Origin of the sequence: Bacillus sp. es.036, from assembly GCF_002563635.1 — a bacterium.
In the GTDB taxonomy this organism is placed as follows: domain Bacteria; phylum Bacillota; class Bacilli; order Bacillales; family Guptibacillaceae; genus Guptibacillus.
Window position 1 is genome coordinate 3,397,570 of sequence record NZ_PDIZ01000001.1, and the last position, 113,546, is coordinate 3,511,115.

General features: G+C 42.8%; 131 protein-coding genes and 1 riboswitch (2 of these 132 only partly in view). Of the genes, 32 read left to right on the plus strand and 99 right to left on the minus strand.

Annotation, left to right across the window (positions count from 1 at the left end; translation table 11 throughout):
- Window positions 1–128, plus strand: partial view of an NCS2 family permease gene (locus tag ATG70_RS17000; protein ID WP_098445434.1) — the 3' portion only. The gene continues 1,189 nt to the left of window position 1, outside the view; 128 of the gene's 1,317 nt are visible here — the last part of the coding sequence; the start codon falls outside the window, past its left edge; the stop codon is at window positions 126–128.
- Between the two features lie 78 nt (window positions 129–206).
- On the opposite strand, the gene ATG70_RS17005 is transcribed toward ATG70_RS17000, so the two are convergent.
- On the minus strand, window positions 207–1,238 hold the full coding sequence (locus ATG70_RS17005) for an oxidoreductase (RefSeq protein WP_098445435.1): 1,032 nt from the start codon (window positions 1,236–1,238) through the stop codon (window positions 207–209).
- Window positions 1,239–1,411: 173 nt separating this feature from the next.
- On the opposite strand from ATG70_RS17005, the gene ATG70_RS17010 reads away from it, so the two are divergent.
- Complete coding sequence (locus ATG70_RS17010) at window positions 1,412–1,840, plus strand: hypothetical protein (RefSeq protein WP_098445436.1); 429 nt, start codon at window positions 1,412–1,414, stop codon at window positions 1,838–1,840.
- Window positions 1,841–1,909: 69 nt separating this feature from the next.
- Here the strand turns inward: ATG70_RS17010 and ATG70_RS17015 are convergent, their stop codons facing one another.
- From ATG70_RS17015 to ATG70_RS17025, 3 genes are all read right to left on the minus strand, one after another.
- Window positions 1,910–2,404: a YwgA family protein gene (locus ATG70_RS17015; protein ID WP_098445437.1), complete on the minus strand. Its 495-nt coding sequence runs from the start codon at window positions 2,402–2,404 to the stop codon at window positions 1,910–1,912.
- A gap of 170 nt (window positions 2,405–2,574) precedes the next feature.
- Window positions 2,575–3,858, minus strand: a complete 1,284-nt coding sequence (locus ATG70_RS17020) for an HD domain-containing protein (protein ID WP_098445438.1) — start codon at window positions 3,856–3,858, stop codon at window positions 2,575–2,577.
- 194 nt (window positions 3,859–4,052) lie between these two features.
- Window positions 4,053–5,285 carry a dicarboxylate/amino acid:cation symporter gene (locus tag ATG70_RS17025; protein ID WP_098445439.1) on the minus strand — a complete coding sequence of 411 codons (1,233 nt, stop codon included), beginning with the start codon at window positions 5,283–5,285 and terminating at the stop codon, window positions 4,053–4,055.
- A gap of 411 nt (window positions 5,286–5,696) precedes the next feature.
- On the opposite strand from ATG70_RS17025, the gene ATG70_RS17030 reads away from it, so the two are divergent.
- Window positions 5,697–6,533: a lipoate--protein ligase family protein gene (locus tag ATG70_RS17030; RefSeq protein WP_098445440.1), complete on the plus strand. Its 837-nt coding sequence runs from the start codon at window positions 5,697–5,699 to the stop codon at window positions 6,531–6,533.
- 42 nt (window positions 6,534–6,575) lie between these two features.
- Here ATG70_RS17030 and pta read toward each other — a convergent pair whose 3' ends face one another.
- Complete coding sequence (gene pta, locus ATG70_RS17035) at window positions 6,576–7,550, minus strand: phosphate acetyltransferase (protein ID WP_098445441.1); 975 nt, start codon at window positions 7,548–7,550, stop codon at window positions 6,576–6,578.
- Between the two features lie 431 nt (window positions 7,551–7,981).
- Between pta and hemQ the strand changes: the two genes are divergently transcribed.
- Both hemQ and gerQ read left to right on the plus strand, forming a co-directional pair.
- Window positions 7,982–8,728: a hydrogen peroxide-dependent heme synthase gene (gene hemQ / locus ATG70_RS17040; RefSeq protein ID WP_098445442.1), complete on the plus strand. Its 747-nt coding sequence runs from the start codon at window positions 7,982–7,984 to the stop codon at window positions 8,726–8,728.
- A gap of 321 nt (window positions 8,729–9,049) precedes the next feature.
- Window positions 9,050–9,490 (plus strand): spore coat protein GerQ, encoded by a 441-nt coding sequence (gene gerQ / locus ATG70_RS17045; RefSeq protein WP_098445443.1) that lies wholly within the window; start codon window positions 9,050–9,052, stop codon window positions 9,488–9,490.
- A 219-nt stretch (window positions 9,491–9,709) separates the two neighbouring features.
- Here the strand turns inward: gerQ and ATG70_RS17050 are convergent, their stop codons facing one another.
- From ATG70_RS17050 to flgB, 33 genes are all read right to left on the minus strand, one after another.
- On the minus strand, window positions 9,710–10,078 hold the full coding sequence (locus tag ATG70_RS17050) for a DUF423 domain-containing protein (protein ID WP_098445444.1): 369 nt from the start codon (window positions 10,076–10,078) through the stop codon (window positions 9,710–9,712).
- A gap of 82 nt (window positions 10,079–10,160) precedes the next feature.
- Window positions 10,161–11,417 carry an ABC transporter permease gene (locus tag ATG70_RS17055; protein ID WP_098445445.1) on the minus strand — a complete coding sequence of 419 codons (1,257 nt, stop codon included), beginning with the start codon at window positions 11,415–11,417 and terminating at the stop codon, window positions 10,161–10,163.
- Window positions 11,414–12,118, minus strand: coding sequence for an ABC transporter ATP-binding protein (locus ATG70_RS17060; RefSeq protein WP_098445446.1), 705 nt, complete (start codon window positions 12,116–12,118; stop codon window positions 11,414–11,416). Before ATG70_RS17060 ends, ATG70_RS17055 begins: the two co-directional genes overlap by 4 nt.
- A gap of 48 nt (window positions 12,119–12,166) precedes the next feature.
- Window positions 12,167–12,409 carry a helix-turn-helix domain-containing protein gene (locus tag ATG70_RS17065; protein ID WP_179886314.1) on the minus strand — a complete coding sequence of 81 codons (243 nt, stop codon included), beginning with the start codon at window positions 12,407–12,409 and terminating at the stop codon, window positions 12,167–12,169.
- A 2-nt stretch (window positions 12,410–12,411) separates the two neighbouring features.
- A complete protein-coding gene (locus tag ATG70_RS17070; RefSeq protein WP_098445448.1) occupies window positions 12,412–12,558 on the minus strand; it encodes a YvrJ family protein in 147 nt (48 codons plus the stop codon).
- Window positions 12,555–13,112 (minus strand): sigma-70 family RNA polymerase sigma factor, encoded by a 558-nt coding sequence (locus ATG70_RS17075; protein ID WP_098445449.1) that lies wholly within the window; start codon window positions 13,110–13,112, stop codon window positions 12,555–12,557. The genes ATG70_RS17070 and ATG70_RS17075 overlap by 4 nt, the downstream gene beginning before the upstream one ends.
- Window positions 13,113–13,268: 156 nt before the next feature.
- Window positions 13,269–13,706, minus strand: a complete 438-nt coding sequence (locus ATG70_RS17080) for a YaaR family protein (protein WP_098445450.1) — start codon at window positions 13,704–13,706, stop codon at window positions 13,269–13,271.
- Window positions 13,703–14,131 (minus strand): DUF6115 domain-containing protein, encoded by a 429-nt coding sequence (locus tag ATG70_RS17085; protein ID WP_098445451.1) that lies wholly within the window; start codon window positions 14,129–14,131, stop codon window positions 13,703–13,705. Before ATG70_RS17085 ends, ATG70_RS17080 begins: the two co-directional genes overlap by 4 nt.
- A gap of 14 nt (window positions 14,132–14,145) precedes the next feature.
- Entirely contained in the window at window positions 14,146–14,931 is a 786-nt protein-coding gene (locus ATG70_RS17090; protein WP_098445452.1) for a FliA/WhiG family RNA polymerase sigma factor, read from the minus strand.
- A gap of 30 nt (window positions 14,932–14,961) precedes the next feature.
- Window positions 14,962–15,825 (minus strand): MinD/ParA family protein, encoded by an 864-nt coding sequence (locus ATG70_RS17095; protein ID WP_098445453.1) that lies wholly within the window; start codon window positions 15,823–15,825, stop codon window positions 14,962–14,964.
- A 1-nt stretch (window position 15,826) separates the two neighbouring features.
- Window positions 15,827–16,960 (minus strand): flagellar biosynthesis protein FlhF, encoded by a 1,134-nt coding sequence (flhF, locus tag ATG70_RS17100; protein ID WP_098445454.1) that lies wholly within the window; start codon window positions 16,958–16,960, stop codon window positions 15,827–15,829.
- Window positions 16,957–18,990 (minus strand): flagellar biosynthesis protein FlhA, encoded by a 2,034-nt coding sequence (gene flhA, locus ATG70_RS17105; protein ID WP_098445455.1) that lies wholly within the window; start codon window positions 18,988–18,990, stop codon window positions 16,957–16,959. Before flhA ends, flhF begins: the two co-directional genes overlap by 4 nt.
- Window positions 18,991–18,992: 2 nt before the next feature.
- Entirely contained in the window at window positions 18,993–20,093 is a 1,101-nt protein-coding gene (flhB, locus tag ATG70_RS17110; RefSeq protein WP_098445456.1) for a flagellar biosynthesis protein FlhB, read from the minus strand.
- A 4-nt stretch (window positions 20,094–20,097) separates the two neighbouring features.
- Window positions 20,098–20,874 (minus strand): flagellar biosynthetic protein FliR, encoded by a 777-nt coding sequence (fliR, locus tag ATG70_RS17115; RefSeq protein WP_098445457.1) that lies wholly within the window; start codon window positions 20,872–20,874, stop codon window positions 20,098–20,100.
- Between the two features lie 2 nt (window positions 20,875–20,876).
- Window positions 20,877–21,146, minus strand: coding sequence for a flagellar biosynthesis protein FliQ (gene fliQ / locus ATG70_RS17120; RefSeq protein WP_098445458.1), 270 nt, complete (start codon window positions 21,144–21,146; stop codon window positions 20,877–20,879).
- 11 nt (window positions 21,147–21,157) lie between these two features.
- Window positions 21,158–21,841: a flagellar type III secretion system pore protein FliP gene (fliP, locus tag ATG70_RS17125; protein WP_098445459.1), complete on the minus strand. Its 684-nt coding sequence runs from the start codon at window positions 21,839–21,841 to the stop codon at window positions 21,158–21,160.
- Window positions 21,841–22,425, minus strand: a complete 585-nt coding sequence (locus ATG70_RS17130) for a flagellar biosynthetic protein FliO (protein WP_098445460.1) — start codon at window positions 22,423–22,425, stop codon at window positions 21,841–21,843. Before ATG70_RS17130 ends, fliP begins: the two co-directional genes overlap by 1 nt.
- Window positions 22,426–22,440: 15 nt before the next feature.
- Complete coding sequence (gene fliY, locus ATG70_RS17135; protein ID WP_098445461.1) at window positions 22,441–23,550, minus strand: flagellar motor switch phosphatase FliY; 1,110 nt, start codon at window positions 23,548–23,550, stop codon at window positions 22,441–22,443.
- Complete coding sequence (fliM, locus tag ATG70_RS17140) at window positions 23,540–24,523, minus strand: flagellar motor switch protein FliM (RefSeq protein WP_098445873.1); 984 nt, start codon at window positions 24,521–24,523, stop codon at window positions 23,540–23,542. The genes fliY and fliM overlap by 11 nt, the downstream gene beginning before the upstream one ends.
- 19 nt (window positions 24,524–24,542) lie before the next feature.
- Entirely contained in the window at window positions 24,543–24,737 is a 195-nt protein-coding gene (locus ATG70_RS17145) for a flagellar FlbD family protein (protein WP_098445462.1), read from the minus strand.
- Window positions 24,738–24,784: 47 nt separating this feature from the next.
- Entirely contained in the window at window positions 24,785–25,549 is a 765-nt protein-coding gene (locus ATG70_RS17150) for a flagellar hook-basal body complex protein (RefSeq protein ID WP_098445463.1), read from the minus strand.
- 73 nt (window positions 25,550–25,622) lie between these two features.
- Entirely contained in the window at window positions 25,623–25,985 is a 363-nt protein-coding gene (locus ATG70_RS17155) for a TIGR02530 family flagellar biosynthesis protein (RefSeq protein WP_098445464.1), read from the minus strand.
- Between the two features lies 1 nt (window position 25,986).
- On the minus strand, window positions 25,987–26,403 hold the full coding sequence (gene flgD / locus ATG70_RS17160; protein ID WP_098445465.1) for a flagellar hook assembly protein FlgD: 417 nt from the start codon (window positions 26,401–26,403) through the stop codon (window positions 25,987–25,989).
- Window positions 26,404–26,413: 10 nt separating this feature from the next.
- Window positions 26,414–27,754 (minus strand): flagellar hook-length control protein FliK, encoded by a 1,341-nt coding sequence (locus tag ATG70_RS17165; RefSeq protein WP_098445466.1) that lies wholly within the window; start codon window positions 27,752–27,754, stop codon window positions 26,414–26,416.
- Window positions 27,751–28,608 (minus strand): hypothetical protein, encoded by an 858-nt coding sequence (locus ATG70_RS17170; RefSeq protein ID WP_098445467.1) that lies wholly within the window; start codon window positions 28,606–28,608, stop codon window positions 27,751–27,753. Before ATG70_RS17170 ends, ATG70_RS17165 begins: the two co-directional genes overlap by 4 nt.
- A 14-nt stretch (window positions 28,609–28,622) precedes the next feature.
- Window positions 28,623–29,036: a flagellar export protein FliJ gene (locus tag ATG70_RS17175; RefSeq protein ID WP_098445468.1), complete on the minus strand. Its 414-nt coding sequence runs from the start codon at window positions 29,034–29,036 to the stop codon at window positions 28,623–28,625.
- A gap of 41 nt (window positions 29,037–29,077) precedes the next feature.
- The gene (gene fliI / locus ATG70_RS17180) at window positions 29,078–30,397 is read right to left on the minus strand and encodes a flagellar protein export ATPase FliI (RefSeq protein WP_098445469.1); all 1,320 of its coding nucleotides are present in this window, start codon (window positions 30,395–30,397) and stop codon (window positions 29,078–29,080) included.
- Window positions 30,381–31,184, minus strand: a complete 804-nt coding sequence (locus ATG70_RS17185; protein WP_098445470.1) for a FliH/SctL family protein — start codon at window positions 31,182–31,184, stop codon at window positions 30,381–30,383. The genes fliI and ATG70_RS17185 overlap by 17 nt, the downstream gene beginning before the upstream one ends.
- Entirely contained in the window at window positions 31,177–32,190 is a 1,014-nt protein-coding gene (gene fliG, locus ATG70_RS17190) for a flagellar motor switch protein FliG (RefSeq protein ID WP_098445471.1), read from the minus strand. Before fliG ends, ATG70_RS17185 begins: the two co-directional genes overlap by 8 nt.
- A gap of 10 nt (window positions 32,191–32,200) precedes the next feature.
- Complete coding sequence (fliF, locus tag ATG70_RS17195; RefSeq protein ID WP_098445472.1) at window positions 32,201–33,835, minus strand: flagellar basal-body MS-ring/collar protein FliF; 1,635 nt, start codon at window positions 33,833–33,835, stop codon at window positions 32,201–32,203.
- A 21-nt stretch (window positions 33,836–33,856) separates the two neighbouring features.
- Window positions 33,857–34,147, minus strand: coding sequence for a flagellar hook-basal body complex protein FliE (fliE, locus tag ATG70_RS17200; protein ID WP_098445473.1), 291 nt, complete (start codon window positions 34,145–34,147; stop codon window positions 33,857–33,859).
- A 24-nt stretch (window positions 34,148–34,171) separates the two neighbouring features.
- Window positions 34,172–34,615 (minus strand): flagellar basal body rod protein FlgC, encoded by a 444-nt coding sequence (flgC, locus tag ATG70_RS17205; RefSeq protein ID WP_098445474.1) that lies wholly within the window; start codon window positions 34,613–34,615, stop codon window positions 34,172–34,174.
- Window positions 34,616–34,620: 5 nt separating this feature from the next.
- Window positions 34,621–35,010 (minus strand): flagellar basal body rod protein FlgB, encoded by a 390-nt coding sequence (flgB, locus tag ATG70_RS17210; RefSeq protein ID WP_098445874.1) that lies wholly within the window; start codon window positions 35,008–35,010, stop codon window positions 34,621–34,623.
- Between the two features lie 243 nt (window positions 35,011–35,253).
- Between flgB and ATG70_RS17215 the strand changes: the two genes are divergently transcribed.
- A complete protein-coding gene (locus tag ATG70_RS17215; protein WP_098445475.1) occupies window positions 35,254–36,072 on the plus strand; it encodes a flagellar hook-basal body protein in 819 nt (272 codons plus the stop codon).
- 11 nt (window positions 36,073–36,083) lie between these two features.
- Window positions 36,084–36,884 carry a flagellar hook-basal body protein gene (locus tag ATG70_RS17220; RefSeq protein WP_098445476.1) on the plus strand — a complete coding sequence of 267 codons (801 nt, stop codon included), beginning with the start codon at window positions 36,084–36,086 and terminating at the stop codon, window positions 36,882–36,884.
- A 40-nt stretch (window positions 36,885–36,924) separates the two neighbouring features.
- Here ATG70_RS17220 and flgL read toward each other — a convergent pair whose 3' ends face one another.
- From flgL to fliW, 14 genes are all read right to left on the minus strand, one after another.
- The gene (gene flgL / locus ATG70_RS17225) at window positions 36,925–37,800 is read right to left on the minus strand and encodes a flagellar hook-associated protein FlgL (RefSeq protein WP_098445477.1); all 876 of its coding nucleotides are present in this window, start codon (window positions 37,798–37,800) and stop codon (window positions 36,925–36,927) included.
- Window positions 37,801–37,818: 18 nt separating this feature from the next.
- On the minus strand, window positions 37,819–39,099 hold the full coding sequence (gene flgK / locus ATG70_RS17230; protein WP_098445478.1) for a flagellar hook-associated protein FlgK: 1,281 nt from the start codon (window positions 39,097–39,099) through the stop codon (window positions 37,819–37,821).
- Window positions 39,100–39,129: 30 nt separating this feature from the next.
- Window positions 39,130–39,600, minus strand: a complete 471-nt coding sequence (locus ATG70_RS17235; protein ID WP_098445479.1) for a flagellar protein FlgN — start codon at window positions 39,598–39,600, stop codon at window positions 39,130–39,132.
- A gap of 14 nt (window positions 39,601–39,614) precedes the next feature.
- Complete coding sequence (gene flgM / locus ATG70_RS17240) at window positions 39,615–39,875, minus strand: flagellar biosynthesis anti-sigma factor FlgM (protein ID WP_098445480.1); 261 nt, start codon at window positions 39,873–39,875, stop codon at window positions 39,615–39,617.
- Window positions 39,876–39,987: 112 nt separating this feature from the next.
- On the minus strand, window positions 39,988–40,419 hold the full coding sequence (locus ATG70_RS17245; RefSeq protein WP_098445481.1) for a flagellar basal body-associated FliL family protein: 432 nt from the start codon (window positions 40,417–40,419) through the stop codon (window positions 39,988–39,990).
- A gap of 16 nt (window positions 40,420–40,435) precedes the next feature.
- The gene (gene motB / locus ATG70_RS17250) at window positions 40,436–41,215 is read right to left on the minus strand and encodes a flagellar motor protein MotB (protein ID WP_098445482.1); all 780 of its coding nucleotides are present in this window, start codon (window positions 41,213–41,215) and stop codon (window positions 40,436–40,438) included.
- A complete protein-coding gene (motA, locus tag ATG70_RS17255) occupies window positions 41,205–42,020 on the minus strand; it encodes a flagellar motor stator protein MotA (RefSeq protein ID WP_098445483.1) in 816 nt (271 codons plus the stop codon). The genes motB and motA overlap by 11 nt, the downstream gene beginning before the upstream one ends.
- Before the next feature lie 23 nt (window positions 42,021–42,043).
- Window positions 42,044–42,418, minus strand: coding sequence for a flagellar export chaperone FliS (gene fliS / locus ATG70_RS17260; protein WP_098445484.1), 375 nt, complete (start codon window positions 42,416–42,418; stop codon window positions 42,044–42,046).
- Between the two features lie 11 nt (window positions 42,419–42,429).
- Window positions 42,430–42,813, minus strand: coding sequence for a hypothetical protein (locus ATG70_RS17265; protein ID WP_098445485.1), 384 nt, complete (start codon window positions 42,811–42,813; stop codon window positions 42,430–42,432).
- Between the two features lies 1 nt (window position 42,814).
- The gene (gene fliD, locus ATG70_RS17270) at window positions 42,815–44,287 is read right to left on the minus strand and encodes a flagellar filament capping protein FliD (RefSeq protein WP_098445486.1); all 1,473 of its coding nucleotides are present in this window, start codon (window positions 44,285–44,287) and stop codon (window positions 42,815–42,817) included.
- 107 nt (window positions 44,288–44,394) lie between these two features.
- Window positions 44,395–44,733 carry a flagellar protein FlaG gene (gene flaG, locus ATG70_RS17275; RefSeq protein WP_098445487.1) on the minus strand — a complete coding sequence of 113 codons (339 nt, stop codon included), beginning with the start codon at window positions 44,731–44,733 and terminating at the stop codon, window positions 44,395–44,397.
- A 442-nt stretch (window positions 44,734–45,175) separates the two neighbouring features.
- Window positions 45,176–46,018 carry a flagellin N-terminal helical domain-containing protein gene (locus ATG70_RS17280; RefSeq protein ID WP_098445875.1) on the minus strand — a complete coding sequence of 281 codons (843 nt, stop codon included), beginning with the start codon at window positions 46,016–46,018 and terminating at the stop codon, window positions 45,176–45,178.
- A gap of 225 nt (window positions 46,019–46,243) precedes the next feature.
- Window positions 46,244–46,492 carry a carbon storage regulator CsrA gene (gene csrA, locus ATG70_RS17285; protein WP_098445488.1) on the minus strand — a complete coding sequence of 83 codons (249 nt, stop codon included), beginning with the start codon at window positions 46,490–46,492 and terminating at the stop codon, window positions 46,244–46,246.
- Entirely contained in the window at window positions 46,493–46,942 is a 450-nt protein-coding gene (gene fliW / locus ATG70_RS17290; RefSeq protein ID WP_098445489.1) for a flagellar assembly protein FliW, read from the minus strand.
- Window positions 46,943–47,129: 187 nt separating this feature from the next.
- Between fliW and pxpB the strand changes: the two genes are divergently transcribed.
- From pxpB to ATG70_RS17305, 3 genes are read left to right on the plus strand one after another with little or no spacing between them, the layout of a single operon-like run.
- The gene (pxpB, locus tag ATG70_RS17295; protein WP_179886315.1) at window positions 47,130–47,852 is read left to right on the plus strand and encodes a 5-oxoprolinase subunit PxpB; all 723 of its coding nucleotides are present in this window, start codon (window positions 47,130–47,132) and stop codon (window positions 47,850–47,852) included.
- On the plus strand, window positions 47,849–48,616 hold the full coding sequence (locus tag ATG70_RS17300; RefSeq protein ID WP_098445491.1) for a LamB/YcsF family protein: 768 nt from the start codon (window positions 47,849–47,851) through the stop codon (window positions 48,614–48,616). The genes pxpB and ATG70_RS17300 overlap by 4 nt, the downstream gene beginning before the upstream one ends.
- The gene (locus tag ATG70_RS17305) at window positions 48,613–49,536 is read left to right on the plus strand and encodes a biotin-dependent carboxyltransferase family protein (protein WP_098445492.1); all 924 of its coding nucleotides are present in this window, start codon (window positions 48,613–48,615) and stop codon (window positions 49,534–49,536) included. Before ATG70_RS17300 ends, ATG70_RS17305 begins: the two co-directional genes overlap by 4 nt.
- Here the strand turns inward: ATG70_RS17305 and ATG70_RS17310 are convergent.
- Window positions 49,533–49,802 carry a hypothetical protein gene (locus tag ATG70_RS17310; protein WP_098445493.1) on the minus strand — a complete coding sequence of 90 codons (270 nt, stop codon included), beginning with the start codon at window positions 49,800–49,802 and terminating at the stop codon, window positions 49,533–49,535. The genes ATG70_RS17305 and ATG70_RS17310 overlap by 4 nt on opposite strands.
- Before the next feature lie 146 nt (window positions 49,803–49,948).
- On the opposite strand from ATG70_RS17310, the gene ATG70_RS17315 reads away from it, so the two are divergent.
- Both ATG70_RS17315 and ATG70_RS17320 read left to right on the plus strand, forming a co-directional pair.
- A complete protein-coding gene (locus ATG70_RS17315) occupies window positions 49,949–51,406 on the plus strand; it encodes an aldehyde dehydrogenase family protein (RefSeq protein ID WP_098445494.1) in 1,458 nt (485 codons plus the stop codon).
- A gap of 154 nt (window positions 51,407–51,560) precedes the next feature.
- A complete protein-coding gene (locus ATG70_RS17320; RefSeq protein ID WP_098445495.1) occupies window positions 51,561–52,073 on the plus strand; it encodes a GNAT family N-acetyltransferase in 513 nt (170 codons plus the stop codon).
- A 37-nt stretch (window positions 52,074–52,110) separates the two neighbouring features.
- On the opposite strand, the gene ATG70_RS17325 is transcribed toward ATG70_RS17320, so the two are convergent.
- A complete protein-coding gene (locus ATG70_RS17325; RefSeq protein WP_098445496.1) occupies window positions 52,111–52,401 on the minus strand; it encodes a DUF5327 family protein in 291 nt (96 codons plus the stop codon).
- 93 nt (window positions 52,402–52,494) lie between these two features.
- Between ATG70_RS17325 and ATG70_RS17330 the strand changes: the two genes are divergently transcribed.
- Window positions 52,495–53,043, plus strand: a complete 549-nt coding sequence (locus ATG70_RS17330) for a beta-class carbonic anhydrase (protein ID WP_098445497.1) — start codon at window positions 52,495–52,497, stop codon at window positions 53,041–53,043.
- Window positions 53,044–53,087: 44 nt separating this feature from the next.
- Here ATG70_RS17330 and ATG70_RS17335 read toward each other — a convergent pair whose 3' ends face one another.
- Window positions 53,088–53,609 (minus strand): type 1 glutamine amidotransferase domain-containing protein, encoded by a 522-nt coding sequence (locus ATG70_RS17335; RefSeq protein ID WP_098445876.1) that lies wholly within the window; start codon window positions 53,607–53,609, stop codon window positions 53,088–53,090.
- 175 nt (window positions 53,610–53,784) lie between these two features.
- Between ATG70_RS17335 and ATG70_RS17340 the strand changes: the two genes are divergently transcribed.
- Window positions 53,785–54,606 (plus strand): TerC family protein, encoded by an 822-nt coding sequence (locus ATG70_RS17340; RefSeq protein WP_098445498.1) that lies wholly within the window; start codon window positions 53,785–53,787, stop codon window positions 54,604–54,606.
- A gap of 39 nt (window positions 54,607–54,645) precedes the next feature.
- Here ATG70_RS17340 and ATG70_RS17345 read toward each other — a convergent pair whose 3' ends face one another.
- Window positions 54,646–55,026 (minus strand): DUF1499 domain-containing protein, encoded by a 381-nt coding sequence (locus ATG70_RS17345; protein WP_098445499.1) that lies wholly within the window; start codon window positions 55,024–55,026, stop codon window positions 54,646–54,648.
- Window positions 55,027–55,221: 195 nt separating this feature from the next.
- On the opposite strand from ATG70_RS17345, the gene ATG70_RS17350 reads away from it, so the two are divergent.
- Entirely contained in the window at window positions 55,222–55,569 is a 348-nt protein-coding gene (locus tag ATG70_RS17350; protein ID WP_098445500.1) for a general stress protein, read from the plus strand.
- Window positions 55,570–55,735: 166 nt separating this feature from the next.
- On the opposite strand, the gene ATG70_RS17355 is transcribed toward ATG70_RS17350, so the two are convergent.
- Window positions 55,736–56,731 carry a sigma-70 family RNA polymerase sigma factor gene (locus ATG70_RS17355; protein ID WP_098445501.1) on the minus strand — a complete coding sequence of 332 codons (996 nt, stop codon included), beginning with the start codon at window positions 56,729–56,731 and terminating at the stop codon, window positions 55,736–55,738.
- A gap of 232 nt (window positions 56,732–56,963) precedes the next feature.
- On the opposite strand from ATG70_RS17355, the gene ATG70_RS17360 reads away from it, so the two are divergent.
- Complete coding sequence (locus ATG70_RS17360) at window positions 56,964–57,155, plus strand: hypothetical protein (protein WP_098445502.1); 192 nt, start codon at window positions 56,964–56,966, stop codon at window positions 57,153–57,155.
- A gap of 58 nt (window positions 57,156–57,213) precedes the next feature.
- Here the strand turns inward: ATG70_RS17360 and fumC are convergent, their stop codons facing one another.
- From fumC to ATG70_RS17390, 6 genes are all read right to left on the minus strand, one after another.
- On the minus strand, window positions 57,214–58,602 hold the full coding sequence (gene fumC, locus ATG70_RS17365; RefSeq protein WP_098445503.1) for a class II fumarate hydratase: 1,389 nt from the start codon (window positions 58,600–58,602) through the stop codon (window positions 57,214–57,216).
- 184 nt (window positions 58,603–58,786) lie between these two features.
- Window positions 58,787–60,733 carry a TRAP transporter permease gene (locus ATG70_RS17370; protein WP_098445877.1) on the minus strand — a complete coding sequence of 649 codons (1,947 nt, stop codon included), beginning with the start codon at window positions 60,731–60,733 and terminating at the stop codon, window positions 58,787–58,789.
- 40 nt (window positions 60,734–60,773) lie between these two features.
- Complete coding sequence (locus ATG70_RS17375) at window positions 60,774–61,328, minus strand: DUF1850 domain-containing protein (RefSeq protein ID WP_098445504.1); 555 nt, start codon at window positions 61,326–61,328, stop codon at window positions 60,774–60,776.
- 36 nt (window positions 61,329–61,364) lie between these two features.
- Complete coding sequence (locus tag ATG70_RS17380) at window positions 61,365–62,339, minus strand: TAXI family TRAP transporter solute-binding subunit (protein ID WP_098445505.1); 975 nt, start codon at window positions 62,337–62,339, stop codon at window positions 61,365–61,367.
- 234 nt (window positions 62,340–62,573) lie between these two features.
- Window positions 62,574–62,936 carry an SLAP domain-containing protein gene (locus tag ATG70_RS17385; protein ID WP_179886316.1) on the minus strand — a complete coding sequence of 121 codons (363 nt, stop codon included), beginning with the start codon at window positions 62,934–62,936 and terminating at the stop codon, window positions 62,574–62,576.
- On the minus strand, window positions 62,920–63,981 hold the full coding sequence (locus ATG70_RS17390; RefSeq protein ID WP_098445507.1) for an FUSC family protein: 1,062 nt from the start codon (window positions 63,979–63,981) through the stop codon (window positions 62,920–62,922). The genes ATG70_RS17385 and ATG70_RS17390 overlap by 17 nt, the downstream gene beginning before the upstream one ends.
- A 104-nt stretch (window positions 63,982–64,085) precedes the next feature.
- On the opposite strand from ATG70_RS17390, the gene ATG70_RS17395 reads away from it, so the two are divergent.
- Window positions 64,086–64,709, plus strand: a complete 624-nt coding sequence (locus tag ATG70_RS17395; RefSeq protein ID WP_098445508.1) for a DUF429 domain-containing protein — start codon at window positions 64,086–64,088, stop codon at window positions 64,707–64,709.
- A 38-nt stretch (window positions 64,710–64,747) separates the two neighbouring features.
- Here ATG70_RS17395 and ATG70_RS17400 read toward each other — a convergent pair whose 3' ends face one another.
- The 3 genes from ATG70_RS17400 to ATG70_RS17410 form a co-directional block, all read right to left on the minus strand.
- The gene (locus ATG70_RS17400; protein WP_098445509.1) at window positions 64,748–64,942 is read right to left on the minus strand and encodes a hypothetical protein; all 195 of its coding nucleotides are present in this window, start codon (window positions 64,940–64,942) and stop codon (window positions 64,748–64,750) included.
- A gap of 55 nt (window positions 64,943–64,997) precedes the next feature.
- Window positions 64,998–65,471, minus strand: coding sequence for a glutathione peroxidase (locus ATG70_RS17405; protein WP_098445510.1), 474 nt, complete (start codon window positions 65,469–65,471; stop codon window positions 64,998–65,000).
- A gap of 63 nt (window positions 65,472–65,534) precedes the next feature.
- Complete coding sequence (locus tag ATG70_RS17410; RefSeq protein ID WP_257147744.1) at window positions 65,535–66,581, minus strand: class I SAM-dependent methyltransferase; 1,047 nt, start codon at window positions 66,579–66,581, stop codon at window positions 65,535–65,537.
- A 147-nt stretch (window positions 66,582–66,728) separates the two neighbouring features.
- Between ATG70_RS17410 and ATG70_RS17415 the strand changes: the two genes are divergently transcribed.
- The 3 genes from ATG70_RS17415 to ATG70_RS17425 all read left to right on the plus strand — a co-directional run bounded on the left by ATG70_RS17415 (window position 66,729) and on the right by ATG70_RS17425 (window position 70,982).
- The gene (locus ATG70_RS17415; RefSeq protein ID WP_098445511.1) at window positions 66,729–68,474 is read left to right on the plus strand and encodes a B12-binding domain-containing radical SAM protein; all 1,746 of its coding nucleotides are present in this window, start codon (window positions 66,729–66,731) and stop codon (window positions 68,472–68,474) included.
- A gap of 138 nt (window positions 68,475–68,612) precedes the next feature.
- Window positions 68,613–70,064: an amidase gene (locus ATG70_RS17420; RefSeq protein ID WP_257147745.1), complete on the plus strand. Its 1,452-nt coding sequence runs from the start codon at window positions 68,613–68,615 to the stop codon at window positions 70,062–70,064.
- A gap of 24 nt (window positions 70,065–70,088) precedes the next feature.
- Window positions 70,089–70,982, plus strand: a complete 894-nt coding sequence (locus ATG70_RS17425; protein ID WP_257147746.1) for a DMT family transporter — start codon at window positions 70,089–70,091, stop codon at window positions 70,980–70,982.
- Between the two features lie 66 nt (window positions 70,983–71,048).
- On the opposite strand, the gene fhuF is transcribed toward ATG70_RS17425, so the two are convergent.
- From fhuF to ATG70_RS17445, 4 genes are read right to left on the minus strand one after another with little or no spacing between them, the layout of a single operon-like run.
- Complete coding sequence (gene fhuF, locus ATG70_RS17430; protein ID WP_179886317.1) at window positions 71,049–71,783, minus strand: siderophore-iron reductase FhuF; 735 nt, start codon at window positions 71,781–71,783, stop codon at window positions 71,049–71,051.
- The gene (locus ATG70_RS17435; RefSeq protein WP_098445513.1) at window positions 71,761–72,576 is read right to left on the minus strand and encodes an ABC transporter ATP-binding protein; all 816 of its coding nucleotides are present in this window, start codon (window positions 72,574–72,576) and stop codon (window positions 71,761–71,763) included. Before ATG70_RS17435 ends, fhuF begins: the two co-directional genes overlap by 23 nt.
- A gap of 12 nt (window positions 72,577–72,588) precedes the next feature.
- Window positions 72,589–73,638 carry a FecCD family ABC transporter permease gene (locus tag ATG70_RS17440; RefSeq protein ID WP_098445514.1) on the minus strand — a complete coding sequence of 350 codons (1,050 nt, stop codon included), beginning with the start codon at window positions 73,636–73,638 and terminating at the stop codon, window positions 72,589–72,591.
- Window positions 73,635–74,645, minus strand: coding sequence for a FecCD family ABC transporter permease (locus tag ATG70_RS17445; RefSeq protein ID WP_098445515.1), 1,011 nt, complete (start codon window positions 74,643–74,645; stop codon window positions 73,635–73,637). The genes ATG70_RS17440 and ATG70_RS17445 overlap by 4 nt, the downstream gene beginning before the upstream one ends.
- Window positions 74,646–74,811: 166 nt before the next feature.
- On the opposite strand from ATG70_RS17445, the gene ATG70_RS17450 reads away from it, so the two are divergent.
- Window positions 74,812–75,768 carry an ABC transporter substrate-binding protein gene (locus ATG70_RS17450; RefSeq protein WP_098445516.1) on the plus strand — a complete coding sequence of 319 codons (957 nt, stop codon included), beginning with the start codon at window positions 74,812–74,814 and terminating at the stop codon, window positions 75,766–75,768.
- Between the two features lie 162 nt (window positions 75,769–75,930).
- A complete protein-coding gene (locus ATG70_RS17455; protein WP_098445517.1) occupies window positions 75,931–76,848 on the plus strand; it encodes a zinc dependent phospholipase C family protein in 918 nt (305 codons plus the stop codon).
- 201 nt (window positions 76,849–77,049) lie between these two features.
- Here the strand turns inward: ATG70_RS17455 and ATG70_RS17460 are convergent, their stop codons facing one another.
- Window positions 77,050–78,336, minus strand: coding sequence for an MFS transporter (locus ATG70_RS17460; RefSeq protein WP_098445881.1), 1,287 nt, complete (start codon window positions 78,334–78,336; stop codon window positions 77,050–77,052).
- Window positions 78,337–78,498: 162 nt separating this feature from the next.
- Between ATG70_RS17460 and ATG70_RS17465 the strand changes: the two genes are divergently transcribed.
- On the plus strand, window positions 78,499–78,807 hold the full coding sequence (locus tag ATG70_RS17465; RefSeq protein ID WP_098445518.1) for a hypothetical protein: 309 nt from the start codon (window positions 78,499–78,501) through the stop codon (window positions 78,805–78,807).
- Between the two features lie 87 nt (window positions 78,808–78,894).
- Here the strand turns inward: ATG70_RS17465 and ATG70_RS17470 are convergent, their stop codons facing one another.
- A complete protein-coding gene (locus ATG70_RS17470) occupies window positions 78,895–79,773 on the minus strand; it encodes an NAD(P)-dependent oxidoreductase (protein WP_098445519.1) in 879 nt (292 codons plus the stop codon).
- A gap of 78 nt (window positions 79,774–79,851) precedes the next feature.
- Here ATG70_RS17470 and ATG70_RS17475 point away from each other — a divergent pair, with 78 nt between their 5' ends.
- The gene (locus ATG70_RS17475; protein ID WP_098445520.1) at window positions 79,852–80,808 is read left to right on the plus strand and encodes a YndJ family protein; all 957 of its coding nucleotides are present in this window, start codon (window positions 79,852–79,854) and stop codon (window positions 80,806–80,808) included.
- Window positions 80,809–80,831: 23 nt separating this feature from the next.
- Here the strand turns inward: ATG70_RS17475 and wrbA are convergent, their stop codons facing one another.
- The 3 genes from wrbA to ATG70_RS17490 form a co-directional block, all read right to left on the minus strand.
- Entirely contained in the window at window positions 80,832–81,461 is a 630-nt protein-coding gene (gene wrbA, locus ATG70_RS17480; RefSeq protein WP_098445521.1) for an NAD(P)H:quinone oxidoreductase, read from the minus strand.
- A 135-nt stretch (window positions 81,462–81,596) separates the two neighbouring features.
- Window positions 81,597–82,046, minus strand: coding sequence for a MarR family winged helix-turn-helix transcriptional regulator (locus ATG70_RS17485; RefSeq protein WP_273831680.1), 450 nt, complete (start codon window positions 82,044–82,046; stop codon window positions 81,597–81,599).
- Window positions 82,047–82,127: 81 nt separating this feature from the next.
- Entirely contained in the window at window positions 82,128–82,580 is a 453-nt protein-coding gene (locus ATG70_RS17490) for a MarR family winged helix-turn-helix transcriptional regulator (protein ID WP_373560791.1), read from the minus strand.
- A 187-nt stretch (window positions 82,581–82,767) separates the two neighbouring features.
- On the opposite strand from ATG70_RS17490, the gene ATG70_RS17495 reads away from it, so the two are divergent.
- Both ATG70_RS17495 and ATG70_RS17500 read left to right on the plus strand, forming a co-directional pair.
- On the plus strand, window positions 82,768–83,190 hold the full coding sequence (locus tag ATG70_RS17495) for an organic hydroperoxide resistance protein (protein ID WP_098445524.1): 423 nt from the start codon (window positions 82,768–82,770) through the stop codon (window positions 83,188–83,190).
- 143 nt (window positions 83,191–83,333) lie between these two features.
- Window positions 83,334–84,149 carry an MBL fold metallo-hydrolase gene (locus tag ATG70_RS17500; RefSeq protein WP_098445525.1) on the plus strand — a complete coding sequence of 272 codons (816 nt, stop codon included), beginning with the start codon at window positions 83,334–83,336 and terminating at the stop codon, window positions 84,147–84,149.
- A gap of 22 nt (window positions 84,150–84,171) precedes the next feature.
- Here the strand turns inward: ATG70_RS17500 and ATG70_RS17505 are convergent, their stop codons facing one another.
- The 3 genes from ATG70_RS17505 to msrB form a co-directional block, all read right to left on the minus strand.
- Complete coding sequence (locus tag ATG70_RS17505) at window positions 84,172–85,248, minus strand: GGDEF domain-containing protein (RefSeq protein ID WP_098445526.1); 1,077 nt, start codon at window positions 85,246–85,248, stop codon at window positions 84,172–84,174.
- A 115-nt stretch (window positions 85,249–85,363) separates the two neighbouring features.
- Complete coding sequence (locus ATG70_RS17510) at window positions 85,364–86,359, minus strand: NAD(P)/FAD-dependent oxidoreductase (protein WP_098445527.1); 996 nt, start codon at window positions 86,357–86,359, stop codon at window positions 85,364–85,366.
- Window positions 86,356–87,312, minus strand: coding sequence for a peptide-methionine (R)-S-oxide reductase MsrB (gene msrB, locus ATG70_RS17515; RefSeq protein WP_098445528.1), 957 nt, complete (start codon window positions 87,310–87,312; stop codon window positions 86,356–86,358). The genes ATG70_RS17510 and msrB overlap by 4 nt, the downstream gene beginning before the upstream one ends.
- 249 nt (window positions 87,313–87,561) lie before the next feature.
- Here msrB and ATG70_RS17520 point away from each other — a divergent pair, with 249 nt between their 5' ends.
- A complete protein-coding gene (locus tag ATG70_RS17520; RefSeq protein WP_098445529.1) occupies window positions 87,562–88,794 on the plus strand; it encodes an aminopeptidase in 1,233 nt (410 codons plus the stop codon).
- 135 nt (window positions 88,795–88,929) lie between these two features.
- A complete protein-coding gene (locus tag ATG70_RS17525) occupies window positions 88,930–89,874 on the plus strand; it encodes an ATP-grasp domain-containing protein (RefSeq protein ID WP_098445530.1) in 945 nt (314 codons plus the stop codon).
- 31 nt (window positions 89,875–89,905) lie between these two features.
- Here the strand turns inward: ATG70_RS17525 and ATG70_RS17530 are convergent, their stop codons facing one another.
- The gene (locus ATG70_RS17530) at window positions 89,906–91,024 is read right to left on the minus strand and encodes an HD domain-containing phosphohydrolase (RefSeq protein WP_098445531.1); all 1,119 of its coding nucleotides are present in this window, start codon (window positions 91,022–91,024) and stop codon (window positions 89,906–89,908) included.
- Window positions 91,025–91,313: 289 nt separating this feature from the next.
- Between ATG70_RS17530 and ATG70_RS17535 the strand changes: the two genes are divergently transcribed.
- Entirely contained in the window at window positions 91,314–92,411 is a 1,098-nt protein-coding gene (locus ATG70_RS17535; RefSeq protein WP_098445532.1) for a DUF2515 family protein, read from the plus strand.
- A 45-nt stretch (window positions 92,412–92,456) separates the two neighbouring features.
- Here the strand turns inward: ATG70_RS17535 and ATG70_RS17540 are convergent, their stop codons facing one another.
- The 3 genes from ATG70_RS17540 to ATG70_RS17550 form a co-directional block, all read right to left on the minus strand.
- Window positions 92,457–92,912: a hypothetical protein gene (locus ATG70_RS17540; protein ID WP_098445533.1), complete on the minus strand. Its 456-nt coding sequence runs from the start codon at window positions 92,910–92,912 to the stop codon at window positions 92,457–92,459.
- Between the two features lies 1 nt (window position 92,913).
- On the minus strand, window positions 92,914–93,723 hold the full coding sequence (locus ATG70_RS17545; RefSeq protein WP_373560771.1) for a DUF3100 domain-containing protein: 810 nt from the start codon (window positions 93,721–93,723) through the stop codon (window positions 92,914–92,916).
- Between the two features lie 226 nt (window positions 93,724–93,949).
- Window positions 93,950–95,161 (minus strand): dicarboxylate/amino acid:cation symporter, encoded by a 1,212-nt coding sequence (locus ATG70_RS17550; protein WP_098445535.1) that lies wholly within the window; start codon window positions 95,159–95,161, stop codon window positions 93,950–93,952.
- Window positions 95,162–95,369: 208 nt separating this feature from the next.
- Between ATG70_RS17550 and ATG70_RS17555 the strand changes: the two genes are divergently transcribed.
- A complete protein-coding gene (locus ATG70_RS17555; RefSeq protein ID WP_098445536.1) occupies window positions 95,370–95,657 on the plus strand; it encodes a hypothetical protein in 288 nt (95 codons plus the stop codon).
- Between the two features lie 46 nt (window positions 95,658–95,703).
- Here ATG70_RS17555 and ATG70_RS17560 read toward each other — a convergent pair whose 3' ends face one another.
- The 6 genes from ATG70_RS17560 to ATG70_RS17580 form a co-directional block, all read right to left on the minus strand.
- Window positions 95,704–96,333 (minus strand): class D sortase, encoded by a 630-nt coding sequence (locus ATG70_RS17560; RefSeq protein ID WP_257147748.1) that lies wholly within the window; start codon window positions 96,331–96,333, stop codon window positions 95,704–95,706.
- Window positions 96,334–96,384: 51 nt separating this feature from the next.
- Complete coding sequence (locus tag ATG70_RS17565; protein ID WP_098445538.1) at window positions 96,385–97,308, minus strand: DUF6612 family protein; 924 nt, start codon at window positions 97,306–97,308, stop codon at window positions 96,385–96,387.
- 221 nt (window positions 97,309–97,529) lie between these two features.
- Window positions 97,530–98,114, minus strand: coding sequence for a GNAT family N-acetyltransferase (locus tag ATG70_RS17570; RefSeq protein WP_098445539.1), 585 nt, complete (start codon window positions 98,112–98,114; stop codon window positions 97,530–97,532).
- Window positions 98,111–98,791, minus strand: a complete 681-nt coding sequence (locus ATG70_RS17575; protein ID WP_257147749.1) for an alpha/beta fold hydrolase — start codon at window positions 98,789–98,791, stop codon at window positions 98,111–98,113. Before ATG70_RS17575 ends, ATG70_RS17570 begins: the two co-directional genes overlap by 4 nt.
- 165 nt (window positions 98,792–98,956) lie before the next feature.
- A complete protein-coding gene (locus ATG70_RS22615; protein WP_179886318.1) occupies window positions 98,957–99,124 on the minus strand; it encodes a hypothetical protein in 168 nt (55 codons plus the stop codon).
- A 201-nt stretch (window positions 99,125–99,325) separates the two neighbouring features.
- Window positions 99,326–100,750, minus strand: a complete 1,425-nt coding sequence (locus tag ATG70_RS17580; RefSeq protein ID WP_098445540.1) for an aldehyde dehydrogenase family protein — start codon at window positions 100,748–100,750, stop codon at window positions 99,326–99,328.
- A 202-nt stretch (window positions 100,751–100,952) separates the two neighbouring features.
- Here ATG70_RS17580 and ATG70_RS17585 point away from each other — a divergent pair, with 202 nt between their 5' ends.
- On the plus strand, window positions 100,953–101,675 hold the full coding sequence (locus tag ATG70_RS17585) for a 3-ketoacyl-ACP reductase (RefSeq protein ID WP_098445541.1): 723 nt from the start codon (window positions 100,953–100,955) through the stop codon (window positions 101,673–101,675).
- Between the two features lie 61 nt (window positions 101,676–101,736).
- On the opposite strand, the gene mmuM is transcribed toward ATG70_RS17585, so the two are convergent.
- From mmuM to ATG70_RS17610, 6 genes are all read right to left on the minus strand, one after another.
- Window positions 101,737–102,681 (minus strand): homocysteine S-methyltransferase, encoded by a 945-nt coding sequence (gene mmuM, locus ATG70_RS17590; RefSeq protein ID WP_098445542.1) that lies wholly within the window; start codon window positions 102,679–102,681, stop codon window positions 101,737–101,739.
- Window positions 102,656–104,059 carry an S-methylmethionine permease gene (mmuP, locus tag ATG70_RS17595; RefSeq protein WP_098445543.1) on the minus strand — a complete coding sequence of 468 codons (1,404 nt, stop codon included), beginning with the start codon at window positions 104,057–104,059 and terminating at the stop codon, window positions 102,656–102,658. The genes mmuM and mmuP overlap by 26 nt, the downstream gene beginning before the upstream one ends.
- An 83-nt stretch (window positions 104,060–104,142) precedes the next feature.
- Window positions 104,143–104,245, minus strand: a riboswitch (SAM riboswitch).
- Between the two features lie 69 nt (window positions 104,246–104,314).
- Window positions 104,315–104,461 (minus strand): hypothetical protein, encoded by a 147-nt coding sequence (locus ATG70_RS22620; protein ID WP_179886319.1) that lies wholly within the window; start codon window positions 104,459–104,461, stop codon window positions 104,315–104,317.
- A gap of 122 nt (window positions 104,462–104,583) precedes the next feature.
- On the minus strand, window positions 104,584–105,822 hold the full coding sequence (locus tag ATG70_RS17600; RefSeq protein WP_098445544.1) for an SGNH/GDSL hydrolase family protein: 1,239 nt from the start codon (window positions 105,820–105,822) through the stop codon (window positions 104,584–104,586).
- Between the two features lie 290 nt (window positions 105,823–106,112).
- Complete coding sequence (locus ATG70_RS17605; protein ID WP_098445545.1) at window positions 106,113–107,288, minus strand: GNAT family N-acetyltransferase; 1,176 nt, start codon at window positions 107,286–107,288, stop codon at window positions 106,113–106,115.
- A complete protein-coding gene (locus ATG70_RS17610; RefSeq protein WP_142329597.1) occupies window positions 107,281–107,904 on the minus strand; it encodes a hypothetical protein in 624 nt (207 codons plus the stop codon). Before ATG70_RS17610 ends, ATG70_RS17605 begins: the two co-directional genes overlap by 8 nt.
- 157 nt (window positions 107,905–108,061) lie before the next feature.
- Between ATG70_RS17610 and ATG70_RS17615 the strand changes: the two genes are divergently transcribed.
- Window positions 108,062–108,346, plus strand: a complete 285-nt coding sequence (locus tag ATG70_RS17615) for a spore morphogenesis/germination protein YwcE (RefSeq protein WP_098445547.1) — start codon at window positions 108,062–108,064, stop codon at window positions 108,344–108,346.
- Between the two features lie 60 nt (window positions 108,347–108,406).
- Here ATG70_RS17615 and qoxD read toward each other — a convergent pair whose 3' ends face one another.
- The 5 genes from qoxD to ATG70_RS17640 all read right to left on the minus strand — a co-directional run.
- Complete coding sequence (qoxD, locus tag ATG70_RS17620; RefSeq protein WP_098445548.1) at window positions 108,407–108,730, minus strand: cytochrome aa3 quinol oxidase subunit IV; 324 nt, start codon at window positions 108,728–108,730, stop codon at window positions 108,407–108,409.
- Window position 108,731: 1 nt separating this feature from the next.
- Window positions 108,732–109,340 carry a cytochrome aa3 quinol oxidase subunit III gene (qoxC, locus tag ATG70_RS17625; protein ID WP_098445549.1) on the minus strand — a complete coding sequence of 203 codons (609 nt, stop codon included), beginning with the start codon at window positions 109,338–109,340 and terminating at the stop codon, window positions 108,732–108,734.
- 14 nt (window positions 109,341–109,354) lie between these two features.
- Window positions 109,355–111,298, minus strand: a complete 1,944-nt coding sequence (gene qoxB, locus ATG70_RS17630) for a cytochrome aa3 quinol oxidase subunit I (RefSeq protein ID WP_098445550.1) — start codon at window positions 111,296–111,298, stop codon at window positions 109,355–109,357.
- A 17-nt stretch (window positions 111,299–111,315) separates the two neighbouring features.
- The gene (gene qoxA, locus ATG70_RS17635; RefSeq protein WP_098445883.1) at window positions 111,316–112,251 is read right to left on the minus strand and encodes a cytochrome aa3 quinol oxidase subunit II; all 936 of its coding nucleotides are present in this window, start codon (window positions 112,249–112,251) and stop codon (window positions 111,316–111,318) included.
- 371 nt (window positions 112,252–112,622) lie between these two features.
- Window positions 112,623–113,546: the 3' portion of a sucrose-6-phosphate hydrolase gene (locus ATG70_RS17640; RefSeq protein ID WP_098445551.1), read on the minus strand. 516 nt of this gene lie beyond the right edge of the window; the window shows 924 of its 1,440 coding nt (coding positions 517–1,440); the start codon falls outside the window, past its right edge — the gene reads right to left on this strand; its stop codon occupies window positions 112,623–112,625.

The window sequence follows — 113,546 nt, forward strand, 5'->3', positions numbered from 1 at the left end:
TCGCTCTTGGCTTTATTACGTACCCTATTTTAAAAGTTGTGAAAGGGAAATGGCGCGACGTTCATCCGCTTCTGTACCTTTTCGCCGTGCTATTCTTCTATCAACTTGCTTTTCTGCCTCATGCATAATCAAAAGCTCTGCCCATTTGGCAGAGCTTTTTTTCTTCTGACAATCCACTAATACAGGTAACGCTCTTCCGATCCGACCTATACCCAATTCATTACTTTTTTCTCTTCACTACTCTTTAATGCAAGCTCAATCACTTTAATAACATTCAGCGCTTCTTCAGCAGTGACCGGTGGCGCACTATTTTCTTTCAACGCCTCATAAACTCCCTTGTAGTACGTTTGATAAGATCCAGGTAAGGTCTTCACCACGTGATCACCTTCCTCATTCGTCAGCACACCGAACTGCTCTCGTGCCTCTTCTCCCCAACCTGCGTCCCCTGGAACTCTTCCCGCTATCAACGCTTCCTCTTGAGGATCAATGCCCCATTTTAAAAATGAGCCCTTCATTCCATGAATTTGATAACGCGGCCCATGTTGTTTTACGAGAGAGCCACCATGAAGAATCACTCTCTTCTTTCCATAATGCAAAATCAGATGAAAGTAGTCATCTGTTTTGCCTTCTTCGCGCTGGGCCATGATATCCGCATAAACGCCGTCTGGTTTCCCAAAGAGAGTGAGCGCCTGGTCAATTAAATGGGAACCGAGGTCAAATAGAATGCCAGACCCTTTCTTGTCTTGCTCTCGCCAACGATCACGTACCTCCGCACGATAGCGATCATAATGAGCCTCGTAAGTGATAACCGATCCAAGCTGCTCTTCCTTTACGAGCTGTTGAATCGTGAGAAAGTCACTATCGTAGCGTCTGTTATGGTACACGGTTAGCAAGCGGTCACTTTCTTCTGCAACCGCAATGAGACGCTCCCCTTCTTCTACACTAACAGTGAAGGGCTTTTCAAGAACAACATTCTTACCAGCTTCAAGAGCCTGTTTGGCCATTGGAAAATGTAACTCATTCGGTGTCGTGATAATGACCAGCTCGATTTCCTCATCGGTTAACAACTCCTCCATAGACGACACAACATTCACCTCTGGAAATGAACGATGGACCTTGTCTGCATTCGAAGAAACGACTGTTGAAATCGTTAATCCCTCTACCGCTTCAATGACAGGGGCATGAAACGTCGCCCCTGAAAATCCAAAGCCAACTAAACCTACTTTTACTTCTCTCATTCTTTCTCACTCCCGCGTTCTAAGCCTTTTGAACCCTTTTTTCAATTCGACAAGAATGCACAAATTACTCGACTTCTTTTTCCAAATTTTGATACAAATAAACGATTATACTAATGTTCAGACGGGTATTTATGTAATGAATCCGAAACATTTGTAAAGAAGGTGGCTTTATTATGAAAAAAACCCTTTATTCCCCTATTACGATCAGTTTTATTCTTGGATTACTCGCTTCTCTCATTTATACGATCATTCTAGCAGCAGGCGGCTATCATCATACTGGATTAGCTGGCTTCTTTTCAATTCTCACCATCCTGGTAGCTTATCTTCTACTTTCGACGTACTGGCTTCCTACCCTTCGTGAAATAAAAACAACGATTGCGCTCGGAGCGGGAATTACGTTCCATGTTATTAGTTCTTTCACGCTCGTCGTTATGATGGCAGGTACGTTACCCGAGATTTCAGAACTGCTTCTCCCTTACTTAAGTACACTCCTAATTTCTTTTCTAATCATGATCATCATTCTTTTCGCTGGATTCATTCTTGGAAAAGTTGATTTCACGAAGTTTACTACTAGAGATAAGAAAATGACGATGAAAGGTTAATTTCAACAACAAAAGGTGCCCCATCGGGGCACCTTTTGTTGTCTATTCATCTATTGTGCCAAAATGGCATTAACAGCCAAGCTTTTCCATAAAAGCATAGGCTTGCTCAATTTCATCTTCAGAATAATTTTGCTTCCGTTTAATCGTATGAACCTTCTCAACAACTTCTTCTTTTGTCAGGCGATCGAAAAAAAGAATCGTTGAAACGAGTTCAAGAAAACGGGAGCTCTGGCTATTAATTTCACTGATACACTGGCGAAGTTCAGGCAATTCAAAATCGTAATGACCTAGAAATTCATCGCCTTCTTCCGTTACTGCATATTTATATTGGTAATAGTTCCCTTTACTTTCTTTCACTTCTGTGACAAGACCAAGGTTACAAAGTTCCTCTACTCTTAGTGTTAACTCTTCTGAGTAAGGACCATAGAAATGAAATTGATATTTCTCGTTAAATGGAAACTGCAACTTTTTGCAAATGTAAATGATCTTTTGTAGTTTCTTACGTCCAATGACTTCTCCGGCTTCTTTCAACACAGCTATCACTTTCGCGTGATCTTCTAGCAACCTGCACCCCTCCCATGTACTTTTTACAGGTTGTCCAAAAAGCAATCTTCCTTTATCAGATGAGGTTCAAAAGCATTGCAGGCGATCCACGCCACTTCTTTTGAACACACACCAGCATCACCTGTAGCGGAAGCGAACTTCATGCCAGGACTGCCTTTCTTTTTGAACAGCTAATCGATTTGAAGCAATGACTTAATACGACGAGTAGCATCTGTATTTCCTTCAAGAATAAAGTCCGCAGGGAAATACAGTTTATGATCAGTTCTTTTTTTACCTGAAATAGCTTCCACTACATCAGATTCACGCGAAAGCTCACGTAAATCGCCACCAGGTTTTAATAGATGTATCGGTAACCGTTCTTCTTCTTCACCGGGCCGATAGAAATCATACGGCAAATCGGAAGATGAATCAACCACTAAATAATAATCAGGATCAATCCCCGCTTCGTGAAAGGAATCATGTAGCTCTCGCCACGCATTCATTTGCTGCATCGGGTTAAATTCGATGTATTTAAATAGCCTACGATTCATAAACCGTTCGCATAGATCGCTCAGGATATGGTCATTCTCCTCCTGCCAGATCTGGAAGTAAAACATCACAACAGAATCATCCAACTTCAAAAAATCTTCAAGACTAATATCTTCTTTAAAAAGAGAATAGAAGTGAATCGGATCATGTTGAAAGTGATAGCCCTGCTCAAATAACGCCTTTGCGCGATGAAGAATTTTACTTAAAATCACCTCTGCACTTCGCGTCACAGGATGAAAATAAATTTGCCAGTACATTTGATAGCGACTCATTATATAGTCTTCTACTGCATGCATACCACTTTGCTTAATGACGATTTGATCGTCACCCGGGCGCATCACGCGTAGAATACGCTCAATATCAAATTGACCATAGCTGACCCCTGTAAAATAAGCATCGCGAAGAAGATAGTCCATCCGATCTGCATCGATTTGGCTTGAAATTAAGCTAACCACAAGTTTATTATCATGCGTTTTGGCAATTACATCCGCAACTTGAAGCGGGAAATCATCGCTCACCCCTCGTAGTACCTTGTTGATCTCAGTGTCACCTAGAATGACCATCCGCGTGAAATCTTCATGATCAAGGTTAAATACTTTTTCAAAGGAGTGTGAAAACGGCCCGTGCCCAACGTCATGCAATAGCGCTGCGCACATGCTTAACAGCCTATTCTTTTCATCCCATCCCTCATACTGAGAGAAAATCTCGTTAATACGCCTCACAATCTCATAAACACCGAGTGAGTGACTGAAGCGACTATGTTCTGCCCCGTGAAAAGTAAGATACGTTGTTCCGAGCTGGCGAACTCTCCGCAAACGCTGGAATTCTTTCGTGCCAATCAGATCCCAGATTAAACGGTATCGAACATGGATATAGCGATGGACAGGGTCTTTAAATACTTTTTCTTCGTTTAATCGTTCGAGCATTCCGTGGCAGGCTCCTTCCGTCAAATTCATCCCTTCATTATATACCACCCCATAACAAATGAAAACCTTCTCCCGGGTCGTGATGGGAGAAGGCTCATGTTGTTTGGGTAGATAAAAAGAATGGAAACGAATAAAGCTGATCGTCAAATCATTCTGCATATAGAGAGAGGGGCGCGTGCCCCTCTTAATCTATGTTATAGAACAGTTTCAACTTTTTTGCCTTCACGTTTTTCTTCTGATTTTGCGATATACATCGCACAAGCCGCGTCACCTGTAATGTTAACAGCTGTACGCGTCATATCAAGAAGACGGTCAACGGCAAGAATTAAGCCGATCGGTTCGACAGGTAAACCTACTTGCTTTAGAACCATTGCGAGCATAATGAGTCCTACTCCTGGTACACCTGCAGTACCGATACTAGCGAGTGTCGCCGTAACTACAACAATAATAAGCTGTGTAAAGGTTAAATCAACACCGGTAATTTGAGCAATAAAAACCGTTGCAACACCTTGCATAATCGCCGTTCCGTCCATGTTGATTGTCGCTCCAAGCGGTTGGACAAAACTACTGATTTGCTTTGGTACTTTCAAGTTTTCCTGAGCGGTTTTCATTGAAACTGGAAGCGTACCGCTACTAGAAGATGTACTGAAAGCAACTGCCATCGCTGGCGCAAAAGCTTTATAGAATTTAATTGGATTCTCTTTACATAGGAAGTAAATCGCACTACCATATGTGAAGAGAAAATGAATGAGCAAAGCTCCTAGTACAACGAGGAAATACATTCCCATCGATTGTAGCGCTTCTTTCCCCTGCCCACCAACGGCAGAAGCGATTAGCGCAAAAGCACCGTATGGCGCTGTTTCCATAATGATTTTAACAAGATACATCATAACGTCGTTACCTTGTTCAAACAGGTCACGTAGTGCTTTCGTGCGTTCTCCAAGAATCGCAAGGGCAAAACCTACGAAAATAGCAAATGCGATAATTTGAAGCATGTTTCCTTCAACCATTGCTTGAATGGGATTGGTTGGAATGATATTAATAATTGTATCCAACACAGGAGGTGCTTCTTCAGCTTTAAAGTCTGAGTTTCCTGAGAACGATCCTTCAACACCTGGTTTAATTAAGTAAGCAAGTGCCATTGCAATCGAAATAGCAACCGTTGTTGTAACAAGGAAAAACGCAACTGTTTTCCCACCCATTCGGCCAAGCTTCTTCGGATCGCTTATTCCGGCTGTTCCTACTACGATGGAGAAGAATACGATTGGTACAACGAGCATCTTAATTAAGTTCAGAAAGATTTGCCCAACAGGACCAAATAAATATTGATCGACAGGTCCAAAGGCATCTGGTGCAAATAGATTAAAGATTACACCAACAAGAATACCTAGAACAAGACCTGCAATAATTTTAACTGTTAGCTTCATAAACATGTCCCCTTTCGTCTCATCGACTTCGATACCATCATCGTGTGCATAATACGGACCGCACAATGCTGGCTAATTTCTGCTTTATGTAGATTTTTCTTATGATCTTAGTCATACATGAAATCTCTTACATAGATTACCATTTCATTTCTATCTATACCCGCTCGCTCGCTAACTTGAAACTACCGTAATTATCATTATATCATTTTAGACAATTCTCGCAATTTCCTTTTTTTCGCAAGCGCTCATTTTTCTTTAGAAATCGAAGTTTTATAGGAAAATAAGGTGTGAAATTGGGTAAAAAGGATCAGCGATTTTGTCATCTCCCGGGAAATACTGTCGGATGATGTCTTAAAACTCCTTTCGTCTGCTATAATAGGAACGATTAGTACGTGAAAAAGGGGTAAGAAAATGGGAAACAACGATTCAATTCTTTATCAGCCAAAATGGCGGATTATTGATCAATCAACCCTTGGCCCGTCGTTTGATGCCCTCCAATCGTTCGCAATGGATGATACGCTTTGCAATTCCGCTGGAAGCGGCGAATCACCACCAATTTTGCGCTCATGGGTTCATCACAATACGATTGTCCTTGGCATACAAGATACGCGCCTTCCTTATTTTGAAGAGGCCGTTCACTATTTAAAATCTCTAGGGTATCGAGTAATCGTAAGAAACTCCGGTGGCCTTGCCGTTGTCCTTGATGCAGGCGTCTTAAATCTCTCCCTCGTCTTAGCTGAGAAGCAACAGCAAATTGATATCGATACAGGGTACGAAGCAATGGTCGATTTTGTACAGGAAATGCTAGCACCGTATAATGTCGCAATCGAAGACCGTGAAATTGTTGGTAGTTACTGTCCTGGTCGCTATGATTTAAGCATTAATGGAAAGAAATTTGCCGGCATTTCTCAGCGCAGACTTCGCGGAGGAGTTGCCGTACAAGTCTACTTATGCGTAGATGGAAGTGGAGCAGAGCGAGCCTCTGTGATTCAGGAGTTTTATAAACGAGGTGTGAACGGAGAAGCAACGAAATTCACCTATCCTGAAATTGTTCCAGAAACAATGGCTTCGTTAACTGAATTAATCGGAGAAGAATTAACCGTTTCAGATATGATGATGAAAACGCTGAAAACGCTAAAGACGTATGCCGGATCAATGACAACGGCACACCTTTCAATTCCTGAGCTTTCTCTTTATGACTACAATTACCAGCGCGTCTTCACGCGTAATGAAAAAGCGCTCGGTTAAAAAAACTCCCCTGAAGGCATGCCTTCAGGGGAGTTTCATATCTTATAGGCTTTGCATTGCAGTAATCAATGCCAGCTTGTACACGTCTTCCTCACTACATCCGCGGGAAAGATCGTTAACTGGTTTGTTTAATCCTTGAAGGACTGGACCAACGGCTTCATAGCCACCAAGGCGCTGAACCATTTTGTAGCCAATGTTTCCTGCTTCAAGACTAGGGAATACAAATACATTCGCTTCCCCTTTAAGTGGCGATTCAGGTGCTTTCTTTTGAGCAACTTCTGGAACGAAGGCAGCATCAAATTGGAATTCACCATCAATGATAAGATCAGGTGCCATTTCTTTCGCAAGACGCGTTGCTTCTTCAACCTTCTCTGTTTCAGGAGATTTTGCAGATCCTTTTGTCGAGAAGCTTAACATCGCTACTTTTGGCTCAATGCCAAACATTTTCGCTGTTTCCGCACTGCTTACACCGATTTCAGCCAAATCATTGCTATCAGGAGAGATGTTAATCGCACAGTCAGCAAAAACGTACTTCTCATCACCTTTTACCATAACGAATGCGCCAGATGTTTTCTTCACGCCTTCTTTCGTCTTGATAATTTGAAGTGCCGGACGAACCGTATCACCAGTCGAGTGGGCAGCACCACTTACAAGGCCGTCTGCTTTACCTGTGTGGACGAGCATTGTCCCAAAGTAGTTCACATTAAGAAGAATTTCCTGCGCCTGTTCCGCTGTTGCTTTGCCTTTACGACGCTCAACAAATGATTCAACAAGAGCATCCATTTCAGAATAAGTTGCTGGATCCATCACAGTTAGATCACTGTGCAATGTAAGATTTAGGCTTGTTGCTTTATCTTGAATGGCATTTTCTCCACCAATAACGATTGGCTTTAGGATGCCATCCTCTGCAAGACGGTTAGCCGCTACTAATACGCGCTCATCTGTTCCTTCTGGAAAAACGATTGTCGGATAGCCTGCTTTTACCTGGTCTTTCATGCTTGTAAAAAGATCACTCATTATTTTCACCTCATTGTTTTTAATATCCAACTCCTACGATAACTCTTTTTCCCACAAAACGAAAATAAATCCCTGATTGTAAGCTCTTTCATATAAAAGTTCTACTTTTCAGACGAATTCAAAGGGAATTTAGTAGCTTTCATTCTTGATACTCTTCTAACTATAAGCTAATGCGATCGTATTTAAACATTGGTACCGGTTTTCCATCTGATTTCTGAGTATCTTTTTTCATCCAATCGTCACTCTCAATCGCTTTTAAAGAGGGACAAGTATTGGTATAGTAGGTATTGGATATAGGGAAACTTTCATCAGAGTGGGCATTGTTTGATTTGCTCTGATGGTTAGTTGAACCAATCGGACCTTTAGGAGCAGTTGCTGTATAAACGTAACCTGCCTTATTGGTGTGATAAAAGATAAGGAGTGAATCAGATATGAATCAAGCAGCAGTTACTCTCGATGGCTGGTATTGCCTTCATGATTTCCGTACCATGAACTGGACAGCATGGAAACAGCTTTCAAGCGAAGAACGTGATCTTGCGATGAATGAATTTCTAACGTTCCTTGAAAAATGGGAAGTCACAGCAGGCCATAAACAAGGAAGTCATACGCTTTATTCCATCATTGGTCAGAAAGCGGACTTTATGTTGATGCTCCTCCGCCCAACTATGGAAGAGTTAAATGAAATTGAAAATGCTTTTAACAAAACAACATTAGCTGAATATACGGTGAAAGAATACTCATACGTATCTGTCGTTGAGCTTAGTAACTATATGGCTGGAAAAGATAGCGACCCTGATAATGATCCGCGCATTCAGGCTCGTTTGAAGCCAGAATTAGCAGAAGCTCCTTACGTATGCTTCTACCCAATGAACAAAAAGCGCGAAGGAAACGACAACTGGTACATGCTTTCAATGGACGAGCGTCGTGAAATGATGCGTAGTCACGGACTGATCGGACGTAGCTATGCAGGCAAAGTAAAGCAGATCATCACAGGATCTGTTGGTTTTGATGACTGGGAATGGGGCGTTACGCTTTTCGCAGACGACGTGCTTCAGTTTAAAAAGCTTGTCTATGAAATGCGCTTCGATGAAGTTAGTGCCCGTTATGGCGAATTTGGTAGCTTCTACGTTGGAACTCACCTTCCAAAAGAACGCCTTCCACAATTCTTATACGTATAATCTTGAAAGCTCTTCTAACACTTTTTTTGTGTTCAGGAGAGCTTTTTTGTTTCTCTGAGCGATTTTCCTCATAGGCATATTCTTTCATTTCGTACATACAATGAGTTACGTAGAGCCATGGCATTATCCTTTCTTATTTGCGTGCCAAAAGCATCAATTTGCTAGCTATTCGCTCTGGTTCTTTAACTCTGGTGGCGCCTAGCGGTTTAACCAGTGGAATGAGGGACGCTTTAAAAGTCACACGGCTTTACTAAGCCAACCGTAAGCAAATGTGCGGGAGTTTACAACAGTTTGTAAGAGAACGCTTTAAGGAGGGTTATGATGAATAATCAATACTGGAAAACCCCACAGTCACAAAACATGGGTGGCTATGGGCAAATGCCGCAGCAACCGCAAGGCGGGCAAATGGCACAGTTTCCTTCAGGCTTCCCTGGTCAAGGACAGCAAGTTCAAGGAGCATCCATGGGCGTAGGCTTTCCTGCACAACTTGCCGTAGAGCAATCTTACATCGAAAACATCCTGCGCTTGAATTTAGGGAAAATCGCCACCGTTTACATGACGTTCGAAAACAGCGAGAAATGGAACTCGAAAGTGTTCAAAGGGGTTGTCGAAGCAGCGGGAAGAGATCATATCATTCTTTCTGATCCCCAAACAGGCAAACGTTATATTTTACTCATGGTTTATTTAGACTATATTACATTTGATGAAGAGCTCGAGTATAACTACCCTCTTCAACAAACAACGCAATATACTCCGCGTTAGCGGATATGAAAAAGCTGCCGGGATTCCGGCAGCTTTCTGTTTTGGCCAATAAAAATGAAACTTGGCCAATATATTGTGAGTTTGGCCAATATAATCCCGCTTTGGCCAATATCCTGAGAAATTAGCCAAAAAACCGCAACCATCCGCCAACTTTCGACATATAACGGGGGGTGACAGGCACCCGCAACCCGCGAATCACGAGCAACGCACAAAACCACGCTACGCCTTAAACGCCGCAACCACAACCAAAATCCACGCTGTAATAAACGCAACGCCACCAAGCGGCGTAATCGCACCAAGAATCTTAATTCCGCTCAGGCTAAGTACATACAAGCTGCCGGAAAACAGCACGATTCCAGCAAACATCAGCCAGCCCGCCCATTGCATCAATCCTGCAGATTGGAGCTTATCTGCCGCAATAGCTACTCCAACTAACCCAAGCGCGTGATACATATGATATTGGACACCTGTTTTGAACGTTTCTAGCATTTTCTCTGATAGTCGTCCTTCTAATCCATGTGCGCCAAATGCGCCAAGTCCAACCGCAATAGCCGCATTAATCGCACCAATAATTAAAAATAGCTTCATCTCATTATCCGCTCCTTCGTCCGAATCTTCTCTCCCATCATAGCGGAAAGCGCTTGAATGAAGCAACGAATTCTGAAATTGTTCATATACCTTTCGAATCTTGCCACTTACCTGTTTGCATACTTCGGTGCACAATTTGCACACTCTCTTTAAAAACAAACCAACCGCCTAGCGGAAATAGGATTAGCCCCATCCATCCAGGAAACGAAAAACCTGTTACCAAACAAAGCAAGAGAAAACCTGGCATTGAAATGAGCTTGTAAGCTTGTTTCCCGGCTTCCTCACGTAGCGACGTCTCCCACTGAAATAACTGACTATAGCTACCTTCTGAGAACTCACGCCAGTCCGCACTCGATAGACCGATCAGCGCATATAAAGCAAAAAGGAGCACCACTACTTTCACAACAAGCGGCAACAGAATGATCGCTGCCGTTCCCCATCCAACCACTTGGAAATAAAATTGCATTTTCCCAACCGATCGAAGCAACCATTTCGTGTATAGATCAACCATCCTTGCCTCAGGAGAATGTTTTTTTCGTATTCTTCTTGATCCTCGAAAAAGAAAAGGCTGTTTTCGAACAATCAGAGTCGCCGGTGCTACCCCAACACGTCCCATCAAAAATTTCGTTACACTTTGCTTATGCCCCCGCTCGATAACGGCATCGTGAAAAAAAGTTCCTCTTATTTTCACACGTGCACGCAGCTGAAAAAACAATAGAAGAAGTAAACTCCCGCTCCCGGCAACAATTGCCCATTCGTACCGCCAACCAACTTGGCTTGCGATAAGCAACATCGTAATTGAAAGCAGGTTCACAAATCCAACCGGGATCCACTTCACCCAAATAGAAGGCACGAACAGATCAATAAAATACCGACACGTTTTCGCATTCCAACTTATTAAAAGTAGAAATAGCCCTGTAACAGCCACTCGCTCTATACTCCAGCCCCATCCTGTTATGAGTAACGGCAGAGCAACACCAATTCCAAGAGACGATACGAGCATTCCTTTCAAAAGCGAATGCCCCATCCCCCACTTCTTCAGTCCTTTACTAAGGACTGCGTTTTGCAACAAATACACCTGATCCGCTTCTTCTGTATAAATCCGTAATGACCAGGTCGTTGCGATTAAAAACAGTGGAAAGACAGCCGCTTGCTCAGGAATTACTGCGAGCCAGTCTGGTGCCACCAGCCACCAGGAGCGGTAATAAGCAACACCGATCACGAGCGCTGGAATCAGAATATAGAGCCAAACCGTCCAATCAAGCGCAGCCTTTAGATCACGAATTTTATAACGACGATCGTCACTTACTCGCTGTCGTAAAAGTTGAAAGGATGTCATATTCGTTGCTCCATTAACGTATCAACACAATCAAGAAGCGAACTGTCGATCTCTAAGCCAGATTGCTCACGCATTACCTGAAGCGACCCTTTTGCAAGAAGCGTTCCGTTCGACAGTAAAACAAAGCGATCACATACCCGCTCCGCCGTATCTAACACATGCGTACACATTAAGATTGCCGCACCTCGCGCTCTTTCTTTTTCAATCAGCTTTAAAAAATCCTTAGTCGCGCGCGGATCAAGCCCTAGAAACGGTTCATCAATAATATAGACGTCAGGTTGCAGCATAAAAGCGGTAATCAGCATCACCTTTTGTCTCATTCCTTTTGAAAAGCTTGATGGAAGATGATGCATCACGTTCTCAAGCTGAAAATAACGGATCAAGTCCTTGGCACGCTCCTGCCAATCCTCATCAGCTAGCGACGTAGCCGCTGCCGCAAGCTCTAAATGCTCCCAAAACGTTAAGCTATCATAGAAAACGGGCTGCTCTGGCACGTAAGCATAGCGCGTCCCATTTTCAAACGTAACGCTTCCTTTCCACTCTTTTAACAGCCCTAGAATCGTCTTAATCGTTGTACTTTTCCCCGCTCCGTTTGACCCTAATAACCCGAGCAGCTCACCACTCTTTACTTCGAATGCAATCTCTCGTATTTTACTCTCTCTTTTTTCGTAACCTGCTTCCTCAATCGCAACCTTCAACATCACCTTCACCTCTACCCTTTTATACGAGCTAAAATGGGTAAAAGTTTCCTATTTATTACCTTTTTGAGCTTCAATAAACTGTTCAAAGTTCGGCACATCCTCCACACTGTATTTTTCAACAGCTTCCATAACCTTTATCACTAATTCCTGTCGTAAATCATCCCTATTTTGAGGGGACGTTTGCCTGAGCTCTGCTTCGATTTTTTTCTCAAACTGATTGAGGATTCCACTCAGTCCCTCTTTGTCTTCATTCTTTGCCTGCTGTAAAAGCGTATATAATCTTTTCTCCATAGTCATCCCTTCTTGTTTGTTTCCTTATCCTCCACTGCATTCGTGAGATCATCAATTTTCTTTTCAAGTCGAACGAGCAAATAAAGAGAGACGACAATCGGAAATCCTAAATCACCGATAATCGCGTTAATCACTGTTGTGATGCTCATGAACTCCCCTCCTTTCCTGCAGCCTTTAACTTCTCAAGGGCTCGTTTACGCCTTCTGCTCACGGCTTGCTGTGAAATACCAGCCGTTCTAGCAATCTCCGTATCAGATAGCTCGAAGCGATAAAAAAGGTCTAGAACCTCTTTCTGCTTTGAAGTTAACCTGCTAAAAGCAAGATAAAGGGATTTCTGCTGTATACTCTCTTCAAACGCTCGTTCTCCATCACTTGTCGAGCTTTCAATTAAATCAATCCAGGCAGCATCTGAGGCTCCTACAGGCTGATCAAGTGTGAGAGGAAAACGAAGATGCCCAAGTCTACGCTTTCGATCAAAGTTAATGGCCGTGTAACGAATGAGCTTCGTCACATAAGCGATAAATCGGATTTCAGTGTAATACTTATGAAAAAGAGAATTGAGCCTGTTTAACGCTTCACGATCCTGCGATTCATAAGCCTCCATAAAACTTGTCCAATGCGCTTCTTCTTGAATAAACGACTGAAACAAGAGATTTCCCTTTAACTCCTCCATCACTTTATCTAAACGCCATTCATTCTTCATCCTCACCTCTCCTTTCTCTGTCTGTAGGAATGAAAGTATGCTGAAAGATAAAAATCACAACCATTATTTCGAACGTATGTTCTTATTTTAATTATAGAAAAAACTCATGCAAATAACCATGAGTCAATACTGCCTATTTAACATAGGTCGATCGAACTAGAGAGAAAGATCAACAAGCAGGCCTTTTATTTCACCAACTAGCGATAATAAGGACATCCCATTCCTCTCTTTGTCTCGCATCTCTTCCTGAATTTCAATGAGCTTGTTCTCTACCGTTTCCACAAGCTTATACGTACGACTTCTTCCATAGTGATCCATGCTCTTTTTCTCGGAAAGCGTAAGGCCCTGGCTAACCGCTTCTTCAAGAAACTGTTTTACCATCCTCTTGTAGGCAGATAAGTTCTGAAACGTTCGTTCCTTTCCAAGTAGCTCACCCTGACGGTCAATTTGTTGCAGAAGACGCTGAAGTTCAGCCCCTTTCAGCTCTTTAGACGCCTCCTGAATCACAGACTGAAACGCAACCTGCTTGTTTCCTTTTGGCAAATCTAGCTTTAAAGGATCAACTGATGGTTTACCATGCTGCTGAATTTTCATCGCTGTTCAGACCTTCCATGTAAATTGACGATCAGCTCTACTTCTCCGATCCCGCAGTTTAATATCCGCGCAATGTCCGCTACCGAAAAGCCCTGCTGGTGAAGCTGAACGGCTTTTTGGTTTCGTTCATTATGAGCGGAAGGATGCTGAACAATAACCGGTTTCGTTGCCTCCTCGACTTGAGGAGCACGAGCCTGCTCTAAAACGCGAAGGCGCGTATCCAGCTGGTTTTCGCGTTTATCGACGTAGGATTTCACTTCGTTTAAGAGACGGTCATTCTCTTCCTCAAGCTGTTCGATATAGACTTCCATACTGGCCGCGATCTCTTCTCGTCCCGCTCCCTTCGTTTGCTTTAGAAAAAGAAGCACGATACATAGAAAGCTCACAAGATGAAGCGCAATGCTAATAAAAATGAATGGATACATAAGGATCACTCCGATTACATTGATTGAACATGTTCTTTGTTAGCGCGGAGGACACCCTTCATCCGAAGGAGCGCTCTCGAGTGTAGCTGGGAAATTCGACTTGTTGATAATCCTAGAATTCTTGCAATCTCAGTAAGCGTCAATTCTTCAAAATAAACGAGCGAGACGACAAGCTTTTCCTTGTCAGGTAAGCGGTCAATCGTTTCAGCTAATAGTTCTTTAATAAAATGATTGTGTAGATGTTTTTCTGGTAAATCGGCATGCTCGTTTTCAATCACGCTATACCGTTCGATTTTTTGCTGTTCATCCTCTTGTACAGGCTCATCGACCGATACCATTGTCGATAATGATGCATCTTGAATCACGCGCTGCACTTCTTCAACTGTCATACCAAGGAACTCGGCCACATCATGGTCAGTACTGGATGTTTGATTTCGCTGTTCTAAAACTGCATAAGCTTCTTCGATTTTACGCGCCTTGTCACGTACGGAGCGTGGCACCCAATCATTGTGACGAAGGCCATCAATGATCGCGCCTTTAATCCGCCAGCCGGCGTATGTTTCAAATTTCAAATCACGTTCTGGCTCGAACTTTTCAAGTGCATCAAGAAGCCCCTGATAGGCGAAACTCGTAAGGTCATCACGCTGAACGGTAGATGGGAGAGCGGCCGCATATCGTTGCACAGCGAAATCAACAAGCGGACGATAAAGCGAAATAAGATGGTTCCCTGCCTCTTCCTGTTTCTCCTCTTTCCACGCTCTCCAATATTCGGTTGTCTGTTTATCCATTTTGGATTTCATGAAGTTCACCACCTGAAAAATTCTTCCTGCTTATTTATGAAACAGTATCTTCGTTAAAAACCCTTTCACGCCAAGCTTATAAACAGAAGGAAGGTTTAAATACGATCGAACCAATTCGTCTATTGCCTTTGCCGCTTTCGAATTTGGATATTCAAGTAAATAGGGTGACTGTGCGATAACCGCTTTACGCACAAAAGGATCATCTGGAATCGCCCCAAGTAAATCAATCGACTTATTTAAAAACTGAACAGAGGCTTTTTGGAAATTAAGGGACGTACGTTCACCCTCTTCCTTCGTAAGGGATCGATTCACGATCAGTTTGACAGAAGCTTGTTTATTTTTTTCATTGAGCGCTTTTAGAACGCTATACCCATCTGTAATCGAAGGTGGCTCAGGATTAATGACAAGAAAAACATCATCAGCCGCTTGAAGAAACCGCATCCCTTCATAAGTGAGCCCCGCGCCTGTATCGAGAATAATGTAGTCCACTTTGCCTTGAAGCGAACCCACTTCTTTAAAAAAATGATTTAATTGCTGGCCGTCTAACGTAAGAATTTTTCCGATTCCATGACCACCTGCTAAATATTGAAGACCATTTATCCCAGTTTCAACGACGGCTTCAAGTGGTAGCTGCTTCTCGAGCATCGTCATAATGGTTTCTTTCGGCGTAACCCCCATCAGCACATCAAGGTTTGCCATACCGACATCTAAATCAAAAATCACTACTTTTTTATTTAACGCAACAAGACTAAGAGCAAAATTAAGCGATACATTCGACTTTCCAACGCCGCCTTTTCCACTTGTTACAGCGATCACTTTTGTATTTCGATTACTTGAACCAGAATGAAGGCGACGTTTCACTTCTTGACGTAATTGATTCGCTTGATCAGCCATCTCATCGTCCCCCCATCACCAGATCAAGGAGGAACTCTGGTGTCGTTTTCACGAGATCATCGGGTACGTTCTGCCCAGTTGTTAGGACCGTAATCGGAAGGTTGTAATCTTCCATAAAATTAAAAATTGGTCCTCGAACTGTCGTTTCATCCATCTTCGTCATCATCACTTCCGATACCCCGAGCGACTGAAAATTATCGGCAATCAAACTCATATCAGAATAACGATGGGTAAGGCTTAACATGAGCGTAATCGACAGTTCCTGACCGGATAAAAGCGTTTCTAGCTGTGTAATATAGCCATACTGCTGATAATTCCGTCCCGCCGTGTCCATAAGAATGACGTCGCAAGTGGAAAGGCGTTCAAGTGACTGTTCTAAATCGGCAGGAGACTGGACAACTTCCATCGGTATTCCTAAGATATCGGCATACGTTCGAAGCTGTTCGACTGCGGCAATCCGGTACGTATCTGACGTAATAAGGCCAACGGATTGACGCTCTTTCAATAATAAATGCCCGGCTATTTTTGCAATTGTCGTTGTTTTCCCCACTCCTGTTGGACCAACGAAGCACCGTATTTTCTTCGGTTCACTTCTTATACTAGGATAATTCTTTATTCGTTTCGCAAATTCCTGTCTCATCCATGTAAAAGCATCTTCTTTTGTATAACTTGGATAAGATTTTGATTTAATCAGTAGTTCCGCCATGACACCTGAGCGAATTGCCTGCGAGAATTCGTGTGCTTCTAAAAAGGCTTGTACCGGCTTTAACTGTTTCGGCAAACGCTCATTCTCCATCATTTGCATCATGATTTCTTTCATCGATTTTAGCTCACCAAGCACCTGAGTCTCAGCTTCTGGCTGTTTGTCCAGCCCCTGCTCTTCTACTCGTTCAGGCGCCTCTTCCCGACGCTTTTTTTCTGACTGCAGTAGCGTCGCAAACTCTGTCTCTTCTTTCGCTACTTTTTCCTCATCAAGAGCAGCGAGCACTTCAAGGCGCTGTTTCTGAAATAATCCGAAAATCCCGCCTACTTTTACTTTTTTCGTATTTAAAATAACAGCATTTTGGCCGAGATCCTGCCTAATAAGGGGCATCGCTTCACGAAGGTGGATGACAACATAGCGTTTGATCTTCATGGTAGATTAATCACTCCTACACTTTGGACTTCAACATCAGGCTCTAGCTCGCTATAGGAAAGAATCGTGAGCTCAGGCATATAGCGCTCTAGAAATTGGCGTAAATACATGCGGATCGCAGGTGACGTTAATAGGATTGGCTGAATGCCTGACTGCTGAAGGCGGCTTACCTGCTGCAGTACTTCCTGATAAATGGTTTGCGATGTTTCAGGATCAAGCGCTAAGTAACTTCCCTGATCCGATTGCTGAACCGATTCCGCGAAGCGCTTTTCAAGTCGCGCCCCTGCTGTTAAGACTTTCACAGGCTCACCAGGTATCGCTACTTGTGACGTGATCTGGCGAGATAATGACTGACGCACATATTCCGCTAATACATCAGTATCTTTCGTACGCACGCCGTTATCGGCTAACGATTCAAGAATCATATCCAAAGATCGAATCGAGACTTTCTCTTTCAACAGCCTCATTAGCACTTTCTGCACATCACCGATTGTTAGGATATTCGGAATCAGTTCTTCTAGAACAGCTGGAGAGGATTCTCTGACGTTATCGAGCAAGTGCTTCACTTCCTGACGACTTAACAACTCATGCGCATGGCGCTTAATTACTTCTGTTAAGTGGGTGGAAACAACTGACGGTGGATCAACAATCGTGTAGCCCGATAGCTCGGCGCGATCTTTCATTTCTTCCGTTACCCATAGAGCTGGCAATCCGAAAGCGGGTTCTACCGTTTCAATCCCTGTAATGGTTTCATCTTCTAAACCGCTACTCATCGCAAGGTATTGATCCAGCCGAACCTCTCCACCAGCTACGCGGTTTCCTTTTATTTTGATCACGTACTCGTTCGGTTCGAGCTGGATGTTGTCACGAATTCGAATAACAGGCACGACAATCCCGAATTCAAGGGCGATTTGCCTGCGAATCATGATGACGCGATCGAGAAGATCACCGCCCTGTTTTTGATCGGCTAGTGGAATAAGCCCATAGCCAAACTCAAACTCAATTGGATCGACTTGAAGAAGACTCGTCACGCTTTCTGGCTTTTTCATTTCTTCGACTTCTTCGTCGCCTGCGGCTAATTCAACTTCTTTCGTTTGATCCAGATTCTTTTGCATCGTCCAGCCTCCATAGACGAGGAGCCCTGCGATTGGAAATGTGAGAAGCGGATTAATCGGTGTCGCAAGGCCTAGGAGCGCCACAACCGCTCCAACAACGTAAAGAAGCTTCGGATAAGCAAAGATTTGCGAGGTGATATCAGATCCTAGATTGCCATCTGATGCTGCTCGCGTTACGACAATTCCCGTCGCTGTTGAAATGAGCAGCGCAGGAATTTGACTAACAAGCCCATCGCCAATCGAGAGAAGCGTAAACGTCGTTGCGGCATCGCCCACTGGCATCCCATGAACGACCATTCCGATAATAAGTCCACCGATAATATTAATTAACGTAATGACAATCCCGGCAATCGCATCGCCTTTTACGAACTTACTGGCTCCGTCCATCGCCCCATAAAAGTCAGCTTCACGCGCAATTTTTTCTCGGCTTACTTTCGCCTCGCGATCTGAAATCATACCTGCGTTCAAATCAGCATCAATGCTCATTTGCTTCCCTGGCATCGCGTCGAGCGTAAATCGAGCAGCTACTTCAGCCACTCGTTCGGATCCTTTTGTAATAACAATGAATTGAATAATAACAAGAATCAGGAATACAAGGAGTCCGATGACAACACTTCCGCCAACAACAAAGGAACCAAACGTTTCAATCACCTGTCCACCTGTTTTGTTCGTTAAAATAGAGCGAGTCGTCGAGACGTTTAAGCCCAGGCGGAAGAGCGTTGTTAATAACAACAGCGATGGAAAAATCGAGAACTGGAGCGCTTCTTTCGTATTCATCGCAACAAGGATGATCGTGAGCGCTAGGCTAATGTTCATCATAATGAGAAAATCGAGTAAGAGCGGAGGGAACGGGATCACCATCATGATCACAATCATAATGACGGATACGAGCACGGCATAATCTTTTATTTTCATCGTCAGTTCCCTCCTCCCGGGTAGCCTTTTATGCTATAAACGTAAGCAAGTATTTCTGCGACAGCCTTAAATAGCTCTTCCGGTACACCATCACCAATGTCCACCTGATGATAAAGCGCACGCGCAAGCTGGACATTTTCCGTCGTAATAATCTCGTGCTCTTTCGCTTTTTCTTTAATCTTTTGCGCCACGTAATCCATCCCTTTCGCGACGACTGTCGGCTTATCCATTTCTTTCGGATCGTACCGAAGCGCAACGGCAAAGTGCGTAGGGTTCGTGATAACGACGTCCGCGTTTGGAATTTCTGAGATCATGCGGTTCATTCCAAGCGCACGCTGCTTTTCTTTAATCTTTGATTTAATGAGCGGGTCACCCTCGCTCTTTTTATATTCATCTTTAATGTCCTGTTTTGACATACGGATGTTTTTTTCAAAGTCATATTTCTGATAAACATAGTCTAATAGGGCTAAAAATAATAAGAGTATTCCTACAGCTAAGCCCGTTTGGACGATGAGTGAGCCTACAAGAGCAGTGGCTTCCCCAATCGACTTTTGCGAAATAAGCATCACTTCATCTCGCTTATTCCAAAGGACAATAAACGTAACGGCTGAAATAAAGGTAATCTTAATTAACGATTTTAAAAGTTCTACGAGCGTTCGAGCTGAGAAAATCCTCTTCGCTCCTTTTATCGGATCAATCCGCTCAAGTTTTGCCTGGAGCGGATCAGTAGAAACGAGAAAACCAACCTGCATATAGTTTCCTAGCACGCCCATGATAAGGGAGATCCCCATTAGTGGTGCTGCAATCAGCGCAGCTTTCCAGACGTTTTCTTTTAACATGCGATCGACGTTTTGCTCTGTGAGCGTCCAGTTCGTGATTTGGACAAGGTTGCCTCGAATCATCGATTGAAGACTTTCAATCATCCATCCGCCAATGAACGACATAAATAAAAAAACGCCTATCATCATAAATGCGGATGGAATCTCAGCACTTCTTGCTACCTGACCTTTTTTACGAGATTCCTGTTTCTTTTGCGGTGTTGCTTTCTCCGTCTTTTCCTGTGAAAAGAACTGAAGATCCATCTGGAAGCGATATGTTCGCATCGTACTACCCACCCAATAGTTGAATAAGCTGGCCCATCGTATCCAGCATCTCTTGAAACACCCCTCGTAGTAAAAAGAAAAAAGTTGGAATCGTGACAAGAATAAGGACGAAGCCGACAAAGATTTTTAACGGCAATCCGACAACAAAAATGTTTACCTGCGGGACAGCACGTGCAAGTAGTCCTAACGCCACGTCGACTAGAAATAAAGAGGCAACGATCGGAAGCGCCAGCTGAAAAGCAGAGAAAAACATCCCAGAAAATACTTCAGCGATAAAGCGAGCAAGTGGCTGACTATCCGCCTGACTAAGGAGTGCGTTAGCCGGTAAAAGCTCATAGCTTCTAACAAGTCCGTCAAGCATCATATGATGACCGTCAACAGATACGAGAAAGAGTAAGGCAAGCATGTATTTAAAGTTTCCGATAATCGGTACCTGCGTTCTCGTCTGTGGATCAATGACATTCGCAATGACAAAGCCCATCTGAAAATCGATGAAGGCCCCTGCAACTTGCACTGTATAAAGGATGAGGGAAGCAATAAAGCCTAGCGACAGACCAATAAATAACTCTTTTAAAATGTAGATGATAAACGTCAGATCAAGTGCTAAATCTGTTTCTGCTCCTAAGCCGGCTGTTACAATCAAAGCTATAAAAAACCCAAGTCCCACTTTAAAACGGTTTGGAACGCTTCTTGTTGAGAAAATGGGTGCTGTAATAAAGAATGACGTTGCCCTCATGAAAACGAGTAAAAACAAGGGCAGAGCGTTAACGACACTTTCCATCTTTAGCCGATAAACCTGTATAAGTTTTGGTATAAGTTCGTTGTGTAATCGAGTAGCGTTGTGAGCATCCACGGTCCAAACAAAACAATCGTTAACAGTACGGCAACGATTTTTGGTATAAACGCTAGCGTCTGTTCTTGAATTTGCGTCATCGCCTGAAACACACTGACGATTAACCCCACACCAAGAGCGATTAACAGAAGTGGAGCTGAAATAATAATCACGGTATAAACTGCATCTTCTGCAAGTGAAATGACCATATCTGGCGTCATCGTCGACCTCCTTAGAAGCTTAATAGAAGTGATTCGACGACCAAATACCAGCCATCGACAAGCACAAATAATAGAATTTTAAACGGAAGAGAAATCATAACCGGCGGTAGCATCATCATCCCCATCGCCATGAGCGTTGAGGCTACAACCATATCGATAATGAGAAATGGAATAAAAATAATAAATCCAATCTGAAACGCCGTTTTCAGTTCTGAAATCGCAAAAGCTGGAACGAGTGCGGTTAAGCGAATGTCTTCCACTGATTCCGGCTTCTCTAGCTCTGCGTACTTATAAAAGAGAGCAAGATCTTTTTCGCGCGTATGCCCCGCCATAAACTCTTTGATCGGCAGTTCGGCCGCATCGAGCGCTTCTTCCTGTCCGATCTCTTCATTTAAATATGGCTGTAGCGCCTCACTATTAATCTCTGAAAGGACAGGGGACATAACGAAAAAGGTTAGAAACAGAGCGAGTCCAATGAGTACCTGATTCGGTGGCATTGACTGCGTCGCAAGGGCTGAGCGAACGAAGGAAAGAACAACAACGATTCTCGTAAAACACGTCATCAACACCAGAATTGCCGGGGCAAGCGAGAGAACAGTTAAAAGCAGGACGAGCTGAATGGTGACGGACACATCTTCTGTGGCGTTTGATCCAAAATCAAGGCCAGGAATCGTTAAGTTTATGAGCAAATCCATTACTTATCGTCCCTTTCATCGCCGTCGTCCCAATAGTTCTTCCGTTTGTTTCGCTGTTTTTTTAAACTTGCCTGAATCATCTCTTGAACGCCCGTTTGCTTTTGATTCATAAAGGAGAAGCCTGAGTTCTGCTCTTCCGCCTGCTCTAAGATGCTCTCTACTTCTTCCTTATCTTCAATTTCTTTCAGTAAATTCACGTTGTCGCCTACGCCAATCATATAGAGCGAATCGCCAACCTTCACCAGTTGAACCGATTTATTGTTACCGAGCGGCGTTCCCCCAATCGGCGTAAAAACCGAATGATGCTGAAGCTTTTGCTGCCGCTTTGATAGAAACCGAATAAGTAAATAGATCAACCCAACGACGACGATCGTATAGAAAACGAGCTTAATAAGAAGAAAGAAAATGTTCGTGTTCGCTCCCTCTACTTCAACCGGCTCTTCTTGAGGTTCAGAAGGCTCGTCTCCATCTTCCTTTAGCCAGTCTGTTACGCTACCGTTATTAGCAGCTGCTACAACAGGGTCAGGCAGAAAGATAACAAGGCAAAAAAGGAGTGTCATGATGCTAATCACATGCTGTCTCATCTGTAAACACTCCTTCTAACGCAGCTTTGACAAACGCTCGGCTGCACTTAAAATGTCTGTTACCCTGACGCCGAAGTTTTCATCAATCACGACCACTTCACCTTTGGCAATGAGTTTACTATTAATTAAAATATCGACCGGCTCTCCGGCAAGCTTATCTAGCTCTAAAATCGATCCATGGGAAAGTTCAAGTATGTCTTTTACAATGCGCTTCGTTCGGCCTAGTTCTACCGTCACCTGAAGCGGAATATCAAGTAACATATTCAAATTGCGTTGCTCACCGTACGGATGATCTTCTTGGCTGAAATTCGTGAACTGAACGTTTTGGATATTCGGCTCAGGTTCTTTCACGCGTGATGCAAAAGAATCAATTGGTGCCTTTTCTTCGTTAACCTTTTCAGGCTGTTTTGATTGCTGCAATTCGCCCTCCTGCTCCTTTGCCTTCTGTGTCTCTTGCTGCTCTGCTGCTTGAAGGTCTTCCGCACTGACGAGCAGTTCGCTCATTTGCTTTGCTACGCTTCCTGGCACCACATGGTGGACCACAGTTTGTACTATTGAACCGATTGAAAGCTCGAACGTAATATCGACATAAATCGGTTCTGTTCCTTTTTCGACAAGTACGGAGTTTGCTGACTCAGAGACAACCTGGAGATTTGTAAACGCCCCAGAAAATGAAGAGCCTGAAGCCATGCTCAGCCCCTTATGGATACTGTCCATCATGCCTGTCATCACAGCGGTTAAGCTCTTATCCACACTTTCATCGCCTTCATCGCCTTTGGCTACTTGCCAAATATCAGCCATATCCTGAGCATCAGGAGGGTTCACCATCATGATCGTTTCTCCAGCCGCTGCTCCCTCATAGCGAATCGCTGCTTCTACATAAGGGAGAGACACTTCTTGAAAACGATCTTCAGGAAGAATCTCCATCGAGACATTCGATACAAACACATCTTGCATAAAAACAGATGAAAGTGTAGTCGTAAGACTGCCAATTGCAACGCTAAACAGCTCGCTCAGCGCTTCCTTTTCAACCTGATGAAAAGATACGACGTCTTCCTCCTTCCCTGCGGCTGCTTCATGAAATAACGCATTGATTTCTTCTTTTGAAAGGCGATCATCCGTCATGCCCTATTTCCTCCTCTTCCTTCACTTCAGTAATTTGTACAGCCATTCGACCTTTTGACGTTCCAGGCTGTCCATGAAATTTCACGCGGTTATCAACTTTAACAATGAGCGGATCAGACACCGTTTGGTTTAAGCGAATGACGTCTCCATCTTCTAAATTCAAAAATTCTTCAATGGTTATTTCAGAATGACCAAGCTCTGCAACAATGCCTAAATTGGTTTTTTTCAGTCTCTTCTCAAGTTCCTTGCTTTCCTGAGGCTCGCGATCCTTTTTTTGATTGGAAAGCCAGTGATGAGCGGAAAGTCTTGGCATGATTGGTTCAAGAACGACGTGCGGAAGGCAAAGGCGAATATTGCCACTCACTTCTCCTACTTTTACACGTAGGGTAACGGTTACGACCGTTTCGTTTGGTGATACAATTTGAAGAAAATGCGGGTTCACTTCAAGCTCTTTTAATTCCGTTTTCAGCTTAAGAACGGACGTCCAGGCGTCTTGAAAACTTTCTAGGATTTTACTAAAAATCCGCTCAATCACCATCGTCTCAATTTCAGTTAGATGAGAGAGCTTATCTGGTTGAACACCTTGACCTCCAAGCATGCGATCAAGCATCGCATACGCGAGCTCTGGCGCCACTTCAAGCACCATCTGTCCTTGTAATGGTGAAGCAACAAAGAGACTAAGAATCGAGTTCTCTGTGATCGACTTCACAAATTCTTCAAATGGCATCTGATCAACAGAATGAACGGAGGCTTGAATGATCGTCCGAAGCTGAGCGGATGAATAGGTCGTCATAAGCCGCGCATAGTTCTCATGAATACGCGTTAAAATTCGAATGTGGTCTTGAGAAAAGCGAAGCGCTCTTTTAAAATCGTACGTTTGCACTTTTCGTTCTTTCATTGGCTTCTTCTGCCCAGGTTCATCAATAGCAGCAAGAAGCGCATCGACAGTTGCTGGCGATAGCATATCAGACAACATGGTCACCCCCGTTCGTCTATTTTTTCTCTAATACGTTAATGTTACGGTAAAATTCCGTAACGAGCTGTTTCACTTCATCGATTGATTCCATCACCACATAGCGTTTTCCATTCGTTAATAGAATCATCGTATCCGGCGTTGATTCAATCGTTTCAATATAAATCGCATTCAACATCATCGTTTCTCGATTTAATTTCGTTAACGGTATCATATGAACAGAGCAGGCCGAGGGAAAAATAGCCCCTCAGCCCTTCCCCCCTATCGTTTTAAATTGACGATTTCTTGAAGGATCTCATCTGACGTTGTAATCACTCTTGAGTTCGCCTGGAAGCCACGCTGTGCTACGATCATTTCCGTGAATTCTTCGGTTAGATCAACGTTGGACATTTCGAGTTGGCCGGCGACGACGCGCGATCCTTCTGGAAGGCCTGGTTCTGTATCTAATTCACCCGACTTGTCTGTAACTAGAAAAAGAGAGTTACCTACCTTATTAAGTCCTGCTGGGTTTGTAACTGTACCTATTCCTAGTTTGATAGGAGCCTGTGGCGTCCCATCAACATCTGTAAAAGTAATATTTCCATCTCGATCAATGCTATTAATTTGCCCAATGCCGGTGATAGGTTGATCATCCTCATCTAATACATTGTACCCTTGCGTTGTTACAAGCTCACCTGCTGCATTTAACTGGAAGGAGCCAGAACGAGCAAGGAATTCTTGGCCATCTGCGCCTGCTTTCACTCTAAAATACCCATCCCCTTGAATGCTAAGATCCGTTTGAACACCTGTCGTCATCGGTGATCCTGGGCTATCGACCATATTAATAGCAGAAACAGAAGAACCAAGCCCGACTTGCATCGAGTTAACGGAGTTTCCAGCTACGCTTTGACTAAGCATATCTTCAAACAGCACTCTACTTTTCTGGTAACCTACTGTATTCACGTTGGCGATATTATTCCCAATCACGTCTAGCTTCGTTTGAAAGCCTCTCATTCCTGAAACGCCTGAGTACATTGAATTTAACAAGTTGTTTCCCCCTCTAATTGTGTCGCTGCTTCAATCGGTCCACAGCGAATCGGCCTCCTGCTCGGTCCGGCCACTATAAAATAAGTGCTGAATCAATGTTCGTTACGATTTGGTTTTCCATATTGTCCTGCTTCATGGCGGTAATGACTTTGTTGTTTTTAACGCTAACAACAAATGCGAGATCCTTCATCAGCATGAGCGATTCCTTTGATCCTTTTTCTCGCGCTTTCTCCACTCCGTTATTCAACTGTTGAAGCTGCTGATCTGAAAGCGAAATCCCGTTTTGCTCGAGTCGAACTTGAGCATGATGACTAAATGAAACGTGAGACTCAATCGTTTGTTTTAACTGATCTGCAAAAGAACTTGCTTCCTGCTTTTTAACCGATTGAATGGGTTGCTTCGGATAATATGCCTGATTGACTTGAATATTTGCCATGCTATTCCCTCGTTTCGATACGCTCTAAAAGGGAAACGTTTACTTGTTTTCCATTATCAAGTTCTGCGAGTACGGTGCCTTCTTTGTATAAAACGGCCTGAACCTTTCCAGAGCTAACCTCGTTATTCTCTTGCCACTGAACGCTTTTTCCAATTAAATCAGCGAAATCTGTCATCGAGCTTTGTAACTGACGATCAACGAATTTGGTCAACGATGTATTCATGTTTGTCATTTGCTCGAGTGAACTAAATTGCGCCATCTGTCCAATGAATTCAGCGTCCTGCATCGGCTGCATCGGATCCTGATTGGAAAGCTGGGCAACGAGAATTTTTAAGAAGTCATCCTTTCCAAGCTTACCTGGCAGCTCGGTCTTTTGCGTTTGAACAGCTTGTGTGGCTGTGACGGAGCTTGTGTTCATGGTATCCCTCCTAAATGGCGTAGTTAATTCCGCCGGACGTGCTTTCTTCTCTTTCGTTTGTTACGAGCGGATTGTCCTCTAATTCGTATTCGCCTTTTCGATCATGCCGCCGCTTTCCTTGCTGAAACTGCCCCTGCTCTCCCCGTCCATCCTGCATGAACGTATCTGTCGAACTCTGCTGAACGACTTCCACTTTATCCAGTTGGATGCCCTGCTGAACGAGCGTATGACGAAGCTGATGAAGCTGTGATTCGATCAATTCTTTTGCGCCTGCAGTCGCGGTCACGATATGCGCTGTCACTTTCCCATCTGATGTTGTTAACCGAATATCAAGCTGTCCGAGATTTTCTGGAGAAAGCTTAATTCTGATGTTTGTTTCATCACCATTTTTGGAAAGTTGCATGCGCTCCGTTATCATTTCACTTAGTTCCGTGTTCAAGTAACGAGCTTGCACAGGTGCTTCTTTAACAAGTGTCTCGCTTTGCTTTACTAGCGGAAGACCGTCTGGTTTTTCGTCCAATTGAACGTCATCACCCAACGTTTCAGTAGCTGTTTGTTCCAAGTTATCCAGTTGCTCAGTTTCCGTTTGATCAACTTGTGGCCTTGCTTTTTCCCCTTCTTCCAAGACAGGTCTTTGCTGCTCGTCCTCCACAATCGGTTCTTGCTTTTCTAGCTGAGGAGTTTGATCGACTGTTACATCAAGATTTTTTTGGTGTGATGACTGTTCAGCTGTCAATTGCTTTATGATCTCGAGTGATTTTGTTGCCTCTTGCCCTTTCGCAACTTCAATCATCTTTACCTCTTCAAGCGGCTTCGGATTAGCTAAAACTTCTTTTGCACCTTGCACCTTCAACCATTCTTGCTTCGAAAACTCAGGTAAAATTTCTAAGCCATTTTTTCCTTGTAACTGCAAACTTGACTCATTTACCTTGGAAACTACTGATTCAAGAGGTTGTTGATTTCCAAACTGCTCCATGTCCATCAATTTCTGATTCGTAAAAACAGTTAGGATGAACCCTTGCTGGCTTCCACTTTTTACTTGTACGTTCTCACTGCTTTCAAGATATCCCTGAAGCTTAGGCGAACTGGACGCTTGGCTACCTTGAATGTCTAACGGATGTGCTCCATTATTTATCATCTGAAGATTGAGCGGTAGTTCAGCTTCACCGTATGGAATTTTTCCATCACCCTGCTCCAATGCCCTCTCGCCTGCAGTTCCTTGATCTTTACCCGCTTCTTGCTCATTCACCTTTACTCCTAAAGCACTTAACAAAGTTGAAAAGTTAGTTGAATTGGCTGTTGGCTTAGGCTGCACGATCACGCTTTTTCCAAGTGACTGGATGGCGTTCACTTTTTCACCTCCTTCGCTAGATCAGCGACGTAACTCGATGAAACCGATTCTTCCATTTCTGCGAGTAAAGCCTTACGCTTGTCATCTCCTAGTTCTTTAAGAATGGAGAGTCCCACTTCTTTCTCTTCTTCAGATTGAGACATCTTCGAAAGGATACCGGCCGCTTCTTCTTCAGGCATTTCGGATAAGTCTTTGGCAACATCTGATGTAGAGAGCGAACTGTCTTCACGGTCAATCGCATTCATGAGAAGCGTCATTCTTTCTTGCATCGCCGCAATCTCGGGATCTTCTGCTTTTTCAAGATCTCTTAAGGCGATAGTAAGATCCGCCGCAACAGCTGCGTTCATTTTACCGAGCACTGCCGCTTGCTCTGTACTTCCCATCGCATCGAGTAAGAGAGCAGCCTCATTTAACGTGAGATTTTCCATAATCGAAGCTGACTTTGAAGCTGACATGCCTTCATACGTATTGGCTAATTGCTGAAGCTTCTTCTCGCGCTCCTCTTTGTCGGCTAATTCGCTTTTCATTTCTTCCGATAGCGATTCAAGCTCAGACTGCTTCTTCCCTAGCTCAATTTCTTTTTCGTCCAACTTCTTTTTTAATCCAGATATTTCGGTATCTCTCTCATCGATTTCTTTCTTAAGCAGCTCTTCTTCATTTTGATCAGTAGCTTCAGCCGTTAAATTGTTCTCAACATAAGCGATCGGCTTTTTTGTGAGTGAAGTTGCCACTGCGAACAGATCATAGCCAAGAAACGGCAGAACGACGAGCAGTACGGTCGCCATAAAGGCAAGCGGCAAAAGAAAACCGTGAATGATGCGTTCTTTCCATGAACTTTTCTGTCGCTTTCGCATCTCTCTCACTCCTCTTAGCCGTTTCTTGTCAGCATATACGCTCGTACAGTGTTTAAATCGTCCAGTTCATTTTGTTCGATCATTTTCATATCGTGATAAAACTCTTCTTTTCTCGTTTCTTTGATCGATTGCCACGTTTTCTCTTCTCTTACTTTTGAAGCAAGGGTATCCTGTTGTTCGTTTACCTTATGTTCGACCTGACTCAGCTGTTTTCGCTTTTGTTCAAGCTGCTTTTCGAGATAAGCCATATGCTCTTCTTCTTTTAAAAGCTCGATGATCGGAAGGCCCTCTAACTGACGTTGTTCAAGTCGAAGTCGCTTGGAATGAATGTCTTCTTCAAGTTGATGTGCTTCCTGCTCGAGATCAACCTGTACTTTGAGCGACTCCGCCATTTCGAGCTGAGCCTGAGACTTTTCATTTTCTTTCACATCCAAAATTCGTTGAAATGGGAATTGAAAAGTTGCGATGGTTAGTCATCCTTTCCAAATCGAGATAGTAGCCGATCCTTACTTTCTTCAAATGAAGCCTGATCATCAATGCCCTGCTTTATATATTTTTCAATCTCTGGATGAATCGAGATTGCTTTATCGATGTTGCTGTTTGTACCGGCTTTATAGGCGCCTATGTTAATTAAATCTTCCGATGACACATAGACGGCAAGTAGCCGCTTAAACTCTTCTGCTGATTTCATATGTGCGGGCGTTACGATTTCTTTCATAACGCGACTGACGCTTTGCGGAACGTTAATAGCTGGATACTGCCCTTTTTGCGCGAGTTTTCGATCCAGAACGATGTGCCCATCCAAAATGCCTCGGACTGCATCTGCAATTGGCTCATTCATATCATCGCCATCAACGAGAACGGTGTAGAAAGCGGTAATCGATCCCGTTTCTGCCGTCCCTGATCGCTCTAATAATTTTGGCAACAGAGCAAAGACGCTTGGCGTGTAGCCTTTACTCGTCGGCGGTTCGCCAATCGCAAGACCTACTTCTCGCTGTGCCATCGCAAATCGGGTCACTGAGTCCATCATCAGCATGACGTTTTTTCCTTGATCCCGGAAAAATTCTGCAATTGACGTTGCCGTTAGTTTACCCTTAATCCGCTGTAGCGGCGGTTGATCCGATGTTGCTACAACGATAACGGATTTCTTTAAGCCCTCTTCACCAAGATCGCGTTCAATAAAATCTCTTACTTCACGTCCACGCTCACCGATGAGCGCAATGACGTTTACATCCGCTTCAGAGTTTCGTGCTGCCATACCCATTAACGTACTTTTTCCAACACCGCTTCCCGCAAAAATACCGATCCGCTGCCCCTGCCCAACTGTTAACAAACCATCAATCGCACGAACGCCAAGTTGAAAAGGCGTCGTAATCCGCGGTCTCGTCATCGGATTTGGCGGCTTTCGGTTTGTGGAAACGGCCTTTAATCCGCCTGGCAGATCTGTTTGATCAAGCGGCCTACCGCGTCCATCAAGAATCGCACCTAACAGTGAATAGCCGACCCTCACTTCAAGAGGCTGTCCTGTTGCCACCACGAGACACCCAGGGCCAATCTCCGATAAATCATGCATAGGCATAAGGAGAACACGATTTTCACGAAAGCCGACTACTTCCGCCTCGATTGGCTCCTTTAATGGCGCTGGGTACAAGTAGCAAAGCTCACCGATCTTCACTTCTGGTCCAAGCGATTCAATTGTCAATCCAATGACCTGCGTTACTTTTCCATATTTCTGAACGGTTTCGATTGCCTGAATTTGTGATAGATAAGGTTCAACGTTCATGCTCATCGATCGTACGCTCCTCAAACATTGCTAGTAGCTGCTTTTTCATTTCAGAAAGCTGGCTGTTAATTGAAATATCGTACGACCCACTTGGCGTATGTACGAGACCAGACCCAACTTCTAAATCGATCATCGGAACGAGTTTCAGATTTGCGTTAACATCCAACTGCTTTTCTAGCTCGTCCACCATCGGCATAACGTGTTGGTAATCTTCTGTCGACACTTGAAAAACGACTTCACCACGATCCTGCACTTTTTTCAGCGTATCCTGAACAATGCCAAGTAGCACTTCAGGACGTTGTTCTAATTCATTCATAATAATTTTTTTCGCAATGGCCGTGCTTAGTGAGAGAAGAAATGGCTCAGCGCTTTGAATTAATTCTTCTTTTTTGTCATAAGCGGCATTCACCATCTGTTCCATCTCTTTCTTTTGCTGATCGAACTCGAAATGAATTTGCTGCATGCCTGCTTCATATCCAGCCGCATACCCGCTTTCTTCCGCTTCTCGCACGGTTTTTTTCGTCATTTCCTGCCACTCGAGTTCTTTTTCCTGCTGCTTTTTCTCTAGATGGTGATGCACATTCGCTTCTTCTTCTCCAAGCCTCGTTCGAATCGTGTGATAGAGATCTTCAAGACGAATCATCATTTCAAGAAGCTGAGATTTCTTCTCTTCTATTGTCATTGTCCTCGTCGGAAGAATACGGCTTCGTTTTGGTTCTGTCACTGTTCTCTGTTCAAGCACCTTTGGAACGGCTCGCTTTTCGCCAGAGGTTTTTCGGATGACGTTAGACAATCAAATCATCTCCTCCGCCGCGCGCAATCATCACATCACCTGTTTCTTCAAGGTAGCGAATGACGGAAACGATCCGCGTCTGGGCTTCTTCCACTTCACGTAGTCGAAGAGGCCCCATTAATTCGATCTCTTCTTTTACCGTATCGACCCGGCGATTGGACATATTTCTGAAAATCGTATCCTTCACATCGTCACTTGCGACTTTCAACGCAATGGAGAGATCTTCATCCTTCACTTCGCTAATCACAAGGCGAATCGAGCGATCATCAAGCGTCACGATATCTTCAAATACAAACATCCGCTTTTTAATCTCTTCTGCTAGATTTGGATCATCTTTTTCAAGTGAACTTAAAATCGTTCGTTCTGTGCTTCGATCAACGCTGCTCAACACCTGAACAATCGCTTCCACTCCACCAGTAAATGTGTAGTCTTGAGAGCCCGTTGCGTTAAGTTTCCCTTCAATAATCGTCTCAAGCTGACTAATGACTTCTGGTGATGTGCTATCCATTAGTGCGATGCGGCGCGCAACATCCGCCTGACTTTCTTGCGGCAGCGAGGAAAGAATTTGAGACGATTGCTTTGCATCAAGATAGGAAAGAACAAGCGCAATCGTCTGCGGATGTTCCTGCTGTAAAATATTTAAAATTTGATCGGGATCCGCTTTTCGTGCAAACGCAAAAGGTTTTACTTTTAGGTTCGCTTTTAAGCGCGTCAAAATCTCTTCTGCCTTCTTCGGCCCAAGAGCCTGTTCAAGAACATGCCGTGCATATTCAATGCCACCGACTGCGATATAGTCTTTCGCTTTAACCATTTGAATAAACTCGTCTACAACGGCTTCACGCTCATCAGGTTCTACTTTTCGAAGTTCTGAGATCCCAAGCGCCAGCTGATCAATTTCTTTTTCCGATAAATGTTTAAAGGTTTGTACGGATAAGTCTGGTCCTAAAGAAGTAAGAAGGATTGCCGCTTTCTGAGTTCCCGTTAATTCTTCTGTCGTGCTCACCATCCAACCCCTCCTATTCTTCTTTCATCCATAGTCTTAGTAGTTTCACAAATTCTTCTGGATCATTTTTTGCAAGACTTTCAATCTCGTCTTTTCCGACAAGTGTCTCTGGCGTCAGATCGACTTCACGCTCTTCACGCGGTAAATAATGGTCTTCCGGAACGCTGTAAGATTCTTCAAACTCCATAAAGTCATCTTCATCTTTACCTCCACGGCGTCGGAATAATAGGAAAATTCCTCCTATAACAAGAACCCCTACTCCACCTGCAACGGTATAAAGTGACCAGGCCGGAACGCTATCCATCATCGTTGAAAAGATGCCTTCTGTTGGCTCTTCATAGTCGGCCCGTCCCTTAAATTCATTCGCAAATACCGAGATCCGCTCTTCAAGAGCCGCGTCATCAAGCGGAACTTCACTTTCACTTAACGAGGTACGGACAACATTTTTAAGGACAGTGCGAATATCTTCTATATCAGCTGCAGTTAACGTCGTGATATCATCAGCCACAGGTGGCTCTACACCAACGTTTATCGTAATATCATCAATGAGATAAGGACTTTCTTCGATCTCCTTATGAATGCGATTCACTTCACGGTTGATGCGGTCTTCTACTTTTTCATAAGAACCGTCACCCTGGGCATCCGGATCATCTGCGTTATAGTTTGGAATTTCGCCTTCATCTGTACCTGTTCCATCCTGAGCAGCTGCTTGATCGCCAGAATACGATTCCATAATTTTTTCAACGCTAATATCAATGCCTTCACCTGTTTCTTCATCGACAGGTTCAACAAGATCTTCGGTGCGTTTTTCTTTCGTAAAATCAACGCTAGCCATGACGGAGACAACCACTTTATCCTGACCGAGAATCATGCCAAGCATTTGTTGGAGTTCCTGCTGCATGTCTTTTTCAATGCCGTTACGAATATCTTCTTGCTGCTGGTAAGCGGATAAAGTTGTATCAACACCGCCGCTTTCTCCGTAATCAAAAGCAGTTCCGTTCTGATCCATGATGACAATGTTTTCGACAGGGAGATTCGGAACACTTTTACTTATAAGATGATAAAGGCCTGTAATTTGGCCCTGGTCAAGCTGAGCGCCAGGATCCCTCGTAAGGACGATCGAAGCAGAAGCTGTTTCACCTGTTTCATCAAGCCAAACACTTTCTGCTGGTAGGGTAATCATCACTTTTGATTCCTGAATACCGCCAATTTGCTCAATTAAATAACTCAATTCATTTTGCATCGCATCTCGCTCTACAACATCGAATTGGCGATCTGTCATCCCCATGCCCATATTTTCACTAAAGATGCTGTAGTTAACGTTACCGCTTTTTGGAATACCTTCAGCCGCTAGACTTACTTTTAAATCAGACGCCTGATCCTTCGGCACACTGATCGTTGTTCCGTCAGTGGAAACTTCTACGGGAATCCCCTTCTGCTCGATGGCCCCTTTGATTTCACCAGCTTCGGTCGGCGTTAAATTAGAATAAATCGGCGTTAAATTAGGTTTAGACATCCAAAAAACAAGGAATAGAAGTAGGAGAAGAGTGACGAGAAATGTCCCTCCAATCAGCCATTTCGTTTTTGTGGAATAACTTCCCCACGTTTCCTGCCAGCGACTTTTAAAGTTCAGTAGTTGTTGGTTCATCTTTTATCCATCCCTGATTGGCTACATTTGCATGCGCATGATTTCCTGGTATGATTCAATAACCTTATTTCTCACTTCAACTGTTAAATTGAGAGAAAGTGAGGCTTTTTGTGCTGCAAGCATGACTTCATGAACATCCTGAACTTCTCCAGTTACGAGCTTATTTGTCATTTCTTCCGATGCGACCTGATTATAGTTCACTTGTTTAATCGCATCCTGTAGCATTTGACCAAAATCAGCTGTTGCCTCTCCTGAAGAAACCTGAGACTTTGCCTGAGCTGGAAGTTGCTGAAGTGCACTAATTGTGTTCATATAATCCCCCTATGCTCGACATCTCTACTTTCCAAGCTCGAGCGCTTTCATATACATACTTTTTGTGGCGTTTAACGCCGTTACGTTTGCTTCATATGAACGTGAGGCTGACATAAGATCAACCATTTCCTTCACCATATCGACATTCGGCATCTCTACATACCCCTCTTCATTCGCATCGGGATGAGCGGGATTATAAACAAGCTTATTTGGCGCATTATCTTCTTGTATGTTTGATACCTTCACTCCAGTAGAAGACGATTCGTTCCCCATCGCCTTTTGGAGCTTGCTTTCAAACGAGTTTTCCTCTAGCTCTACTACTTTTCGCTTGTACGGTTGCCATTCACCATCAACAAGTTCTGAACGCGTTGTTTCGGCATTGGCGATATTGGAAGACACGACATCCATTCTAAGGCGATTTGCTGTTAACGCTGAAGCGCTCGAATTGAATCCATTAAATAAATTCATTCTCATTAGCTCCCTCGAATTGCGGTTTGTAAGTCACGGAATTGGCTGTTCGTCTTTTCAACCATCGCATTGTACCAAAGCTGGTTTTTCGCGAGCTCTGCCATTTCAACATCCATGTCAACATTGTTTCCATTCGATTGATTTACTGTACGTTGATCGGTCTTAACAACGGGATTTAATGAATTTTTTTCGTTACTAAAAGGGACGTGTTTGGGGTTTGATTTGTAGCTCTGCAGGTTCCTAGTAGCTTCCTGCAGGTTATCTTGAAATGAAACGGTTTGTCGTTTGTAATTAGGGGTATCAACATTTGATATATTTGACGTAATGGTTCGCTGTTGAACGGTTGACGCATTTAATGCTTGTTCAAGCGGTTTGATCGATTGAAAAACATTCACGAAGCTTTCCACACTCCTTGTATAAATGTGTTTTTATAGGTAAATATTGGTTTTAAATCCAAAAATGTACTCATTCGACATTTTTTTCGATATTGTTAGCATAGCATTGTCAAAAATAATAGTAAATGAGTGTTTTCACCTAAAAAACGACTTTTTTCACTTAATTTTCCCACATCTAAGCGGTATAATAGAGGTATAATTTTCTAAGTACACGTACGATCGTACTACGATGGGAGCGAAAAAATGTTTAAAGGCATGTATACAGCTACGTCCGGCATGATGGCAAGTGAGCGAAAGCAACAGTTCTTAACGAATAATCTCTCAAATGCTGAAACACCAGGCTTTAAGCAGGATGAAGCAACTTTCCGTTCCTTCCCTGAATACTTAATGAAAGAAAGAAATACGAATACGCCCCCTAACTCTTCCATTGGCACGCTCCAATCTGGCGTCTATACGCAAGAAGGCATTCCTAACTTTTCAAGCGGTTCTCTTAAAGAAACTAGCAAACAAACAGATTTGGCGCTTATCGATGAGAATCTCCCAATCGATGCAGAAAATAGTAAAAAAGGACTACTTCTATTTGGTGTTCGTCTTGAGGATAACGCGATTCGCTACACTAGAAATGGAAATTTCTCTGTCGATGAAGAGGGTTTTCTTTCGACAAGTGAAGGCGATCAAGTAATTGGCGAAGATCTTCAGCCGATTCAACTAACGAGCGACTCGTTCACTGTGACAGACGATGGCACGATTCTCGAGGAAAATGGCAACGAACAGCAGCTATGGATTGGCTATACCGATAACCCTACTAATCTCACTCAGCAAGGAAATGGCGTTTTTGCATGGGAAGGCGATGAAGCTGATGCGCCAATCAATATTCAAACAACTGATATCACCGAATATGCTGTAAAACAAGGCTACCTCGAAGGTTCGAACGTGGATATGACGACAACAATGACGGATATGCTGAACACGTATCGTTTATATGAAGCAAATCAGAAAGTATTACAAACGTACGATCAAAGCATCGACAAAGCCGTAAATGATGTCGGTCGCGTCTACTAGGAGGGTTACGATTGAATATACAAATGGCTACCGCATCTTCTTCACTTAGTCAGACACAAAAAAAGATGGATACGATCGCAAATAACATCGCAAACGTGAATACAGCAGGCTATAAAAGCCGAGAAGCGATGTTCCAGAATCTCTTAACCCAAACATATGCAAATCAAACTGGCGAAGCAACTGAGCCTGGAAGAGAAACGCCCGAAAACCTTCGCGTTGGTTTTGGATCAAAAGTTGGTTTAACGACTCTGCGAAATGAACAAGGATCTGCACAAGAGACCGGCCGTGATCTGGATATGATGCTTGAAGGAGAAAATGTTTATTTTCGCGTTCAAAATGGGGATGCCGTAAACTATACAAGAGACGGATCATTTGAGATACAGAATCAAAACGGAGCGTTTTCACTCGTAACAAGCCGTGGGAACGCGATTCTGGATACGAACGGCAATGCGATTACGTTTGATCGTAATCCATCCGAAATCAGCATCACTGAAGCCGGAGAACTGGTAGCGACGGATGCGAACGGCAATAACCAAACGTTTCAGCTCAGCATCGCCAAAATCGATCGCCCTCAATCCCTTGTGAACGTTGGAGGAAATGAATTTTCTCTTCAAGAGAATGATGAGCTTGAGCTTGTCGCGCTAGATGGAGAAGAATATAAAACAAGACAGGGCTACCTTGAAATGTCGAACGTGGATTTAACGAATGAAACAACGGAGATGATCTCCACACAGCGACTCCTCCAATTCCAAAGCCAGGCGATTAAAATGGCCGATGAAATGATGGGGCTTGCCAATACAATTAAAAGATAATTCGATAAACAAAATCCCTCTCGCATGAGAGGGATTTTGTTTATCTAAGAAAGTCTAATAGAGATGGCTGAATGATCTTCGCGCTTGCAGCAAGAGAAGCCTGGTAGACGCTTTCTTCGGTTTTAAGTTTCATGATGGCTTCGGCAAAATCCACATCATCATTTTTAGAAACAAGCGTTTGTATGGAAAGGTTTTCTTCTTTCAAGCGTTGATTCATCCCCTCCACTCTCGACTGCTTTGCGCCAAGGGTAGTCCAGCTGTTTAACACTTGCTCTTTACCAGTTTCAATCTGTTCCAGTGCACTGCTAACACCTTCCTGATCCCCACTCGCTAATGCGCTTGAAAGCTGATCAAGCGTCTTAAACAGGTTTACCTTCCCATCAAACACTTCTCCCGTAACGTTCATTTCAATCGTATTGCTAGAAGACATGCGCTGCATCAGTGGCTGGTTGTTATACGTTAGATCGCCATTCTCTGCAATTTGAATCGGTTGATCTGTTTTCTGTCCATTGAAGATGTACTTTCCATCAAACTTTGTATTGGCAATATCCTGAATCTCAGCGCGTAATTGTTCAATTTCTTTTGCAATCGTTTGCTGATCTTCTAGTGAGTTCGTTCCGTTCGACGCTTGTAAGCCTAGCTCATTTGCCCGCTGAAGTGCATTAGAGAGGCTGTTAAGGGCCTGGTCGGTTGTTTCCATCCAGGAAAGAGCATAATCAGTATTACGTTCATATTGCTCATTATCAGCTAGCTGAGAGGCCAGTTTCAAAGATTTCTGAACACCAATAGGGTCATCAGAAGGCGTATTGATCCTTTTCCCTGTCGAAACCTGTTCATTCGCTTTTTCATAGCGTGAGAGATTTTGCTGTAGCTGAGAGGTAATGTTTGAGCTAAGCATTTGCTGTGTAATTCTCATATGATGATCTCCTTTCTACTAAACGCCCATGCGATTAATAATGACGTCAAGAAGCTCATCGGTCGTGCTGACATAGCGAGCCGCTGCATTATAAGCATGTTGAAATTGAATGAGGTTCGACATCTCTTCATCAAGCGAGACGCCGCTTACTGACATCCGATTTTGATCAATCGACTTTAAGACGGCCTGGTGACTTTCCACAGATCGTTCCGAAGCCTGGGACTTTGCGCCAATTTTTGAAATAAGCATACCGTAAAAGTCGCTAACGCTAGCTTCTGCATTTACATTTGAATTTGCCACATCAAACGAAAGTGTTTCGTTTTTTAAATCGCTTATTGTAGTGGCAATATCGCCATTACTCACTTCACTATTAGTAGAAGAAGCAGCGATCGTAGCTGGATTGGCCTTTACTTCTTGATTCACACTGACTGTTTCAAGAAATGTATCGCCAGTCCCACTTGTATCAAACATCGCCTTTCCTTTTTGCATCGTACCGTTGCCATCTTTAACTAGTGAATCTCCAGTTGTCATAAGATTATTCATACCAGATCCATTAATGAGTTGATTAAACACTTCATTTAGATCACTTTGAAAATGATCTACTTCACTTAGCGACTGCTTCAGACCTTCAAGTTTTCCAGTATTTTGTGCGTTCAGTCCTGACATTTCATCCATTAAAAGGTCACGTCGGTCCTTTAACTCGTTCGCTTCAGGTTTTAACGCAATTTCTTTGTTTAAGCTATCAATCTGTGAAGAGATGGCATTGATCTGATCGTTCACAGCTGTCATTTGGTCATTCAAACTTTTAGATAGACTCGCTAACCCATCATTTAACGTTTTCCCCTGTGATAGCAGTTCGTCTGAACGTTCCACAAGAACTGCACGAGCCGCAAGACTGTCTGGGTTTGAAGCAAGATCTTCCCACGCTGAGAAGAAGCGATCGAGGGACGCACTTAGTCCGTTGCCTGGTTCCCTCGTCATTTCTTCGATTTGTTGAAGCGTTTCAAGCTTTGTCGAATCAGCTCCTAATTGACCATTTCGCTCGCGATACTGGCTGTCCAGATATTCAGAACGAACACGTTCGATCGATTCAACACTTACACCAGTCCCAAGCTGTGAGGATGAGCTACCAGTTTGATAAGGATACGGTATGGAAGACGTTGATTGCATATCCACTCGCTGCCTCGAATATCCCGGAGTATTCGCATTTGAGATATTATTTCCTGTTGTCGTAAGAGCCGTTTGTTGCGTGTAGAGACTTCTCTTACCGACTTCTAATCCATGAAACGTAGACGTCATTCAAATCCGTTCCTTTCTCAACCTGATCCCTCAGGCTTTCGTATCAAAATATCCTCGCGGTGTTTGCAGTGGCTTCTGGTTGGGCCTGCCGTAAGTGATCGATTGATTTGATGTGGTTAAATGACCAATCATATGATGGACAAATGCCATCCCATCCCTTAACAACTCTTCATTTACATCATTCATACGCTGAAGTTTTTCCGCTTTTTCTTTTAAATCAGCCGCTCGATTTTCAACCATTCGTTTAACAGGGGGACTTAACAAGCCTACAACGTCTTTAAGCGTTTGGTCTGTTCTACCTGCAAGCTTATGTGTAATCTGCTGCCGCTTCTCTTCACTACTACTAAGTTTTTGAAGAAGCTCCTTTTCTTTGTTCATGACTTCTGTCAATCGCTTTACGTCTCGTTCTATTAACGCTTCTTGTCTTTCTTCAGAAAGAACGATTAACTTCTCATGAAGACGAATCATTTCACCCATAACCTCTAAAAGTTCCTGTCCCATCGGGCCGCCTCCTGTTAAAACCACTGATCAAACAGCTTCTCAGCTGTCTTTTGACTGTCGACACGATACGTACCTTCTTCAATCTGCTTCTTGATGGCCGTTACTTTCGCTTCACGGTCTTGTTCGGTCTTCATGTCGTATAGTTCTCTCGCTTTGTTTGAAATTTGAAGCTCATCTTCTCGAGGAGCTTTTTTCACCTGCTCTACTTTCGTAACAGGATTATGCTTCTCGTAAGGGTTTACAATGGGTGGTGCTGATGGTTTATTAATATTCATATCCGGTCACCTCTTTCCGATAGTTTATCATACTACTCCTATTCTATTATTCGTACCCGAATTTGAGGATTATACCGTTATTATCGGAAATTTCTTGAAAAAAGTTAACCGCTTATTGAATTTTAAAGTCCGTGACGAGAACGCGTTCTACCTTTCCGTCATGCAGCACTTGATTCACTTCGTTTTTGATCGATTCTTCAAACGTTTTAAGACCTTCAGATCCTTTCAAATCTTCTTTTGTAAGACCGGCTAACGTTGAGATCACGATCGCTTTTAATTCGGGATTACGAACTTCAAGTTCTTTATAGCTCTTCTCATGATCAGCTAGCAAGTTCAGCTGCACAATCGCAAAATGATCTGATGATAAATTTGTTGTGAGTGGTTCCATCGTAAAGCTTCTTGCGGCAAGCTCTTCCGCTGTTGGTTCTTTCTCTTCCTGCGCCACCACTTTTTTTAAGTCAATATCGAGAAAAAACACGGCTGCAGCAGCCCCAGCCCCGACAATACCAAGAGCTGTTAGGAAGATTATTAGAATCCGTTTCATTCTTTCACCTCTTATTCTAGTTTTCTACGTTGTATGGAAGAATGAGCACTTCAACTCTGCGGTTCTTTGCCCTGCCTTCTTCCGTTTTGTTCGAATCGATCGGGCGATATTCCCCGTATCCTGTAAAACTAAATAACTTTGGATCAAGCTTCTTGTTATTCAATAGCTCTGTCATAAAATTAAGCGCGCGCTCAGAACTTAAGTGCCAATTCGATGGATACTGTGACGTTTTAATCGGGCGATCATCCGTATGACCGGTAACCGTAATCCGACGCGGTGGATCCGTAACGAGAAGATCTGAAATTTGCTTGGCCAGTGGCTTCGCATCTCCTGTTAACACGGCTTTTCCGCTTTGAAACAGCGCTGCTTCTTTTATCGTAATTAAAAGTCCTTCTTCCGTTAACTTCGTTTTTAAATAAGAGTCAAGATCTTGATCGGCGATATATTCATCAATACGACCCTGTAATTTCTGAAGCTTATTCTGATCCTGTTCCAACGCTTTTTCTTCCGGATCGTCCTCTTGTTCCTCTTCTTTTTCAGACTCATCCGTCATGCCTACAAAGGAACCATCTTCTGGGTCGAGCATGGCAGGTTCGCCTTCTAAAATTCCGGTGCCCCCACTTAGCACTTCTTGAAAGGATTGTGTAATGGCTTCATACTTTTTTACATCAACCGTGCTTGCCGCAAAAAGAACGATAAAAAGAGCAAGTAGAAGCGTTAACATATCGGCATATGGAATGAGCCAGCTTTCGTCGACGTGATCCTCATGCTCCTCATGTCTCTTCTTACGCATCAGCGCCTACTCCTTCTACCTCTGATTGACTTGATTTCTTTTCAGTGTCAAGGTTTCGTTCCTTACTTGGCAAGTAGACGAGAAGCTTGTCTTCTACCATGCGGGGCGATGCGCCTGACTGAACTGCCAGAAGACCTTCAAGCATAATCATTTTAATACGGGCCTCAGCGTTGGATTTACGCTTCAACTTATTTGCGAACGGATGCCAGAGAACGTAACCTGTGAAAATCCCAAAAAGCGTGGCGATAAACGCCGCCGCAATCGACTTTCCAAGGAGCTCCATATCACCTAGATGACTGAGTGCTGCAACAAGACCAACAACCGCTCCAAGAACACCGAGCGTCGGGGCATACGTACCAGCCTGAGTAAAGATCCCCGCTCCCATCCTGTGACGTTCTTTCATCGCTTCAATATCTTCTACTAAAATTTCCTCAATCGCTTCATGTGAATGACCATCAATCACCATTTGGAAGCCACCTTTTAGAAAATCATCATCAATCTCTTCAAGATTATTTTCAAGGGAAAGGAGGCCTTCACGACGAGCAACGGTTGCCCATTCACGAAACATCGGGATTAGCTCTTTTTCGGTAAGAAGCTTCTGATTGGAGAAGATAATTTTTAATAATGTTGGGAATTTCTTAATCTCGTTAAATGGAAATGCGATAAGTAGTGCTGCCGCTGTCCCAACAAAAATAATCACGAGGGCAGCGGGATTTAATAGAGCAGCCGGATTTGCACCTTTGAGAATTAATCCGCCAACTAGGACGAAAAAACCGAGGAGCACACCGAACAGAGATGTTTTTTCCATTGCTTTCACCCTCTTTGTTTAACTTACTTCTTGGCCTGTTCCATCGCTTGCTTCCACGTATTTCGAAACTCTTCCGCAAGGCCTTCGACTTCTTTTAAAATGCTCGTATCATTTTGAATATTCGCCGTTACAAGCTGTGAAATCATATACTCATAGAGCGCATCCATCGTTTGGGAGAGCTCCACCTCCATATTTAAGGACGAACGCAATTCATAAAGGATGTTTTGCGCTTTAATGATATTCGTGTTCTTCGCTTCCATATCGCCTTTTTCCATCGCGATATTGGACAAACGGATAAATTTGATACAGCCGTTATAGAGCATTAACGTTAATTCCTGAGGCGATGACGTTGCGACCGCATTAGTTTGATACATTTGATATGGATTTTTCATAGCCATAAAAATCCCTCCTATTTACGCTGATCGAAAAAGGCGCCGTCCGTATATGCAGCTGTCTTTGACTTATAATTATTAGATGCTGCTTTTCCTTGCTGGAAACGTCTCATTTGATCCGAAAAAGCTGAATAAAGCTCCGACAACTTAGGTTGAATCATTTCTTCAAGAGCGCTTAGCTGTTGTAATAGTCCTTGCTCATCTTCCGTCCAATCCTTGCCTTCTGTCTCCATCGCTTCGTCTAATAGTTTAATTGTTTCCTCACGACGTGTGATCATATGATTAATACCGTCAAGCTTTTCTGTACCATCTTCATTCATGGATGGATTGATTTCACCAAGTGATTTTGCAATTTGATTTGTCACCACATGCAGTTGATTTAACGCATCAATTCTTCTCATTTTACATCCCCCCAAGTAAGTTTTGTTGTACCCATGCACTTTGCTGATTAAGTTGACTCATCGCCGTTTCAAGCGCAGAGAACTGTTTCCAATACCGATCTTCAATCGTCACGAGCTTATCTTCCCAGTTTTCCATCTGTTCATCTAAATCTTTTAATCTCGTTGAAAGAAAGCTACTATCGACAAGCGTTCCTGGCGTACCTGCTTTTTTTCCTAGCTGATCGATCCCTTTGTTCACGGAATCGTAAAGACGATCGCCAATTCCATCTGTGCCGCTCGTAAACAGATTCATGACCTGATCTGGCTTTTGCTCCAGAGCACTTTTAAGTTTCGCTTCATCAATAAAGAGCTTGCCTCCATCCTGATAAGAACCGGTATTGATCCCAACTTGCGAAAGCATGCTAAGCTCACCTGCCGGAATTCCGCTAACCGGTGACATCCAGGCATTGCGGAGATCACTCACAATCCCTCGAACCGTCGCATCACTTTGAAGCATCCCACTCTTCGCCTTTTCTTCCCAAAGCTCAATCTCTTTCTCACTAAGGTCTTCTCTTTGTGCATCTGTGAGCGGTGGAAAATCGCGATTTCGCTTTTCAGTCAGCATCCCCTGCGCTTTATCAATGAACTCGTTGTATTTCTCAACAAAATTCTTAATCATGTCAAAAGGAGCCTGAACATCACTTTGAACCGAAACGGTGGAAGTCCCTTTTTGAACGAAATCAAGCTTTAGATTATTGATCGTTGTGGTATTCGTTTTCAAGTTATCAACAACAATCCCATCAAACGTCACAGAACCATACTTCCCTTGTGCAGTGTTGGCAGCGCCTCCGAGAATACGACTTTCTACCGTTGGATCACTGAATCCGAGCGAAAAGGACTCATCTCCGCCCATTGCTTTCGATGAAATGAAGAAGCGAGAGATCGTGTCATCGAAGCTTGCTCGTAAGCCAAGTGATTCACCAGTCGTACCATCTGTCGCACCGGCTATTTTTTCTGCGAGACTTTTAAATGTGTCTGACGCAGTGATCGTAATGGAAGCCGTTTGCCCTTTGCTATTTGTAAGCTGAAGCGTCGTATCCGCTTCACCTGTTTGAAGCAATTTATCTGTTCCCTTCGCCGCACTGCCCGCTTCGTTTTGAATGGCCTGTCCAGATGTAAACTTGGCGCTTTGAGCGAGTTCGTTAACGGTAACCGAATAAGAACCTGGGACAGAGGTAGATGTCGTTGTAGCAGTAACCGCTCCTGTGTTAGATGAAACGGTTTTAAAAGCATTGTAACCAGACTGCAACCGCATCGATGAAGCCATGCTTCGCATATCCGACATCATCGTATTTAATTCACGATAAGATTCCTTCTGCCATTCCATCGTTTGCTTCTTTTGAGACAATTTATCGAGCGGAATTCGCTCCGCCATCATGAGATCCTTTACCATCTGATCTGTATCCATCCCCGTCGCTAACCCGGAAATTCTCATGAACATCTCCTCCGTTCATACCTTCTATTGATACTATCGGCAGGGGGAGTGAATTGTTTAAGGTGTAAAAAGACCTAAAAAGAACCCTCCACAGAGAGTTCAACCAGTTAGATTTTCTGATCGACCATAAAGCCCAACAGCTCAGCCGTTGCCGCGTAGCGATCAAGGAACTTTTTTGAAGGGATTTCTTTAATGATTTCATCTGTCTTTGTGTCTATAATCTGGACGTAGTATTCGTTTAGTTTGTCGTGGAGTTGGAATTTGAGTGAGGTTTGAGATGGTTCGAGGTAGTTATTTAGGGAGTTGATGTGGTGCTCGACGATTTCTTTTGATAAAACTTTTTCTACTACCTCATGTTTTTCGACCGTCTTATTCATTTCAGTATTCTTTATTTGAGTTAATTTAGTTGGTCCAATAGGTGTGATTGAAACGTCTCTTAGTTCCATCAGCTACTCTCCAATTCCGTATCAATTTGTTTTAAAAAAGGTGGCCTTCAATTGAAGACCACCTTGTGAGTAAATTAACGTAGAAGTTGTAGTACAGCTTGTGGCTGTTGGTTGGCTTGCTTTGCCGCTGTTCCTTTCGGAGACAGAATAGACTATATCTTCACCTCTCGTGTTCGAAAGGGCCGGGCACTTCGAATGGCGTTTGCCACCCTACGGATTTCATCACCATAGCTTTCGCCTTAGATGGTTTATCCTAGTCGTTGAACCTTCTCCACTCTTTCGAGACAGGAGCTTGGCTGCTGATTATCCAATCTTGATTCTTTTCAACCCTTCACGCTCACCGTTTCCAGTCACGTTGTGGGGAATCAAGCTTCAGGAAGTTCCAACAATTCACCCGGTTATGCTCTTACCCGTTACCAGATAAGACGCCCTGTTCAATCAATTATCTTAGCAGCTGAAGCACTGCAGAAGAACTTTGATTAGCTTGAGCCAACATTGCTTGTGACGCCTGGTTAAGGATGTTGTTCTTAGTGAAGTCCATCATTTCTTTTGCCATGTCTACGTCGCGGACACGAGATTCAGCAGCAGTCAAGTTTTCAGAACTTGTGCCAAGATTATTGATAGTGTGTTCAAGTCGGTTTTGATAAGCTCCAATTTGAGAACGACCAGCACTTACGTCTTGGATAGCTGTTTCGATAGCTTGAAGAGAAGCATCAGCATCAGTGGATGTTGCAACAGATAAACCTGTCAAATCAGTTCCTACAATTTCAGTTAGGTTAATACCTTTTTTAGAAAAATCCATAACCATTGTCTCTGTAGTGTTAGCTCCAACCTGTAGAGTTATCTGCCCATCAGTAGCAGATCCGGAAGAAGCATCAAGGAGGTTTTGCTTGTTAAATGCAGTTCGAGTATTAATATTTCCTAGTTCTGAAGTAAGCTCATCTAATTCAGTTTGAATTGCGGCACGATCTTCACTAATGTTAGTATCATTAGTTGCCTGTACACTCAATTCACGCATACGCTGAAGAATAGAATGCGCTTCATTCAATCCACCTTCTGCTGTTTGCAATAGGCTTATTCCATCTTGAGCATTACGTGAAGCTTGATCAAGCCCACGAATTTGTGCGCGCATTTTTTCAGAAATTGAAAGCCCGGCTGCATCATCTGCTGCGTTATTGATTCTTAGTCCTGAAGAAAGTTTCTCCATGTTCTTAGATGCGTTCAATTGGTTCGCACCCATCTGATTGTACGTGTTCATTGCTGCTAAGTTGTGATTAATAATCATCCCTAAATCTACCTCCATGTAATTGGTTTTATCAAGAAAATCCACATCCGTTTGGACTTCCTAACACCACTATTATCGGCAGGCATTTTAGGATGTTTAATAGTTATCTGAAAAATATTTAGAAAAACTTGGATTTATCTCAAGCTCTAGCGATAATTATCGTTTTGCTTATAATTCAGGTTAAGAAGGATACACCTTCTCGGAGGACAAAAAAGAACCTCCGTCTTATGACTTCGGTCCCTTTGAACTGTTACTCTTCTGAAACTCCTTCAAATCCTCCAGGCTAAACTCCTGCATCGCCGCAAGCTTATTCTCTGACTGAATGGCTTCATACACTTCTTTTCGGTGGATGGCAATGTTCTTCGGCGCTTCTACACCAAGCTTAACGGTGTCACCATCAATGCTAATAATCTTAAGTTCAATTTCATCATTAATCACAATCGATTCGCCTTTTTTACGTCCAAGTACGAGCATTTACTCCGCCTCCTCTGTGTTCACTTGCTTTAAGAGAGGTTCTTTGATGCCATACTCCTGTTTTAAGACAAGTTGTTTTCCAGTATGTTTTTCGGTGTTAAATATAAGCGGTGCTTTTAAATTCATTGTCGCTTCTTTTAATGAACCCTGAACAGTAAGAATGGAAAGAACGAGCGCATGGGCTGGATCGGTTAAATTAAGCTGGGCAAGCGTGCTATCGTCAAGGTTTACTTCATAATTTGGATAAAAGGAAAACGGATCTGCGAGGAAAAAGCACAGGCCGCTTTCTTCTGTTGATTGTAAAAAGTAAAAAGGAGACTCATCATTGTCATCGGCGGGTAATAGACAGTAAGTTGTAAAGTGCTCAAGGCCAGGGATGCCACTTTCAAACGTGACGAGACGTTCTTCGGTGACGTCCATTTCTCCAAAGCGTGCAGTATGTAATTTCATAGCGATCTCCTTTGTTGATCAGTGTGTACCTTCATTATAAAGCCTATAGCGCTTTTTTCCATGGATAATTTGTTGTCTTTTTGAAATTTCGGTAAACTTAAAGTAACAGACAACCGCTGAAAAAGCAGAATTGTGTCGAAGTTTTATTCTTAATCACATAATGATCAACATGAAAGGAGAAAGCGTCATGAAGATCACCTTTTATCCGCTCGGTGAAGCAGCTGTGAAATGCTGTTTTCATGAAGACATTTCAACTGCCCTTACGAATAAAATTCAATCGTTTTGTCAAAAGCTACACCACCATCATACTGGCATTACGGAATGGGTACCTGCCTATGACTCTGTCGCCGTTTACTATGATCCGTGGAAGCTTTCGTATGAAGAAATGACTAACGTCCTTCAACCTATCGCGAACGAAATTGACGCAAATGAACAGAAAACGAATACAGTGATTACCATTCCAACCGTTTACGGAAGCGACTATGGTCCGGACCTTGAAAATCTCGCAGCTGCCAACAACCTTTCCAACAAAGAAGTGATCGACTTACATACAAAGCTCCACTACCTCATTAACATGATCGGCTTTTTACCAGGCTTTCCTTACTTAAGCGGAGTTGATGAACGACTCGCGATGACGCGCCTTGAAAATCCAAGGAAGTCTGTTCCGGCTGGATCGGTTGGTATTGCTGAAAGTCAGACTGGGATATATCCGCTCGATTCACCTGGCGGCTGGAATCTTATCGGGCGCACGCCGTTAAAGCTTTTTGATGCGGAAAAAGAAGAGCCATTTCTGTTTGAGCAGGGTGATTATTTGCGGTTTACATCGATTACTGAAGATGAATTTAAGCGCATTCAACGAGAAATTGAGGATGGCACGTACGAACTTGAACGCAGGGAGGACTCCGAATGACATTTCGCATTGATTTAAACAGTGACCTTGGGGAAAGCTTTGGTACTTATGTTGTTGGTCAGGATGAACAGGTGCTTGAGCTCATTTCTTCCGCCAACATTGCATGTGGCTATCATGCCGGTGACCCGCATATTATGAATAAAACGGTGGAATGGGCGAAAGAGCATCATGTTGGTATCGGGGCGCACCCCGGATTTCCTGATTTAGTTGGTTTTGGCCGTCGCAATATGAACATTACACCAGAGGATACGTACTCGCTCGTTCTTTATCAAATCGGAGCCCTGCACGGGTTCTGCAGCGCACATGAAGTTCCCCTTCAGCACGTCAAACCGCACGGTGCGCTTTACAATATGGCATCTAAAGATCCCGAACTCGCAAACGCCATTGCGCAGGCCGTAAAAGATTTTAATTCAGAGCTGATTCTATTCGGCCTTGCTAATTCAGAGCTTATTCGCGCTGCGCAGGATGCTGCACTTCCTTATGCTTCAGAAGTGTTTGCCGACAGAACGTATCAGCCTGATGGTTCGCTTACCCCACGTGTTGAAAAAAATGCGATGATTCGAGATGAGCAAGCGGCGATCGAACAGGTGATTCAAATGGTGAAAGAAGGAACCGTAACAGCCGTGGATGGCTCGATTATTTCAATTGAAGCGGATACGGTTTGTGTGCACGGAGACGAGTCGTCAGCGCTTGCGTTTATTAAGGCGCTTCGGAAACGGTTGACGGAAGAAAATATTGAGATGGAAAGGGTCGGAAACCGGTGAAATTATTTTCAGTCGATAAACCAGGATTGTATACAACCTATCAAGATTTAGGTCGTGTCGGGTATTTGAAGTACGGGGTTCCGGCATCTGGAGCGCTTGACCGCTTCGCACTTCAGGTTGGTAATCTTTTGGTTGGCAACGAACGAGGTGCGGCGGGTCTTGAAGTGACGATGCAGGGGCCAGAATTAATTGCACAAGAATCTTTTGTGATCGCTGTAACGGGAGGCGATTTATCTCCGATGATCAATGGAAAGCGGATTCCGCTATGGAAATCCTTACTTATAAAAAAAGGACAGGTGCTTGAGTTTGGAAAGCCGCGCACTGGCGTTCGCGCTTATCTCACCGTTTCAGGAGGATTTCAATCATGTCGCTATATGGGGAGTCGCTCCGTTTATGAACCAGCTGGACTTGGACGCCCGCTTCAGAAGGGTGATGAACTCGTAGGTGAGCCTAGAAAACAAAAAGCAGGAACCGGGCTCTTTTTCACCGAGATTCCTGATTATGATCGTGATGTTGAAGTTCGCGTTGTGAAAGGACCTCATCATGAGCAAATCTCGGATAAGGTCGTTTCGGATTTTTTCGCTATGACTCATGAAGTGTCGCCGCAATCAAATCGTATGGGCTACCGCCTTCAATCTGAGCTTAAAACGCATCATGAGGCGAACGTTGTTTCAGATGCAGTTCCGCTTGGCGGCATCCAGCTCCCTGGGAACGGTCAGCCGATTATCCTGCTTGCAGATCGGCAAACGACAGGTGGATACACGCGGATCGGAACAGTGATTGGTCCTGATTTGCCACTCATTGCCCAGCTTCCTCCTGGTGGGAAAATTCGTTTTAAAGAAGTAACGGTAGAAGAAGCTCAAGAAGCGTCGAAACAGGTTGAACAGAAGCTCCGTATTTGGGAGCGAATCCAGCGCTAATGCAGGCGGAGGTAGCTGTGAAGCTCGTCCTTCACAACCTCCCCTTGATCTTGTTCGGTCATTTGCAGGTGATAATGATCGCCTTCAGCTTCAGCCTGGAAATTGTAGAAACCTTTACTATTTAAATAGTCGCTCAGATCTTCAATCTTTTCACACTGAGAGAACAAAATTTTATTGCCCACATAATCGTCATTCACATAAACGTTATACGTATGTGCATTTTTCAACTCTTCCCCTTGATTAAAAAACGGGAATGGTTCCGGCATTCTGTCTCCCTCCTTTCTTTAGGGATTACTATCAATTTGTCCTTCCCTGCCGTTTTTATGTTGGAAAAACATTCATGTGCGCTAGTATGTTTAATCCTTTAAGCATTCGGGAATCTTCTTTAACGTACACTAAAGGAGGATGACTCATGGCTAACACATATACGAAGCAATATATTAACGGTGAATGGGTTACGGGTTCTAGTGACAAAACTGTAACAAATTATAATCCATTTTCCGGTGAGGAAATTTTTACATTAAACTCAGCATCTGAAGAAGATCTTGATAAAGCTTACAAAACGGCAAAAGAAGCACAAAAATCATGGGCACAGACGACACCAGGAAAGCGTCAGCAAATTCTCGATAAAGTAGCGGCGCTTATGACGGAACGTAAAGAAGAAATCGTTGACTGGCTTGTGAAAGAATCAGGCAGTACGAAGATCAAAGCGAACGTTGAATGGGCGGCAGCCACTCGTGTTGTGAAAGAGTCGGCATCGTTCCCTTATCGCATGAAAGGGCAAATCGCCCCTTCTGATACGCCAGGGAAAGAAAACCGTATTTATAAAAGCCCTAAAGGCGTGATCGGTGTCATCGGACCGTGGAACTTCCCACTTCATCTTTCTATGCGTTCGGTTGCTCCAGCCATCGCAACTGGTAACACGGTTGTTCTTAAACCAGCATCTGAAACGCCTGTTACAGCAGGCTTCCTAATCGCTGAACTATTTGAAGAAGCAGGACTTCCAAAAGGCGTGCTAAACGTCGTTGCAGGACGTGGTTCTGAGATAGGCGATGCGTTCGTCACACACCCAATTCCAAAGTTGATTTCCTTCACAGGTTCAACGGAAGTTGGTCAACATATCGGCGAACTAGCAGGTAAGAACATTAAAGAAACGGCACTAGAGCTTGGCGGTAACAACGTGTTTATCGTGCTTGATGATGCCGATATCGATCAGGCAGCTGAATCAGCGGCGTTCGGTAAATTCTTGCATCAAGGTCAAATTTGCATGGCGATCAACCGCATTATCGTGCATGAAAGCATTCACGACAAATTCGTGGAAGCATTTAAAGAAAAAGTCGCTTCCCTTCAAGTTGGCGATCCGTCTGACGCGAAAACAGCTGTTGGTCCACTGATCAACAAAGATGCTGTTGAACGTATTCAAGAATCGCTTAACACGTCACTTGAGCAAGGCGCTGAGAAAATTCTTGGTGGCGAAGTCGAAGGTAATGTGATGCATCCGGTTATTTTAACGAACGTAACGAATGACATGCCAATTGCGAAAGATGAAATTTTCGGTGCCGTTGCGCCAATCATTAAATTTAGTACGGTAGACGAAGCGATTGAAATTGCAAATGGTTCTCCATACGGCCTTAGTGGCTCTGTTCATTCTCGTGACTTAAACCGCGGTGTTCAGGTTGCGCATCAAATCGAAACGGGCATGGTACACATTAATGACCAGCCGGTAAACGATGAAGCGCACATGGCCTTCGGTGGCGAAAAAGAATCAGGCCTTGGCCGTTTTGGCGGCGAATGGGCTCTTGATAAATTTACAACTGTGAAATGGATATCTGTTCAGCAAGAACGTCGTCAATATCCATTTTTCCAATAAGTAGTAAAAAGCCCTCGATGCGTTCGAGGGCTTTTTTCGTGCGCTCCCTTTACTTAAATAAAATGAGTTACCCGGGAAATAGTGGGAGAACGACTATATTGTTGCTTTTTATTTTCATTTTTGAAAAAATAGATAGAGAAAAGGAGATGGAAACATGATTGAAGTTCGTGAAGAGAAGTTACAGGATCATGAGGAAATCTCAACCATTTTACAAAAAGCGTTTGGTGGAGAAGATGAAGTAACGCTGGTTAAAGAGATTCGGGATTCTGCATACTTTGTCCCGGAGCTTTCTCTTGTGGCGCTACATAATCGACGTGATCCAGTCGGCTACATTCTTTTTAGTGAAATCACCATTTCAACAGAAAAAGAAAACCTCACGTCCCTTGCGCTTGCTCCTGTCGCAGTCGTGCCTGAGTTACAGCAGGAAGGAATCGGGAGCATGCTCATTCAAGATGGTTTGATGAGAGCAACTTCGCTCGGATACCGACACGTTATGGTCCTTGGTCACAAGGAATATTACCCGCGATTCGGTTTCGTTCCTGCTTCTGAAAAGAACATCTCGGGGCCGTTTGATGCAGGAGATGCTTTTATGGTGAAAGAACTTAAAAAGGATGCGCTTAAAGAGATTAGCGGAGAAGTGGTGTATCCGAAAGCGTTCGGCGTCTAAAACGGCACACAAAAAGCCGCTCATGGGCGGCTTTTCGTTAAAAGTCAAAGATTGAATCTTCGTTCGCATTATCGTCTTTCATCGGTTTTGATGCAAGAGATTGTTGAACGGGTGCGGCTTGTTGGAGCGGCTTAGGGGCAGGTGCAGAAGGAGTCTTTGGACGACTGCTTCCAGATGCCTGCAGTAGCATGTCGCAGTACGTTTTAATCGCAATGAGCTCTTCACGAATGCCGTTTACATCCGCATCATTTTCTTCAACGTTATAAGTAAGCTGTTTCATACGCGTATTCATTTGCTGAATCAGCTGATCAATCGGGATATCTTTCATATCAGTAAACTCCTTTTAGTGAAGGATCTTTTATCCCTAGTGTACCAAACTACAAACGAAATGAAAAAAATTAGTTAAGAAGGAGATTAACCAATGGATACTCTTCATGAAGTACTGAAATTTAATGAGGAATTTGTAAATAACAAGGAATATGTTCCGTTTGAGACAACTGGCCTGCCAGACAAAAAAATCGTCATTCTTTCTTGCATGGATACGCGTCTTGTGGAACTTCTTCCACGCGCAATGAATTTAAAAAATGGTGACGTGAAAATTGTAAAAAACGCTGGCGCTGTGGTGAGTCACCCATTCGGTAGTATTATGCGCAGTATTCTTGTAGCGGTCTATGAACTTCAGGCTGAGGAAGTATGGGTCATTGGCCACCACGACTGTGGCATGGGGAAAGTTAATCCAGATGAGCTTCTTCATAAAATGGAAGATAGCGTAACAAAAGAAGTGGTCGCTTCCATGAAACACGTTGGAATCGATCTTCATTCTTGGCTCCAAGGTTTTACAACGGTTCAAGACGGCGTACGCGATAGCGTTTCGATGATCCAGAATCATCCACTACTTCCAAAAGACCTTCCTGTTCACGGACTTGTGATTGACCCTGCAACTGGAAAGTTAGATCAAGTGACAGAATAATATTAAAAGCGCGCGCCTCAATTGAGACGCGCGCTTTTTCACTATTATTTCGCTAAAAGGTCAGCAAAGGCTTTTCCGTACTGTGGAAGATCCGGCGGGCGACGCGCAGATACAAGATGACCATCAACAACAACAGGCTCATCAATCCACGTAGCGCCGGCATTTTCCATATCATCACGGATGCCTGGCGTACTCGTTACTTTCTTTCCTTCTAACACCTTAGCAGAAATTAAGACCCATCCGGCATGGCAAATCTGGCCGATTGGTTTCTTATTTTCTTCCATATGCTGTACCATTTTTAATACTTCCGGGAAACGGCGGATTTTATCTGGTGCCCAGCCACCTGGAACAAGAATCGCGTCGTAGTCTGCAGGGTTAATATCTGCATAAGCATAATCGGAAACGACCGGTACACCGTATTTTCCAACATACTTCTCTCCTGCTTTCTCACCAACGTAATGAACCGTTGCGCCTTCTTCAATAAGACGATAATAAGGATAGGTTAGCTCTAGATCTTCATATTCATGATGAACAAGACTAATGATTTTCTTATTTTCTAAACGCATACTTCCACCTCCACTCCTTACCTTATACCATTTTTCTTCGATTTCAAAACGATTAACGTTCATCTTTATCAGAACTGAATCCTACTCAGGATAGATCTCCCTTTTTAAGCATGTATTCTCTAGTATGGTCCTGTCCATCTGGGAATACTAATGAGAAGGTAAAGGAGAGATAACCATGGATGTTGGTCTTTTACTGGAATATGCCTGGGTGCTACTCGTTTTAATCGGTCTTGAAGGGGTGCTAGCAGCAGACAATGCACTCGTCATGGCCATTATGGTAAAGCACCTTGATCCCAAAAAGCGCAAAAAAGCCTTGTTTTATGGACTTGGCGGAGCATTTGTCTTTCGCTTTGGCTCTCTCTTCATCATTTCTTTTCTCGTCGATATTTGGCAGGTACAGGCCATTGGCGCCATTTACTTGCTGTTTCTCAGTTTAAATCATCTTGTTAAAAAGTTTTTCTTAAACGATCGAAAAGAAAGCAAAAAGGAAAAGAATTCTCAGCAAGGGGCTGGCTTTTGGACAACCGTTCTAAAAGTAGAGCTTGCTGATATTGCTTTTGCAGTTGATTCCATTTTGGCGGCCGTCGCCTTAGCATTAACGCTTCCAAATACAAATTTACCTCGAATTGGTGGCATGGATGGTGGTCAATTCCTTGTGATCTTAACAGGAGGAATTGTTGGGCTGATTATTATGCGATTCGCTGCAAATTATTTTGTGAGGCTTTTGCATCGTAAGCCTGGGTTAGAAACCGCAGCGTTTGCGATTGTCGGCTGGGTTGGTGTAAAGCTCGCTGTCTATACGCTTGCGCATCCAAACCTAGGCATCCTCGCAGAAGATTTCCCGAAAGAAACAGCGTGGAAAATCACGTTCTGGGGTGTCCTAGTTGCCATTGCCCTTGGCGGCTGGTTTTTATCTTCAGAACGTAAGGAAACAGAACGAGAAGACGAGAATGAAGATACGCTTGAAGAAGAAAATGAGGAAGCGAATGATTTTTAATTAAAAAACAACAGGTGCCTAACTTGGCACCTGCTATTTTTATGCATTCTGAAACGCTTCTCTTATTTCATTCATCCGCTTTTTATTAACACCCATATCTGAGTAGCCGGTCCGAGAAGCGGAACGAAAATGAATATTTTCGCTTGCTGTATCAATGTAAAATTCGATATCATCAACGAATTTAAACAGTTTTGACTTCTCCTCCGCACGTATGTAGTGTGTATCAGCTTCTACAATTTCAGTGCGCTTTCGATTGGTTAGGATTGTTTTTAACTTTGTTAATGCTTCTTCTGCCGTCCCGTTATACGGAATTGGCTTCATCCCATGTTTCTCGTCAGTACTTTGACTCGATACGCAGTTTGGTTTATCTGGACAGGGAGCAAGTTTCCCTTCTTTCACGCCTAATTGTTCTGAACTCACTTTGATCGCCTCCAATAATCTTTTTCTATTCTATCTATACCCTATCACTTCACCATTTGAACTTATTATGCCTTACTATATCTTAAAAAAGCAGCACATTGATGTGCAAATTTCTCGTTTAGAACTCTCTTATAGCGTGAATAGTACTCGTGTAATCAAAAAAACAGGATTTTAATCTTTGAAGGAGGCAATATTGTGAGTAGACCAGTAGTACGTGAATATCAAAACGATGAGAAACTAAAAAGTGATATCGAGGAGCTAAGCAATATCGGCGTCTCAAAAGATGACATCTACGTGCTTTCCCATGACGATGACCGCACAAATCGCGTTGCAGACGGTGTTGATGCAAACACGATCGGTAAAAAAGAAATGGGGCTTAGCAGCCTGAAGAACGTATTTAGTAAAAAAGGCGACGAACTGCGCAGCAAAATGCAAGAAATCGGATTTTCGAAAGAAGAATCTGAGCGCTATGAAGACGAAATGGACAAAGGTAAGATCTTCATGTTCGTGACAGATACAGATAAAGTAACAGAGTGGAAGTAAGGAATAAAGAATAAGGAAAAGCCGCTGATTCGGTGTTGAATCAGCGGCTTTTTTTGCGGTGGTGCGCCGGTAGGGGTCAGGTACGAGCCTGACCCCTACCGCTTTAAAGTGTTGCACTACATCCTTATTATTTACTTCGCCTTTATGATCCTAACTAATAAGCAGCTCACTCACTCTTTTTCTCCTTATAAACTTTCAACAATTCTTCCACCGAAATCCCGTCAATCGTCATGCCTTCCACTTCTGACTTCTCCACCTTCACACCTTTTAAATTACAACCTGTCAATGTGCTCCCATGAAGGTCACATTTCTCAAAAAGAATCGGCATGTGCTCTTCTCTTCTTCCCGCTGCAAAATGATCTTTAGGTGGTAACCCAATATTTCGAAAAACCGCGCCACCCATTTGGGCATCCTCGACTTTTAGGTCACTAAGATCAATATCTCGAAATGAAATTCCGCACATATTCATATTTGTAAACGTCGCTTCTACCATATAAGCATCAGTAAATATCGATTGAGCTAAGTTTGAATTCATGAAATTAGCGTTCGTTAACTCCACTTGATCGAATAAGGCACTGCGAAGACGCAGTTCTTTAAATACTTTTCGCTCAAATTCTTCCCCAACGTTTTGCTCACTTAAATTCTTTTCAACCATCTCATTCATCTCCTTTTTCATCTTTGCTCTAGCTCTTCGAATTCGACTCTCAATTGCAGAGGTGGAGCAAGCTAACATGGAAGCAATCTCTGCCATCGAATACCCTCCCATGTAATGAAGAACAACAGAAGTTCGAACATCTTCTTTCAGTTCATATAGCGCTTGCCAAACAAGGTCGCTTGTTTCTACTTCTTTCGTTTCAAGCAACTGAAAAATTGCCTTTTCTTGAAACGACTGCTCCACCACTTGTACCATCCGCTTTCGTTTTCTTTTTAAATCCAGACTTAGATTTCGAGCAATACTCGTTAACCAGCTTCCTATCTTCTCTGGATTGTCCAGTGAATGGCGCTTCAAGTAGGCTTTTATAAATGCTTCTTGCGCAACATCTTGGGCGAGATGGTAGTCCCCAAGAACACTATAAGAAACGGCATAGAGTGCATTTGCATAGCGACTTACCACCTCTCGAAACCCTTCTTCTGTCTGCCATTCTACAATTGATTCCGTCAACTTGTTTCACCTCACTAGCTCTTTCACTTATATAGACGTTTCCCATCCATTGATTCCGTCAACAAAACGAAAATTTTCTCTTATTTTGGACTTTGTCTTTTGTAGGAGGACAAATGTATGTGTAGGGGGTCAGACAGGAGCCAGACCCCCCTAAAAAATTAGTTCTTCGCTCGTCTCCCTCCGCATATATTTGTAGGGCAATAAAAATATTTCTTTCAAAGGGAGTGCTGATATGTTGGATCGAACATTGCTTTTCGTAGCCGCTATGATTGCTGGGTTTGCATTACTTCGTTTGTCTGAAGCAGATTCATTCCTCGAGAGTCTTAATCCGGTCTTCGAAGTTGTTGGCTTTCTAGCAGCGCTGCTATTTGCACTTGTCTTGATCTACAAAGGCATCATGGCCATTTTACCCCGGAAAGTGTAACCGCTTTCCACTCCTGAAAGAAACGAAAAGCGGGATCACTGGGATCCCGCTTTTTGATTTATTCTTTTGGTGCAATCATATCTTCAGGACGAACGATCTCATCGAACTGCTCCGCTGTCAGAAGGCCGCTCTCAAGAGCTGATTCACGTAGCGTTGTACCATCTTCATGCGCTTTTTTCGCAATTTTTGCCGCATTTTCATAACCGATATGCGGGTTCAAAGCTGTTACAAGCATAAGCGAATTTTTCAAGTAATCTTGAATGACTTCTTTATTCGGCTCAATACCTACTGCACACTTATCATTAAAGGACTTCATTCCGTCTGCGAGTAAACGCGATGACTGCAGGAAGTTATAAATAATAACTGGCTTAAAGACGTTTAATTCAAAGTTCCCCTGACTCGCTGAAAAACCGATTGTTGCGTCATTCCCCATCACTTGAGCCGCTACCATCGTAAGCGCCTCACTCTGTGTAGGGTTTACTTTTCCTGGCATGATGGAGCTTCCCGGCTCATTCGCTGGAATTGTCAGTTCACCAATTCCACAGCGTGGGCCACTTGCAAGCCAGCGCACGTCGTTTGCGATTTTCATTAGATCCGCCGCAAGCGCCTTTAGCGTACCATGTACGTGGACAATTTCATCGTGACTTGTAAGCGCATGGAATTTATTTTCAGCTGATGCGAACGTCTTGTCCGTCATTTTGCTAATTTCTTCCGCTACCATGTCTCCGAACTTCGGATGGGCATTTAGTCCAGTTCCTACCGCTGTTCCACCAATCGCAAGCTCCTTCATGTATTTCACACTTTCAAGAAGCATATTCTCACACTTCACAAGCATACGATGCCAGCCACTAATTTCTTGACCGAGCGTAAGTGGCGTTGCATCTTGAAGGTGCGTACGTCCAATTTTAATAATATGTTCATTGTCCTGCATTTTTTGATAGAGCGTTTCTTTCAGCTCAATAAGAGCTGGATAAAGATGATCCTCAACAGAAAGAACAGCCGCAACGTGCAGCGCTGTTGGGAACGTATCATTGGAAGATTGGGACTTGTTCACGTCATCATTTGGATGAATACGTTCTTCACTCCCCTGTTCCTGTAAAAGTTCATTCGCACGAAATGCGAGCACTTCATTCATATTCATGTTGGACTGCGTTCCACTTCCAGTCTGCCATACAACGAGTGGGAAGTGTTCATTATGATCCCCATTAATGACTTCATCCGCTGCCTTCACAATGGCTTCAGCTTTCACATCTTCAAGCTTACCAAGACGCTGATTTGCGAGTGCTGCGCCCTTTTTCAACATTGCAAATGCTTTTACTACTTCAAGCGGCATTTGCTCATTGCCGATTTTAAAGTTCTGCTTGCTTCGTTGCGTCTGTGCACCCCACATTTTATCTGCTGGTACTTTGATTTCTCCAATTGTGTCTCGTTCAATTCGATAATCCATTGTGATCCTCCTTCAGAGTATAAGCTAACAGGTTCCACTTCGATAAAAAGAAGAGAAGTCCTTTCTCTTCAATAAAATTCTATTTATGACGACGCTTTCATCATAACACACTCTCCCATTACCGGGAATCAGGAGATACGAGCATTTTTACATAGAAAAAGCCGCTCATACGCTGAGCGACTTCTTAAGCATTCGCAACTTCTTTTTTCTCATCTTGCTTAATCAACAGTTGAAGTGCAAGGAGGGCAATAAAGAGTCCAAGTCCAACAAGGTCTGTTGAACCTTCCGGATAGATGAGCATCACACCTGCCGCTACAGCTGCGATCCGCTCAACAATATGTGTACGACGGTACCAGTAACCAATCATACCAGCGCCAATACTAATCATGCCCGTTAAGGATGTAAAGAGCACCCAGAGAAGGCTTTGCCATGTCGTATCAATCATCATGAGCTCAGGTGAGAGCACGAAAATGTATGGAATGATAAACGCGGCGATTGCTAGCTTGGCGGATTGCACCCCTGTTCTAAGCGGCTCTCCTCCCGACACCCCTGCTGCCGCAAATGCTGCGAGCGCAACTGGCGGTGTAATATCAGCGACTATTCCGAAATAGAACACAAACATATGCGCTGAAAGCTCAGGTACAGATAATACGATTAAAGCCGGGGCCGCAATCGTCGATGTAATCACATAGTTTGCCGTCGTGGGTGATCCCATTCCGAGAATAAGCGAGGCGATCATTGTGAAGAAAAGCGTGAGCAGTAAATTTTCCCCCGAAAGAGAAACGAGGCTATTCGCGAGCTTTAATCCGAGTCCGGTAAGCGTCACGACACCAACAATCATACCCGCTGCAGCCGTTGCAGCCGCTACACCTAAGGCCGTTCGCGCACCGTTCGCAAGAGCATCAATAAAATCACCAATTCCCATGCGCGTCTCTTTATTAATCGCTCCTACAATAATCGCAGATAAGATCGCATAAAGAGCCGCACGCGTCACGGACGTACCTGACATTAAAAAGAAGATAACGGCGACGATTGGAAAAAGAAGATAGATCCTAGCAAGCACGGCTTTTCGGTTTGGCATTTCATCTTCCGTTAATCCTCGTAATCCAATCCGCTTTGCTTCAAAATGAGTCATAATCCAGATTCCTGTAAAATAAAGCAAGGCAGGAATCGTGGCCGCTTTCGCAATTTCCCAGTACGTTATGCCTCCGATAAATTCCACCATAAGAAACGCCGCAGCGCCCATAATCGGTGGCATAAGCTGGCCACCTGTCGAAGCCGCTGCCTCAACACCACCAGCGAACTCTTTTCGATAACCGAGGCGCTTCATCATTGGGATTGTAAATGATCCAGACGTAACAACGTTCGCAACCGAGCTTCCGCTAATCGTTCCTTGAAGCGCACTTGAGAAGATCGCTACTTTTGCAGGACCACCAACACGCTTTCCTGCAATGACTAAGGCGAGATCATTGAAATACTGCCCAACCCCCGTTTTGACGAGAAAAGCGCCAAAGAGAAGGAAGAGGAAAATGAAGGTTGAAGACACCCCGAGCGGCGTCCCTAAAATTCCTTCTGTCGTATAGTACATGGAGCGAATAATTCGGTCGAGGCTTAACCCGCGATGCTGTAGAAATCCAGGCATATAAGGGCCAAGGTAAGCATAAAGCAAAAAGATTGATGTAATGATTGTGATTGGCAAGCCTACAACGCGACGAGTGGCTTCTAGCACGAGTACGATCGCAAGAAAACCGACGATTAAATCGAGCGTTGTTAAACGCCCAACTCTGAAAACAAGTTCTTCGAAGTTTAGCGGCCAGTACATTCCCACGTACACGCCAATAATCGCAAGAAGCCCATCGTACCAGGCTACTTGAAACCTTCCTTTTGTTTTATCACGTAGCTTCTTTTTGGAAGCTGGGAATAAAAGAAAAATAAGGCCGAGCGCAAATGCTAAGTGAATGGAGCGCTGCAGCTGGGCTGTAAAGACGCCAAATATGGCCGTATAAAGCTGAAATACAGAAAAACCTACAAGCCCGGCAAGAGCGATCCATCCAAGAATACCCGTCAGCCTTCGATGCCCTGCTTCAGGATCGAATTTCGCCATTAGTTCCTGCGTTTGTTCGTCTGTCATCTGCTCTTTATCTTGCTTCGTTTTCGGAGGCTGATCTTTCTCACTCAAGTACGTTCACTCCTTTCATCCACTGCCATAAACTAATGTTTTCTGATTCAAGATGAAGCCATGATCCTGGTTCGATAATCCGACTTAATTCAATTTCTTTATCTTGTACAAGAAGGACGTGGTTGGCTACAACCTGTCCCGTTCTAAGATCAATAAACGGAAACTTTCGGTTCATATCTTTGATTTTATATCCCTCTTCATCTTGGACAAAACGCTCTCCTGCATCTGCATGAGAAGGCATCCCGATCGCAAAATTCTCATACGCCAGTTCATACTGCACGATTTCACCTGATTCCGATACATAATACGATTCCTGCACCGGCGTTTTGTGAACGGAGTGTGTGTAGCGAATGTCAAAGTTCGCTGGATTATCTTCAAATGGCACATATGCAATCACTTTGCCGGACTCTCCTTTTTCAAGAGCCACTACGGGAAAAAACGGATAAAGAAAAACGATTAAGATGAGTACAAGGGCGATCGACGTTTGATACATAAACTGTTTTGTTGAATCAGAAGGTTTCATCGTAAGAAGACGCAGGCTTTTCACCTGCGTCCGTCACATCCTTTTTTTATAGATTCTTGCTTACTCGACACCTTTTTCATCAAAATATTTCTTAGCACCAGGATGAAGATCAATGCCAACACCCTCTAGTGCGGAATCAGCTGTAATGAACTCCCCTTTTGCATGGGTGATTTTATCAGAGTTATCAAAGATCGCTTTCGTCACTTGATACACGTAATCTTCATCAAGATCGGAACGAGCTACAAGCATCGCAAGAACGGCAACTGTTTTTACATCGCTCTCTAGGCCATAAGTTCCGCTTTTCACCGTATCTTCTGCATAGTACGGGTGCTCTTCAATCAACTTATCGATTTTATCTTGTTCGATTGGTAGGATTGTTACCTGCTTTTGTGCAGATAGTCCTTCGACTGCGCCTGTCGGTGTACCTGATGTAATAAAGGCAGCGTCAATTGTACCGTCTTGAATACCTTCTGTTGACTCATCAAATGCTAGGTGCTGCGCATCGATATCATCCATTGTGATGTCATGAGCTGCGAGCACTTGCTCCGCATTCGCGTATGTTCCACTTCCTGGTGCTCCAACCGATACTTTCTTTCCTTTTAATTCATCTACAGAGGCAATGCCGCTTTCCTCAAGCGTTACGATTTGAATTGTTTCAGGATAAAGCGTTCCAATTGCCTGGATATTGTCTACTTTTCCATCTTCAAACATCAGTTCACCGTTTGTTGCATAAGCTGCGATATCTGTTTGCGTAAACGCAACGTCTGCATCGCCATCTTGGAGAATCTGCATATTTTCAACAGAAGCACCAGAGGACTGAGCATTTGCACTTTCAATATCTGTTTCATCTTGAATAATATTCGCAAGCTCACCACCTAAAGGAAAATAAGTTCCTCCCGTACCACCAGTTAATAAACTTAGCTCTGAAGGGGATCCGTTCGCTTCTCCTTCTGAATCAGACCCTCCACAAGCACCGAGTATCATTGCCATCGATAGCACGACGACAAACAAACTCATCAACTTTTTCTTTCCCATGCCATTCTCCCCCTTCAATAATTAGAAAATTTCAAATTTACTATACCATATTGTTCCTGCAATTGGTACAGGCTGTTAAATTACAACGCCTCACACGAAATCTGTACTAATACAAAAAAATCCACGTTTCTACTTCATTCGTTTTTTTTCGACTAGAAATCTTGGTTCAAGTCCTGTCGAAAGAACACGAAATCGCATAAAAACATGGATTTCAATTTGTGGTTTTTTATCAATTTAATCAGAAATTTCCCAGTTTTGCAGTGTTGCTTGTCGAACCATCGTCTCAGGGGTAAAAATAAATGTCCATGGTACAGCTGTGTTCGCTTGCACCGTTAGCTCGTGAGTAAAACGCTTCTCCGCTATAAGCGTATTCTGTTCAAAATAAGACAGCAAACGGTCTTCGAGCTTCCAGTCATCTCTGCCATTTACGATACAGACAGAAGCGAGTAAGTCATTCCGGTGGTTGAACGCGATCCGAACCGGAATAAACTGTAACTTTCCCTCTTGTATCGGATGCTTTGCATAAATGTCCTGATACATTCTACGATCGCGCTCCGCAATCGTACGATCCCACTTTTCCTCAAAGATCAGCGTCACGTTTATCCCCCCTACTTTTGTACCTTTTCTCTTTCTCCACTAAAATTGAAAGATCATCAATCACATCATTTAAAGATAATAATTCAAAGATCACAATCATCTTTCCGGTAAAATGATGACGCGGATCAGTTGTTTCATCCCTTGTGTCATCCAGATCGTGAAACAACTGATCAAGTTTTTCAATGCTTTCCAAATGCGCTTCTGAATTCTGGACAGAAGGATTATGAAACGCTTTTGAAATCGAACGACCTGCTTCAATAATAATACGATGATCGTCTTGATCAATTGTGTTTTTCGTATCGGTAAACAACATATTGCCAAGATGGTAAAGGATCTTCTGTAAGTATTCGAGCTTTTTTAGAACAACTGAAAAATTACGCACTTCATGAATGCTGTGCCTGCGATATTTCCACTCTTCTCGCTGATATGAAATCAATTTATACGTTCGTTCAAGATCGCGACTTAATCGCTGGTAAACAAGTGTCTGTCTTTTGGCATGGGGCAGGTCAATGATAATTTGGTCTAATAAATCACCTGCATTCTTGTACAGACGCTTAACAGCCTGATTGATCATCGTATGGAATTTAGGGGGCATCACAAAATAGTTAACAGCCGTTGAAACGACAATGCCGATTAACGTCGTACTGAGTCTGCCCACAAAAGAGGTCATGTAATCGCCTGTTGTATCTGGAATCATCGCCACAGCTGTGAGCGTTGCGACGAGCATCCCGTCATCAAGCCCAAGCTTATGACAGGCGATTAGCGTGAAGGTTGCGGCTAACGCAAACGTGAAGGGCGATTGATGTAAAAAAGATTCAAACAGCATCGCAAATCCAGCGCCGATCGCCGCGGCAGGAAAGCGCACAAGTCCTTTTTTAATGGAATCAGATGCCGTCGGTTCAACTGTTACAATCGCGGTTATGACCGCAAAAAGAACAGGTAGTCCAAGCGCATCACAAATCCAGGCGGTCAGAAATGCCGCCAGTCCTGTTTTTAAAATACGTCCACCAACAAATTTAAATACTTTATGCTTAATGTCTATCATTCGTATCAGTCCGTTTCTATTCCTTCATTATAACGTACGCTCATGGTTTACACGAACCCATTTTCCACTTATGTTTAATTAAATCGGATAGAAGGAGAGCGGTTATGAATCAGTATGCTGGCATTGACTTATCAGGACCATCAAACACGAAAGATACGTCACTAGCGATTTTCGAGGGGAACGCTGCACAGCTTTCGTTTGTGCAGTTATTTGAAGGCGCTACGGATGAAAAAATCTACGAACAATTCAGAGGCAAAAAAGATGTAACGATCGGAATAGATGCGCCACTTTCCTATCAACCAGGTGGCGGCGATCGTCCATCCGACCGTGCCCTCAGACAGCGGATTTTGAAAGCCGGGATGCGAAGCGGCTCAATTATGACACCGACGATGACGCGGATGGTGTATTTAACATTAAGAGGGATTTCGCTCTCCAGAGGTCTTGAAGCGAATGCCCATATCGTTGAGGTTCATCCTGGAGCTGCGATTGGATTACGCGCGCGTTTGGAAGCCGTTCTCGCCTACAAAACAGACATTGATTCACGCTATGAGCTAAGAAACTTTCTCGAGAGCGAAGGGATGACCGGAATTCCAGAAAAAGCGCTTCAGTCCTCGCACTCTTTTGATGCCTGCCTGGCTGCGTATGCCGCCTGGAAATGGCATGAAGGAAAATCAGAGTTTCTCTATCAAGCGGAACCCCCGTTTCACCCATTTGATATGAGTTGTTAACATAAGAAGCTTTTGACATAAGAAAAAAACCCTGCGTACTAGTTACGTAGGGTCTCATCAAAGACTTTTGGAACGACGTCGCGAACGACAATATAAAATATTCCTATAAAAAATGCTGTAATTGCCATCGCAAATGAAGGAAACACATCCCACTCACGGTCCATGCCCCACCCACTGAGCATCGCTCCTGAAAACGTGCCAATCATATAGCAAAACGGAATCCACCATTTCATTTTGATTATCACCTCAGAAATGATATACCCCGTTTCGACAATTTCCGAACCTTGTTTAGAGCATTTCCTCGATATCTTCCTTTAGCTCACCCGGCTCAGTCTTAGGTTCATAGCGTTTTACAACCTCACCATTTTGATTTACGAGAAACTTCGTAAAGTTCCATGGAATATCACCGTGTTCGATCCCTGGCGCTTCCTGCGTTAAATACTTGTATAAAGGATGAGCATTTACGCCGTTCACATCGATTTTAGCGAACATTGGAAAACTGACGCCATAGTTTATTGAACAGAATTCCTCAATATCTTCCTTCGATCCAGGTTCCTGCTCGCCAAACTGGTTACAAGGAAATCCTAGAATTTCAAAAGGCTTGTCTTCAAGCGACGTATACAGCTCCTGGAGCCCTTCATATTGTGGGGTTAACCCACATTTGCTTGCCGTATTGACAATAAGAAGAACCTTTCCGCTATATTCTGAAAGCGGCATTTCTTTCCCTTGAAGTGTTTCTGCAGTGAATGAATGGACACTCATGTTACCCCTCCTAGTAATTGTCTCACCCCACTTTTATCATAGTTCTGAATAGAGTGCTAGCATTTAGCGCGCTCGTGCAATAATCCCATTATGCACCTTAATATAGCCGTGTCTAACAATATCCATCCCGTTCTCATAAGCATAGAGCCCCATCTGACGGATATCCATAAGCTCACGATACGTATGATTCATCATATCGGCCATGACGTGATAATATATACGCGACTTCATCTGGTTGCGAGGCGTCGTCATGATCACATACCCATTATCCTTCACAAACTTTCGATGCCAGTCTAGTATCGCTGGTTTATGCTCATCAGGTACATGCTCAAGCAAACCAACGCTCAACACAATATCAAACTCTTTATGAAAATCGAGGTCGCGGATATCTTTTACAAGATAGCTAATATTCATCTGATCTTTGTACCAAACTTTCGGACCGCCGGTTTGTGGATTTGTACCGAGAAAAGGATACGAATTTGGAAAATGACCAAAACGATCCGTTTTACAAAACGCATCATAATCGACCATGACAACTTCTCCACCTGGATACATCGCATGAAGCTGCATCGCCTCATATCCTTCCGCAGCGCCAAGAAAGAGAATACGAGGGTTTTTCACATCAAGCCCTTCAAAAAGAGCTCGCTTTCCTCTCGGATCCCAGATTCCATCTTCAATTCGGTGCACATAGTTCCAAAGAGACAGGCGAACCATCTCCCCTAGCCCATGCTTCACATCGCGAAGATGAAAGCCTTTGAAATTATCTTTCAGAGAAGTTTTTAACCGCTGCTGTTCAGCTGGAACATCCTGCATGAAAAGGTTATGGAACGAGCGGTTAAAGTACTCCCAAGACGTTTTGACCGGCATATCCTGCTCATGCTCCGCTTCCCAATCTTTCCGTTCTTTTGCAAGCTTCTTTACTTCAAATGGCCTTCCTACCTGTTTCCATGACAGTTCTGACCAGTCACGAACAACATTGGCATTTACAAAACGATCCAACTGTTCATTACGAGGATTTCTTAAATCAACGCGATAGGTTGGCATGAGCGCTGTGTACTCAAAGTCCTGTTCAGAAAAAGGGTGTTCGGGCGTTATTGAAGCAAGTTCCAATTGCGTCACTCCCCAGTTTTTATTTATTTTCTCACGAAAGCGCTTTCATTTCAAATATTTCGCGAATGGTCAAACGTATTTTTCTTAAGAAAAGAACCCATTCTGGTGATATAATAAGAAGATTAACAATGCAGGAGTTGGAAAATAATGAAGATTGTTGTAAGTACGTTAAATGCGAAGTTTATTCACACATGTCTCGCATTGCGTTACCTAAAAGCCTCCGCTGCCCCTGACTACGATGTACAGATGGCAGAATATACGATTAAAGATCCCATTATGAATATCGTTAGTGATCTTCACAGTATGAAAGCTGATGTGATTGGTTTTAGCTGCTACATCTGGAACATTGAGGAGACCATTCCCGTCATTGAAATGTTAAAAAAAGTGAATCCTTCCCTTACGATTGTACTTGGCGGACCAGAAGTGTCATATGATGTGTATGAGTGGCTTGATCGCATTCCACAGGCCGACTACATTGTTATGGGAGAAGGAGAAGTGACGTTTAAAGAACTTCTTCACTCTATTGAAACGGGCAGCTCTGTTGAAAATGTAAAAGGCATCGCTTATCGAAAAGATGGAGAAAACCAGATTAATCCACCAGCACCAAAGCTTAGCCTAAGCGAAATTCCATCTCCGTTTCGATTCGAAGAGGATCTTGCTGATCTCGGTCGTCGCGTCACCTATGTGGAAACGAGTCGCGGATGCCCGTACTCCTGCCAGTTCTGTTTATCTTCAATTGAAGTCGGCGTTAGATACTTTCCTGTCGAAAGAATGAAGGAAGAGCTGCGGTTCTTAATGGACAACGGCGCAAAGACGATTAAATTCGTGGATAGAACCTTTAACATTAGACGAAATTATGCAATCGATATGTTCCAATTTCTGATTGATGAGCATCGCCCTGGCTGCGTCTTCCAGTTTGAAATTACCGCTGACATTATGCGTCCTGAAGTACTCGAATTTCTCAACCGCGAAGCTCCGCCCGGTCTCTTTCGCTTTGAGATCGGAATTCAGTCAACAAATGACGCAACAAATGAACTCGTCATGCGGAAACAAAATTTTGAAAAGCTCGCTAGAACGGTGACGATGGTAAAAGATGGGGGTAAAATTGATCAGCACCTTGATTTAATCGCTGGCCTTCCCGAAGAAGATTACGCTTCGTTTCGTAAAACATTTAACGACGTCTTCTCATTTCGCCCTGAAGAGCTTCAGCTCGGCTTTTTAAAAATGTTGCGTGGCACCGGTGTACGACTGAGTGCTGAGAAACACGGCTATCTTTACATGGACAATGCCCCTTATGAAATTCTCGGTAATAACGTTCTTTCTTTTGATGACGTTATTCGCATTAAACAGGTTGAAGATGTGCTCGAAAAATACTGGAATGATCACCGAATGGATGCAACGATTGAATATCTTGTAACTGAGGTTTTTTCATCGCCATTTGATTTCTTTCAGGCATTTGGTAACTATTGGGAAGGAAAAGGCTGGTCTCGTATCGGCCATCAGCTTGAAGATCTTTTCCGACGGCTCGCTGATTTTATTAAGATGCATGCGCCTCATCACCATGAACATTTATCCACACTAATGAAAATCGATTATTTATCAAACTCAAAGCAAAAACCGCGAACCGTTTGGTGGAGCGACCGGTTAGAAAAAGAGTCAGAAGCTGCTTTATTGAAGCTTGTTAGCGAACAACCCGCTATCCTTGGCTCTTCTTACCAATCAGTAAGTCTATCAGAGCGAGAGCTTCATAAGCACACTGTCATTGAACTTTTACCTCGTTCTATAAATGGGCAAGCAGAGAAAACAATTTTACTTGTTCACTATCATCCAAAGACGAATGAACGGAACTTATTTTATGGAAAACTTCCTGCCGATTCTTCTATTGCGATGTAGGTTCACAAAGGCATTTCGATGTTTTCGAAATGTCTTTTCCATTGAGTAGATACCCCAAATAAAGGATTTTATCTGTTCAAGACGAATAGGATAACTAACCAAGCCGGAGGATAGGCCGGTAAATAATGGAGGGATAGCATGAGACTATTAGAAATGGATGCCCTGTCCCTGTCGAAGAAGATTTCCAGACGCGAAATTTCGTCGTACCATGCTGTTCGAACGTATATTGATCATTTAAATACGATTAACCCTATCCTGAATTGTCTTGTAGAAGATCGCTTTAATGAAGCGATTGAAGAAGCAAAAAAGGCCGATTATACCCTTACGACTGGAGAAGCCAAAGGCCGATTATTCGGCGTTCCAATTAGCGTCAAAGAATGTTTCCATGTCAAAAACATGGCGACAACGGGTGGCCTGAGCTATCGAGCAGGCTCACGAGAAAAGGAAGATGCTGAAGTGGTGAAACGCCTTCGGACAGAAGGGGCCATCCTATTAGGAAAAACGAATACACCTGCCCTTTGTTTTTGTCAGGAAACCGATAACAAGCACTACGGTCGAACGAATAATCCGTGGGACGTGACTAGAACCGCTGGGGGATCAAGTGGTGGAGAAGGTGCTTTAATCGCATCAGGTGGGGCCGCAGTTGGACTTGGAGCTGATATTGGCGGTTCAATTCGATTCCCGTCTCACTTTAATGGCATTGTCGGCTTTAAATCCGGCAATCGCCAGGTATCACAGGAAGGAAATTTTCCTTACATCGATAAGCCCGAGCAAGAGCGCATGCTTGGCATCGGTGCCATGAGTAAGTCCGTCCAGGATGCAAGGTTAATTAATGAGATTATTGCTTACGAACCGCCATCAGCGCGAAATCTCGATGATTTTAAGCTTGTCTATCCTGTTCCTCATCATCGCTATCCAATTAATCGAGAAACCTTTCAGTTGATTGCTAGCATCAGAGACGCATTCGATGGAGAACTTGCTGAGGAACAGGCAAATCCTCCTTTTTTTGAAGAAGCGGCTCATATGTGGCAACAAATGATGTCCGTTGACGGTGGAGCCGATATGGCTAAACTCATGTCAGACAATGAGAAAGCTAGTCCGTTCAGTGAGTTTATGAAAGAAAAGCTCTTCCGAAGTTCAGATGTCCATTCTTACCTTTCCTGGGCACTCATCGGCACAAAACTTTTTAAACCGAATCAAAAACAAATGAAACAAATTCATGCTTCACTAAAACGTGGAGATGAACTACTAGACGATTACTTGGATGACCGCATTTTAATTATGCCTGTTTATCATTCTCCAGCCCCCCTTCATGGAGAGCTATATCAAGAGCTGTTCTCTATTCGGAAAACATTCTTAAACTACATGCCATACATTGCTTATGCGAATGTATGGGGCCTTCCTTCCCTGACCATACCAATTGGAATGAGCAAGGAAGGGCTCCCGATTGGTGTACAGCTCGTAAGTCGGGTTGGTCATGAAGAGGCGCTCTTTCAGCTAGGTGAACAGATTGAGCAGCGCATCGGTGGTTATCAACGCTGTCAGAAACACGATTCTAAAAAAGAAGAGGTTGAGGCAGAACTCGTTTAAGTTGTCGGGAGGATTGACTACGAATTGTTTACGAATCAACACACAAAGCCTTATTTTGCAATTATGATCGCTATTTTATTTATTTCCACTTCCGCTGTCATCGTAAAGCTCGCTTCAGCACCAGCTTCAGTCATAGCGATGTACCGTCTTGCTTTCGCGATTCTGATCATGTTGCCACTTGTGCTACGAAATTATCGTGATTCATTTAGACAAATTAAAAAGTCAGATTGGGGGTTTGGTAGTCTTGCGGGCATCAGTCTCGCATTTCACTTTATCCTCTGGTTTGAGTCATTAAATTACACGTCTGTCGCAAGTTCGGTCGTTCTTGTTACACTGCAGCCACTGTTTGCCTTTATCGGAACGTATTTGTTCTTTAAAGAAAAACTCACCCTTCTAGCGATTGCTGGAGGGGTGACAGCTGTGGCAGGATCGATTGTTATAAGCTGGGGTGACTTTCGAATTAGTGGAATGGCCCTATGGGGAGATCTTCTTGCCCTTACTGCTTGTGCAATGGTTACCGGCTACCTTCTATTTGGACAAAACATTCGCAAGCGTTTGGACCTTATTCCCTATACGTTCATTGTTTATGGAATCGCAGCACTGACCCTTATACTCTATAACATACTATTACACTACCCTTTCTTTTCGTATCCTTCTTCAGACTGGGGATACTTTCTTTTACTCGCCATCTTCCCTACGTTGCTTGGGCATTCACTCCTGAATTGGGCAGTAAAGTGGGTAAGCGTGAACGTGATTTCAATGAGCATTCTATTTGAACCAATCGGCGCTAGTATTCTCGCGTATTTTATCCTGGGCGAGAAACTGCACACCATGCAATGGATCGGTGGCGGGATTATCATTACAGGTCTCTATCTTTTTATTAGAAGCTATAAAACCAAAAGAAAACCGAAAAAATAGCCAGGCGCCCCTCATGGGCGCGCCTGGCTATTTCGACATCATTCGAGCTAAAGCGGGCAGTGCCTGTCACTGCGCCTTTGGACACGTCTTACAGCATGCGCCGCCTTCTGAGATTTGATCATACAAGCAGCACGTGCGGCGGAAGCGGATTGGTCCGTCATCTCGCTCTACTTTTTCTGAATAATACGGCATGAACGGGTTCGCACCGCAAGTAAAACTTGTGCAGTTAAACTCTTTCAGCAGGTAATGAAAGTCTTTTTTCGCTCGACTTACCTGCTCCGCATTCCCTTCGGATGGAATGAGTGTTTCATAGACCCAAAAAAGGTAAATCGCCGCATTCTCCCAAAGAATCGCTGCGGATAGTTTCGTTGCTTTCACCATCGTTTCTACGAATGGAGCAAGGTTCTCATTAATGAGCTTATTCGCAAGCTCTGCTCTAATATCCACCCGCTCCTTTTCACTTCTCTTCAACGAATTCGGAACCGTTACCTGCATCACCGCCGCCTGCGTATTCATGGCAATCTCCAGCTCATCAGGTCCGGCAAGGATCGGTTTATCCCACATCGTAAAGGCGTATAGAATCGGCGCTAATGTCATAAACCCATATCGCTTCATGAACTGTGACCCTGCGACAATCACCGATGGAAAATGGCCTTCTGACACAAGTCGTTCAAGTAATGCTTTTAACTGTTCGGAATCCAAAAGTTGTTGAGCAGTGTGTTCCCCTTTTCCACCAAACGTAAGGCGCAGTTGCTCTAACTTCTCTTTCTCCTCTCTGCTAAATACCAGTTGCTCTTGCACGATTAACCTTCCTCCCTTTACCATGTGGCACACAAAGCGGCGTCCCAAATAGTGGATCTTCAATAATGTCACACTGAAGGCCAAATACACGTTCCACAAGATCAACATTTACAATGTCTTCAGGCTTCCCCTGGTCATAAATGCCTTTATCTTTTACTGCAATAACATGATCCGCATAGCGACACGCCAGATTTAAATCGTGTAGCACCATCAAAATTGTCCGGTTATCTTCTTTATTTAATTCAAAAAGTAAATCGAGTACTTCTACTTGATGCGCGAGATCGAGATATGTTGTCGGTTCATCTAGCAAAATAATGTCCGTATCTTGAGCAAGGGTAAGGGCAATCCACGCACGCTGACGCTGGCCTCCGGATAGTGAATCGACATCGCGCTCTGCAAAGTCTTCCATATGCGTCGCCTTAAGTGCTTTTTGCACAGCGGCTTCATCGTCTTCTGACCACTGACTGAACCAGGATTGATACGGATAACGACCCTGTTTCACGAGCTGCAGAACCGTCAGTCCTTCAGGGGCGACAGGGGATTGGGGAAGAATGGCCATTTTCCGGGCAATTTCTTTCGTTGGCTTATTTGAGATCGCCTCTCCATCCAGAACGATGCCACCTGAATGCGGCTTTAATAGACGGGCAAGACTTCGTAAAAGCGTTGATTTTCCGCAGCCATTCCCACCAATTAAAACGCTCATTTCTCCTTTTGGGATGAGTAAGTTCAGCTGATCAATGACCGTTTGTTCTCCATATCCAAGCGTTAAATCTTTCGTTTGCAGTGCGTACATGCCGCCACCTCCTTATTTGTTTCTCGAACGATACAATAAATAGATAAAATACGGTGCGCCAATCGCTGCCGTAAACACACCTGCTGGAACTTCAAGCGGTGAAAAAAGCGTGCGTCCAATTAAGTCTGCGATCATGACAAGCATGCTGCCGACAAGGGCTGAAACAGGAACAAGCACACCAAAAGAAGAGCCCACTAACTTTCTTGCAATATGAGGTGCCATTAAGCCAACAAAGCCAACGCCACCTGCGAATGCAACAGCCCCTCCTGCAAGTGCCGTACTGATTAAAAGGAGAACGATGCGGTCTTTTAAAAGCATAGCGCCTGCTCCTTTTGCCACATCGTCACCAAGCTCTTGTAAGTTCACACTTCTAGAGTAAACCATGAGCAGAATCATCAGGATGACAACCCACGGTAAGAGCGTAAGCACATCCTGTCCATTAGTTCCATGAACGCTCCCCGTAATCCAAATATTAGCATCAGATGCTCGATAAATTGGTCCAACGATCATTAATAGCGTTGTTAGTGCCTGCAGTAACGCCGTTAAGCCAATTCCAATCAGGACTAATCGAATCGGTGAAATGCCGTTTTTCCAGGATAAAATAAATACGAGAAAACCTGCTAAAACCGCTCCAGTAAAGGATGCAAGCGGCATCCACTGAATGCTGACTGTTAGCGCATTCGCCTTATCACTAAACACTGTTAAAAAGCCAATTGTCGCAAGCGCACCGCCCCAAGTGATACCGAGAATATCAGGAGAAGCAAGCGGATTTCGAATCATCCCCTGTAGGATCGCTCCTGACACGGCAAGAGCAGCTCCTGCTAAAATCGCCATGGCAATCCTCGGGAAGCGAAACTGTTTTACGACAAGCTTATTCATTTCATCACCATACCCAAACAGCGCCTTAACCACTTGGTCTGGTGTCATAAAAATCTCACCAAGACCGATACTAAGGAGCGCAGTTACGATAACCGCACCAACGAGTCCAGCGATCACCCATAATGCACGGCGATCGAGTAAAAAAGAAATAGCTTTCATTCGAAAGGAAGTGTATTTCATCATAGCTGTTTAAACTCCCTTCGAGCAATATATATAAAGAACGGTGTACCGATCACAGCTGTTAATACGCCAACAGGCGCTTCAAGCGGCAAAATAACATAACGCGCCGCAATGTCTGCAGATAGCAGTAGTATTGCGCCTAGTATCGCACTATAGGGAATGACCCAGCGGTAATCTGGGCCAGTAAAAAAGCGAGCCAGGTGCGGCACCACAATGCCGATAAATCCAATAGGCCCTGCTACGGCTACAGAACCGCCTGCAAGAAATACAATGAAAAGTGCAGCACCCGCTTTTACAAGAAGCGTACGTTGGCCTAGCCCTTTTGCGACATCTTCTCCGATGACGAGCGTATTAATTTTTGTACTGATAAGAAGTGCACCAATTAAACCGATTCCAATATACGGGAGCACCGAATAAAGCATGGCTAGACTACGTCCTTCAATAGACCCAGCAAGCCAAAAGAGAACGTCTTCAAGAGCCTTTTCATTTAAAACGAGCATACCCTGCGTTAACGAGGAAAACATCGCTGCCATCGCTGCACCAGCAAGCGTCAGCTTCATCGGCGTAAGTCCTTCTCTTCCAAGTGAGCCAAGTACATAAACGAGGATTGAGGCAAACGCCGCTCCAAGAAACGCTAACCAGCTAAACGTCGTAAGTGAGGAAACGGAAAAGAACGTAACGGCAATTACAATGACAAAACTCGCCCCTGCATTTACGCCTAGTATTGATGGTGATGCGAGAGGGTTACGTGTAATTGCCTGCATAAGCGCACCCGCAACAGCGAGACTTGCACCTACAGCGGCGCCAATTAACGCTCGCGGTACGCGATTTTCAATAATAATAATATGGGCATTGCTTCCATCAAATTGCGTAAACGCCCGCCAGGCGGTTGACCAGGTAATGCTCGTTAGTCCATATACAACGCTTGCCACCATCAACATCATGACAAGCAGTAAGCCAATCACAATCCCGAACCATTTTCTATTTACTGAATGTAATTTATGTGTCATAAAGGTTAATCCCTTTCTTCATCATCCTTTATAAGTGTAAAAAAAGAATGAAAACGTGTCAATGAATTTGAGAATCAATCTCATTTAACTATTGACTCTTGTGTGACAATTCAGTATGATTACATCGTAAATGAAAACGATTATCACTAATAAGGAGGAAATACATATGTTCAAAAAAAGTTGGCTCATCGTTTGCCTCGCAGCATTTATGATTCTAGCTGCTTGTGGAACGAACGGAAATAATGAAAATAGCAGCTCAGGTGAAAAACAGGAAGAGGAAACAACCCGAACAGTCAAGCACGCGATGGGGGAAACAGAAGTTCCACAGAATCCTGAAAAAGTTGTTATTTTAACAAATGAAGGAACGGAAGCTTTACTTGCTATGGATGTAAAACCTGTCGGTGCAGTGCAATCATGGCTCGGTGATCCGTGGTACGATCATATTTCTGACGACATGAAAGACGTTGAAGTTGTTGGAACGGAAAGTGAAGTAAACCTTGAAGCTGTTGCCGCATTAAAACCTGATCTCATTATCGGAAATAAGCTTCGTCAGGAAGACATTTATGATCAGCTTAGTGCAATCGCTCCAACGGTTTATTCCGAAACGTTAAAAGGTGACTGGCAGGAGAACTTCGAATTTTATGCCAAAGCACTAAACAAAGAAGATAAAGGCGAAGAAGTAATGAATGCCTATAGTGATCGCATTGATTCAATGAGCGAGGAGCTAGGTGATCAGCTAGACAAAAAGGTCTCCGTTGTACGTTTCCTAGCTGGCCAAACGAGAATTTACTACAAAGACTCTTTCTCAGGGGTTATTCTTGAGCAGCTCGGCTTTGCTCGTCCAGAATCTCAGCAAAAAGATGACTTTATGGCAGAAGCAACAAAAGAACGCATCCCAGAAATGGATGGCGACGTCCTTTTCTACTTCACATATGAAGCTGGAGACGGTGAAGCGAATTCCACTGCTGAAGAATGGACGAATGATCCGCTTTGGAACAATCTACAGGTTGTAAAAGACGGAAATGTTCATGAAGTAAGTGATGCGATTTGGAATACGTCTGGTGGCGTACTTTCCGCTAACTTGATGCTCGATGATATCAAAGACGTCTTTTTAGGTGAATAAATTTTAATGAAAGCTCGGCTAATGCCGGGCTTTTTTTTGATTATCCTTTCACAAAAAAGGGAATTGGATCAGGAGAAGGTTTTCTTTTCATAAGAAAGTGGCAAGAAGACAGGTTCTCATCAGGTATACTAGTAGAAAGACACATAAGGAGGGGATCAATCGATGCCAAATGTCTGGACACATATTTTATTCGGTGAAGAAGCTGCGATGGAAGCCGGCATATGGAACACGATCAAAGGTGACCTGCCTTACTTTCGACTTGGTGCTCAGGGACCTGACCCTTTCTTTTACCATAATTTCTGGCCGTGGAAAAAAAATAAGCCGGTGCAGGAAGTTGGTTCTGCTCTTCATCAAGATCATTGCGGCCCATTCCTCATGGAAATGATTGAATATGGAAAGCAAGATGATCCGATGCTGCGAGCTTATATTCTTGGCTTTGTGACGCATCATATTCTGGATCGAAACACTCACCCCTATATCCACTACCGTTCTGGCCTTGAAGGCAACAGACATCAGCAGCTTGAAATTATTATTGATACCATTTTGATGAAAGAATATAAAGATGTGGAAACTTGGAAAACCCCCGTTTATCAAGAAATCCAAATTGGAAAATCACTCTATCCTCCCATTGAGCTGATGCTTTATGAATGTATTCAATCCTTTTATCCTGAGACAGCTGAACGCATGCCAGAGGATTACATTAACCAATCTTATCGCGATATGGTGCTTGCGCTTAAACTATTATTTGACCCGCACGGCTGGAAAAATCAGCTTTTAAAGAAACAAGTCTCCTCTTTTTCCTATCGAAAACAAATCGGTGATGAAGATTATTTAAATCGAGAAGGTACGCCATGGATTCACCCCGCAGTGAAAGACGAGGAATCAACCGCAACTTTTGAAGAGCTGCTTGAGCAAGCGAAAGAAGAAGCAACGAACATCCTCCCTCTCATCCAAGACTACTGGCATAACGAAGAAAATTGTATGACGGAACTGAAGACACAAATTGGCAACCGCTCGTATGACACAGGAAAAGATAGCACCCTTCCACTTGAATTAAAACACTTCGACCCCATTTTGTAAGGGGTTTCAAGATAGAAAAAGGCTCAGAGCAGGTGGATATGCTGCTCTGAGCCTCATTTGTGGCCTGGGAACTGACTTTTACGTTCGATGATCGGTAATTCCGCTGATTTTCTGGATAATTCCGCGATATTTCATTTTTTTTCCGCGAAAAGTACGATTAATCCCGCGAATTTAAGATTTTTTCCGCGATTCCATCAACCCCTACACATCCAGCCCTTCATTTGCCATAACAACCTTCGCCTGCTCTTTCCCTTGATCGATGTTTACTTTGTTAAGTAAATAGATGCCTGCTAGGAAAAAGACGACGAGTGAAACGATACCAAGACGGCTTGATCCAGTTACTTGGCCAACGAAGGCAAAGAGAAAAGGACCGAAAATCGCTGAAAATTTAGCGGAAATACCGTAAAATCCGTAAAACTCTGCATGTCTGTGATCGGGAACCATGCTTCCAAAAATCGATCGACTTAATGCCTGAGCGCCTCCCTGAACAATGCCGACCATTATGGCAAGCAGATAGAAATGCGTGGCAGTAGTCATGAAATAACCGAGAAAAACAATCCCAACGTAAATCCACAGTGCGAGCATAAGTGCTCGCTTAGGGCGAATTTTTTTAGCCAAGTAGCCAAATAAAAACGCGAAGGGAATTCCTACAAACTGCGTGATAAGGAGCGCTGCGATTAAATCATTCGCATCGATGCCGATATCCCTGCCATAAATCGTCGCCATTTTTATAATGGTCGATATTCCATCGTTAAATAACCAGAAAGCGACAAGGAAAAGAAGAAGCTGTTTGTAGTGGTTTAACTCCTTGAACGTCGTGCGAAGCCTTTTAAACCCGATCGTCGCGTAGGAGCCACTTAACTTAGGCTGAGTATGTTCCACTTCTTTCACGTTTTTGAACATGGGGATGGAGAAGATAAACCACCATACGCCAACGCTTGCGAATGAAAGTTGCGTTGCGACAAGCGTGTTCGGAAGAAAAAACCAGGATGGATTTAGGATCATCATCAGATTCACGAGAAGGAGCAGGCCACCGCCAATATACCCAAACGCATAACCTCTTGCTGAAATGCGATCAATCTCTTCTCCTTTTGCGATTTCCGGTAAAAACGCATCGTAAAAGACGTTGCTTCCCGAGAAACCGATCGTACCAAAGATTAATAGAATTGAAGCAAACAGGTAGCCTCCCTCGCCAACAAACGCCATTAAGATGCTTGCGATCATTCCCATGTAGGCAAAAAAGCGCAAAAATACTTTTTTAGAATTGGAGTAATCGGCAATGGCACCGAGTACAGGTGCCAAAATCGCAACAATTAAAACAGCGATCGATTGCGAATAGCCCCAGTAAGAAGTAGCAAGACTTTGATCAATGTTTTTGGCAGCAACATCATAATAGAAGACGGGTAAAACGGCTGCCATCATTGTTGTTGCGAAAGCAGAATTGGCAAAGTCATACATCATCCAGCTACGAATCTCTTTTTTCCTCATTTCTTTGCCCCCATGATGTTCATTTTCTTTCAGCATATCAGGTCTCAACGTGTCATTCTTCGCGATGGAATATTCTTCATAAACCTTTTACAACGAGCAGACTTGCCACACATTCTTGGTGCGAGTACACTAACGGTAGAGTGATGAAACGGAGGTCGTCCTATGGACCAAAATGATATTCAAAACAAAGTGATCGAAAACTATCAGCGTGATGAAAACATGATGATTCTCGTCTTTGCCCAGTGGTGCGTCAACAATGACTTGAATCCAGAAACGCTTTACGAGAAAGCTTATCCTGATCAAATCAACAACCCTGCTCTCAAGCAAAGCATCGAGCTCGTCGTGCCGAAAGAAGAATCAGAACATATCCCTGATCAAACGGTAATGGGTGTCCTTTCCCTCTTTGGTAATGATGATCTTGCATTTGTCGTATCTGAAGAAATCGAAAAACGTTCAAAACCCGAGAAGTAGTTGTTTCATAGAGTTTATTCGATAGGAGAGGGAAACTTCCCTTTTAATCTCAATGAAAGCCCCGGAGCATAAGCTCCGGGGCTTCGTTTAGTTTGTATCGCGAAATAACTTTACGAGTGCCTGCGTGCCACTATCTTCCTCGCCACGCTCAGCAAGATCTTCATATAATTTCTTCGACAGTTCAAGTCCTGGAGTTAGCATTCCCATTTGTTTGGCGGACTCAAGAGCAATCGTCATATCTTTTATAAAATGCTTTACATAAAAGCCAGGCTCGAACCGATTAGAGATCATTCTTGGTGCCAGATTGCTTAGTGACCAGCTTCCAGCAGCACCGAATTCAATGCTCTCAAGGACCGTTGTCGGATTTAATCCTGCTTTTTCAGCATAAACAATCGCTTCAGAAACGCCAATCATGTTACTCGCGATCGCGATTTGGTTGCACATTTTCGTATGTTGGCCTGCTCCAGCTGGCCCTTGGAGAACGATGTTTTGACCAATTACTTCAAAAATAGGCTGTACCTTTTCAAAGACTTCTAATTCGCCACCGACCATAATCGATAGCTTTCCTTCCCTGGCACCAACGTCTCCCCCTGATACAGGCGCATCGAGAGCGTAGAGCTGCTTAGACAAAGCATGCTGATAGATTTCTTCGGCTAGCGCGGGGCTTGAGGTGGTCATATCAATTAAAATAGAATGTGCTCGTGCATGTTCAAGGAGCCCATTCTCACCTATGTAGACCTCTTCCACATCTTTCGGGTAACCGACCATCGTGATCATCACGTCAGCATTCGCTGCCACATCCTTCACTTCGTCGTACCATTCTGCCCCTTCTTGAATAAGGGCTTCAGCCTTCTGTTTTGTTCGCGTTGAGATAAGGGTCCGGTATCCTGCTTTGATCAAGTTTCGAACCATGCTTTCTCCCATAACGCCGATTCCAATAAACCCGAGTACTGGCTTTTTCTCCATAGTAAATCGCCTCTCTTCCCAGAATTTCCTTTTCTAACACTTGTCTTCATCGTACACTAAAGAAGAGGTGAATTCCTAATGAAAACAAGTAGTTTTGCCGGTCTATTTATATGGATTGCGTTCGTTGTAACAAAATTGATCACTACCCCGATCGATACGCTTCAATATGTGATGATTTTATTAATGTTCGCCTATCTGGTACTCGTTCCGCTAACGCTGAACCTCGTACCGCAAAAAAAGAATGTTTTCTACCATCATGCCACCCGTTTACAACTTGTTTCAGCTGTACTAGCGGGCAACTCTTTCTTTCTTGAACAAGGAATGTTAGCGGTTCTACTAGCCGTTCCATGGTTACTTACAACCATTTTAATTGCGCTTTATGGATTCACGCGCCTCTTGCAAACATGGAAAAAAAGCACGATTTTTGATGTGTTAATCCAACTTGGATTGATGTACATTTGCATCGGTGGACTCTGGCTTATTTTGCATCGTTCAGGTATGCAAATTCTTCATTTTAGCGATGTTATCGTACTGCTTACATCCATTCATTTTCATTATGCGGCATTTATTACACCGATCACGATGGCGTTCATTGGAAAACGTCTGCTTGCAAAAGCTCCAAACTTAAAACCCTGGTTTAAACTGATCGCCATCCTTGTCTTATTTGGCCCACCGTTTATCGCAGCAGGAATTACGCTTTCAGATTCATTACCTATTCTTGAGTTTATTTCAGTCGTTGAATTTGTTACGCCGCTGATTGTTTTTTCAATCCTTTGCCTCGTCTACTTAGTGCCAACACTTGAGTATTCGGTGCAAATGCTGTTGTCAATTTCATTCGCTTCTCTCCTGTTTTCAATGAGCTCCGCGATGATCTATGGATTTGCTCATATTAATGAAACGGTGATTCTCGGCATCCCTTTAATGGTCTTTTTTCATGGTTTTGTGAATACATTCGGCTTTTCACTCTTTGGACTGCTAGGCGTAACAGCGATGCAGGAGACGAAGCAAATCAAAAAAACCAGCCTCTCGTTGTAGAATGTGAGAAGCTGGTTTTTCGCCTATTTTATATTTTTTAAGGCGCCTGCAACCTTTGCAACGCGTGCACCAAGGCGGGAAGCCATCGTTCGTTCAGCTTCAACTGGCGTTCTTGAACCATCGCCACCCGCAAGAGTTGAAGCGGCATAAGGAGAGCCTCCAATCCCATCTGTTGTTAGCTGCTCAGGATTCTCGCCATATGGCAGCCCAACATAGATCAAACCAAAGTGCATAAGCGGAACAAATGTTGTGAGTGCTGTCGTTTCTTGTCCCCCATGAATCGAAGCGGTACTTGTAACAACCGCCGTCGCTTTCCCTTCTAATTCACCATTCATCCAAAGTGATCCCGCTGAATCAAGGTATTGTTTCATTTGAGCAGGCATGGAACCATAGCGAGTTGGGACTCCCCAGATAATCCCGTCAGCCCAGCGTAAATCATCAAGCGTCGCTTCAGAAATACTGTTTTGTGCTTCTTGTGCTTCAACGTAAGGTGGTTGATCCGACATCGCTTGTTTCACGACATCAAATTCTGGTATCTTCACGATTTTCACTTCTACATCTCCAGCGCCTTTTGCACCTTCAGCTACTGACTGAACCATTTCGTAAATATGACCATACGCGCTGTAATACGGAATTAAAATCTTTGTACTCATTTTTCCACTCCTTTTCACTCGGATCGTTTTGTTCGCCATTTACTTTGAATTCACTTATCTCTACTTCGAGATATACCCTTCTCTTCTTAATTCAAACATTTAAAAGGGTAAAAATGGATAAAAAAAGAGAAGCTTTTACAGCTCCTCCGCGTAATGACCCAATTTTTTCAGTAATGTAATAGCCGTTTCTTTCTCTTGTTCGTCCAATCCGGCAAAAATGGATTGTACTTGTTTCTCATGGTTAGGGAAAATACGATCCATTAACTTTTTACCTTCATCTGTGATAACGGCATGTGTAATCCGACGATCGTTCGGGCATGGATTACGCGTTAAGTACCCTTTTCCTTCAAGTTTATCGACCACATACGTAATGCTTCCACTTGCGAGTAAAATTTTCTCACCAATTTGTTGTAATGGCTGATTACCTTTGTGATAAAGCAATTCGAGAACAGCAAATTCCGTTGGATTCAGTCCATAGCTTTGAATATCTGTTTTAATATGATCGGTAACAGAGCGATTCGATCTAGCCAGGACAATGAATAGCTTTAGTGAAAGCTCACGATCTTTTTCATTCATAACGTTCACCCTTAACTTCTAATATCTTGAATTCGAGATAATTATACTTAATTCCAATTCCTTCTGTCAACTCTTTCAAAAAAGAAGGTACTATTTTTCATTAACAGAGTGAATATGATCGAGCAGCTGTTGAAATCCTGTTAGTGCTTTCTTGAATTCTTCTTTCGATAAGCCACTATTTGCCGCCATCGCGTCAGGAATAATGGAGGCTTTATCTCTTAACTCTTCCCCTTTTGGCGTTAAATGAACCATCACTCTACGCTCATCTTCTTTTGAACGTTCTCGTTTCACAAGACCCGCTTCTTCCATCCTTTTTAACAGCGGCGTTAACGTACCGGAATCTAAGTAAAGTTCGGCACCGAGCGCTTTTACCGTTGTTTCATGATGCTCCCAAAGAACAAGTAAGACAAGATATTGCGGATACGTCAGGCCAAGCTGATCTAAATATGGACGATACATCTTCGTAATTTCTCTTGAACAGGCATATACAGAAAAACAGAGCTGATTCTCTAGTTTTAATTGTTCATTATGGTTCATAGTAATCCCTTCTTTACAATAAGTTGTGCACAATCAACTTATCCCGATTTAGCCGTGTTGTCAACATGAGCATTTCCTAACTTTTTACAAGAAGAACGAGTTCCCCTTTGTTGACAGATGAAAAGTGGTGCGTTATATTTAATCTTGTAAAATTAAATTGTGCACAACTTAAATAACAAGGAGGAATTTTATTATGAATTCACTATACACAGCAAAAGCATCTGCTCACGGCGGTAGACAGGGTAAAGTAGAATCTTCAGACGGCGTAATCAATATGGATCTTCGTATGCCAAAGGAACTTGGTGGTCAGGGGGGAGAAGCAACAAATCCTGAACAACTGTTTGCAGCTGGATATGCCGCTTGTTTCGATAGCGCATTAAACATGGTTGCCCGCATGAAACGTATTAAAATTAAAGATACGGTAGTTGAAGCTCACATTTCGATCGGAAAAGAAGAGGACGGCGCAGTTGGCCTTAGCGCGAAACTTCACGTTACGATCCCTGGCGTTGATCAAGCAACTGCCGAGGAGCTTGTCGAAGCTGCGCACCAAACGTGCCCTTACTCAAGAGCAACGCGTGGAAATATGGAAGTTGAATTAGAGACCATCGCGAAATAAGTGAAATGCGAAAGAGCTGCCGATCGTCGGCAGCTCTTTTTTAAGGTTTGGCCAATAAAATCAAACTTTAGCCAAAATCCACTCTTCCCCCCAACAGTTCACCTTTATTTCTACGCTAAAATCGCTATACTAGAAGTAGATTAGTGGAAGGTGTGATGAATTTGCTCACCGTTTCAGAATTTGATGGGGTTCAAGCGGTAAAAGGAACCTTTCAACTTGGCGGCGTTCGAATGAATGTCTATATGTACCTTGTTGACGAACTTTTAATCGACTGTGGTCCAAGTCGTCTTCAAAAAGAAATCAGTGATTTTCTTTCAAATGAACGCTATACCCAAATAATCTTAACGCATCACCATGAAGATCATACTGGAAATGCTTCAATCGTATCTGGGTCGATTCCAATCTACATCCATCCGACTGGGATTCCCCTTTGTCGCGATAAGCCTCATCTTCCACTGTACCGAAGAGTATTTTGGGGATCTAGAAAGCCTTTTGCCCCAAAGGGAATTGAGCATCGCATTAAAACGAAGCATTATACATTTGAATTGCTTCATACGCCGGGGCATGCTCCTGATCATCTTGCTCTACTAGAACAGAATCAGGGATGGCTGTTTACTGGTGATCTTTATGTGATGAGTCACCCTAAAAGCATTTTCGCGTTTGAATCCATTCCGGACGTGATTCAATCGCTTCATCATGTTTTACGTTATGATTTTGACACCGTTTTTTGTTCTCATGCCGGCATTTTGCAAAATGGACGGAAGCGACTGGAGGAAAAGCTTCATTATCTTCTTTCCATACAGAACCAGGTGCTCCAAAAACACAGTGATGGAAAGCCTGCCTCTGTTATTCAGAAGGAACTTTTTCCTGATCGACATGTCCTCAATTACTTTTCTCTCTTTGAGAATTCATCCAAGCATATTATTACGTCGATCTTACATAAAAACGGATTACAATAACAAAAAGCTCACGTCTTCCTTTTTAAGGTCTGAGACGCGAGCTTTTATCTATATATTGGTCATACCAGTAAATGATATTTCTCCCCTGTTTCTTCGCTAAATACAAACGTTCATCTGCCAGTTTCAAACAAGGCGTCATGCCATTTTCGAATGGGAAAAGTGCTGTGCCAAAGCTCATTGTTATGCTAAAGCGATCACCGTCCGCCGTAAACGTCGTATTTCGAATTGCTAGTTGAATCGTTTCAAGACGCTCTTTCGCTTCTTCTATATTTGTTGCATCAAGTAGAATAGCAAGTTCTTCTCCTCCATATCGATATGCTCTTCCACTCGTTCCGATTTGGTTTTTGAAAATGTCACCAATTTTACGCAATACATGATCGCCAACCATATGTCCGAATTGATCATTCACCGCTTTAAAATAATCAATATCGGAAAGAACAACAAGTACCGGATTCCCCTGTTCAGCACAGTAACGTAAATCTTCTTGGAATGACCTGTGATTGTAGAGTTCTGTTAAAAAATCTTTTCGAGCGATGTCCTCTAGCTGCGTGTTTTTCGAGCGCATCATTCGCTCTCTCGAAACGATAATCCCCCCTAATAACCCAATAAACATTAAAAACATTAAGTCTAAAAGATAAACAAAAAGCCCTTCGTCGGTAAACGAATAACCACTAAAGATAAGAACACCGGTATATCCACCGCCAAGTAAAAGAGCTGCAACCATACCACCGATAAATTTCCAATATACGGCAACATGTAAAATAATTAAGTAAGCGATGGGAAACAAAGAACTTTCTGCACCACCAGTAAGGGCAATCAACCAGAGAAACGCAACGTAATCAAAAACCACGCTTAATTTAGTCATATATTGATATCTTTTTGTGTTCAAAGGAGTACGGTGAAGCGCAAATTCAGCAATCGTCATATAAACGACACCAAATAAAAACAAAACTAAAAAAGAGAGGCTCGTTCCTTGTAAAAGTAAGTAGTAATATCCACCTGCAATAACGAGAAAAACCCATCGAAATAGGGATAAAATCGTTTCTATCGAATGATCGCTTTGTGTTCTCACATTCACTTCATTTTCAACCCTTTTCATGTTGACCTTTTTCAATAATGAAATTTTTTCCACATATTCTATTATAACGAAAATCGACTAGACAATCGATTGTTTTCATAACTTTCTAAAACATTCCAATAAAAAAAAGAAGGCTTCACGTAGAAGCCTTCCCGTTCAAAAACTGCTGCATGGCATCGGCGACAGATAGCCCTGATATGACCGCACTTTCGATTCGCGTTTTTCCTGTTTCATCCTCTTCATGTAAGAAAGCATCTCCTGCCACGAAAACAGCTTCACTCATAGACATCTGTAGAAACGGATGAGGATAGACGCGGTCTGTCTGAGCGTAGCGCCATCTTTTTAACTGCCGATCATTAATAAATTCATTTGGAAGGAGAAAATCTAACCTCGATACTATTTCATCTAGGATATCATCATCGCCATGATCATAATAAGCTTTTGAGAAATCAGACGTTGCATAAATGGTTAGGATTTTTTCCTCAGAAATTCCCTTAGCATGACTATCCACAACACGCTCAATGCCATCAGGTAAATCGGTGTCCTTGTGACCGTCAGGCACGAGAAAAGCGAGTTCACCCTTTAACGTCATAAGACAAACGAGCGCAGGATCGAAATGGATGTTCCTAAGTGATTTCATTGTAACTTCTGAAAAAAGCACATCGCTTCTTTCCAATAACTGTACCGTTTGAGGTGCTGGTGGCGTTAGAAGAATCGCATTGGATGTTACTTGCTCACCTTCCTCAGAAATGACCACATATTTTTCATCATCGCGAATGATGCGGTTCACTTTAAACGTGTGCTGAATCGGGACTTCACTTGCTAAATTTTTCACTAGTTGATTCATTCCGTTTGTTGCTTTATATCTTGCATGTTTCTGTCCGAACCACTTTGATACCCAGCCGTTTGTCTCCCATTCATTGACTAGCTGCTGAAACGAATCGGTTCGAACGGTAAAGAATTGCGCCCCATGATCAGCGCGGCCACCGTCAATTCTCCTTGTTGCGAGACGACCACCGACGCTTTTGCTTTTATCAAGTACAAGTACTTCAAATCCAGCTTTCATTAGCTTTCTAGCCGCCAAAATTCCAGCAATACCGCCACCTATGATGGCAACATCAACTTCTCTCATTCAAATAATACTCGGTATTCGCCGTATCCTTCTTCTTCTAGACTTTCTTTCGGAACGAATTTCATCGCTGCTGAATTGATGCAGTAGCGTAGGCCATTTTCTCCGGGTCCATCATTAAAGACGTGACCGAGATGAGAATCCGCTTCCTTACTTCGCACTTCTGTTCGAATCATAAAGTGACTGAAGTCTTTCTTTTCTTTTACAAAATGGTTGTTGATCGGCTGAGTAAAACTTGGCCAGCCGCATCCTGCGTCATACTGATCGGTTGAGCTAAACAACGGTTCACCCGATACGATATCCACATAGATACCTGCTTTTGCATTATCGTAATACTCGTTCTGGAACGGACGCTCTGTACCGTTTTTTTGTGTTACTTCATATTGAATGTCTGTAAGACGGCTACGAAGCTCGTCATCGTTCTTTTCAAAAGCCCAGTTTTTTTCTATAAAATCAGCACGACCTGATCCTTTTTTGTAGCGATTGTAGTGAGCAGGATTTTTCTTATGGTAATCCTGGTGATAATCCTCAGCAGGGTAAAATGGTTTAGCTGGAAGAATTTTTGTCACGATCGGTTTTGAAAAACGACCGCTTGCTTCTAAATCTTTGCGTGACTGTTCAGCAAGCAGCTCTTGCTCTTCATTATGGGTGTAGATCGCTGTAATATACGTATCACCGCGATCAAAGAACTGCCCTCCTGCATCTGTCGGGTCAATTTGACGCCAGAACAGATCAAGCAATTTACTATATGGGAAAACATTTGGGTCAAATGTGATTTGGACAGCCTCTACGTGCCCTGTCGATTTTGAAATCACTTCCTCGTATGTTGGATAAGGCTTTTCTCCACCTGTATAGCCCGATACGATGCTTTGAATGCCGGGCATTTCTTCAAATGGTTCAACCATACACCAGAAACAACCTCCAGCAAATGTTGCAAGCTCATAATTCGTACTCATTCTCTATCACTCCAATATAGAAGATTTATCCTCACCTCAAGTGAGGGTGATTGTCGGTCCCTGCTCAACTAACCTCTGGGGAAAATCTCCCTCAGTTCAAAGTTTCACTATCTATAACATATCCGAAATGGACGGTTTATTGCCAGAAACTTGCTTTAGCAATAGGTAATCAGGGAATAATTTACTAAAATTATTGAAATCTGCTACAATTTAGTTGTATGACTATTTGGAAAAAGGAGACCTTTAACTATGGATACGTTTCAAGAGAATCTTCAGAAATACGCAGATCTAGCGGTTAAAGTTGGCGTAAATATTCAAAAAGGACAAACGCTTGTCGTAAACGCTCCTCTCACATCAGCTGAATTTGTGCGTAATATTGCAGAAAGTGCTTATGAAGCTGGTGCAAAGAATGTTCACGTTGAGTGGAATGACGAAAGCTTAACTCGTATTAAGTATGACAAGGCACCAGATGAAGCATTCAAGGAGTTTCCAACATGGAAAGCAAAAGGATTTGAGGAGTTGGCTGAAAACGGTGCAGCATTCCTTTCGATTACATCTTCCAACCCAGATCTTTTAAAAGGAGTCGATCCTGAACGAATTTCGAATGCTAGCAAAACAGCAGGAAAGGCAATGGAAGGCTACCGTAACTACATTATGTCTGATCACAACAGCTGGTCTGTTGTCGCAGTTCCTTCGAAAGCATGGGCAGAGAAAGTATTCCCTGATACACCTGAAGACGAACAAGAAGCAAAGCTGTGGGAAGCCATTTTTCAGGCGACTCGTGTATCAACAGGAAATCCGGTTCAAGCATGGAAAGAACATAGCGCAAACCTTGAACAAAAAGTGGACTATTTAAATGCGAAACATTACAGCAAGCTACACTACCGTGCGCCAGGCACTGATCTTACAATTGATCTTCCACAGGCTCATCAGTGGGTAGGTGGTATTAGTGAAAATGTGAAAGGCAATCATTTTGTCGCAAACATGCCGACAGAAGAAGTGTTCACCATTCCACATAAAAACGGTGTAAACGGCGTTGTTTCTTCAACAAAGCCGCTAAGCTATGGTGGAACAGTGATTGAAGACTTTACACTTACATTTGAAGAAGGTCGCATCATTAAAGCTGAAGCGAAGCAAGGCAATGAAACGCTTCAACATCTTATCGAAACAGATGAAGGCGCACACTACCTCGGTGAAGTAGCGCTCGTTCCTCATGATTCACCTATTTCAAATGCGGGAATCATTTTCTTTAACACGCTTTTCGACGAAAATGCTTCGAATCACCTTGCGATTGGGAATGCTTATTCTTTCTGCCTAGAAGGTGGTAAAACCATGTCGAAAGAAGAGCTTGAAGCAGCAGGAGCGAACGAAAGCGTCACGCACGTTGACTTTATGATCGGGTCCGCTGAAATGGACATTGATGGAATCAAAGAAGATGGAACTAGTGAGCCGGTCTTCCGTAAAGGAAACTGGGCAATCTAGCTCTTTAAGCAGAGCGCGTGCGCTCTGCTTTTTTGGTGCTTTGACAAAACGTTTTTACTAGGATTCTAACCGAAACTCCTTTATACTTGAGTAAAATGATAGGTTTTAACGGTTATAAATGAAGGAGGTCATGAAATGAGCGCGAAAGTGTTTATCATCCATGAAAACGAAGAATGGACAAAGCCTCTCAAGCAAGAACTTGAGGCGCTTCATGTCCCATACGAAGACTGGTTTCTTAGTGAAGGAAGCCTTGATTTAAGTGATGTACCGCCAGACGGTATTTTTTATAATCGCATGAGTGCCTCTTCTCATACGCGTGATCATCGTTATGCTCCTGAATACACGGCAGCAGTACTCGAATGGTTGGAGAGTCACGGTCGAAGAGTATTAAATGATAGCCGTGCCCTTGCTCTTGAAGTAAGCAAAGTGGCACAATATGCAGCCCTGAGAAAACATGGCATCGTTACACCAAAAACCATTGCTTCCGTTGGGAAGGAGCATCTTGCAAAAGCAGCGGATGCGTTTTCTGAACCGTTTATTACAAAACACAACCGAGCAGGTAAAGGGCTCGGCGTTCAGCTATTTAACAATCCTGAGACGCTGAAAGCTTATGTTAAGAGCGATGCTTTTGAAGATTCAATTGACGGGATTACATTGCTTCAACAGTACATTTCTTCACCTGACGCATCCATAACGCGATGTGAATTCGTAGGTGGTAAGTTTCTATATGCTGTTCGCGTTGATACGTCAGAAGGCTTTGAACTTTGCCCTGCAGATGCGTGCCAGGTTGGCGATACTTTCTGTCCTACAACGGAGGAGCCGAAGCCTAAATTCGAAGTGATCGAAAACTTCGATCATCCTGTTCTCGCTAATTACGAAGCTTTCTTAAAAGCGAACGGCATTGCTTTCGCAGGGATTGAATGCATTCAAAATGAACGTGGTGATCTCTTTACTTACGATGTGAACACAAATACAAACTACAATGCAGAAGCAGAAAGAAAAGCAGGGGTTTCTGGTATGAAAGCGATCGCTAACACGCTCGCTCAAGAACTTTCTAACCTCCATTCTCTACAAAAATAAAGAGCGCCGAGTGCGCTCTTTATTTTTCTTTTTAATCTTCGTATCGTTTTTTTATTTGGAGAAAACCATGCAGATTTTCTAAAAAGACGTCAATTAACGCTGGATCAAACTGCTTTCCTTTTTCATTTTGAAAATGAGCGAGAATATCTTCTAAAGCCCACGCTTTTTTGTAAGGGCGATCCGTGGCAAGGGCATCAAATACATCGGCTACAGCGACAATTCGGCCATAAATATGAATTTCCTCTCCACTTAGTCCTTCAGGATAACCTTTACCATCCCAACGTTCATGATGTTCTTTTGCGATGATCGCTGCTGCTTTTAGTATCGTTCGTTTTGAATTTTCAAGAAGGTGATAGCCGATGCTCGCATGGGCCTGCACTTCAAGAAATTCCTGTTTCGACAGTTTGCCTGGCTTATTTAGTATCGCATCGGCAATCGCTACTTTGCCGATATCATGCATGGGGGAGGCGACTTTGATAAGATCTGCTTCTTCTTCGCTTAAACCAGATTTAATAGCAAGAAGCTTTGCATACTCTGCTACACGCTTGACGTGAGAGCCTGTTTCCTTTGAACGAACTTCACCGATTTCTCCCATTTTGAAGATAATTTCTTTTTGTGCTTCCTCCATCTCCATATTCATAAGTACCGCTTCAAGCGCCTGGGCAGTATAAGAGGCGGCGAGGCTTAATTTTTTAACGTCACGGCTCGTAAATACTCCCTCTTTCGTTAATTTATTAATCACTTGATATACCCCTAGCGTCTGGTTCTTCTTATTTTTAAGTGGAATCACCATAACGGACTTCGTTCGATAGTTGTAAGTCAGATCCATGTCTGCATGAAACCGATCGTCATGATGGGCATCTTCAATCACAAGCGGTTCTGCCGTCTGAAAAACATACCCCGCTAAACCGCTTGAAGCAGGTATACGAACCTCCTTCGCCTTTTCTTCCACTTTTGCCCATAACTCGTCTTTTTGTTCATCATATAACCACAGCATACAGCGATCGGCAACCGTCATATCCCGCCCCATATCTGCCATCAGCAACAAAAAGCGATCAAGATTGTTCTCAATCGTAATACGCGATGCATAAGCAAAGATGATATCGAGAAGTTCCTCTGATTCAAGTTCTTTCTTCCAGCGGCCATTCATCTAGGAGTCGGCCTCCCTTTATAGGATCATTGCAAAGTGTTTGGAGAAAAATCTCCCAGCTACCTCGTTCTAATCGATTAAATACTTCTATCATACACGTATATACCATTTGGTGGTAGATTAAGGAAGATGAAATGCAACTACGATTTGTACCTTCATGATTGCCATTAATAAACTGTCTGGACTTGCTACAACCATCAGATGGTTTTGGTTTTTGATAAAAACAGTCTTCTTTCCTAAATTCACTGACATAGGTATATAAAAACAAGGCATCAGGAGGGAAATCGGTGTGAAATTATCGTTCCCCTTATTTCAATCAGCGAGTAAAAAGGAAATGCCTCTTATGAAGGAATTGAAAGAGGCCTGCCATTTATCACCTCCCACCCTCACTTTAACGGGTGAAGAAGTAAAGCTAACACGAATCATTCGCGAACAAACAGAGCAAGCCAATCGAAATAATGTTACGCGCACCAAAGCGTATCTTGATTTTTATTTAAAGCACCCTGAAGTTCACTGGGCTTTCCTTGCCCACCTGGTTTCGCGGAATGCTGGATGGACCATGACTGATTTAAGAGGTGAATATCTCCCTCGCTTCCTATCACCAGATGATCAGCACGCTTTCTTTTCCTTTCTAGAACGAGGGAATTGGCTTATTTTTCAAGATGCGTATCCGCAGCTGCTGATCTATGAAGAAAGTCTTAAGGTGAATAAGCCGCTTTTCCACCTTCTATCAGCCTTTCACGTTTCTTCTTTTATGAAAGTCATTTGGAACCGCTTCTGGAAAGACAAAGCCTCAGACACCCTTTCAGTGGCCCTCATCATTAACGAGCAGCACTACATCGATTCACGTGTCATAAATGATCAGCACTTTCACCAAACCGTGTTTAACACACTTCCTTTTCAAATCCAAAATGTTTTCAATATGAACGTGCTCCTTTTCCCACTGATTCGGAACGGCTCGATTCAACTCATTGGAGAACCTGCCAATCATTTTCTTTTCGTGAAAGAACGGATTGTACTTGGAAAACGGCTATATCAGCTTGTTTTTTCTAACGAGTCGACTCTAAATGAGATTTTGGAGTGGTCAACATGCCACTCTCATACTGGGTCACGAAAAGACTTCTGGCCTGAGCTTTTTCACTTTATAAAAGAAGGGCAACCAGACGAAAAACGCGTCCTCGATCAATGCACGCTCAAAAAGGGACCGCGTCTTTATAGTCCTCTTCTATCTGTATGGAAAGATGTACAACATGATTCGCCTGATCGCAAGGATTGGTTCGTCAACACTTCTGCGCTTTCACTTTTCAAATTACCCGATCCTGATTTTTCAGGAAATGCAGCAAAGATCTACTGCCGATCTCTTCACTTACTAGAAAGCCTATTATGAACCTGTATTTCTACACAAAAAAACTTCCGCGAGGGAAGTTTTTTGTTAAATGATCTTTTGCATTCGTAACACCACTTCAGCGATTAACGCTGAACCAAGAAATGTCCCAACCATAACGAACATGGCTACGACAATGCTTCGCCAGCCAAGCTTCACAAAATCGGTCCATGAGCGTCCAATTGCGATACCAGCATATGCAAGAATCGGCGTTGCCAGAGCCAGAATATTAATATTTTCAGTCCACTTTACGATATACTCAGAGCCGGGCATGACGGGCATAGATACAAGAATCCCAATAATTCCTATGTAAGCCACGCTCGGAATATTCACAGGAAGAACGTACTGAAGAATAAGGCCAGCTAAACAAATCACAATTAAAACCGCCATACCAGGTAAAGCAGCAACAGGAAAAACGCTGTAGCCAATCCAGTTCCCAATGGCAGCAATCAAACCGAAGATGAGTAACAACAACGTCCACTCTTGTACATTTTTTAGTAACATATTAAGCTCCTTTCCTCACGCCTGGTTTGGATGATTTTTCTCTGGTCATGAGCTGATACATCTTTTCTGTTAGTGGAAGACCAATAAAAATACTCATGTATAGTCCTGTTGATAACGACAGTAAATTGCTCGCGCCTGCAAATGCGATAATATCATCGGAAAATGCAGGAAAAGCAGCAACGAGCGAGCCACTTGCAGCCGCCATCATACTTCCACTTCCTATCCCAGACGCCATCGCAAATGAAAGCGGATGTATTGGTGTAATCGTTGCAAGGAATCCGGAGATAACGCCCATAAACACCGCCCCAAATACTGTACCAAAAATATAAATCGCCATTACGCCTCTTCCTTCAGGTGAATTGAATCCATATTTATCAACAATCAACCCAACGTTTGGCTCTCGTGCTACAGAATGTGTCATACCAATGCTTTCTCTTTTCAATCCAAGTAAAACAGCGATTGGAAGAGCAATGAAAATCGTGCCTAAATTTCCGAATTCCTGAAGAAGCAAGGCCGGACCTGCTTCAATTAACTTTGGTAGTGAAGGACCAATAATCACCCCTATTTTCGCAATAAGCAAGGTCACACCTAATACAATAAGCGGTTCAGCATTTAGCGCCTGTGCTTTTTTAATCACCGGGGTAAAAAACAAACCAAGTCCAATGAGCATGGCATATAGCATCGGTAACAGCAGGATTACTCCTGGTCCAACCGTAAACTGAAAAACGCCTATCCACTCCGTTAACGCTACAATGACTAAGACAAGTAAATGTAGTCGCCAATCCTTCCAAATTCCCTTGAGTTCTGTCACCCTTATCCCCCATTTCCTTTTCCACATGAAAGCTCTAAAGTTATTGTTATCTTAATATTTTGATTCTTAAAAGTAAATGGATTATTCTTACACACTACTCAAATGAGGACAGATTTCGAAATCGTAAGCGAATACAAACACCTAAACGACAATCTTTTCTTCAAAATCAAATTTTAAGCAAAATAAAAAGCCAGGCATCATGCCTGACTTTCTTTGAATATTATATTTACTGGTCTTTTTTTCGATTAATAATGCTCGCGCCAACAAGATCCCCCGTTACGTTAAGACCAGTGGCCCCCATTCCAACTAAAGCATCCACGGCTGTTAATAACGCAACGGTTTCCATTGGTAATCCTACTTGTGCAAACACGGTTGCAATCATAACAATACCTGCACCTGGAACACCTGCTGTACCAATCGATGCAAGTGTACCAACAATCACGACCATCACCATATCTGTAAAACTAAGCGGTGAGCCAACGACGTTCGCCGCAAAGACTGCAGAAATCGCAATTCGTATAGCTGCTCCGTCCATATTAATCGTTGCGCCAAGTGGTAAGCTAAAGCTATAAAGACTTTTCGAGACACCTAATCCCTTAGCTGCATTCATGGTGAGTGGCAATGTTCCAGAGCTACTTTGCGTCACGAATGCCGTAATCATCGGTTTGTTTGCATGACTGAAAAACTTCTTTGGACTTACTTTAAACAACAGTAAGAACAGAACGTAGATACCGATTTGTACAATCAATGCAATATAGAGCACGGCAATCATATTTCCGAGCGAGAGAATTGTATCCAATCCCTGATTACCAATTGTTTTCGCAATGATTGCAAAGATCCCAATGGGAACATATTGCAGAATAACGTTCATGATTTTAAATGTGGCTTCATTTAAGCCTTCAACCACTTTATAAAGGTGTTCGCCAAGCGCCCCATGTTCTTCTGAGTTCCGTAACGCAGCAATGGCGATCCCAAAAGCAAAGGCAGTAAAGATAATCCCAAGGAGATTCATCTCGTTAAATGCCGTAACAATGTTGGATGGCACAATGTTTAACAGCACGCTGACGATACCTGGATTATCCGGTACATCAAACGATTGATCTGGATCTATTGATAAACCCGTACCTGGATTAAACAAGTTCGCGACGGTTAATCCAACAATAATCGCTAGTGCAGATGTTAAGACGTAATAAAGAAACACCTTTCCGCCCATGCGACCAAGGTTACTTAGTTTCGTTTGATTGACACCAACGATTAATGTAAATAGAATAAGTGGAATGATCAGAAACGATAGCAATTTAATTAGTAAGTCTCCAAATGGCGCAAGAACTGCTGCATTTTCACCAAATATGAGTCCGACTGCAATTCCGAGCACAAGCGCAACCGTAATTTTTATAATCAACGAAGCATTTAAATAGCCTCTCACAATTTTCTTCATCGTTCCCCTCCTTCAAACGCTAATTATTCGTATATATTTACTAGGAAATAAGATACAGCACAATTCCTTGAAAGTCAAAAGGTTAGCTTTATCATCCAACTAAATTCCATTATCAAACTTTCAATCTCTTATTCTCGTTTTCAAGTATAAAGAACAGCTTACTTGGTTAGACTGCTTCTTAAAGTCTAGTAAAAGTTGGAGGATGAATATGAATAATTTAAAAGGTTTCCCTGTCACCCCCTTTGAAACATATCTTGAGATGACGCAATACGGAACTGAAGTACACTTCGAGTACGACAAGTACGAGCTCTTATCAGGAACAGTTGAAGATGGAAAAATGTATTTTCTCATCGATTACAACACAGGTCTCACTTATGAAGTAGAAGAAAGCACTGCACTCCATTTCGTTCAGTTAAATGAGCAAGGTAACGGTAAGCAGCTTGTAGAAACTATTACCCCGCGATTACGCCCAACTATCACACTTTCTCACACGTAAAAAGTCCTGCTCGATGGCAGGACTTTTTACTTTTATAGACTAGTAGTTACATATCCGACACATGAACTAATTCAGATTGAATCACATACCGCTCAGGCGCACTTCCGATAAAATTAAATGGATAGCACGTTGTTAACGTTAAGGTCGCTTCCTCTTTATCAACAATAACGGTTCGGTCGCTTTCATCTACGATCTGCATGTTAACCACAGCATATTCATAGCGTTTTCCGTCATATTCAAGAAAGACGGCATCCCCTTTTTTTACGTCTTGTAGACCAGTAAAAACCGTATCGCGATGACCGCTCAGAACGGTGTGGCGCTTCTGATCTGGCGTGGTTGTAAATTGACTTACATACATGCCAACTCCCTGACTTAATGTATCATCATCTGTTCCCCAATACGTCGTAAAACCTTTTTCAATCGTAGGGATGACTAACCTGCCTACTTCTTGTCCAGGATCAAACTGCTTAATTTGATCACTCATTAAAACCTCTTGAATCTTCACGCTCTCTTCCGTTGTAACCTCAGATGCTTTATCACTTCTCCACTTCTTTGTTTCTTCAGCAGAAACTTCTTCTACTCCTTGTGTGCCCTGCCACCATTCATACCCGTAGTAGCCCGCCATCGCGATTCCTACACACATGATCAAAGCATATAATTTATTCAAAATCTTCACCTCACTTAAGACAGCGAAAAAACCGCGTGAGAGGCGGTTTTTTATGCCATATTAACAGCTAACGGAACGTCTTCTATAAAGCAGCAAACCACCTGCAGCAACAGCTAAAGCAGCGCCACCAATAGCAAGCATCGGATTGGCTGAAGCTGTTTCAGGCATTTCTCCGCCCTCTTCCATTCCATCCAGTGGTTTAGCTGAATCAATCACGTTTTGTGGAACGGTAATCGTATCAACTTGATTAAAATTGTCGATCGACATTTCCATTGATTGCTTCATGTTCATGCTTTCATCTTCAATCTTCATATCCATATCAATATCCATCGTTAAATGCTTCATGTAATACGAATCTTTATCAACCGTCACTTTATAGTTAAAATCATTAATCGTCATTTGCTCCATAAGACCTTTCATCGATCCGGAACCTTCTTCACCTGACACGCTCTCTTGGAACATCTTCATGGACGCTTCCATTAACGTTTTGCCGTCCCCTTCGTACGTTAACACAAAACCATCATCCGTCTCTTCTACGCTCATCTCTTTGCCAAGCTCTTCAGCCTGAGCCATTTGTGCTTCTACCGACGACATGCTTTGGAGTTCCTCTAAACCCTTTGTGAGTTCTTCCGGCATCTTAATCCAGCCTTTTTCAGGATCTTCTTGATAAAAACCTTCCTCTGTCCAATAAGATTCTAACGAAATTTCACCTTCTTCAGGTGATGTTGTTGTTACCACCTGATGCATAGCGAAAGGCTTTAACGTAATGTCTGCTTCAGATTGGCTAGAGATCATCATCGTTTCTCCTTCAAGAGGCATCGACTGTTCCATATTCGTTTTTGTAGAATAGCTCTCCACTTCCATCATCGCTTCATTTGACTGCTTTAAAATGTCTGTTGCACTCATTTCCTTTGCTGATGTGTGAAACGGAGCTCCTACAAAAACAACTGCTGCTACCGATAGAGGGACTAACTTCTTTAACATCAAAACACTCCAATTCATTTTTTTGGCAAGAGAAGGCTAGGGATGTGATCACAAAGTACAGTGCTGCCGGATGGGAATCTTCAAATCACCAGTTTCTTTCACCTGTTCCTTATTTTCCCAAACTAGTAAAAATGAAACTCTTTTTTTATAATCTTGAAAAGAATTCTCTCAAAAATACACTCTAACAAGCAAAAAAGACTTCCAAGCAGGAAGTCTTTTTACTAGTCGATATATTGATCGGCCTTCACTACATAAACCAACTGATCTGTCCACTTCTCATTCTCATAAATGAACCCTTTCCTCACACCCTCATTTACCATGCCTACACTTTGGGCTAGCTGAGTCGATGGGCTGTTATCCAGGTTAATGTGTGCTTCGATGCGATGAAAACCAAGATTATGAAAAGCAATCTGAAGCGCTGCGCTCACCGCTTCTTTTCCATATCCTTTACGCCAATATTGATTATGTATCGTATAGCCGATTCGTGCCCATTGAAAATTCATTCTCGCTAATGTTGAGAAATCAACCATTCCAATATGCGTGCCATCTGCTTTATGAAAAACACCAAATACGTGGGCGGTGTCACTTATAGCTAAGTTTTGATGCTTATATACTAAGTCTTTAAACCACTCTTCTGTACACTCACTCATATCCATCTTCCCAGGATCAAAGGCGTGTTGCGAAGGACGCCTTGCATTAAATTCGCGTAACCAGTTTTGATAGTCTTCCATTTTTAATGGTCTGATTACTAATCTTGCCGATTCTTTTTGCAGATTAAACTCACTCAATTGAACACTTCTACTCATTTGTTAATAAACTGTTGAACCATGCTGTTATATAGATCAGGTTGATCCATATTGGCCGTATGACCAGCATCAGGAATTAGGCCAACGTTTATTTTATCATTGCTTCTTTTCAAAAATTGAACAGCTTCTACTTCATAAAGCTCATTTCCTCCGTTAAGCACCATAAGCGGTACTTCAAGTTCAGCAATCTCATTTTCTGAAACGCTCGGATAATGAAAAGTCATTATTTTATTTACTTTCTGTAACGTATCGAACCATTTATCGCCGTGAATTTGTTTAAAAGAAGCGGCAGTCTCTTGATCGTTTTCTTGAATGTTATTGAAATATGTATATTGCTCTTCCATGACGCTCTTTAAATTATCCGGTATAAACGGTGTATAGCCTGTTAAAACTGCACCCTTTACAAGCTCTGGTCTCTTTAAGGCTAGATGGATCGCTAATGAAGCTCCTAAAGATAATCCAACGACATATCCTGGTCCTTTGTTGGTTACTTCCTCTATTAACCACTCTAAAGCCCTTTCAAAATAGTTTTCACCTGCTGGAATAGTTGAATGGCCATGACCTGGTAAGGGCAACGCGATGACCTCCATATCACGTTCAAAAAAAGCTTTCTGATGCTCAAAGTGTAAATCCCTTGTCCCCATAAATCCGTGAAGAAAATAAATTCTTTTCGTCAAAACACAGCCCCCTATTGATTCACATTTTAATAGAATACTTATCTCCCTTTAAACTTTAACATAAAATGGTATTACAGCTCGCTGGATGGTAAAATCTTGATGGTGATATGTAACTTATTTAAGGGAACAACCCAGTTCGGTCTTAAACTACTCAACTTTAAAAACTTATTTCTTTCCTAAATCAAGCTTACGATTAATCTCATGAAGTAAATATAGCCCTCGAAGCAAGCAACCTACAATCATACCAAAGCCAATGACGAGCCCGATTTCATGCAAGGGTAATAATAAAAGTCCAACTACGCTGCTAGCGACGATCAAAAACAAGAGAAACATCTCGCACCTCCTAAATTCATACAAAACAAATTTATCATTTCTTCAGTTTAAAATGGTGTTTTGAGCAAAATTAAAAAGATGCTTCAATTGTTTCATTACAAACCTAAATAAGTGATTTGCGCCTATTGTTATCTACATCCAAACCAAAAAGAGCAGCTGCCCTAAGGGCAGCTGCTTTTTTTCATACTTGATTAATTTTACTTAAGACGGGAATCCTAGTACTGCTTTTGTTTCAAGGTACTCTTCAATTCCAAAGTCTCCCCACTCACGGCCAATACCAGATTGCTTGTATCCACCGAATGGTGCTGAGAAGTCCATATCAGCATTGTTCACTTTAATACGACCGGCGCGGATGCTTGTTGCCACTGTGCGAAGTGTTTCTTTATCTTCACCAAAGACATAACCAGCAAGACCGTAAACAACGTCGTTTGCAATTTCGATCGCTTCATCAATTGTCTCATATGTGATGATTGACATAACAGGACCAAAGATCTCTTCTTGTGCAATCACCATGTCATTTTTCACATCTGTAAAGATGGTTGGTTTTGCATAGTAGCCTTTCTCCAGACCTTCAGGTTTACCAGTTCCACCTGCAATGAGTGTCGCGCCTTCGTCAATTCCCTTTTGAATGTAAGACTGCACGGTATTCCATTGCTTTTCAGAAACAAGTGGTCCTACATAGTTGTTTCCATTCGGATCACCTACTGGGAATTCCGGAAGTACGTTTTTCACAGCCTCTTCAAATTCTTCTTTTCGAGACGCTGGAATGATCATTCGAGTCCCAGCCGAGCAAACCTGACCTGAGTTTGTTGCAATATGGCTAACCGCAGCTTTAGCCGCTTTAGTAATATCTGCATCTTCTAGCATGACAAATGGAGATTTACCACCAAGTTCAAGTGCTACTGTCTTGATCGTTTCTGCAGCGTTCTTCATTACTTTTTCACCAACACCTGCTGAACCAGTGAAAGATACAAAGTCGATATCAGGGTGTGAGCTAATGCCGTCACCAATCGTCTCGCCTGTTCCGTTCACAAGGTTAAATACACCTTTTGGCACGCCTACTTTATCAAAGATTTCTGTTAAAATAATCGCCGCAAATGGTGTAATTTCAGCAGGTTTTAAGACAACTGTGCTTCCTGCTGCAAATGCGCTCGCAATTTTCGTTGACGATTGGTTTGTTGGGAAGTTCCATGGCGTAATAAGGCCACTGACGCCAACTGGCTCTTTAAAGATTGTATGATCGCCACGATCTTCTGAGAAAGAGTACTCTTTCAATGCTTTTGCTGCTTCGGAGAAATGCTGGTAGCCCATGTTGTAATGAACTTTCTCTGAAATTGAACGTGGAGAACCGAGTTCTTGTGTAATCACGTCAATGATTTCTTCCTTACGGTTGGCATATTCCTCCGCAATGTCTTCAAGCATTTTCACACGTTCTTCTCGGCTTGTTTGTGAGAAAGAAGGGAATGCCGCACGTGCTGCTTTCACCGCTTTATCTAAATCTTCCTTTGTTCCTAGACTAACTTTACCGATCACTTCTTCTGTCGCTGGATTGATTACTTCATGTGTTTCTGAACCTGTTGATTCAACCCATTCGCCATTGATGTAATGTTTTAATTGGTTACGCATGATGTAAAAACTCCTTTTTTATGTTTAATCGATTTATATTGATTTAGCTTTTCTTTGCTTCCACAGTAACTGTAACCGTTAAGGACTATAGTTAAACATGCGGATGCTTTTATGAAACTTAGAAAGCGGTTGCTTATCTTTGAATCTCTGCTCTGCTAGCTATAGACTAGAAAGTAGTAAATTGGAGAAAGGATGATACAGAATGGGACAAACAATTAAAGGGAAAATTGCGTATATTACAGGCGCAAGTAGCGGTATCGGACGCGCGACAGCTCTTCAGCTTGCAAGTGAAGGGGTTCATGTTGGCTTGATTGCTAGAACTGAAAGCAAGCTAAACGAAGTCGCTAAGGAAGCAGAATCTTACGGAGTTAAAGCGATCGTCGCCCCTGCTAACATTGCAGAGATTGAGGAAGTCAATAAAGCCATCGATCACTTGAAAAACGTACTCGGCTCGGCAGATATTCTGATCAATAATGCTGGAATGGGGCGTTACGGATCGTTCTTAGAGATTGAACCCGATGATTGGAAGGAAACATTCGAAGTAAATGTTTATGGAACGTATCATGTAACACGGGCTGTTCTTCCACAAATGATCGAAAAAGACAGCGGTGATATTATCACAATCTCCTCAAGTAGTGGTCTAAAAGGAACGGCTGGCTCCACCTCTTATAGTGCTTCTAAGTTTGCTATTCAAGGCATGACCGAAGCACTTATGCAAGAAGTTCGTCGAAATAACATTCGCGTATTTACTCTTAATCCAAGCCTTGTGGCGACTGAGCTCGTCTTTGGTGACAAGCTTGATGAGCAAGATAAAGAGAAATACATGCAGCCTGAGGACCTCGCTGAATATATGGTAGGTCAATTGAAGTTGCACCCACGGATTTTCATAAAGCAGTCATTGCAGTGGGCGACGAATCCGTTTTAAACTAAATTCACTAAATAAAAGGAGGTAACGGGACAGCCGTTATCTCCTTTTATTTGATTTTCTACTGTCGCCATTTTTCATAAAGTCGCTTGATTTGTTCAGGACTTGTCCGACAGCATCCACCAATTAATCGTGCCCCTGCTTGAAACCATTCATTTGATCCATCGACAATTCCATCACACGACTCACCCTCCTGCCATGTTTTGGTCTTAGGGTCATAAAACTCTCCTGAATTAGGATACACAATAATCGGTTTATCTGTTTGAGAAGCTAATTGATGAATTGCATTTGTCACAAACGAAGGTGACGCACAGTTAATGCCGATTGCCACAATCTGGTCATTTTCATTAAAGTATTGAGAAGATGCTTTTAAAGACGTTCCATCGCTCATTTTTTCTTCACTTTGAATGGTGAAGGAAAGCCAAGCATAATTGGATGGAAACTCTTGTAATAGGGAACCTAAAACTTTCGCTTCTTGAAAAGACGGAATGGTTTCAAACGCCAAAACATCAGCACCTGCCTCAATCAATGCTTCTAATCTCGGACGATGAAACTCGGTAAGCACCTCATCGCTAACCTTGTAATCGCCCCGATACTCCGAGCCATCAGCTAAGTACGCTCCATAAGGTCCAACGGAAGCTGCGATAAAAGGTTTTGGGCGATTCAACTGACCTTCCTGTTCCCAGAAATCATCACGTGCCTGGCGCGCAAGAAAAACCGTTTTCTTTATTAGCTCCACTGCCTCCCCTTCACTTAAACCACGAGATGTTAATCCTTCCATTGTAGCTTGATAACTTGATGTTATCGCGCAATCAGCTCCAGCACGGAAATAATCTAAGTGAACCTGATAGATAAGTTCTGGATTTTCAAGCAAAACGCGCGCAGACCATAGTGGGTCATTTAAGTTACACCCATATTTTTCAAGCTCTGTCGCAAGGGCTCCATCCAATATCACCAAATTATAATCTACTAAAATTGCCTTAATAGGATTCTGTTTCTGCCACATTACTTATTCTCCTTTTCTTTACTCGTTTTGTTAAATAGTAACTTCCATAACATAGTGCAATAAACGGTATCCCACAGTACAATGCCACTCGCTGGGTCGGATCAAAAGCAATGCCAATCAAGGAAGCCAAACATAACAAGAAGGCTAGAATCGGAACGACAGGATAGAAAGGCGTTCGATAACTAAGGTTTTTAATGGATTTTCCTTCTTTTACATATTTCTTTCTAAAAAGAAATTGTGACGCACTAATACTCATCCATACAATGACAACAGCAAGCCCGGAAATAGAGACAAGCACCACATAAACGGTATCTGGCGCAATGATGCTTGAAAGTAGTGCTAGTGCTCCGCCTAACATACTTAATATCACAGCAGGAAGAGGGACACCATTTTTGTTGAGCCTAGCAAAAATAGGAGAAATCATTTGCTTGTCTGAAAGTGACCAGAGCATTCTCGACGAAGCATATAACCCTGAATTTGCAGCGGATAAAATGGCTGTAAGAATAACAAAATTCATTATATCTGCCGCATATGGAATCCCAATTATTTCAAGTACTGCAACAAATGGGCTTTCTAGAACTCCAGCTTCTGATGCTGGGAGAAGAGCTGATAAAATAAAGATTGAACCGACAAAGAATAGAATTAGCCGAACTAACGTGGTGCGAATGGCTTTTGGTATGGTTTTCGCAGGATTTTCTGTTTCTCCAGCTGCAATTCCAATGAGTTCAGTTCCAGAGAAAGCAAAATTCACTGCTAGCATCGTCATTAATATGGCAAATACCCCGTTCGGAAAGATCCCTTCATTTGTAAAGTTAGCAAATAACGATGCATTCTCACCAGATTCCATTGGAATAAACCCTACGATTGCTGCCGCACCTAAAATAATGAACAACACAATAGCCAGAACCTTTACAAGGGCAAACCAGAACTCACTCTCCGCAAAAAATTTCACAGTCAAAATATTTAAAATGAAGATCATTGCAACAAACAAGCCGCTCCAAATCCATACACTAATAAGTGGAAACCACCTCTGCATGAGCATACCCGCAGCTGTAAACTCAGAACCTAGCGCAACTGTCCAGGTTAGCCAGTACAACCAGGCAACTGTATAACCGGTTCCTCCGCCAATGTATTGAGCCGCATAGCTATGAAACGCACCTGTCTCAGGCATATGAACCGCTAGCTCTCCCAAGCACAGCATGACCAGGTAAACGACAAGTGCACCTACCAGATAAGAAAGGATCGTCCCAACAGGACCAGCTTGTTGGATCGTGTAGCCAGAACTTAAAAACAATCCCGTACCGATGACCCCTCCGAGTGAGAGCATCACTACATGTCTTGATTTCATCTCCCTTTTAAAACCCTGTTTGCTTTCCATATTATTTCTCCTTACTTTTCCATCCAGAAAAACAAAAAAACGCACTCGAATGGAGTGCGTAACTGACAAAATAAAACCGAAGGCTCTCATCTATCAGGTTTATCACCCGCTGGAGTTAGCACAGTATCCAATGGACCTGTTGCTGAGGTTTCAAAGGGCCAGTCCCTCCACCTCTCTGGATAAGAAAATATATTTTAACAAAAATATCAATTTACTCACGGTTTGTCAAGGTAGGATAGCAACAACGACGCTTCACTAAATATCCTTTTTCCACTGACGACTACCTTGCATTTGTCTTTGGACAATTGTCTTCATTCCATTTCTTTTCTTCATTTTTGAAAATCGCGTCATCGCTTCCCTCATATCTTTCTCCATTTGCTCCAACACGTACTCATTTTCCATTCTCTTTCCCTCCTCCAAAAAAAGATGGCTCCCCCTAAGAAAGTGGAAGCCATACCATGATGTGAGAACGTATATTCGGTTGATAACCTAAGTTTAGCGAACATTAGTTCTTTTAGCAAGGATTACTTTTGTTTAAATATCGAAAAATCAACTGTATCTGCCATTTTATTATATCCTTTATCATTTGGATGCAAATGATCCCCAGAATCATACTTCGAGAGAAACTTTTCTGGATCATTTGGATCTCTCAATGCTTTATCAAAATCAATGACCGCATCAAATTCTCCGCTCGTTCGAATCCACTCGTTCACTTCCTGGCGCGTCTTTTCTCCTTCTTCAGTAAACATACTAGAATCTTTATAAGGTGTTAATGTACCTCCATAAATAGGAAGCCCCTTTTCGTGAGTTGCTTTGATGATTTTCTTCATTCGATTAATGATTTTCTTTGAATCATATTCAGGATAGTGTCTCAAATCATTAATGCCTTCATGTAGAATAACGCCATTGATTCCTTCTTGGCTAAGCACATCTCGTTCTAATCTCGCAAAGGCGTTCTGTCCTTTTCCTTCTTCACTATTAATCAGGTGATTGGCAGAAATCCCTGCATTTAAAACCGACATTTTTACCTCAGCGTTTTCCGAATTCATACGATTCGCTAAATAATCAGGCCAACGGCGGTTTGCGTTTAACGTGGAATAGTTGCCATTTGCAATTGAGCTTCCCATTACTACGACAGAACCGTTTACAGATTCATCAGGCACAACCTCTAAACGTTCTAACCAGAACCATGCTTCTTCTTTTGACGTGTATGCAGAGTCTTTTTCATCTCCGGCATGGTTTCCTTCTTCAGACATATACACCGTTTGATTTGAACGCTGATGCCACGTTGTTGGGCCAGTTTCACGATCTACGTACAAACTAACCGTTATATTTTGATCGGCGTTTACCGGAAAATCAATTGCATCACTATATTGCGTTTCTCCTTGAGGAATCGTTACAGCTTCTTTACCATCAAAGGTAATCAGCTGGTCCGTCTCCTTATCAATACTTGCACCTTCCTTGGATATTGCAACTCTCACTTCTTTTATAGATAAAGGGAGTGAACCAAATTCATTGGATAATCGAATCCGCATTTTCTCCCCTTCCATATGTGGGCGAAGAATTAACCTGATTGTTTGATCCTTAAATCCTTCATGAGAGTTTCCATCTTTAGCAGGAGCCTGCATGCTTGCTGTCCATGAACCGACCCATTCACTCTTTTCGGATGCATTCTTCATTGAAGAAGGCCATCCTTTTGCGCTTACTACACTTAATAATCCAGCTATAAGAATCAGTACGAATAATGTTAGGATACGTGTCATTGTTTACTCGCCTCTCGTTTACAGTTTCATTCAACCTCTATTAGTTATCCTTACAAAAGGCTTCGTCCATCATAACTAGCCTCAGTTGGTCTTAATCTTTCTGTCTCTAAATTGTTAATAAACAGAATACCCCTATTTGGATGGATTGATGCTCTATGTAACCGAATGTAAAGAAATTGCAAACGAAAGAACTATAGATAAAATATCTCTGAAATATAAGCACCTCTAGCACTTTTGTTATCATACGAATAAAACCCCTATTCTCATATGTGAGATTAGGGGTTTTTGGGTTAAAAGAAGTCCATGAAATTTGTCGCCTTTGCGGAACGTATGCGTTGCAACCGTGTTACATCTTCCTTTGATCCTTCTAATAAACCAGCTTCATAAAGAAAGAAAGGGTCCTGGTACCCAGTCAATACAGAAGTCAGCGTATTAATGTTACATCGAAGGCCTCGTTTTGGTGGATGAGCACACGCTGCATTCGCTTTATCTCCCATGAAGACCCTCACGCCTTCATAATCGATCAGGTAGCTGCCATTGTTCCACTCTGCCTGATCATCTGTAATATGGAGAAAAAGAGTCTCGTCCGACTTGAATGTAAATGGATATTCCTTAAGAAAATTCTCGACATCAACAATGCGTGCCATAAAGTACGGCTCGACCGTTGTTTTCACTTTTGGATTTGCTAATAAAAAAGCGAGCTGGTCACTTTCGTTTGTTAGAATCGTAGCGTGATCTACCATAGAATCGTGCTGACAGAGATAATTCCACAATCCTCTTCTTGCTTCCCCATCTAAACAAACCATTTCTTCAACCTCTAATGTTCGATCCTCTATTTTGTAATAAATGTATCCGGTTATATTCCCCTCTTCATTTGTATAAGTAGCAAAACGAAATCCTTTCGAATAAACGCGTTCCTTCCACCAATTTTCCGTTCGAACGAGCATGCCATTAAAGCGAGTCGCAAACGCTTCGTAAACAGGATTCAGAACTTCAAAGACGTGATCAAGTTCAACACGCCTTACTTTTCCACTTACAGCAAGAAGAGGCTCAAGATCATGCGCGTTCAACTCTACCTTCTTCCAGTTATTCAAAACTTCATACCCAAATTTTCGATAAAAGGAAATCTGAAAGGGATGGAGAAAAGAGATTGTTTGGCCTTTTTGTTTCATTTCAAAAAGACCATTTCTAAGCAGACGTGCTACCCTTCCCCCTCTTCTGTGTTCCGGATAGGTTGCGACTGACGCAACGCCACCCATTTTTATTTTCTTTCCGCTTAGCCAAGTTTCAAAATCGATTAAATGTAGCTTCGCAGCAAGTTCATCCCCCTCGAAATCGCCCCATATTTCATGCTCGCTATATCCTTTGATTTTGTCATCTAACTCTTCTTTAGGCACTGTATATTGGAACGCATATTCTGAAAGTCGTACAGCATCGATTACTTCGTTTTTTTCTAATTTACGCATGTTTTCGCTCCTTACCGTTTTTAGTAATGACAAGAGATAATGGGCCGATAATTGGAAGCAACCCGATCCACCCCGCTACCCCATCTCGATTTCTTAAAGCAACGATTGAAAGCCCGGTTAATACAAGAAAATCAATTGTCATCACATGAACAAAATTTGATTCCAGAAAAGCTTTTTGGTACATAGTCGCCTCTCCTGCCAAAAGCCCATACACCATTAAACCGAAAGCTAGTCCAATTAGAACAATAGACAGACCTCTCGATTGAAGAAATTTCTTCACCTTATTTGGTGTTCGATTCGAACGTTCTTTATTTTTATTTAATATAAAGTAGGGAAGCAAACTAAAAGCACCTAACACAAAAGAGCTTAAAACAAATGGCCAGGCTGGAACTGATCCACTATCATTCCGTAGAAGAAGAATGGCAAATACCGCTGGAAAAACGCCAAGTAAGGAAAACATAGCAAGTAAACCTGCGTCTGGATCATTCATCGTTAGGAGGTCTGAGAGATAAGAACCATTGCTATCCGGTGCTAGAAATACAGAATATAAAATTAATCCAAGCCATAAAATAAGGAATGAAACCCTGCTCATCATCAACCCTACTTTCTCATTCATTTTCTTAAATCATAAAGTGATCGCAAAAAATTCTCAAACATGTGTAGAATTTTCAAACAATTGTGGTATACTAATTGTAACAAAACATTCACAAATTATCCTTTATTTCGACACATGTTTAATTTGTAAGCGGTATCACTAAAAGGAGTTGTTCACTATGGATGTCTATATGGTCTATCTTTTCGTTATCACGGCTACACCGTTGTTTCTGTGGCAGGATTATAAGAAGCTTGCATTCGTTCACACACCGTTTATTGTGGCAATCTGGGCACTGCTAATTTTCTACATTGGTGGCGGTATGACTCCGGTAGCACATACACTCTTCATTACACTTTTTGCGATTAACGTTTTATTTGCACACATAGCTGCTTACCTAATCTTTGCTCGTCCATTCCTTAAGGAACGTCAGCTTGCAAAGAAGATGCCACAAACAGAAGAATAAACAACTTAACTGTTAAACAAAAACCGTTGTTTCCCTCTAAGGGAAACAACGGTTTTTTAATTACATGTTCATATTGTGCATGCCGAATGACATAACCCAGATTGTACCTGCAACAACTGCCACGGCAATAAAGACCGCATATAAAATCGTTCCAACTTGAATCCGACTACTATCACTCTCTGTAATATGCATAAACATCAAGAGCTGAATCGCCGCTTGAATCAATGCCAGGATCACGACAATAATCATAATCGTTCTAAGGCTAAAGTCTGAAGCAAAGCCTACCCATAAAGCAAGTAACGTTAAGAAGATCGAAAGTCCGAAACCAATTAAGTGACTCCATGGGAAGTGGCTATGACTGCTTGTCTGCTCGTTGTTGGACATCTTACATCACCATCCCATACAAGTAGACTGCTGTGAAGATAAAGATCCACACAACGTCAAGGAAGTGCCAGTAAAGACTTGAAATAAAGACCTTCCTTGTTGTGTCAGGTGTTAACCCGCGCTGTTTTAACTGAATCAAGATAAGAATGATCCATGCAATACCCATTGTAACGTGGGCACCGTGCGTTCCAACTAATACGAAGAAGGCAGACCAGTATGCACTCGTTGTTAGTGCCGCACCTTCATGAATGTAATGAACAAATTCATAAATTTCAAATCCTAAGAAACCTAGACCTAATGCAAGTGTAATGCCTAACCAGAGAAACAAACCTTTAAGAGAATGATTTCTCATATAGTGTATGGCAAGTCCACATGTGAAACTACTCGTTAGTAGCAAAAACGTTTCAATTAACACACCACTTAATTCAAAAAGCTCTTCTGGTCCTGGACCGCCCGCTGTACGACCTACCAATACTAAGTAAGTTGCAAACAACGTTGAAAATAGTGCAATTTCGGCGCCGAGAAAAATCCAGAAGCCTAGAATATTCAGTCGGCCAGTTTCCGACTGATATTCTAAAGGCGTGTTAGGAGAATATTCGACTGATTCCATGCTTCACGCCTCCTTTATAAAGTAGTCCTTTTTTGATCTTCTTCTATTTCTTCTACGCTCACGTAGAAACCTTTATCATAATCAAACGAACGAATGACCATTGTGGCTAGTACACCAATAAGTCCAAGGATCGACATCCAGTGCCAGGAGAAGACCATACCGAACCCGGCGATAAAGAAGAAGACACTCATTACAACCGGCACACCAGAGTAACTTGGCATATGAATTGGTTTATAAGGTTTCTTCTCTTGTAACTTTCCTTGCTTTCTTTCTTGTTTCATAATCCAGAACGCATCATGTCCTTTTGACTCAGGAAGATGAGCGAAATTATAATGCGGTACTGGAGCTGGTGTTGACCATTCAAGCGTTCTTGCATCCCATGGATCTCCAGTTGTTTCACGTGGAGAGTAACGGAAGCTGTAATAGATGTTATAGACAAGAATCAGGAATCCGATTCCCATTAACACGCCACCCATTGTGGCAAGTACGTTCAAGCTCATCCAGCCGTCTGCAACCCCATACGTATAAACGCGACGTGGCATTCCTGCAAGTCCTAGGAAATACATCGGGAAGAAACATAAGTTGAAGCCTGCTACAAAAATCCAGAAAGTCCATTTTCCTAAGCGCTCGTTCAAACGATGATTGAACATCTTCGGGTACCAGAAATGTAAGCCTGCGAAACAAGCATAAACTGTACCAGAAATGAGCACATAGTGGAAGTGGGCTACAAGGAAGTACGTATTATGGTATTGATAGTCAGCTGCCGCCATGGCAAGCATAACACCTGTTACCCCACCAATAACGAAGTTTGGGATAAAGGCAAGTGACCAAAGCATTGGCGTCGTAAATCGTATTCGTCCCTTGTACAGAGTGAATAACCAGTTAAAGATCTTCACACCTGTCGGAACGGCGATTAACATCGTTGTGATAGAGAAGAACGAGTTAACTGCTCCACCTGCTCCCATCGTAAAGAAGTGGTGAACCCATACTAGGAAGCTTAGTCCGGCAATAACAACCATGGAGTAAACCATTGCTTTATAACCGAAAAGCGTTTTACGAGCAAAAGTACTAATAATTTCTGAGAACATACCAAACGCTGGAAGTATAACAATATACACTTCAGGGTGACCCCAAATCCAGAAGAGGTTTGCCCAAAGCATTGGCATACCGCCATCCATCATTGTAAAGAAATGACTTCCGAACAAACGGTCAAACGTCATAAGTGCAAGCGCTACAGTTAGTACCGGAAATGCAAAGATGATGATAACCATTGTAATTAATGAAGACCATGTGAACATAGGCATATGCATGAGCTTCATGGATGGTACTCTCATTTTTAAAATCGTTACTAGGAAGTTAATCCCTGTTAATAATGTACCGATACCGGCAATCTGTAACCCTAGTAAATAATAGTTCTGTCCTACTGATGGACTTAGTTCTAGACCAGCTAAAGGAACATAGCTTGTCCAACCAGCTGATGGCGATCCTCCAATAACAAAAGAAATGTTAAAGAGCATTGCCCCCATGAAGAAAGTCCAGAAACTTACTGCGTTCAAAAACGGATAAGCGACGTCGCGTGCTCCAATTTGTAGCGGAACAACAACGTTAATTAAACCAATTAAGAACGGCATCGCCATGAAAATAATCATGATCGTTCCGTGAGTTGTAAAAATTTCGTTATAGTGGTTGGCGTCTAGGAAGCCTGCATCTGGGACCGTCAATTGCGCCCTCATGAGCATGGCATCTACACCACCGCGGAATAGCATCAGAACGGCTGCGATGATATACATGATACCGAGTTTCTTATGGTCAACTGTTGTTAGCCATTCTGTCCACAACCATTTCCACTTTTTAAAATACGTTAGTGCAAAAATGGCACCGATCAACGTTAAGGCGATCGAAACATCCGCACCGTAAATAAGCGGGTCCCCGGTGACAAAAAATTCATCCAATTTCATGGTGTCTTCCTCCTCTCTTAATGCGAGTGTTCCTCGGAATCTTTCTCAGAATCATCATGGTTCATTTCTGAGTGATCCATCTCTGAGGAATCATCTTCATCAGTTGATTCGCCGTTACGAACCTTTGTTGCATATTCAGCATCCATTCCATGATCAACCCACTGAAGGTGAGTTTCTGAGAATGTCTGCTCTTCTGTATGACCTTTCAGCATTAACTCATTGTATTTCTCTTGAGTAAGTTTAGGTGCGTCTTGCGCCTCTTCCACCCACTCTTCATAATCTTCTTCCGATTCAGCTGTTACAGTAAATACCTGTTCCGTAAATCCTTCACCAGTGAAGTTGGCGTTACGTCCACGATATTCACCTACTTCATCTGCTTGCAAATAAAGTTCATTCATCATGCCAGACATCGTGTACTCCTGCCCACCAAGCGATGGAATCCAAAAAGATCCCATTGAATCTGCAGAAGCTAGTTTAAACAAAATCGGATGATCTTCAGGAATGTGAATATAGTTCACCGTTTCGATATTTTCCTCTGGATAGCTAAAGACCCATTTCCAATCGACTGATGTTGCATGAATAACGATTGGATCTTTATGAGACGTTGCTTCCGGTGCCTCTTCTAGTGCAAAAATCGTTTGTACAGTTGGCACTGCAAGGACAATGAGAATAATTACCGGAATAACGGTCCAAACAATTTCAAGAAAAACATTCCCCTCGATGTGAGGAGGCTCATATTCAGGACCACTCTTACGTTCACGATATTTAACAAGGATGAGTGTAAATAGCACGAACACGACCAAAACAATAAACAGCATAAATCCAATAGAGAAAAGAATTAAATTCGCTTGTTGTTCTGCTACAGGTCCTTTTGGATCAAGCACGGTTAAGTTACTACAGCCACTCAATACCATCACTGCTAGAAACATACTGAGTGCAAAAAATGATTTCATTCGCTTCACCGCCAGGCCACCTTCCTTTCTTCCTATATAATAGTTAAGTAGATTTTAAACAATAAATGACAGGGAACAACTGTTACCATTGGCTATTGTAGCAGGTTCATCGTATAAATGTGACACGTGTCACAAAGTGTCAAAACTTGCTCATGCATTTATCACTTTTTCGACACATTTCATTCATAATTCGTTCATATTTGTGGATTTTTTTAACACTACTGGATAAAACAGCGCTTGCTTGTTGTGACATATGTCGCATCGTGTTTCACTCGTGTTATCTTTTTGATTAAGATCACATATTAGTTATTAGAAATCGTGAGTTTAAGAAAACAAAATCCCACTGGATCCAGTGGGATTTTGTACCTGCATTAATTTAACAACCATTTCGTCACTTGAAATTTTGAATCGCCAACAGCTTCAAATACAAGACTCTCGTTGCTTTCCTCAGGGAAGAACCTCGATGTAAATACCTCTTCGCCATCGTTCACAAACACTTCAATGGAAGAAGAATCAACATAAAAACGGAGCTCTTTCACGCTGTTAATCAAGCAGCTGCGCGTTTCTTCTCTCCCGTCTACAAAGCTTTTTCTCTTAAATGTTAACAATGCTTTTGTAGAATCATATGTCAGAGAGGCGTTGTTTCGTAAGTTTACCGAAAACGTTCCTTTTATTTCTTCTAGTTGGACAAGCAGCTCGTATACCGCACCGTTCAGCTCACTCCACTGTTTTAGCTCATTCGACAGATTCGCTTCTTTTGTCATTTCGGTATGTCGCATCGCTTCTAGTTCCACGGCAGGTCGCTGAATGAGTCGCTCGTCCTCGTAATGAAGTTCCCGAGGAACTGTCAAAATATGAATCCATTTATGAGCGATCGTAGGGTGATGCCCTTCTCCCTGCTCCGGTACACCCATCCAACCGATGACCAACCTTCTTCCATTCTCATCAAGCGTTGTTTGCGGTGCATAAAACTCAAAACCGCGGTCAAGCTCTGTAAATCCTCCGTGACCCATCTTCCCACTTTCATAATCGAGTTCGCCAGATACGTATCCTGTTTGATAAATGTTTTGATACAAGTATCCTTCTGCCTCTATCCCTTGAGGTGAAAAGAGGAGAATATCCTTACCATCTAATTCGAATAAATCTGGGCATTCCCACATAAATCCTAGATCACCAATCGCTTCTTCCCCCGAAGCAGTTACGTCACCTTTAAACGTCCAATCCATTAAGTTGGCTGACTCAAATAAGACGACCCGTCCTTCTTCATTTAAGTTCTGCGTGCCAATTACCATATA

Coding starts and splice junctions, on each gene's coding strand:
- ATG70_RS17005 (WP_098445435.1), bottom strand. CDS start 1,238: ATGAGAGAAGTAAAAGTAGGTTTAGTTGGCTTTGGATTTTCAGGGGCG.
- ATG70_RS17010 (WP_098445436.1), top strand. CDS start 1,412: ATGAAAAAAACCCTTTATTCCCCTATTACGATCAGTTTTATTCTTGGA.
- ATG70_RS17020 (WP_098445438.1), bottom strand. CDS start 3,858: ATGCTCGAACGATTAAACGAAGAAAAAGTATTTAAAGACCCTGTCCAT.
- ATG70_RS17025 (WP_098445439.1), bottom strand. CDS start 5,285: ATGAAGCTAACAGTTAAAATTATTGCAGGTCTTGTTCTAGGTATTCTT.
- ATG70_RS17030 (WP_098445440.1), top strand. CDS start 5,697: ATGGGAAACAACGATTCAATTCTTTATCAGCCAAAATGGCGGATTATT.
- pta (WP_098445441.1), bottom strand. CDS start 7,550: ATGAGTGATCTTTTTACAAGCATGAAAGACCAGGTAAAAGCAGGCTAT.
- hemQ (WP_098445442.1), top strand. CDS start 7,982: ATGAATCAAGCAGCAGTTACTCTCGATGGCTGGTATTGCCTTCATGAT.
- gerQ (WP_098445443.1), top strand. CDS start 9,050: ATGAATAATCAATACTGGAAAACCCCACAGTCACAAAACATGGGTGGC.
- ATG70_RS17050 (WP_098445444.1), bottom strand. CDS start 10,078: ATGAAGCTATTTTTAATTATTGGTGCGATTAATGCGGCTATTGCGGTT.
- ATG70_RS17055 (WP_098445445.1), bottom strand. CDS start 11,417: ATGACATCCTTTCAACTTTTACGACAGCGAGTAAGTGACGATCGTCGT.
- ATG70_RS17060 (WP_098445446.1), bottom strand. CDS start 12,118: ATGTTGAAGGTTGCGATTGAGGAAGCAGGTTACGAAAAAAGAGAGAGT.
- ATG70_RS17065 (WP_179886314.1), bottom strand. CDS start 12,409: ATGGAGAAAAGATTATATACGCTTTTACAGCAGGCAAAGAATGAAGAC.
- ATG70_RS17070 (WP_098445448.1), bottom strand. CDS start 12,558: ATGAGCATCACAACAGTGATTAACGCGATTATCGGTGATTTAGGATTT.
- ATG70_RS17075 (WP_098445449.1), bottom strand. CDS start 13,112: ATGAAGAATGAATGGCGTTTAGATAAAGTGATGGAGGAGTTAAAGGGA.
- ATG70_RS17080 (WP_098445450.1), bottom strand. CDS start 13,706: ATGAAAATTCAGCAGCATGGTAAACCATCAGTTGATCCTTTAAAGCTA.
- ATG70_RS17085 (WP_098445451.1), bottom strand. CDS start 14,131: ATGTATCCATTCATTTTTATTAGCATTGCGCTTCATCTTGTGAGCTTT.
- ATG70_RS17090 (WP_098445452.1), bottom strand. CDS start 14,931: ATGAAATCCAAAATGGATAAACAGACAACCGAATATTGGAGAGCGTGG.
- ATG70_RS17095 (WP_098445453.1), bottom strand. CDS start 15,825: ATGGCTGATCAAGCGAATCAATTACGTCAAGAAGTGAAACGTCGCCTT.
- flhF (WP_098445454.1), bottom strand. CDS start 16,960: ATGAAGATCAAACGCTATGTTGTCATCCACCTTCGTGAAGCGATGCCC.
- flhA (WP_098445455.1), bottom strand. CDS start 18,990: ATGAAAATAAAAGATTATGCCGTGCTCGTATCCGTCATTATGATTGTG.
- flhB (WP_098445456.1), bottom strand. CDS start 20,093: ATGCGAACATATCGCTTCCAGATGGATCTTCAGTTCTTTTCACAGGAA.
- fliR (WP_098445457.1), bottom strand. CDS start 20,874: ATGGAAAGTGTCGTTAACGCTCTGCCCTTGTTTTTACTCGTTTTCATG.
- fliQ (WP_098445458.1), bottom strand. CDS start 21,146: ATGACGCCAGATATGGTCATTTCACTTGCAGAAGATGCAGTTTATACC.
- fliP (WP_098445459.1), bottom strand. CDS start 21,841: ATGGATTTGCTCATAAACTTAACGATTCCTGGCCTTGATTTTGGATCA.
- ATG70_RS17130 (WP_098445460.1), bottom strand. CDS start 22,425: ATGAGACAGCATGTGATTAGCATCATGACACTCCTTTTTTGCCTTGTT.
- fliY (WP_098445461.1), bottom strand. CDS start 23,550: ATGACGGATGATCGCCTTTCAAAAGAAGAAATCAATGCGTTATTTCAT.
- ATG70_RS17145 (WP_098445462.1), bottom strand. CDS start 24,737: ATGATACCGTTAACGAAATTAAATCGAGAAACGATGATGTTGAATGCG.
- ATG70_RS17155 (WP_098445464.1), bottom strand. CDS start 25,985: ATGGCAAATATTCAAGTCAATCAGGCATATTATCCGAAGCAACCCATT.
- flgD (WP_098445465.1), bottom strand. CDS start 26,403: ATGAACACAAGCTCCGTCACAGCCACACAAGCTGTTCAAACGCAAAAG.
- ATG70_RS17170 (WP_098445467.1), bottom strand. CDS start 28,608: ATGCGAAAGCGACAGAAAAGTTCATGGAAAGAACGCATCATTCACGGT.
- fliI (WP_098445469.1), bottom strand. CDS start 30,397: ATGAGCATGAACGTTGAACCTTATCTATCACAAATTCAGGCAATCGAA.
- fliG (WP_098445471.1), bottom strand. CDS start 32,190: ATGGTGAGCACGACAGAAGAATTAACGGGAACTCAGAAAGCGGCAATC.
- fliF (WP_098445472.1), bottom strand. CDS start 33,835: ATGAACCAACAACTACTGAACTTTAAAAGTCGCTGGCAGGAAACGTGG.
- fliE (WP_098445473.1), bottom strand. CDS start 34,147: ATGAACACAATTAGTGCACTTCAGCAACTTCCAGCTCAGGCAAAGTCT.
- flgC (WP_098445474.1), bottom strand. CDS start 34,615: ATGAATTTATTTAATGGATTCAATTCGAGCGCTTCAGCGTTAACAGCA.
- ATG70_RS17215 (WP_098445475.1), top strand. CDS start 35,254: ATGTTTAAAGGCATGTATACAGCTACGTCCGGCATGATGGCAAGTGAG.
- flgL (WP_098445477.1), bottom strand. CDS start 37,800: ATGAGAATTACACAGCAAATGCTTAGCTCAAACATTACCTCTCAGCTA.
- flgK (WP_098445478.1), bottom strand. CDS start 39,099: ATGACGTCTACGTTTCATGGATTAGAAGTCGGTAAGAGAAGTCTCTAC.
- ATG70_RS17235 (WP_098445479.1), bottom strand. CDS start 39,600: ATGGGACAGGAACTTTTAGAGGTTATGGGTGAAATGATTCGTCTTCAT.
- flgM (WP_098445480.1), bottom strand. CDS start 39,875: ATGAATATTAATAAACCATCAGCACCACCCATTGTAAACCCTTACGAG.
- ATG70_RS17245 (WP_098445481.1), bottom strand. CDS start 40,419: ATGAAACGGATTCTAATAATCTTCCTAACAGCTCTTGGTATTGTCGGG.
- motA (WP_098445483.1), bottom strand. CDS start 42,020: ATGGAAAAAACATCTCTGTTCGGTGTGCTCCTCGGTTTTTTCGTCCTA.
- fliS (WP_098445484.1), bottom strand. CDS start 42,418: ATGGCTATGAAAAATCCATATCAAATGTATCAAACTAATGCGGTCGCA.
- ATG70_RS17265 (WP_098445485.1), bottom strand. CDS start 42,813: ATGAGAAGAATTGATGCGTTAAATCAACTGCATGTGGTGACAAATCAA.
- fliD (WP_098445486.1), bottom strand. CDS start 44,287: ATGAGAATTTCCGGGTTAGCGACGGGGATGGATACAGATCAGATGGTA.
- flaG (WP_098445487.1), bottom strand. CDS start 44,733: ATGGAACTAAGAGACGTTTCAATCACACCTATTGGACCAACTAAATTA.
- ATG70_RS17280 (WP_098445875.1), bottom strand. CDS start 46,018: ATGATTATTAATCACAACTTAGCAGCAATGAACACGTACAATCAGATG.
- csrA (WP_098445488.1), bottom strand. CDS start 46,492: ATGCTCGTACTTGGACGTAAAAAAGGCGAATCGATTGTGATTAATGAT.
- fliW (WP_098445489.1), bottom strand. CDS start 46,942: ATGAAATTACATACTGCACGCTTTGGAGAAATGGACGTCACCGAAGAA.
- pxpB (WP_179886315.1), top strand. CDS start 47,130: ATGAAGATCACCTTTTATCCGCTCGGTGAAGCAGCTGTGAAATGCTGT.
- ATG70_RS17300 (WP_098445491.1), top strand. CDS start 47,849: ATGACATTTCGCATTGATTTAAACAGTGACCTTGGGGAAAGCTTTGGT.
- ATG70_RS17310 (WP_098445493.1), bottom strand. CDS start 49,802: ATGCCGGAACCATTCCCGTTTTTTAATCAAGGGGAAGAGTTGAAAAAT.
- ATG70_RS17315 (WP_098445494.1), top strand. CDS start 49,949: ATGGCTAACACATATACGAAGCAATATATTAACGGTGAATGGGTTACG.
- ATG70_RS17320 (WP_098445495.1), top strand. CDS start 51,561: ATGATTGAAGTTCGTGAAGAGAAGTTACAGGATCATGAGGAAATCTCA.
- ATG70_RS17325 (WP_098445496.1), bottom strand. CDS start 52,401: ATGAAAGATATCCCGATTGATCAGCTGATTCAGCAAATGAATACGCGT.
- ATG70_RS17330 (WP_098445497.1), top strand. CDS start 52,495: ATGGATACTCTTCATGAAGTACTGAAATTTAATGAGGAATTTGTAAAT.
- ATG70_RS17335 (WP_098445876.1), bottom strand. CDS start 53,609: ATGCGTTTAGAAAATAAGAAAATCATTAGTCTTGTTCATCATGAATAT.
- ATG70_RS17340 (WP_098445498.1), top strand. CDS start 53,785: ATGGATGTTGGTCTTTTACTGGAATATGCCTGGGTGCTACTCGTTTTA.
- ATG70_RS17360 (WP_098445502.1), top strand. CDS start 56,964: ATGTTGGATCGAACATTGCTTTTCGTAGCCGCTATGATTGCTGGGTTT.
- fumC (WP_098445503.1), bottom strand. CDS start 58,602: ATGGATTATCGAATTGAACGAGACACAATTGGAGAAATCAAAGTACCA.
- ATG70_RS17370 (WP_098445877.1), bottom strand. CDS start 60,733: ATGACAGACGAACAAACGCAGGAACTAATGGCGAAATTCGATCCTGAA.
- ATG70_RS17380 (WP_098445505.1), bottom strand. CDS start 62,339: ATGGGAAAGAAAAAGTTGATGAGTTTGTTTGTCGTCGTGCTATCGATG.
- ATG70_RS17390 (WP_098445507.1), bottom strand. CDS start 63,981: ATGATAGACATTAAGCATAAAGTATTTAAATTTGTTGGTGGACGTATT.
- ATG70_RS17395 (WP_098445508.1), top strand. CDS start 64,086: ATGAATCAGTATGCTGGCATTGACTTATCAGGACCATCAAACACGAAA.
- ATG70_RS17400 (WP_098445509.1), bottom strand. CDS start 64,942: ATGAAATGGTGGATTCCGTTTTGCTATATGATTGGCACGTTTTCAGGA.
- ATG70_RS17405 (WP_098445510.1), bottom strand. CDS start 65,471: ATGAGTGTCCATTCATTCACTGCAGAAACACTTCAAGGGAAAGAAATG.
- ATG70_RS17415 (WP_098445511.1), top strand. CDS start 66,729: ATGAAGATTGTTGTAAGTACGTTAAATGCGAAGTTTATTCACACATGT.
- ATG70_RS17420 (WP_257147745.1), top strand. CDS start 68,613: ATGAGACTATTAGAAATGGATGCCCTGTCCCTGTCGAAGAAGATTTCC.
- ATG70_RS17435 (WP_098445513.1), bottom strand. CDS start 72,576: ATGTACGCACTGCAAACGAAAGATTTAACGCTTGGATATGGAGAACAA.
- ATG70_RS17440 (WP_098445514.1), bottom strand. CDS start 73,638: ATGATGAAATACACTTCCTTTCGAATGAAAGCTATTTCTTTTTTACTC.
- ATG70_RS17445 (WP_098445515.1), bottom strand. CDS start 74,645: ATGACACATAAATTACATTCAGTAAATAGAAAATGGTTCGGGATTGTG.
- ATG70_RS17450 (WP_098445516.1), top strand. CDS start 74,812: ATGTTCAAAAAAAGTTGGCTCATCGTTTGCCTCGCAGCATTTATGATT.
- ATG70_RS17455 (WP_098445517.1), top strand. CDS start 75,931: ATGCCAAATGTCTGGACACATATTTTATTCGGTGAAGAAGCTGCGATG.
- ATG70_RS17460 (WP_098445881.1), bottom strand. CDS start 78,336: ATGAGGAAAAAAGAGATTCGTAGCTGGATGATGTATGACTTTGCCAAT.
- ATG70_RS17465 (WP_098445518.1), top strand. CDS start 78,499: ATGGACCAAAATGATATTCAAAACAAAGTGATCGAAAACTATCAGCGT.
- ATG70_RS17470 (WP_098445519.1), bottom strand. CDS start 79,773: ATGGAGAAAAAGCCAGTACTCGGGTTTATTGGAATCGGCGTTATGGGA.
- ATG70_RS17475 (WP_098445520.1), top strand. CDS start 79,852: ATGAAAACAAGTAGTTTTGCCGGTCTATTTATATGGATTGCGTTCGTT.
- wrbA (WP_098445521.1), bottom strand. CDS start 81,461: ATGAGTACAAAGATTTTAATTCCGTATTACAGCGCGTATGGTCATATT.
- ATG70_RS17495 (WP_098445524.1), top strand. CDS start 82,768: ATGAATTCACTATACACAGCAAAAGCATCTGCTCACGGCGGTAGACAG.
- ATG70_RS17505 (WP_098445526.1), bottom strand. CDS start 85,248: ATGAAAAGGGTTGAAAATGAAGTGAATGTGAGAACACAAAGCGATCAT.
- ATG70_RS17510 (WP_098445527.1), bottom strand. CDS start 86,359: ATGAGAGAAGTTGATGTTGCCATCATAGGTGGCGGTATTGCTGGAATT.
- msrB (WP_098445528.1), bottom strand. CDS start 87,312: ATGAGTACGAATTATGAGCTTGCAACATTTGCTGGAGGTTGTTTCTGG.
- ATG70_RS17520 (WP_098445529.1), top strand. CDS start 87,562: ATGGATACGTTTCAAGAGAATCTTCAGAAATACGCAGATCTAGCGGTT.
- ATG70_RS17525 (WP_098445530.1), top strand. CDS start 88,930: ATGAGCGCGAAAGTGTTTATCATCCATGAAAACGAAGAATGGACAAAG.
- ATG70_RS17530 (WP_098445531.1), bottom strand. CDS start 91,024: ATGAATGGCCGCTGGAAGAAAGAACTTGAATCAGAGGAACTTCTCGAT.
- ATG70_RS17540 (WP_098445533.1), bottom strand. CDS start 92,912: ATGTTACTAAAAAATGTACAAGAGTGGACGTTGTTGTTACTCATCTTC.
- ATG70_RS17550 (WP_098445535.1), bottom strand. CDS start 95,161: ATGAAGAAAATTGTGAGAGGCTATTTAAATGCTTCGTTGATTATAAAA.
- ATG70_RS17555 (WP_098445536.1), top strand. CDS start 95,370: ATGAATAATTTAAAAGGTTTCCCTGTCACCCCCTTTGAAACATATCTT.
- ATG70_RS17565 (WP_098445538.1), bottom strand. CDS start 97,308: ATGTTAAAGAAGTTAGTCCCTCTATCGGTAGCAGCAGTTGTTTTTGTA.
- ATG70_RS17570 (WP_098445539.1), bottom strand. CDS start 98,114: ATGAGTAGAAGTGTTCAATTGAGTGAGTTTAATCTGCAAAAAGAATCG.
- ATG70_RS22615 (WP_179886318.1), bottom strand. CDS start 99,124: ATGTTTCTCTTGTTTTTGATCGTCGCTAGCAGCGTAGTTGGACTTTTA.
- ATG70_RS17580 (WP_098445540.1), bottom strand. CDS start 100,750: ATGCGTAACCAATTAAAACATTACATCAATGGCGAATGGGTTGAATCA.
- ATG70_RS17585 (WP_098445541.1), top strand. CDS start 100,953: ATGGGACAAACAATTAAAGGGAAAATTGCGTATATTACAGGCGCAAGT.
- mmuM (WP_098445542.1), bottom strand. CDS start 102,681: ATGTGGCAGAAACAGAATCCTATTAAGGCAATTTTAGTAGATTATAAT.
- mmuP (WP_098445543.1), bottom strand. CDS start 104,059: ATGGAAAGCAAACAGGGTTTTAAAAGGGAGATGAAATCAAGACATGTA.
- ATG70_RS22620 (WP_179886319.1), bottom strand. CDS start 104,461: ATGGAAAATGAGTACGTGTTGGAGCAAATGGAGAAAGATATGAGGGAA.
- ATG70_RS17600 (WP_098445544.1), bottom strand. CDS start 105,822: ATGACACGTATCCTAACATTATTCGTACTGATTCTTATAGCTGGATTA.
- ATG70_RS17605 (WP_098445545.1), bottom strand. CDS start 107,288: ATGCGTAAATTAGAAAAAAACGAAGTAATCGATGCTGTACGACTTTCA.
- ATG70_RS17610 (WP_142329597.1), bottom strand. CDS start 107,904: ATGAATGAGAAAGTAGGGTTGATGATGAGCAGGGTTTCATTCCTTATT.
- ATG70_RS17615 (WP_098445547.1), top strand. CDS start 108,062: ATGGATGTCTATATGGTCTATCTTTTCGTTATCACGGCTACACCGTTG.
- qoxD (WP_098445548.1), bottom strand. CDS start 108,730: ATGTCCAACAACGAGCAGACAAGCAGTCATAGCCACTTCCCATGGAGT.
- qoxC (WP_098445549.1), bottom strand. CDS start 109,340: ATGGAATCAGTCGAATATTCTCCTAACACGCCTTTAGAATATCAGTCG.
- qoxB (WP_098445550.1), bottom strand. CDS start 111,298: ATGAAATTGGATGAATTTTTTGTCACCGGGGACCCGCTTATTTACGGT.
- qoxA (WP_098445883.1), bottom strand. CDS start 112,251: ATGAAATCATTTTTTGCACTCAGTATGTTTCTAGCAGTGATGGTATTG.